The following is a 112,110-nucleotide window of genomic DNA, read 5'->3' on the forward strand; positions in this document are numbered from 1 at the left end:
CGACCGGATGCGCGCGCAGAACCGCGCCATCAACAGCGAGTTCGCGCCGAGATCGTCGAAGAAGTGATCCTCGATCGAGATATCCTCGAACTTCAGCACGTCCTGCAGCGTGTCGACGAGGAACTTCTCGTCCTCGTTGCGCGGGTCGATCATCGCATGGCCAGCGGCCACGCGGGCGCTCGTCGGCTTCGGCAGCTTCCGCAAATCGACCTTGTTGGAGACGGTCATCGGGATCGCGGGCAGCTGTTCCAGATAGGCCGGAACCATGTAGTCGGGCAGCCGCCGCTTGAGCTCCTGCACCAGCACGGTGCGGTCCACGCCGTCGCCGCCGCTCTTGGGGGAGTAGTAGCCGACCAGCTCCGTGCGCTCGGGCTCGATCTCCCAGGTCGTCACCGCCGCCTGCGCGATGCCCGGCTGATCCAGCAGCACGGCCTCGATCTCGCCAAGCTCGATGCGGTAGCCGCGGATCTTCACCTGCGTGTCGATGCGGCCGTGATATTCGATATCGCCATTGTCGTTGATGCGGCCAAGGTCGCCCGTCCGGTAGATGCGGCCGTTGGGATTGTTCGGCAGGCCGATGAAATCGTTGATGAAGCGCTGCTCGGTCAGTTCCGGCCGGTTGAGGTAGCCGACCGCCACGCCCATGCCGCCGATGCAGACCTCGCCTAGCTGGTCGCCGGAGAGCACTTCCGGCTTTTCAGGATCGAGAATGGCGATCGAATAGGTCGGCAGCGGCTTGCCGATGGTCACCGGTTCGTCCGGGGTCAGCAGGGCCATCGTCGCGGTGACCGTCGCTTCGGTTGGTCCATAGGTGTTGAGGATCTTGCGGCCCGGTTTTGCCCAGCGGGCAACGAGCTTCTGCGAGCAGGCCTCGCCGCCAACCAGGATTGTGCGCAGGCTTGGCGCGTCGCTCTCGATCGACGACAGCAGCGTCGGGCTGCAGGCCATGCAGGTGATGTTGTGCTCGCGCAGGAAGCTCGCCAGCTCCTCGCCGACCAGCGGCTGCTGGCCCGGCGCCGGCACCACGGTGGCGCCGGCGGCAAACGGCACCCAGATCTCCTCCGAGGAGAAGTCGAAGGCGATCGTCATGCCTTGGTAAACACGGTCGCCCGGCTGGTAGCCGTAGGACGCCGCCGCGACGCGGATGAAGTTGCAAAAACTCTGATGCGTGATGACCACGCCCTTTGGCTTGCCCGTGGTGCCCGAGGTGTAGAGGATGTAGCAGGTCTGATCCTGGGCGCCGTCCGGCAAGGGCGCCGTTTCCGGCTGGAGCGCGATTTCGGACTCCGCCGAATCGATCGAGATATGCGGAACGGGCAGGCGCGCCACGCGCGCCGCATAGCCGGAAACGCTGATCACCATCGTGACGTTGGCATCCTCGATGATCATCACCATGCGTTCTTCGGGAAACGCGGTGGCCAAAGGCACGAATGCCGCTCCGGCCTTCATGACGGCAAGCACGGCGATATAGGTTTCGGCGGAGCGGTCGAGCAACAGGCCGATCCGGTCGCCTGGCTTGACGCCGCGCTCTATCAACAGATGGGCGAACTGGTTGGCGCGGCTGTTCAGCTCGCGATACGACCAGGGCCGGCCGCCGGAAATGACCGCTGGCGCCGCGTCGAAGCGGCTCGCCAGGTCGCCGAAGAAGCGGTCGAGCCGCTCATGCGGCTCGCCTTTCTGGATGAAATCGGCGCCGATCAGGATCTGCTCGCGCGCCGGCGCTGCGGTCGCTGTTTTGGCTTGGCGGGAATTCTGCTTGGCGGGCTTGGTGGCTTCGTTGAGAGACATTGGGAACCTCGCGGGCTCGTATCCGCCCGCAATACGTGACTGGTGAAAAGACGAAAACTAACGACGTCCGGCCAGGTGCCCTCTTCGTGGACGGTGAAATGATCGTACCGCGGCGTATGGGACTGGGAACTGGCCAACTTCAAGCAGGCCTATGCTGCCGCACTGATGGCCGATCCGTGACGATCGCGCAACTTCACGATGATTTGATTGGGCCGCGTTTCACGCGGCGATCAAACGGCGATGGGACGGATGTCGGCATTCTCGAGGCAGTAGGGCGCATAACGGAAATCCCGGATTCCCACGACCTCGCCGTTGCGCCAGTCCAGGAGCATGAAACCGCGCACCGCATTGTCCGCCTGCGGGTTGCGGATCAGGATCGCCGGACGTCCCTCGACAAAGCCGAGCGACAGCGCCCAGTCGACGGCGCGGTCGTAATTGCTGAAATAGGTAGAGGCCTGCTTCTTGCCGCTGAGCCGGGTGCGGTTGACCACCTCGAGTTCGATGTCCTCGGCGATCAGCGCCCTGACGGCGTCGAAGTCACGGGCGTTGAAAAGATCGACATAGCGGCGCAGGCGACGCTCTTCTTCCGGGTCGAGCTTCGGCATGGCGGCTTCGTCCGGCGCGGCCGCCAGCGCCTTCAGCTCGGCCCGGCCGCGATGCAGCGCCGCCTTGGTTGCCGCCAAGGTAGCACCGGTCACCTCGCAGGTCTCGGCGAGGCTGAGGCCGAGCACGTCGGTCAGGATCACGGCGGCGCGCTGCGCAAGGGTGAGCCGCATGAAGGTGCGCAGGCTTGTTGCCGCAGCAAGCCTTGCCTCGGCGCTGGCCGACAGGTCCTCTATTGCCGTCATGTCGGCCTCTATCGCTCGGGTGCGCTCGCGCTGGCGGCGACGCAGATGATCCTGCGCCGCGTTGTGGGCGATGCGAAACAGCCACTGCTCGGGGCGCTCGACCAATGCGCCGTCGCTATGCGCCGCAAGCGCCTTCACGATCGCCTCCTGAACGATGTCCTCGCCCTCGATCGTCGAACCGGCCATGCGGGCGGCATAGCGATGCAGTTTGGGCCGCAGGTCGATGAGCATCGCGTCGAGCGCCGTGCGGTCATTTTTCGCTATGCCCATCGTTTCCATTCTCGCATCGGCGGGGTGGCTCATGGAGGCCGCACCTGTCAGGCCGGCAGGATTTCCTCTGTGCTGGCCAGCATACGATAGTTGCCGACGATTTTTACCGGCGATCTGGTGAGAGGTGTGGAGCGACGTCCGGCGTGATCGGCGCTGAAGGCCTTGAAGGCGGTAAGCCCGGTAAGGCCGTCGCCGTCCTGGCTGACAAGATGGACGAACTCGCCATTCTCCAGTTCCAGAACGAGGTAGCGCACGGATTGCGGCTTCGTTTCGTCGAGCGCCTGGAACACCTTTTCAACCATCGTGCGGTTCTCGGCGATGCTTTCATCCTTCACGCCGTAGCGGATGAGATTGTAGGTCATGGTCATCTCCTTCGATGGGTTGTGAAGAAAAGACGTTTCGTCTGGTCGAAAAGATTCTCGTCCGCCCGAGAATCTTTTTGCCCGCTTCCGTCGTCTTTCATGCGTCGAGGCCGCATCGGCGGCCTCCGCGATGAGGAGAGACATCATGCATATCCAGTTTGCCGAGCTGCCGGTATTCGATTAGGACCGCGCCAAGGCGTTCTACACCAACAATCTTGCCTGCCAGGTGATTGCCGACCAGCGGATGGCCGACAGCGGCTGGCGCTGGGTGGAATTGGCCCTTCCGCACGCGGTCACCAACCTGCATTTCATCAGCCGGGCGGATGCCTCGCCGAGCGAGGATCCGGTGATGGTCCTGGTCGACGACAATGTCGAGGCAACGGTCGCATCCCTCAGGGCGAAGGGCGTCGAGATCGTCAGCGAGCCGCAGGAAGCGCCATGGCAGCCCGGCCGCATGATCGCCGAGTTCCACGACAGCGAAGGCAACCGCATGATGCTGGCAAGCCGGTAGTGCAGTGGCCTGGTCGCCTGATTGCCGGTCAGGCGACCGCCTTTGCCGCCGCCCTTCCGGCGCTGCGGCCTGAAAAGATGCAGCCGCCCAGAAAAGTGCCTTCGAGCGCCGCATAGCCATGCACTCCGCCGCCGCCGAAGCCGGCGACTTCGCCCACGGCGTATAGTCCTGGCACCGGCTGTCCGGCGGCGTCGAGAACCCGGCTGTCGAGATCGGTCTCAAGCCCGCCCAGCGTCTTGCGGGTGAGCACGTTGAGGCGCACCGCGATTAGCGGGCCGTTCGCCGGATCGAGCATCTTGTGCGGCTTTGCCGTGCGGATCAGCCTGTCGCCGAGATAGGTGCGCGCGCCACGCAGCGCCGTGATCTGCGCATCCTTGGAGAACGGATTGTCGAGCTGCATGTCGCGGGCGCGGATCTCGCGCTCGACCTGGGCGACGTCCAGCAGCGGCTCGCCACCGGCCAGCGCATTCATGCGCGCCACCAGCTTCGAAAGATCGGCCTCGACGATAAAGTCCTCGCCCTTTTCCATGAAGGCTTTCACCGGGCCGGGAATGCCCGACGTCGCGCGGCCCAGCACCTGCCGCCAGCTTTTGCCGGTGAGGTCGGGGTTCTGCTCCGAGCCCGACAGCGCGAACTCCTTCTGGATGATCTTCTTGGTCAAGATGAACCAGGAATAGTCGAAGCCGGTGCTCATGATGTGGTTGAGCGTGGCGAGCGTATCGAAGCCCGGATAGAGCGGCACCGGCAGCCTTTTGCCCCGCGCATCGAGCCAGAGCGAGGAGGGGCCGGGCAGGATGCGGATTGCATGCTCGGTCCAGATCGGCGCCCAGTTCTTGATCCCCTCGACATAATGCCACATGCGGTCGCGGTTGATGACCCTGCCCCCGGCGGCTTCGGTGATCGCCAGCATGCGCCCGTCGACATGGTCGGGCACGCCGGTGATCATCCGCTTCGGCGGCGCGCCCAGGCGATCAGGCCAGTTCTTGCGCACCAGCTCATGATTGGCGCCGATGCCGCCGGACGCAACGATTACTGCCTGCGCGCTAAGCGCGAACTCGCCAGCCACGTTGCGCGTGCTCTTGCGGCCGCGCTCGACGCTGCTCGGCTCGAGTACGTCGCCGCGCACCCCGGTCACCGTCTTGCGGGTGCGGATGATCTCGTTGACCCGATGACGAAACCTGAACTGCACGATCCCGCGCTTTTGCGCCTCGCGCACGCGCATCACAAAGGGTTCGAGCACGCCGGGCCCGGTGCCCCAGGTGACGTGGAAGCGCGGCACCGAATTGCCGTGGCCGACGGCATTGCCGCCGCCGCGTTCTGCCCAGCCGACGACGGGGAAGAATTTCAGCCCGCGTTCCATCAGCCAGGAGCGCTTCTCGCCGGCGGCGAAGCCGACATAGGCCTCCGCCCATTTGCGCGGCCAGAAATCCTCTGGACGGTCGAAGGCGGCGGTGCCCATCCAGTCCTCGAGCGCGAGATCGTGCGAATCGCGGATGCGCATGCGCCGCTGCTCAGGCGAATCGACCAGGAAAAGCCCGCCGAACGACCAGAAGGCCTGGCCGCCCAGCGACTGCTCCGGCTCCTGGTCGACGATGATGATTTTCTTGCCGGCCTCCGCCAGTTCGGCAGCGGCGACGAGGCCCGCCAGCCCGGCGCCGACAATGATCACGTCCGCGTCAGCCATTTTTCCTCCCAGAATGAGCCGGCAAACTTATTGCGAAGCCTACGCAATTCCAGGAAAACTGTGACGCGGTTTTCCGTCCGGAATTGCGTAAAAGCAAAAATCTTTAGACCGTCTCCCAGCCGTCCTTCTCGCCGGCGCGGAAGATGGCGTCGATGACCTTCTGGTTGAGCACCGATTCCTCCAGCGTGAAGACGCGCTCCTTGCTGCCCTGGGCGGCGCGCACGAAGGCCTCGCATTCCAGCCGGTACTGCTGCGTGCCGGGGAAGCGGAACACCTGCGCCTCGGTGTGGTTCTGGTTGTGCAGCTCGATGCGGTGGTGCTCGTAGAGCCCGGCATTGAACGGGCCGAAGACTTCGATGAACCCTTTTTCGCCGTGGAACACCATCACCTGGCGCGCCGCCATCTGCGTCGACAGATAGAAGGACAGCTCGAAGTCGCCGAAATCGGCGCGGATCGAGGAATAGATGTCGGTGCCGAAGGTCTTGTCGCGCTCGATCGTCGCCTGCACGCGGATCGGTTCCCTGCCGGTCGAAAACCGCGTCGACACTGTCGGATAGACGCCGATGTCGGGCAGCGCGCCGCCGCCGAGATCGAGCTGGTTGCGCATGTTCTTTGGGTCGACATTGTAATAGGAGAACGCGCCCTGCACATGCCGCAGCCGGCCGATGGCGCCGGCGGCGATGAGGTCGCGCACCTTGATCCATTGCGGGTGGTAGGTGACCATGAAGGCCTCGCAGACCAGCACCTTCTTCTCGTCGCGCAGCTTGATCAGCGGCGGGATGTCCTTGGCGTCGAGCGCGAGAGGCTTTTCCACCAGCACATGTTTTCCGGCTTCGATCGCCTTCGCCGTCCATTCGACATGCTGCGAGGTGGGCAGCGGGATGTAGACGCCGTCGACGTCCGGGGAGGCAAGCAGTTCCTCATAGGAGCCGAAAGCATGGCGGGCGCCGAAACGCTCGCCCAGGGCCTTGGCCTTCGAGAGGTCACGGCTGGCGATCGCCGACAGCACGCCGTTTTCCGAATCCACGATTGCCGGCAAAAGCTGCTCGCGGCCGATCTTCGCCGTCGACAGAACACCCCATCGGAACATCACGCTTCTCCATGTCGGTTACATCATGGAGGTGTGCCCCAATTCCGGAGAAAAGCCAATCGCAGAGGCTCCGTGCAGCTTAGCGCATGCATTGTCCAATGCAGCGCTGGTCGACCCCCACTCCGTCTCGGCTTCGCCGAGTCACCTCTCCCCCGATCGACGGGGTAGAGGAAAGACACCAAGCTTTTTGCCGTCGACGCCTGTGCGGCAACGCTCCCGTCCTTTCCCTCCGGAGGGGGGAAAGGTGGCGCTGCGAAGCAGCGACGGATTGGGGGAACCACGTGGCAATCAAACCTCGGCCCGATCGGTCAGTTACAGAACATGAGTTCGTTGCGCAGCCCGGCTTTGCCGGGGGCGAGGAAATGGCGCTCAGCCCCTTCTCCCCGTCAGCGTCATGTCGAAATCGACGACATTGGAGTAGAGCGGCGTGCCGACATCCATGCCGTAGCGCGACCGCAGCACCTTGCCGGTGACGTGGAATTTGATCGTGCCGGATTTAAGCCCCCCGAGCTCGGCGGTGAACTTTTCCGGGAACGTCTTGCCGCGCGCGGTCAGCCGGCCGGTCACAACCGCCGTCGTGTCGCCGGTGCGGGTGATGCTGGTCGAGCGGAACTGGATCTCTGGATTGTTGGCGGCGTCGAACACCGCGTCGGAGCGGAGGAAGGCGTCGATGCGGCCCTGCCCGGTGCCGACGCTCTCGGGATAGATGGTGAGGTCGACCTTGGAGCGGCCGACATCGCTATTGTCGATGCGGATCGTGCCCTTGAAGCGGCCGAAGGCGCCGTCGAAGCCGCCGCCGCCGGCTTTGCCGATGGTGAAGCGGATCGACGAGCCCGAAGGGCTGATCGTGTAGCTGCCGGCGGCGTCGCTGAGGGCAACCGCCGCGTATACTGGCATGGCAAGGCAAGCGGCAAAAGCCGCCACTCCGAGGATGCGCGCGTTCATGGGGATGGTCCTTTTCGTGAGACAGCGCATTGCTGTCATCTCGCCCCGTCAACGAATGACCGGCCCGCTCTATTCCCCGCTTGACGAAGGTGTGATGATGCGCGTGAGCACAGCATCGCGCAACAGGAAATGATGGCGTAAAGCAGCCGCGATGTGCAGCGCTACCAGCGCGATGCCGGCATAGGCGAGATACCAATGCGCGGACGTCCAAAAGCTCTCCGAGGCGTCTGACTCGGTCAGCGGCAAATTGGGCATCACGAACAGGTTGAACGGCATGGTCGGGATTTCCAGCGTCGAGACCGAGACCAGCGCCCAGCCGGAGAGCGGCAGCGCGACCTGGAACGCATAGAGCGCGAAATGCGCCAGCGGCGCGGTTCTGCGCTCCAATGTCCCGACCGAAGCCGGCAAGGCCGGCGCCGCGTTGCCGAGCCGCCAGGCGATGCGCAGGATGATCAGGCCGAGCAGCAGGAACCCGAAGGATTTGTGCAGCTGAATCAGTTCGAAGGACGTCCGTTGGCTTTCGATCCGCACCATAACGTAGCCGAGGACGAATTGGCCGATGAAGATGATGCCGATCAGCCAGTGGAGGACGATCATCGCCCAGCCATAGCGGGTAGGGGTGTTCGTGATGGATGTCTGCATGGTGAGAAGAACGTCGCTGGGATGGGCTTTCTTCCGAGGCCTTACCCTCCCCCTGTGGGGGGGTCGATCCGCATAGCGAATCGGAGTGGGGGCTCGTAGGGCGCTACGCCCCCCGGCTCGCAATCTCCGCTTCGCTACGCTTGCAAGCCGACCCTCCCCACAAGGGGAAGGGTGGGTTCACCCGCTCACCTTGAAGAAATCCACGAACGCCCTGAGCGCCGGCCGCATCTGCCGGCGGCTGGGATAATAGACGAAGAAACCCTCGAAGGACGGGCACCAGTCCTCCAGCACGCGGATCAGCCTGCCGTCGGCGAGCGGCGCCCGGACATAGGGCTCGAAGACGAAGGCAAGCCCGGCGCCGTCGACCGCCGCCTGGGCAATCAGATGGTCCTCGTCGAGGATCAGCGGCCCCTGCGCCGCGATCTCGATCTCCTCGCCGTCCTTCTCGAATTCCCAGCGGTAGAGGATGCCGCTGGAAAAGCGGAACCGGATGCAGCGATGCTCGGCGAGGTCACGCGGATGGCGCGGTTTCGGCATGGAGGCGAAATAGGACGGCGCGGCGACCACCGCGCCGCGGAGGTCGGGCCCGATGCGCACCGCGATCATGTCGCGCTGCAGGCTTTCGCCGAGCCGCACGCCGGCATCGAAGCCGCCTTCGACCACATCGGTGAAGCGATCCTCGATGACGATCTCCAGCACGATATCGGGATAGGCCGCGGCAAAGGCGCCGAGCCTGGGCGTGAGCGTCAGGTGGGCTGCCGTGCGCGGCACGGTCAACCGCAGATTGCCCGCCGGCCGGTCGCGCGCCTCGACCGCTGTCTCCAGCGCCAGGTCGATCTCGGACAGCGCCGGCCGCAGCCGTTCGAGCAGTTGCGCGCCTTCTTCGGTCGGCCCGACGCTGCGCGTGCTGCGCGCCAAGAGCCGCACGCCGAGCCGCGCTTCCAGGCTCGACACCGCGTGACTCACGGCCGAGGGCGCGATGCCGAGCTCGCGCGCGGCGCCGCGAAAGCTGGCGCATTGGGCGACCGTGGCAAGCACGGCGAGCTGCGAGAGGTTGGTGCGGTTCATTGATCTATATTCTAGAACAAGCCGTGCAAAAGAGCCATGATTATCGAACGGATTGCAAGGCCTTATCTCCTGCCCATCGCAACAAGGAGATGCGCCATGCAAACCCGCAAACTCGGAACTGAACTCGAAGTCTTTCCCGTCGGCCTCGGCTGCATGGGCATGAGCTTCGCTTATGGCGGTCAGCCGGAGGCGGAAGCCATCGCCACGTTGCGTCGCGCCGTGGAAATCGGCGTGACCTTCTTCGACACGGCCGAAGTCTATGGTCCGTTCGAGAACGAAATCCTGGTCGGCAAGGCGCTGAAGCCGGTGCGCGACAAGGTGACAATTGCCACCAAATTCGGCTTCAAGATCCTCGACGAAGGCACCGGCATCGACCGCATGGCGGGCGTCGACAGCCGCCCCGAGCACGTCAAGGCGGTGGCGGAAGCCTCGCTCAAGAGGCTCGATACTGACGTGATCGACCTCTACTACCAGCACCGCGTCGATCCGAACGTGCCGATCGAGGACGCGGTCGGCGCCATGGCCGAGCTGGTGCGCGAGGGCAAGGTGCGCGCGCTGGGCTTGTCGGAGGTGAGTGCTGCCACTTTGCGCCGGGCGCATGCCGTGCATCCGATCGCCGCCGTGCAGAGCGAATATTCGCTGTGGAGCCGCGATCCGGAGGACGAGATACTCGCCGTCTGCCGCGAGCTTGGCATCGGTTTCGTCCCCTACAGCCCGCTCGGCCGCGGCCTGCTCACCGGCACGCTCAGCAAGCCCGACGCGCTCGGCGCCGGCGACTGGCGCCTGACCCTGCCGCGCTTCCAGGCCGAGGCGATGGAGGCCAACAACGCCGTCATCGCGATGCTGGAGAAGATGGCGGCCGAGAAGGGCGTGACGCCGGCGCAGCTTGCGCTCGCCTGGGTGCTGCACCAGGGCGACTTTATTGTCCCTACCCCCGGCGCGCGGAAGATCCGCCACTTGGAGCAGAACACGGCGGCTGCGGGCATTGAGCTGAGTGCTGCAGAGGTCGCGTCGATCGGCGACGCGCTGTCGCCCGACAAGGTGGTCGGCAAGCGCTATACGGAGGAATTGCTGGCGCTGGTGAATGGGTGAGTGGAAAGGGGCGCTTCGGCGCCTCTTTTGTTGAAAGGCCGGCGCCTCGCGCCGACTTATTTTATTCTGCGCCCTTACCAAGGCAGCACGCTAATCTCAGGCCAACACTCCCGCGCCCTTCTCCCCTTCGCCTCATGCGTCCGCTGATTATCCAGCGCCCTGTTCGGCGTGATGCGAAACGAAAAGACGTCATCGAGTCCGAACGGCGCCACCAACTCCAACGCCCCGTCAGCACCGAACCGCACCCCAACCGCATGCGTCTTCGACGCAAAATAGCTGACGGATTCGCTCGAACTCGCATATCTCGGACATTCCTGCCCGAACTTCTGCGGATACCACAGATGCACCCGCGCCTGGTTACGCACCTCGACCGGCAACGGCAGCCCCTCGAAATGCGTCGATGCCCGGCGGATCACCGCATCTTCGGCCTCGTAGGAAAGGTCGGAATCGTCGAAATAGAACAGGTCGACATCCTTGATGCCGTAACCCGGCGGCTTGCAGGTCAGATGGTTCCAGACGCTGTTGTAGAGCGCGCCCGAAACCACCAGCCAGTCCGGCAGTGCAAGCGCCCGCACCCGCGCCAGCGTTTCGCCAAGCAGCGGATCAGCCGCGACGATGGCAAGGAACGCCGCGCGCTGATCTTCGAAGGGCAGACCGGAATAGCGGAGATGGCTCATCGCCCTTTGGAGGACGATTCGCCGCCTGCCGGCAATGCATTAGGCGCGCAGCACGCCGCCCGTCTGCTTGTTGACGTTCTCGACGATGCGTTTTGCGAGCGCCTCGAAATCCTCGTCGGTCAGCGTCTTTTCGACCGGCTGGATCGAGACCTCGATGGCGATCGACTTCTTGGCTTCGCCGAGCGAGGCGCCCTCGAAGACATCGAACACCGAAACGCCGGTGACCAGCTTCTTGCCTGCGGCCAAGGCTGCCCGCACCAGCGTGCCGGCTTCTACCGTCCGGTCGACGACGAAGGCGAAATCGCGCTTCACCGCCTGGAAGGGCGAGAGTTCCAGTTTCGGCTTGGTGCGCGTCGGTTTGGCCTTCGGCTCCGGCACGGCGTCGACGAAAACCTCGAAGCCGCAGAGCGGACCCGAGACGTCAAGCGTTTCCAGCGTCTTCGGATGGAATTCGCCGAAGGTGCCGAGCACGGTCTTGGGGCCGAGCTTGATCGTGCCGGAGCGTCCCGGATGGTACCAGGCCGGGCCGCCGGGCTCGATCTGCAGCCGGTCGACCGGCGCGCCGCAGGCTTCGAGCGCCGCGATCGCGTCCGCCTTGGCGTCGAACACGCCGACCGGTCCGGCATTGCCGGCCCAGCTGCGGCCCGAACCTTCGAGCTTGGCGGTGCCGCGCCTGACGCCGGCGGCAACGCGCCGCTGCTGGTCGGCCGCATCCCCCTCATAGGTGCCCGATACCTCGAAAAGCGCCACGTCGCCGATGCCCTTGTCGGCATTGCGCTGCGCGGCCGCGATCAGCCCGGGCAATAACGAGGGCCGCATGTCGGACATGTCGGCGGCGATCGGGTTGGCGAGCTTCAGCGACGTCTGGCCGCCGCCGAACAGCTCGGCGTGCTTTGCCGGGATGAACGACCAGGTGACGGCCTCCATCATGCCGCGCACGGCCAGCGCGCGCTTGGCCGCGCGGGTGCGCACCTGCAGCGTGGTCAGGATCTTGCCGTTGACGGCGTCATGCGAGGTGAGCGGCTGCGGCGCAATGTTGTCGACGCCGTGGATGCGCATCACTTCCTCGACCAGGTCGGCCTTGCCGTCGATGTCCGGCCGCCAGGACGGCACCTTCACCTTGACGACGTCGCCCGAGCCCTGCGGCTCGAAGCCGAGACGAGTCAGGATACCGAGTGCTTCTTCCCTCGACACCTCGATGCCGGTCAGCCGCTTCACTTCCGACAGCGGGAAGGACACGACCATCGGCTTGTGGCCGGCATAACCGGCAACCTCCATTTCGGACGGCGTGCCGCCGCAGAAGTCGAGCACCAGCCTGGTCGCGAGCTCCACACCCGGCACCATGAATTCGGGATCGACACCGCGCTCGAAACGGTAGCGCGCATCGCTTATGATGCCGAGCGCGCGGCCGGTGCGGGCCGTGGTGATCGGGTCCCAGAGCGCCGATTCGATCAGCACGTCGGTGGTGTTCTCGTCGCAGCCGGAATGCTCGCCGCCCATGATGCCGGCAATCGATTCGACGCCATTGTCATCGGCAATCACGCACATTTCGGGCGTCAGCGTGTATTCGCGGCCATCGAGCGCCAGCACCTTCTCGCCGACCCTGGCGCGCCGCACCACGAGGTTACCGGCGACCTTGGCGGCGTCGAACACATGCAGCGGCCGGCCGCGGTCGAAGGTGACGTAATTGGTGATGTCGACCAGCGCGCTGATCGGGCGAAGCCCGATGGCGATCAGCCGCTGCTGCAGCCATTTCGGCGACGGACCGTTCTTGACGCCCTTGACCAGCCTGAGCGCGAAGCCCGGGCAAAGCTCCGGCGCCTCGATCGTGACCTTGACCGGGCACAGGCCTTCGCCGGCATGCGGCATGATCGCGCCGCCGGTGAGCCGGCCGAGCCCGCTCGCCGCGAGGTCGCGCGCAATGCCGTAGACGCTGGTCGCATCCGGCCGGTTCGGCGTCAAATTGATCTCGATGACCGGATCGTCGAGATGCGCATAAGCCGCGAAGCTGGTGCCGACCGGCGCGTCCTCAGGCAGATCGATGATGCCGTTATGCTCATCGGAGATCTCCAGCTCGCGCTCCGAGCACATCATGCCATGGCTCTCGACACCGCGGATCTTGCCGACCGAGAGCGTCACGGCGATGCCCGGAACATAAGTGCCGGGCGCCGCGAAGGCGCCGATCAGGCCGGCGCGGGCATTCGGTGCGCCGCACACCACTTGCACCGGCGGCTTGCCGTTGCCGGTGTCGACGGTCAGCACGCGCAGCCGGTCGGCGTCGGGATGCTGCACCGCCGTCAGCACCTTGGCGATGACGAAGGGCTTCAGGCCAGCCTTGTCATCGACATGTTCGACTTCGAGGCCGATGGCGGTCAGCCGCTCGACGATCTGGGCAAGCGAGGCGTCGGTCTCGAGATGGTCCTTGAGCCAGGAGAGCGTGAATTTCATGACTGTGTTCCGTCGGGTCTTTGTTCTTCGGGCCGGGGTACGCTGGTCTTCAGATGTCTCGGCAGATCGTCCGGCATGTGTAGGAAGGGCAGTTGCTCGCGCACATGGGCATGCAGCGTCGGCTTGAAATAAGCCGGCATGTCCATGGCGCCGAGCATGAAATAGATCCGGTTGTCGAGCCGCTTGTCGGTATATGCGATCGGCGAGCCGCAGGTGCCGCAGAAGGACCGCTCCACCGGACCGTTGCGGTAGCTTTTCAGCGACTTGCCGTTGAGCGCGACCTGGTCGGCCAGGAAGCCGACAAAGGCCGACACCGGCGCCCCACTGGCACGCCGGCAGTCGCCGCAATGGCAATAGCTGATATGGTGCGGCTCGGCGGAAGCCTCGAACCGCACCGCGCCGCAACGGCAGCCGCCGGTGTGTGGTGCCGTCATGCAGACAGCCCCCCGAACAATGTCGGCAGGTCGAGTGGCCTGAACCCGTAATGCGACAGCCAGCGTACATCCGCGTCGAAGAAGGCGCGCAGGTCCGGCATGCCGTATTTCAGCATGGCGATGCGGTCGATGCCCATGCCCCAGGCAAAGCCCTGATATTCGTCGGGATCGAGCCCGCCGGCGCGCAGCACGTTCGGATGCACCATGCCGCAGCCCAGGATCTCCATCCAGTCGGTGCCTTCGCCGAAGCGCACTTCGCCGGGACGCGAGCGGTCGCACTGGATGTCGACCTCGAGGCTGGGCTCGGTGAACGGGAAGAAGGACGGCCGGAAGCGCATCTTGACCGAAGGCACCTCGAAGAAGGCCTTGCAGAACTCCTCCAGCACCCACTTCATGTTGGCGACATTGGCCGATTTGTCGACCACCAGCCCTTCGACCTGATGGAACATCGGCGAGTGCGTGGCGTCCGAATCCTGCCGGTAGGTCTTGCCGGGGATGACGATGCGGATAGGCGGCTTCTGCTTCTCCATGGTGCGGATCTGCACGGGCGAGGTGTGCGTGCGCAACAGCTTGCGCTCGCCCTTCTCGTCCGGCTGGAAGAAGAAGGTGTCGTGCATCTCGCGCGCCGGATGTCCTTCCGGGAAATTCAGCGCCGTGAAATTGTAATAGTCGGTCTCGATATCCGGGCCTTCGGCGATCGAGAAGCCGAGATCGCCGAAGATCGCCGCGATCTCGTCGATCACCTGGCTGATCGGATGGATGCGGCCGCGCTCGGCCGGCGACTGGCGCACCGGCAGCGTCACGTCGACCGTCTCGGCCGCGAGCCGCGCGGCGACGGCCACATCCTTGAGCTCCGCCTTGCGCGCGCTGAGCGCTTCGGTGACACGGTTCTTGAGGCCGTTGATCGCCGGGCCCTTAACCTGCCGCTCCTCGGCGCTCATTGCGCCCAGCGTCTTCAGCATTTCTGAGACCGAGCCCTTCTTGCCCAGCGCCGCGACGCGCACCGCCTCGATTGAGGCCTCGTCGGCCGCGGCCGCTATGTCGGCCATCAGCGAAGCTTCAAGGGTTTCAAGATTTCCAGCGGTGGCGTTCACGGCGAAACTCTCTCGATCGGGCGACCACCGAAATCCGGTGCGTCGCCATTTTGGTTACATCGGGCATAAGAAAAACCCGCGCCAGCCGTGCCAGCGCGGGTTCCCCAAATCAGTCCTAAAAAATGCTTGGGAAGCGCTGGCTTAGGCGACAGCGCTCTCAAAAGCATTCGGCGTGGTGTTCTTCAGATATTCGAGCGCAACCTTGGCCTTGGCTACCAGCGCGGCGAAAGCCTGCGGCTCGTGGATGGCCATGTCCGAAAGGATCTTGCGGTCGATCTCGATGCCGGCCTTGTTGAGGCCGTCGATGAAGCGGCCATAGGTCAGGCCGTGCTCATGCACCGCCGCGTTGATGCGCTGGATCCACAGCGCACGGAACGAGCGCTTGCGGTTCTTGCGGTCGCGGTAGGCGTACTGCAGCGACTTCTCCACCGCCTGCTTGGCGATGCGGATGGTGTTCTTGCGGCGGCCGTAGAAGCCCTTGGCGGCTTTCAGGACCTTCTTGTGCTTGGCGTGGGCGGTAACGCCTCTCTTTACGCGTGCCATGTCATGATCTCCTTAAAACGTGTCCAAGCCGAGGGATTAGAGGCCGTTCGGCAGAAAATTCTTGATGACCTTCTTGCCGTCCGGTTCAGCCAGAACCATCGTGCCGCGGGCATCGCGAATGAACTTGTTGGAACGCTTGATCATGCCGTGGCGCTTGCCGGCGGCAGCCGACAGCACCTTGCCGGTGGCAGTAATCTTGAACCGCTTCTTGGCGGCCGATTTGGTCTTCATCTTGGGCATTTTGCTACTCCGTATTGGTGGCGCACCATCGCGCTTCTTTTATCGCTCCGGGCCGACCAAAGCCCGAAAAGCAAATGAAACCGCCACGGCATGCCCTGCCGGGCGGTTTTCTTGGAACGGCGGTCCTATAGATCAAAGACGGCGCGGGTGCAACACCTCAGAAGATGTGACGCGCTGTCCTCGATCAGGGCAAGGTGAACCACACCGGCAACACTCCCGTTTGCTGCATGCCGTCGATCAGCTCGAAAGCCGGCAGCGCCACCAGGAACACCAGCCCGTCGAGCAGCGTGTTCAACAAGAGGCGCGGCTTGAAGCTGCCGGTATCGCCTTCCTGGTAGAGCGAGAGGTTCGGGAAGAAGCGCGGCACCCTCGCCAAATAGGCCGCGTACGCGGCACCGAGCACCCCCTTCAGATACCGCTCCTCGCGCAGGATGACGATGTGGAACGCGCCGGCGCACAGCAACGCAAAGAGAATGATGCCTGAAAACGAGCCGATCTGCGCTCCGACGCCGGCGGCCGCCACGGTCGAGAACAGATAGAGCGGGTTGCGGGTGATAGAATATGGCCCGCCGGTGACCACTTCGGACGATTTGCGCCCGCCGATATAGAGCGTCGACCACAAGCGCCCGACAATGCCGAGAAAGATCAGCAGCACGCCGAACATCTCGATCGATTCATGCACCGGCGTGTCCGGCGGGAAGGTCGACTGCCCAAACAGAAGTGCCGCAAACAGCACCACGACCAGCACGGCAAGCACGATCCGGCGCATATATTGGTAACCGCCCAACCCTTTGTTGTGGTTGTCGGCAGGGATCTTCACTTCATCGACCATGACCCATCCGATCGCGTTTTGCTCGCGATCGAGGAACTCGATCGGCGAGTGGCGATCGGATTGAAAACAGGCGCCCCGCCGATCGTCGGGACGCCGTGCCCGGCAATTCGGGCGGATTTTAGAGCGGGATGAAACGCAGCCCGGCAACTCGCGAAAGCGTGATGGACGCGACGGTGTCGGCGGCCGCGCCTTCCCGATCAGCGCGGCGCCAGGACCATCATCATCTGGCGGCCTTCGAGCTTCGGCTCCGCCTCGACCTTGGCGATGGTGGCCACTTCCTCGCGCACCTTGTTCAGAAGCTGCATGCCGAGCTCCATATGCGCCATCTCGCGGCCACGGAAGCGCAGCGTCAGCTTGACCTTGTCGCCTTCCTCGAAGAAGCGGCGCACCGCCTTCATCTTGGTGTCGTAGTCATGGCTGTCGATGTTCGGGCGCATCTTGATCTCCTTGATCTCGATGACCTTCTGGTTCTTGCGCGCTTCGGCCGCCTTCTTCTGGTTGGCGTATTTCAGCTTGCCGAGATCGAGGATCTTGACGACGGGGGGCTGCGCGTTGGGCGATATCTCGACGAGATCGAGCCCGGCCTCCTCGGCCAGCAGCAGCGCTTCGTTGATGGAAACTTCGCCGCGGTTCTGGCCTTCGGCGTCGATAAGCTGGACCCGGGGAACCCGGATGTCTCGGTTTGAGCGCGGCCCGTCCTTGGTGGGTGCCGCTGCTTTGAAAGGTCTGCGAATGGTCGTGGTCTCCTCGGCCGTTTCGTTCAGGGTTTCTGTGGTTTCAAAATAGGTGGACGCGCCTATGTGGTGAGCGCGGGGCGGGAGTCAATAGCATAGCCGCGCCGGAAAATCACCTGCTGCATGGCAATTGTCTGCACCAAGCAAAGAAACGCCGCGAGCACTTTTCGTTGAACCACCGCTTGTGTCAAAAGACCGGCCGAGAGGAATAAGCCCATGGCCGCCAGCGCTCCGGTTTTCATCGATGTGGACGGATCGAACATCGCCGTCCGGCAGGTAAAGGGCTCAGCACCCGGCGTGGTCTGGCTCGGCGGCTACAAGTCCGACATGCTTGGCACAAAAGCCGAGGCGCTTGCCGCCTGGGCCGGCGGCGAGGGTCGCGCCTATCTGCGCCACGACTATTCCGGCCATGGTGAATCGGGCGGCGAATTTGCCGACGGGACGATCTCCAGATGGCTGACGCAGAGCCTTGCGGTCTTTCGCCGTTTCAGCAAGGGCAAGCAGATCCTGGTCGGCTCCTCGATGGGCGCCTGGATCGCGCTGCGCATGGTGCAGGAACTGCGCAAGGCGGGCAACGCAAGGGTTGCCGGTCTTGTGCTCCTCGCCCCGGCGCCGGATTTCACCGTCGAGTTGATCGAGCCGGTGCTGACCGACGCGCAGCGGCAGGATTTGCAGGAAAAAGGCTTCTTCGCCGAGCCGTCCGATTATTCGGACCAGCCCTTTATATACACGCGCGCGCTGATCGAGGACGGCCGCGCCAACCGGGTGATGACCGGCCCGATCGACACGCATTGTCCGGTGCATATCCTGCAGGGCCTGGCTGACCCGGACGTGCCGTCGGGCCACGCGCTGAAGCTCGCCTCCATGCTGCCCGCCGACGACGTGACGCTGTCGCTCATTCCGGACGGCGACCATCGCCTGTCCCGTCCCGAGGATCTCGACCTGCTGAAGCGCGCCGTCGGCGAAATGGTCAGGCGGGCCGCCTGACCATGCGCGTTTCGATCCCGATATCCGCCTTCGTCGCGGCGATCGTCGGCTTCGGCGGGACTTTGGCCATCGTCATTGCCGCCGCCAAGGCGGTCGGCGCAACGCAGGTCGAGACCGCGAGCGGCGTAACGGCGATCTGCCTTGCGATGGCGATCGAATGCCTGTGGCTGTCCTGGCGCACGAAAATGCCTGTCATCACCGCCTGGTCGACGCCGGGTCTGGCGCTGGTCGCCGCCTCCAGCGGCTTCACCATGCCCGAAGCCGTCGGCGCCTTCATCGTCACCGGCGTCCTTTTGATCGCCACCGGCCTGTTCAAGCCGTTGACCAGGCTGATCGCGCGCATACCGGCCTCCGTCGCCTCCGGCATGCTGGCCGGTATCGTCGTCACCTTCGCCATCAATGCGGTGAAGGCCATTCCGGCCGATCCCCGGCTCATTTTGCCGCTGATCGCGGCGTTTTTCATCATCCGCCTTTTCAATCCGTCGTTGTCGGTGCTGGCGGTTCTGGTCGGCGGCGGGCTCGCCGCCTTCCTCACCGGCCGTGTCGGTGGCCTGCCGGCGCCGGAACTGTCGACGCTGACGCTGGTGGCTCCAAGCTTCACGGCCAAGGCAATCGTCGGCTTGGCGCTGCCGCTCTACCTCGTCACCATGGCCTCGCAGAACCTCTCCGGCCTCGCCGTGCTGCGCGCGGCGGGCTACCACCCCGAACCTGCACCATTGATCGGCGTCACCGGCCTGTTTTCGCTGTTGTCGGCGCCGTTCGGCGCCGCCACCACCAACCTGGCGGCCATCTCGGCGGCAATCTGCACCGGCCCCGACGTGCATCCCGACCCTGCCGAACGCTGGAAGACGGGGCCGTTCTATGCGCTGGCCTATCTGATCTTCGCCATCTTCGGCGCTTCGCTGGTGGCGATCTTCGCCGTCCTGCCGCAGAGCCTGATCGTGCTGGTCGCCGGGCTGGCGCTGATGGCGTCCTTGGCCAACGCCTTGTCGATCGCGCTCAGGGACGAGGCCGAGCGCATGCCCGCCACCATCACCTTTGCCGTCACCGCCTCCGGCCTCACGCTCTTCGGCGTCGGCGCGGCATTCTGGGGCCTTGTCGCCGGCTTGGCAGTGCTTTTCCTCGATAAACTCAAAAAGCGATAATCATTTCAGATGCTTCGCCGGTTTTGGCCGGGTTTGTCTTGAATAGCCTATTTCGCCTTCCCATTTCGATTCCACGCAGCCGCTCTGGCTGTCTCCAACGGAAGGATTGGGAGAAATGAACACGAGTGCATTGATCCGTCCGGCCTGGACGCCGGCCACCATCGCGCTGATGGTCATCGGCTTCATGGTGTTCTGGCCGCTCGGCTTCGCCATGCTCGCCTATATCATCTGGGGCGACCGGCTCGAGGGCTTCAAGCGCGACGTCAACCGCGCCACCGACGGCATCTTCGCCGGTTGCCGCCGCAGTTCCGACAAGGCGGCCCGCTGGGGCCACGGCTCGGCCCACACCGGCAATGTCGCCTTCGACGACTGGCGCGAGAAGGAGCTCGAACGCCTGGCCGAGGAGCGCCGCAAGCTCGACGAGATGCTGACCGAGTTCGACGATTACGCCCGCGAACTGCGCCGCGCCAAGGACCAGGACGAATTTGATCGCTTCATGGCCCAGCGCAACAAGCATACCGCGCCGACAACCACCACCGAGCCGGGCGACAAGCCCGCTTCCAAGCGCGGCAAGGGTACGAACCTGCTCGACGACTGAGATCCTGCGACAGGTCTTAGGCTGATAGAACGGCGTCGCGTCTTGCGGCGCCGTTTCTTTTTTGTTCTCTTTGTAGCACCCTCCACTGGTCGTTTTTTTCGAATCGCGTATCGTCCAGCCATGACCCTCGGCTTCTTTCGCAATCTGACCAAGCCAAAGCCCACGCCTGTCGTGGAGCGCGAACATTGCGTCGCCGGGCGAACATTGCCGCTGAAAATCGTCGAGAGCGCCAGGGCCCGGCGGCTCACCTTGCGCATCGATTCCGGCGGCCAGGGCCTGCGCGTCACCGTGCCGCCCGGCCTGCGCCGCGGCGAGGTGGAGAAATTCCTCGATCGCCACCAGGACTGGCTGGAGCAGCGCCTGGCCAAGGTGCCGACGCGCCCCCAGGTGCGGCCCGGCATAAAAATCCCGATCCGCGGCGTGCCGCACCGCATCGTGCATGAGCCGTCGAAGCGCGGCACCGTCACCGTCTTGCGCGACGAACGCGGCCCGCTGTTGGTCGTCCATGGCGAGCGCATCCATCTGCCGCGCCGCATCGCCGATTACCTCAAGCGCGAGGCCAAGAAGGAGATCGAGAAACTGGTGGTCAAGCACACCGAGGCGATCGGCAAGCGCGCCAAGGCGATAAGGTACAAGGATACCTCCAGCCGCTGGGGGTCATGCACCTCGGAGGGCAATCTCTCCTTCTCCTGGCGCATCATGATGGCGCCGCCGGCGGTGATAAACTACCTGGTGGCGCATGAGGTGGCGCATCTCAAGGAGATGAACCACGGCCCGAAATTCTGGAAATTGTGCGAAAAGCTCTGCCCCGATACGGACCGCTGCAAGGACTGGCTGAAGCGCAATGGCGGCGCGCTGCAGGCGATTGTGTTTGAATAGCGCCGGCCGGCCCGCTCAATCATCATTTGCCGCGTTCAACTCCTCAGGCCGCAATCCTTCCTCGATATGCGGCCAGGGCAGAAAATCCCGATCGAACGCGTCGCTGCCGAAATACTCCAACGCCCGGTGCGCCTCGGCGCCGTTGAATGCGGCCTTGTCCATCAGATGCACGATCACCTCGCGCGCCTGCGCGATCTTCTGCCTGAGTTCGACGATGGTCTGGTCGGCCATGACTGTCTGCTCCCGCCTGTGCTTCCTATATCAAGGTAGTGTTTTCCGCAGAGCCGGCAACAGCATGCTTTTTCTCGACTCTCGCGGCTTTTCGTGCCAAGCCCGGCCCATGACGCTCGACATCAAGATCTGCGGATTGAAGACCGACGCCGCGATGGCGGCCGCCCTTGCCGGCGGCGCCAGCCATGTCGGGTTTATTTTCTTCCCGAAGAGCCCGCGTTACGTCGAGCCGGCCGAGGCCGGCCGCCTGCGCGTGGCGGCGCGCGGCAAGGCCCTGGCGGTCGCCGTCACCGTCGATGCCGACGATGAGTTCTTGGATAACATCGTCGCGAAAATGCAGCCGGACATGCTGCAGCTGCACGGTTCGGAAACGCCCGAGCGCGTGGCGGAACTCAAGGCCCGTTACGGCCTGCCGGTCATGAAGGTGTTCTCCGTCAGCGAGGCAGCCGATCTCGAGCGGATAAAGCCATTCGCAGGTATCGCCGATCGCTTCATGTTCGATGCCAAGCCGCCCAAGGGGTCCCAACTGCCGGGCGGCAACGGCGTTGCCTTCGACTGGCGCGTCCTTGCCGGCCTTGACGCCGGGCTCGATTACATGCTTTCCGGAGGGCTCAACGCCGCCAATATCGGCGATGCCCTGAGACTGGCCAACCCTCCCGGAATAGATGTTTCGTCCGGCGTGGAAAGCGCTCCGGGCGTCAAGGATCCGGCGCTGATCGAGCAGTTTTTCCGGGCCGTCAGGGCCGCGCGCGACGACCGCGCCGCCTGAACACAACCAAAATCAGGAGATCGGCGATGAACAAGCCGGCTATGCCCAATTCCTTCCGCACCGGACCCGACGAGCAGGGCATGTTCGGCATTTTCGGCGGCCGTTTCGTCGCCGAGACGCTGATGCCGCTGATCCTCGATCTCGAGGAGCAGTGGAACAAGGCCAAGAACGATCCGGAGTTCAAGGCCGAGCTGCAGAACCTGTCGACCCACTATGCCGGGCGGCCCTCAAAGCTCTATTTCGCGGAAGGGCTGACGAAACATCTCGGCGGCGCCAAGGTTTATTTCAAGCGCGAGGACCTCAACCACACCGGCTCGCACAAGATCAACAATTGCCTCGGCCAGATCCTGCTGGCCAAGCGCATGGGCAAGAAGCGCATCATCGCCGAGACGGGCGCCGGCCAGCATGGCGTCGCCTCGGCCACCGTCGCGGCGCGTTTCGGCTATCCTTGCGTCGTCTACATGGGCGCCACCGACGTCGCCCGCCAGAGCCCGAATGTGTTCCGCATGAAGCTGCTCGGGGCCGAGGTGCGGCCGGTCACCGCCGGCCACGGCACGCTGAAGGACGCCATGAACGAGGCCCTGCGTGACTGGGTCACCAATGTCGAGGACACCTATTATCTCATCGGCACCGCCGCCGGCCCGCATCCCTATCCGGAGCTGGTGCGTGACTTCCAGTCGGTGATCGGCTCAGAGGCCCGCGCCCAGATGCTGGAGCAGGAAGGCCGGCTGCCCGACGTCATCATCGCCGCCGTCGGCGGCGGCTCCAACGCCATTGGCCTCTTCCATCCTTTCCTTGACGACAAGGACGTCCGCATCATCGGCGTCGAAGCCGGTGGGCGCGGCCTCGACGGCGTCGAGCACTGTGCCTCGATGAATGCCGGCAAGCCCGGCGTGCTGCACGGCAATCGCACCTACCTCTTGCAGAACGCCGACGGTCAGATCCTCGATGGCCATTCGATCTCGGCCGGCCTCGACTATCCGGGCGTCGGTCCGGAGCACTCCTGGCTGCGCGATTCCGGCCGTGTCCAGTATGAGCCGATCCTCGATGACGAGGCGCTGGAAGCCTTCCAGCTCACCACGCGGGTCGAAGGCATCATCCCGGCGCTGGAATCGGCGCATGCCATCGCCCATGCGATGAAGATCGTGCCGAAGATGGACAAGGACCAGCTGGTGATCGTCAACCTGTCCGGCCGCGGCGACAAGGACGTGCATACGGTGGCAAAGATGCTGGGCATGGAGATCTGACAATGACCACCCGCATCGACCGCCGCATGGCGAAGCTCAAAGCCGAAGGGCGCCCGGCTCTGGTCACCTACATCATGGGTGGCGACCCCGACTATGACACCTCGCTGTCGATCATGAAGGCGCTGCCCGTCTCCGGCAGCGACATCATCGAGCTCGGCATGCCCTTCTCCGACCCGATGGCCGACGGTCCGGCCATCCAGGCGGCGGGGCTTCGGGCGCTGAAGGGCGGCCATACCCTGGCCAGGACGCTGAAGATGGCGTCGGATTTCCGCGCCGGCGACGACGAGACGCCGATCGTGCTGATGGGCTATTACAATCCGATCTACATCTATGGCGTCGATCGCTTCCTCGCGGATGCAAAGGCCAGCGGCATCGACGGCCTGATCGTCGTCGACCTGCCGCCGGAGATGGACGAGGAGCTCTGCATTCCGGCGCTGAAGGCTGGCGTCAACTTCATCCGCCTGGCAACGCCGACCACCGACGACAAGCGCCTGCCCAAGGTTTTGGAAAACACCTCCGGCTTCGTCTATTACGTCTCGATGACCGGCATCACCGGCTCGGCGCTGGCCGACACCGCCAAGGTTTCGGCGGCGGTCACCCGGATCAAAGGCCACACCGCGCTGCCGGTCTGCGTCGGCTTCGGCGTCAAGACCGCCGAGCAGGCGCGTGTCATCGGCGCCTCGGCCGACGGCGTTGTGGTCGGCACGGCGATCGTAAACGCGATCGCCAATGTGCTTGGGCCGAAGGGGGAGAAGACCGCCGATCCGGCCGAAGCTGTCGCCACTTTGGTCAGCGGCCTTGCCCAGGGCGTCCGAGCGGCGCGCCTTGCCGCCGCCGAATAGCCTGACTATTTCTCGCCAAGCAGTTCCGGACGGAAAATCGCCACAGACTTTTCCTGGAATTGCGTGAAGTCCTTTCCAGGACGGGAGCCGAAGCCATGAACTGGATCACCAATTACGTCCGCCCGAAGATCAACTCGATGCTCGGCCGGCGCACCGACATGCCGGAAAACCTCTGGATCAAGGATCCCGAGACCGGCGAGATGATCTTCCACAAGGATCTCGAATCCAACCAGTTCGTCATCCCGGCCTCCGGCCATCACATGAAGATCTCGGCCAAGGAGCGGCTGCGGTATTTCTTCGACGACGGCAAATACGAAGTGCTGGAAAATCCCAGGGTCGTCCAGGATCCGCTGAAGTTCCGCGACGAGAAGCGCTACACCGATCGCCTAAAGGAAGCGAAGGCCAAGACCAGCCTCGAGGATGCGATCCTCAACGGCGCCGGCACCATCGACGGGTTGCCGGTCATCGTCACCGTGCAGGACTTCGCCTTCATGGGCGGCTCGCTCGGCATGGCCGCCGGCGAAGCCATCGTGCATGCCTTCGAGGTCGCGCTACAGCGCAAGCGGCCGCTGATCCTGTTCGCGGCCTCCGGCGGCGCCCGCATGCAGGAAGGCATCCTGTCGCTGATGCAGTTGCCGCGCACCACGGTCGGCGTCGACCGGCTCAAGGAAGCCGGCCTGCCCTATATCGTGGTGCTCACCAACCCGACCACCGGCGGCGTCACCGCCTCCTACGCCATGCTGGGCGATGTCCACATTGCCGAGCCCGGCGCGCTGATCGGCTTTGCCGGGCCGCGCGTCATCGAGCAGACCATTCGCGAAAAGCTGCCCGACGGCTTCCAGCGCGCCGAATATCTGATGGAGCACGGCATGGTCGACATGGTCGTGTCGCGTCTCGAGATGCGCCAGACCATCGCGCGGCTGCTGAAGATGCTGCTCAAGATGCCGCAAGCCGAGAAGCCGCTTGAGCCGGAGATCCTGCCGCCGGCGATCGTCAACGCGGAGACTCGGCCGCAAGCCTGACTCGATATCGGCGTGGCGCGACATCCTTCGCCGCGAACCGCGATTTGCGCCGCCCGTTGCGTGCTGTAGCCTCTGATTTGCGCATGGCCGCTCCGAAACCGATTCCCCGGTTCGGAGGCATGCGTTAGGATTCCGCCATGACAACGCTATCCGCCGACCGCGAAATCGAACATTTGATGACGCTGCATCCGAAAGGCTTCGATCTTTCGCTGGACCGCGTCACGCGGCTTCTCGAACGCCTCGGCAACCCGCAGGACCGGCTGCCGCCGGTCATCCACATCGCCGGGACCAATGGCAAGGGCTCCTGCGCCGCCTTCTCGCGCGCGCTGCTGGAAGCGGCCGGCCATCTCGTCCATGTCCACACCTCGCCGCATCTGGTGAACTGGCATGAGCGATACCGGCTGGCGGCCGAAGGCGGCGGCAAGCTCGTCGAAGACGATATTTTCGCCGAGGCCATCGCGCGCGTCGCGGAGGCCAATGGCGGCCAGAAGATCACCGTCTTCGAGATCCTCACCGCCGTCACCTTCATCCTGTTTTCGGAACACCCGGCGGAGGCGGCCATCATCGAGGTCGGCCTCGGCGGCCGCTTCGACGCCACCAATGTCGTCAAGCGGCCGGCGGTTTCGGTGATCATGCCGATTTCGATGGACCACGAAGCCTATCTCGGCGACCGTGTCGAGCTGATCGCCGCGGAGAAGGCAGGCATCATGAAACGCGGCTGCCCGGTGGTGATCGGCGCACAGGAAAGCGACACCGCGCTTCAGGTGCTGATCGAGACGGCCGAACGGCTGGATTGCCCGACCGTGATCTACGGCCAGGACTTCCTTGCCTTCGAGGAAAACGGCCGCATGGTCTATCAGGATGAGGACGGGCTGATGGACCTGCCTTCGCCGCGCCTGCCCGGGCGCCACCAGTTTGCCAACGCCGCGGCGGCGATCGCCGCCGTCAAGGCGGCTGGATTCGAGATCAGCCACCGCGCCACCGAAAAGGCGATGACCCATGTGGCCTGGCCGGCAAGGATGCAGAAGCTGACCCAGGGCAAGCTGGTCGACCTTGCACCGAAGGGCGCGGAAATCTGGCTGGACGGCGGCCACAATCCCGGTGCCGGCATCGTCATCGCCGAGGCGCTGGCCGAGCAGGAGGAGAAGAACCCGAGGCCGCTGGTCCTGATCTCCGGCATGATCAACACCAAGGACCAGACCGGCTATTTCAGCGCCTTCAAAGGGCTTGCCCGCCATGTCTACACCGTGCCGGTGAGCAACAGCGACGCCGGCGTGCCGAACGACGAGTTGGCTTTGCGTGCCGAAGAGGCCGGCCTGTCGGCCGAGCCGGTCAGCTCCGTCGCCAGCGCGCTGATGCTGCTGCGCGACTCCTGGGACGGCCCGGCACCGCGGATTCTCATCGGCGGCTCGCTCTACTTCGCCGGCGCCGTGCTGGCCGAGAACGGCACACCGCCGACCTGAGGCCAGGTCAAGACGGCGCTGCGGATTTCGGCGGGGGCCGAAAGGAACCGGCCATGATCAAGGTGAAGCAGCTCGCCCATGTCTGCATTTTCGCGCATGACCTGGAAGCGACGCGCGACTTCTACCGGGATGTGCTCGGCATGGACACAAGGTTCAATTTCCTGCGCGACGGCGGGATTTTCGGCTTCTATCTCGACTGCGGCGGCCGCAGCCATGTCGAGGTGTTCGAGAAGACCGAGGCCAGCTATGGCGATCGCAACCAGATCAACCATTTCTGCCTTGAAGTGGAGGACATCGACGCGGCCATCGCCCATATCCGGTCGAAAGGGGTCGAGGTCACGCCGAAGAAGCTTGCCTGCGACGACACTTTTCAAGCCTGGATCGCCGACCCCAATGGCGTGAAGATCGAGCTGTTCGAATACACCGGCAAAAGCGCGCAGTTTGCTGGCGGCGACCGCGTCGCAGACTGGTGACTAGGGGTGGGAAGCTACTTCAGCTCGATCTCTATAAAAGCGTATTCGCCGTCATTGGCGTTGATGACGTCGTGCTCGACGCCTTCCCTGCGGAAATAGGGCGCGCCTTGCTTCATCTCGGCGAAGGATTCGCCATCCTTGGTCACCAGCTTCACCTTGCCGTCCATCAGCGGCACCACGACATAGTCGTGGCCGTGGCGATGCCAGCCTGTGTTGGCGCCCGGCGCGAAGCGGTACTCGGTGACGATCACCCGCTCATTGTCGACGTGAACTGTGGCCTTGGCTGTTCCGGTCATGGAGCTCTCCTTTCCCTTGAGAAAAGAAGATGAAAGGCTCCGGCGTCAGGGCCAGTGCGACTCCAGCGATGGCGCCAAGAAAAAGCCCGGCGCAATGGCCGGGCTCGTTCTCAAAACATCCGGATTGGCTCAGGCGAGGCTGCCGTTGATCCAGTGCGACAGCGCGGTCTTCGGCGCGGCGCCCACCTTCATGTCAGCGACCTCGCCACCCTTGAAGATCATCAGCGTCGGGATCGAGCGCACGCCAAACTGCGCGGCCAACTCGGGGTTCTCGTCGATGTTGAGCTTGGCGATCTTGACCTTCCCGCCGAGCTCCTTGGCGATCTCTTCCAGCGACGGGCCGATCATTTTGCACGGACCGCACCATTCCGCCCAGAAATCCACCACGACCGGCTCCTTGGCGTTGAGCACATCGGCCTGGAAATTGCCATTGTCGACCTTGACGGTGGCCATGCTGAAATCCTTTCGAAAACTCGGGTTGCACCAAATGTGGTGGTTGTGGCGGCGATGTTCAAGCAGTTCTTGTGTCACGCTGTCGTGAGTCGGGCAAGGGCATCGTCCATGACCCTTGCCGGCAGCTCGATTAGGCGCGGCGCCTCGGTGAACAGCAGCGCCGCCGTCACCTCGCGGCCCGGATAGAGCGGCTGGAGCAGCGCGCGGTAGAGCGCAAGCTGCAGCACGTAAGCCGGCGGCACCTCGGCCAGGGTCCCGGGCGGCGGCCGGTTGGTCTTGTAGTCGACGATCGAGACTCTTTCTGGCGTGACCGCCAGCCGGTCGATCTTGCCGGAGATCGAGCGCAGCTTGCCCTTCACGTCGAGACTCCCCATGACCGCGACTTCGGCGCGCGAGGATGGCGCGAACAACGGGCCGAAGCGGCTGTCGGACAGGATCGACAGCACCGCCGCAAGCGCCTTGTCGCGCTCGCCGTCCGGCCAATCGGCGCCGGCGCGCGCCAGGTAGCGCTCGGCCGCGTCTCCCCTTTCCGCCTCGGCGATGCCGGGCAGCACCTGCAGCAATTTGTGCAGAGCAAGGCCGCGCACGACCGCGAAGCCGGGCTCGGCGACGGCATCCAGCACCGGCGAGCGTGTGTCGGGCGCAGCTTCCTTCGCCTCATCGATCAACGCCGAGGCGCCGGAAGGCGAAAGCGGCCGCGGCAGCTTCTCATAGAGCGGCAGTGGCCGGAACAGGCTTTCGGGCAGCGGCGCGGTGTGTTCGAAGGGTCCCGCCTCGTCCACGCCGGACAGCGCTACCGGCGGCAGCTTCGTCATATGGAAACGATGCACGGCCACATCGGGAGTCGCGGGATGCCGGCGTTCGGCACTCTCGGGCGCGCCCAGCAAGGCCCGGCTGACGATCGAATGCCACGTGCCGGGGCTGGGCTGTCGCTTGCCGTGATAGCCGCAGACGACCAGCCGGTCCTCGGCGCGCGTCATGCCGACATAGAGCAGCCGCCGGTATTCATCATCCGCCAGTTCGCGCGCCCGGGCGGAGGCCGCGCGCGAGACCCCATTGGCGACATCGCTGGCCGAGCGCCACAGATATCCCTTGCCTTTCCATTGCGTCCCCGAGCTCTCGAATGGCATCAGCCGCGGCAGATGCTGATCGCTGAACGGCGCCGAGCCGCCATCGACGAGGAAGACGACCGGTGCTTCGAGACCCTTGGCGGCGTGCACGGTCATGACGCGGACCTCGTCGCGCGTCTGGTCCATCTCGCGCTTGATCTCGGGGCCGGCATTTTCCAGTGTCGACAGGAAGGATTCCAGCCCCGGCAGTCCGGTGCGTTCCTCGGCCAGGCAGAAGCTCAGGAATTCGTCGAGGATATCGCCGGCCTCGGGTCCCAGCCGCGCCGTCATCTTGCGGCGCAGGCCGTCGCGCGCCAACGCGGCGGCGTAGAATTCGAACACCGGCTTGAACGCCACTTCGTTCGCCCAGTCATCGAGCCGGCTAACGACGGCGGCGAGGGCCACATCTTCGGCCGCATGCTGCCGCAGCGAGGCAATCAGCGACTGGCCCTTCGGTCGCTCGCCGGCAAGCGCCAGCAGCGTTTCCTCGGGGACTTCGAAGATCGGACTGCGCAGGACAGCGGCCAGCGACAGGTCGTCCTCCGGCTGGATCAGGAAATGCCCGAGCGCGATCAGGTCCTGCACGGCGATATGGCCGGGCAGGCTCAGCCTGTCGGCGCCGGCAACCGGGATCTGGCGGTTCTTCAGGCTGCGCGACAGCGCATGGACGAAGCGGTCGCGCTTGCGCACCAGGACGAGGATATCGCCGGCAGTCAGTTTCCGGCCCTTGCCTTCGATGATTTCGCCGTTGCGCAGCCAGGTCTGGATGGTCGTCGCCACGTGTTCGGCAACCCGCACCGCGGGCGCGCTGGCATGGTTGACTGGCAAGGTCCAGTCGTCCGGCTCCTCGACCATCTCGGCGCCGACCGACGGCCATACCTCGACATAGCCCGGCGCATCATTGCGGATCGCCTTGTGGCTCAGCGGATCGGGATCGTGGCTGATGCCGCGCCGCACGCCCGGATCGGCAAAGACGCGGTCGACCGCGGCCAGCACGTCGTCGCTCGAGCGGAAAGACCAGGTGAGCTTGAGATTGGCGAAGGCGGCTTCCGCGTCGCGAACGCGGCCGGCAAACAACAGCCGGCTTTCGGCAAAGGAATCAGGTGCTGCGCCCTGGAAGGAATAGATCGACTGCTTCTCGTCACCGACGGCAAACACCGTGCGCCTGACTTCTTCACGCTGGCCGAGCCCGGCGAAGAACTCCTCCGTCAGCTTCTTCACCACTTCCCACTGGTCCGGGCTGGTGTCCTGCGCCTCGTCGAGCAGGATGTGATCGATGCCCTGGTCGAGCTTGAACTGCACCCAAGGCCCGGCATCGGGCCGCGACAAGAGGCTGACCGTGCGGGTGATCAGGTCGTTGAAGTCGAGGAAGCCGCGGCCGCGCTTCAACTGCTCATAGCGCGCGATCAGCCAGCCGGCGACGGTGAGTGCCGCCGCTGTCCCTTCCAGCATGCGGAACAGCGCCAGCTGGTCGGTAACGTCGAGGATCGCCTTGGCCGCCGCAAGGTAGCGTTCCGGCAGATCCGGCAGCCGGTCGACCAGCGCCTTCTTGAAGATCTTGGGCGGGTCGTAGGGGTCGCCGTCGGCCTTGAGAAAGGCCTTTGCCAGCAGCCGCAGCCGGCGGATCGGGTCGGCTTCGGCGAAAGCGCCCCGTGCATAAGGGAGGACGTTGTTCAGCACCTGCCGCGCGTCGGCGGCTTCGGCGGCCTGCGCGAATTCGGCGAACTCGCGGGGAGCGAAGCCGGACAGCGGCCACAGCGAAGCGGCGATGCCCTCGGCCGTCTGTCCGGGCCTGAAACCGAATTCGGCGAAGAGCGGCCGGAAGCCCCGATCCTTGCCAAGCTTGGCGATGAAGCCGCGCAGTTCGTCGCGTTTGCCGACGATTTCGGCAAGCAATGAATCGAGCCCGAACTCGCCGCCGCGTTCCAAAACGGTGGCGAAGGCTTCCGCCAGGCCCTCGACGCCGGCGCCCGCCCCCGAGATCATATCGCGCCGGGCATCCGCGAACAGCGACGCCTCCATCTGCGGGTCGAGCATCTCGAAATGCGCCGGGATGTTGGCTTCGAGCGGGAACTGGTGCAGCACGGATTCGCAGAAGGCATGGATGGTCTGGATCTTCAGGCCGCCCGGCGTCTCCAACGCCTCGGCGAACAGGCGGCGCGCGCGCCGCATCAAATCGCGGTCGGCGCGGCGGCCGTCGAGCGCGGCGATCCGCGCGCCAAGCTCGGTATCCGGGAGCGCCGTCCATTCCGACAAGGTCGAAAACACTCGGTTCGACATGTTGGCGGCGGCGGCGCGCGTATAGGTCAGGCACAGGATCTTCGACGGATCGGTGCCGTTGAGCAAAAGCCGGATGACGCGCTGCGCCAGGACATGCGTCTTGCCCGAGCCGGCATTGGCCGACACCCAGGCGGAATAGGCGGGATCCGAGGCGCGCGCCTGGCTGGCGGCGGTATCGGAGGGGATCGGATATTTCATCCTTCCGCCTCGTCTTCTCTGGCGCCGCCGGCCGACCATTCGAGCACGCGCGCAAGATGGTCGTAATCGCCGTCGGCTTCGCCCTCGCGGAAGGGAAGGGCGCGCGACAGATAGCCGGTGGCCGGATCGGCGTAATGGAAAAGCAGCCGCTCCAGCCGCGCCCAGGCTTCCTCGGAAAGGTCGTTGGCGGTGCGCGGCTTGCGGTTGTATTCGAGGATCGATTCCTCGAACACCTCGCCATTCGGCTTCAGCCGTACGAAGGCCAGCTGCGAGGGCTCGCGAATGCCGAGCTCCTTGAAGGCGCCGCGCCTGAGCAAGGCGCCTTCCAGGGCAAGCTGCGGCGACAGCAGCGTGTGCGCCTGCGCTTTCGAGGGCGAGGAGCCGGTCTTGTAGTCGAGAATGTCGGCCATACCGCCGGCAAGCAGGTCCACGCGGTCGGCATAGCCGGAAAGGGTCACGCCGGTGCGGCCGACCACCGTCTTTTCGGCGCGCTCCTCGGCATAGCGGCGGGCAACGGCATCGGCGCGGCCATGTTCCCATTCGATGATGTTTTCGGCGAGTTTTTCGAAACGCGGCCACCAGACAGCCTCGATATCCGGCGGGAGCTTGGCCTCGGCAAAGCAGAGACGGCCGGCGTCGATGAGACTCGACAGCGCGTTCGGCGCCCTTGGATCTTCCACCTGCCGCGAGAACAAATGCAGGATCTCGTGGAACAGCGTGCCGCGTTCGGCGGCGCCCGGATCGCGGATCAGCGGCTCCAGCGGCATCAGGCCGAGGATGCGCCGCGCATAGACCGCGTAAGGGTCGCGGCGCAGCGTCTCGATCTCGGTGACCGAGAAATGCCGCGGTCGCTGGCTGAGCGGTGGCTTGGGCTGCGGGCGGGGGGCGAAATCCTTCCTCTCGCCGGCATCGAGCGCGCGTGCCCAGGCAAGCAGCGCGTCGCCGCGCCTGCGCAATATCGTCGCCGGCTCCTTGCCGATGAAGGTCACCATGCGCTGCAACCAGCGCGACGGCACTGCCGGCGCATCGCCGGAGCGCGCCGGACGCGTCAGCACGACCTCTGTCGTACCCATCCCCATCTGGAAATCATGCGCGGCAAGGCCGATGCGTCGCTCCGGCGGCTCGAGGTTGATGCCGGTTTTCATCAGGCGCGACATGAAGCGGTCGCTCTCGGGCTTGCGCGGCCAGACCCCTTCATTGAGACCGCCGATGACAAGCGTGTCGACGTTCTGCAATCGGGCTTCCAGCGCGCCCCAGATGGCGATGTTGCGGTCGGTGCCTTGCGCCGGCTTCACCGTCTCCGGCGCGATCAGCGCCTCCATCACGTCGGGCCATTCCGAAGCGGCGAAGGTGAAGGGCGAGGATGCGGCGATCAGTCCGCGCAGCAGGTCGGCGAGTTTTTCGCCGGCGTCGCCGGCATAGAGGTCGACGAGGCTGCCATCGGCGGCGCGGCCCAGATCCTCCAGCGCGACGACGCTGGCGCGCGTCAGTGTCGCGATATCGGCGTCCTTCTCGTCGCGCATCGCGGTGAGCGGCGAAAGCGCATTGGTAAGGCGGCTAAGCACGCCCTGCGCCTGCTCGATGCCACGCACGGACAGGCGCGAGAACCAGAAAGGCTGCCTTGTGTCGCCGCTCAGCTCCGTGAGCCTCGTCTCGAAAAGTTCGCCGAGCAATGCGACATCAGGCCGGCCCGTGCCACCGCGCAGCGCTACCAGCTCGATCAGCTCGGCCGCCTTGCGCACGCTCCGACGTTCGAGGCCGAGCCCGAGCAGCGGATGCTTGAGCAAGGCAAGCAGGCCGACCGGATCGCCGGGCCGGAACGCGGCGCTCAGCGCCAACCTGAGCAGGCTGGCGGCCGGCGTATTGGTGAGCGGCGCGCCGCCGGAATCGTCGGCGACGACGCCGAAACGCAGAAGCTCGGCCGAAACCCGCCGAGCCAGCGCCCGGTCGCCGGTGACGAGCGCCGCGCGCTTGCCTGGTGTCTCGACGGCGCGCTTCAGCGCGATGGCGATTGCCGCGGCTTCGTCGCGCTCGTTCGCCGCTTCCACCAGCGTCATGCCGGCCAGCGCCTGCTCGATGTCATCAGCCGAAAAGCGCGGTCGCGTCTCGGTCCAGTATTCGGTGGTTTCGGCCGGCCGCAGCGCCTCGCCGACAAGGGCGGCGCGCAACGCGAGCGGCGGTGGCGCGGCGACGATGTCCTCGACATCGCGGCGCGAAATGCCGATGCCGCCGATCCGCTTGGCGAGGCCGTATTGCGGATGGCCGAGCGTTGACGGACGCGCGCCGGGCGCCGTGATCGTCGCGAAGGATGCGTCGTCCAGTCCGCGGTCGAGCCCGGGCAGCACGACGGCGCCGTTGGGCAGGCCGGCGATCACGCCAAGCAGTTCGGCCGTGGCGGGAATGGAACCCGTCGAACCGGCGGCGATAACCGGCCCGGCCGGCGGATTGCGCTTCAGCCGCGCCGCCTCCAGCCGGATCTGCGCGCTGCGATGCGCGGCCGGATTGGAGCGGTTGCGCTCCTTGAGCAGTTCCGGCCAGTTGTCGGTGACGATGCCAAGGAAATCGAGCGTCACCTGCCACCATCCGGCGAGGTTGCCGGTGACCAGCGTCGCAAGCTTCGTCCAATCCGCGCCTTCGGTCTCGATCTCGTCCATCAGCCGGGCGAGGTCGCGCGCCAGCCAGATGGCGTCGGCGGCCGAGGTCGGCACGACGAATTCCTCGTTGAACCGCTCCCGTACATGCGCCGGCAGGCTTTCCTTCCAGGCGCGCACCAAAGGCGCCAGCAACAACAGCCGTTCCTGTACCGCGATCGGCGGCGCAAGCTCGATGGCCGGCGCCGCCTCGGCGTCGAAGGCCGCCTCGTCCTCGTCGAACTCGCCGAGCGGCCGCACCGTCGGCAGGATGGCCGACCGCTTGCCGAGTGCCTCCACGAAGGCGCCGCGCAAGGCCCGTGCCGCGCGCCGCGTCGGCACATAGACGGTGGCGTCGGCCAACGCCAGCGGATCGCCGTCGAAGCGGTAGCCGGGAATCAGCCGGCCGTCGAGCAATGCCTCCGCCAGCGTCGGCAGGAACGGCGCTCCGGGCGGGATGGAAAGGACGCGGCGCGCGCCGCTCATACCGCCTTCGCTAGCGCGCCGGCAACGGCCGCCTCGGCGGCGGAAATGGCGTCCGGCGTGCCGACGGTGATCCAGCGTCCATGCATCTCCATGCCGAACAGGCGCCCGGCGGCGATCGCCTTGTCGAAATAGACGTTGAGCGAATGCGAGCCGGTTGGCGCGTCCTTGAATATCCGCGGATGGATGATGGCAGCACCCGAATAGATCAGGCCCGCCGGATCGCCCTTCGAGCGCGTGAGCGCGCCGTCGGGCGCCACCAGGAAGTCGGTGCCGACGCAGTGCCCGGTCGCTGAGTCGAGATCGGTAAGCATCAGCAGAATATCCATTCTGGCGGCGTCCCATGCAAGGGCAAGACGCTCGAGGCTGGGTTTGCCGCTGTCGATCCAGAATGTGTCGGCGTTGATGATGTAGAAGGGTTCGCTGCCCAGAAGCGGCAGAGCCTTGACGATGCCGCCCGCCGATTCCAGCAGGGCCTCGCGCTCGTCGGAGATGACGATCTTCGGCGCTTTGCGGCCGGCGACATGGGCGACGATCTGCTCGGGCAGATAGTGCACATTGACGACAGCCTTGGCGATACCGGCGGCCTCAAGGCTGTCCAACCCCCAGTCGAGCAAGGTCTTGCCGGCTATCTTCACCAGCGGCTTCGGCATGGTGTCGGTGATCGGCCGCATGCGCTTGCCAAGCCCCGCCGCCAGCACCATCGCGGTCTTCGGCGTCATGGTTGGGGGCTTCATGGGGCCCGTTCCTCGAGCAGGCCGTGGGCCATGTAGAATTCCTTCAGGCTGGCCAGCGCCGGATGCGCCAGCGCCCGCCTCAGATAATCGCGGATGCGCGGCAGGTGTTTCAGATAGTAAGGCTTGCCGTCGCGCTTTTCGAGCCGCACGAAGATACCGAGGATCTTCGAATTGCGCTGCGCCGCCATGATCGCATAGGCCTCGGCGAAGCCGGCCTCGTCGAAAGCGCCGGCCGCTCGGCGCGCCGCGACATAGGCCGCGACCGTCCCTCGCTCGATCTCCGGCGAGACGGTGACGCGCGCATCCATGGCCAAGGAGGCGACGTCATAGGCTGCTGGGCCGATCAACGCGTCTTGGACGTCGACGATGCCGAGCCGGTCGAGGCCGGATCGCTCCGCGCGCCAGATGATGTTGGGCGAATGGAAGTCGCGCAGCATCAGCGTGTATTCGCTGCCCGCGAGGCGATCGAGAAGTTCATTCCATACCTTGTGGTAGCCCGCCCGCAATTCGTTCTCGGGCGGTTCGCCCGTGATCCAGGGCACATACCAGTCGACCAGAAGATCGGCCTCGATCAGCATGGCGTCCCGATCGAAAGGCGGCACGTCGTGGAACACACCGGGCGCTGCTTCGATGCGCGCGGGCCAGGTCTTGCCATGCATCATGGCCAGCAGTTCCGCTGCCGCCTCATAGCGCTCGGCGATCGGCTGGCCGTCGCTGCCCAAAAAATCTTCCGAGCCGAGATGTTCGAGGAGCAGAAAACCCTGGTCGAGGTCCTGGGCGTGGATCACCGGCACGCTGACTCCGGCGGCGAGCAGCGCCTTGTCGATGGCGACGAAGGCGGCGACGGACTGCGCCGTATGGGCAATCGCCGCATAGGGTTTGCCGTCACGCACCGGCGGGCCGAGCACCAGGCGCGGCGAGTTCATCAGCACCCGCGGCGCCTGGCCGGGCAGCGAGACGATCTCGTAGGAGCGGGCGGAAGCGTCGCCGACGAAATGGCGGCGGCTGGCTTCGCCCCAGCCGGCGGAGGCCAGGAAATCGCGCATGGCCAGCGATCGCGCCACGCGCTCGAAGACCGGTCCCTCGCCCGACAGCCTCGCCACGCGGCCTTCGCCATGTTCGGCGAGGTCGACCCATAGCGCGTTTGCCGGCAGTCGGTCGCCGGCCCGTTCCGGCCATTCGATGAGCGCTGCGCCCTGGCCCAGCGCATCGTCGAGGCCGAGCTCGTCGAGTTCGTCGGGCGCCGACAGCCGATAGAGGTCGAAATGGTGGACGGGAACGCGCGTCTCGTAGCTCTGTACCAGCGTGAAGGTCGGGCTCGGCACTTCGAGATTAGCGTCGTCGGCGAGCGCCCGGATCAACGCGCGGGCCAGCGTCGACTTGCCGGCGCCGAGATCGCCTCTCAGCGCGATCGCATCGCCGGCGCCCAAGGCCATGGCGAGGTCCTCGCCAAGCCTTGCCGTTGCCGCCTCGTCGGCGAGAAGACGCTCAAGCACCATCCCTGTCATATAGGCCGCGCTACTCGGCCGCGTCGCGGATGCCCGCCGGCGTGTCCGGGATTCCGGAAGGCTTGTCCGGGAAGGTGCAGATCACCGTGGTGCCCTTGTCCTGGCCGGTCTCGATGCGCACGGCTCCGCCGTGCAGCTCGACGAAGCTCTTGACGATCGAGAGCCCCAGCCCTGCGCCGCGCCGCCGCCCGCCATTGGCCCGCGGCTCGAAGCGGCGGAAGACCGATTCCAGCACGTCCGGCGGCATGCCGGGGCCGTCATCATGCACCGAGAATTCGACGCCGTCGGCCTGACGGCGGCAGGTCAGCCGGATTGTGCTGGCCTCCGGCGCGTAGTTCGCCGCGTTGCTGAGCAGGTTGTAGAGGATCTGGCGGATGCGGGTCTCGTCGCCATGGAAGCTTGCCGGCGCCCCGGCTGCGTCGATCTCGAGCTTGATTTGATGCTCGTCCAGCCGGTCGGCGACCAGTTCGGCGGCCGCGGCGATCGTCCGGTCGATGTTCATTTCGGAGATGTCGAGCTGCATGATGCCGGCATCGACGGTCGCCAGGTCGAGGATATCGTTGACGATGGTGAGCAGCACCGATGACGACGAGCCGACATGCTCGACATATTCGCGCTGCTTCGGCGTCAGCGGCCCGGTCGTGGGCAGCGACAGAAGCTCGGTGAAGCCGATGATGTTGGTCAGCGGCGAGCGCAGCTCATAGGACACGTGCTGCACGAATTCGTTCTTCAGCTGGTCGGATTTCTCCAGCGCCTCGTTCCTGTCTTTCAGCGCCCGTTCGACATTGACGGTGTCGGTGACGTCGACGAAGGTTATCATCACCTGGCCGTTGGGCAGGTGGATCACCGCGTAGCTCAGCACCGTGCCGTTGACCAGCTCGATCTGGCCGCGGCGGTCGCGGCGCTCGTCGTCGAAGCCAGTGACCGCGGCAACGAAGCCACCCCACGGGCTGTTCGCGGCCCGCTGGTCGCACAGGTCGCGGATCGCCGAGACATGGACGTTCGGCTTGACCGCTTCGACCGTCAGTCCCCACAGCGCGACGAAGGCCGGATTGGACAGGCGCAGCCGCCCGTCCGGACCGAACACGACCACGCCTTCGGCGAGATTGTCCAGCGTCTCGCCCTGCACCCGCACGGCGGTCTGGTAGCGGCTTTCGAGGTCCATCTTCTCGGTCAGGTTCTCGAACACCCAGGTGACGCCGCCTTTCGGCTGCGGGTTCGCCACGACGCGGATCGTCTTGCCGTCCGGCAGATGCCACCAGTGCTCCTGCGATTCGACGGCGCGATAGGCGCTGAGCAGGTTTTCCTTCCAGCGCCGCCATTCCGGCTGCTCGGCGATCTTGCCTTCTGAGCGCAGCCGGTCGAGCAGCAGCGTGTTGGAAGGAGCGCTGAGCAGGAAGCCCGAGTCGAGGCCCCACAGCTTCTGGAAGGCCTGGTTGAAGAAGCGCAGCTTCTCATCGGTGTCGAAGATCGCCACCGCGGTGTTCAGCTGGTCGAGCGTGTCGGCATGGCTGCGCACGGTCCGCTCATATTCGGCGCGGATCGTCTCGACCGCGCTGGTGTCGCAGGCAAGGCCGGCCGAGCCGTCGGCGCCGGCGAAGTCGGTGACCGCGAACATGCGGCGGTCGCCCTCGATCACGGTGGAAAGCGTCTGTTCGAACACCGGGCGCGACTTGTGCTGCTCGGCGATCTGCTCGCGCGCCTGGCCGCCAAGGAATTCCTTGGCGTCGCGCACGGCCGCGGCCGGGCTTGCCGCCTCCACCGCCTCGGCATAGGCGCGGTTGACCCACTGCAGTCGGCCGTCCGCCGCCCGCAGCCACGCCGGCATCTTCAACGCGTCGAGCAGGCCGACCATGGTGTCGTACTCGGCGCTGAGCCGCTGGTTTTCGATCTTCAGCCTGGCCTGGCTGCGCAGCGTCTCCGACAGCGACACGAAGCGCACCAAGACATGCGCCGCGCTCTTGCGGCCGTGCACTTCCAGCGGCACGCCGGCCTGCGTCTCGATGACGAGATCGAAGGCTTTCGCCTGTTCGCGCAGCGCGGCTACCGCGTGCTCCAACGCCGCCGCCGAACGCGGCATAAGCCAGCGGCCGAAGGCCAGGAAAGCCGACCTGTCGTCCGGCGCGCCGCTTTCCAGCGGCAGGCTGCCGATCAGTTCGGCCTTCTTGTTGTCCGTGGTCCAGACGATCAGGCGCTGGTCGCGCAGATTGAGCAGCGCCTCGGAACGCTGCAGCGCCGCGTTAACGTCCGCGATGCGGGACCTGAGCTGGACATTCTGCGAAGCGGTGCGGGCGCGCTCGCGAATCAGGAAGATGGCGGAGACAAGTGCGGCGCCCATCACGCCGACGAACATGGCGAGCTGCATGACCTCGACGGCGCTCACCGGCGCTGCGGCCTTTCCCGGGATGCTGGTCTCTGCGTGGGCGGCAAAGGCTAGCAGCGTACTGGCTAGCGCCGAAGTGGCAAGCAGCAAGGCCTGCCGCGCGCCGTCGCGAAAACCGCCGCCTTTCACGGCAAGGCCGGCCTCGTTCGAATCCTCATGGCCGCCGGAGACGGCCTTTCCCGCGCGTGGCGGGTAATCCCCCGGCATGTCTTGGTCCTCTTCGCCGCTTGAATGCAAGACCGCCCTGAATGCGTCCCCGGCCCATCCTGTCCCCGGACCGCGAATCACAACAATAACGCCTGCCGGAATCGGCGTGAAGAATCATTGGCGCAAAAAATAATGCCGGGCGGAAAGTCAACCACCCGGCTTCAATATCTGGTAGATAATTTCGCTTTGGTTAATAGCGGTAGTGTTCCGGCTTGTACGGGCCCTGCGGCGTCACGCCGATATAGGCGGCCTGTTCGCCGGACAGCTCGGTCAGCTTGGCGCCGAGCTTGTCGAGATGCAGCCGCGCCACCTTCTCATCGAGATGCTTGGGCAGCACATAGACTTGGTTTTGATACTGGCCGTGCTTGGTGAAAAGCTCGATCTGCGCCAGCACCTGGTTGGTGAACGAGGCCGACATGACGAAGCTCGGATGACCGGTGGCGTTGCCGAGGTTGAGCAGGCGTCCCTCCGACAGAAGGATCATCCGCTTGCCGTCCGGGAAGGTGATCAGGTCGACCTGCGGCTTGACGTTGGTCCATTTCAGGTTGCGTAGCGCCGCCACCTGGATCTCGTTGTCGAAGTGGCCGATATTGCCGACGATCACCATGTCCTTCATCGACCGCATATGGTCGAGCGTGACGACGTCCTTGTTGCCGGTGGTGGTGATGACGATGTCGGCCGTCGGTGCCGCGTCTTCCAGCGTGACCACCTCATAGCCGTCCATCGCCGCCTGCAGCGCGCAGATCGGGTCAACTTCGGTGACCTTGACGCGGGCACCGGCGCCGCGCAGCGAAGCCGACGAGCCCTTGCCGACGTCGCCATAGCCGCAAACCACCGCGACCTTGCCCGCCATCATCGTATCGGTGCCGCGGCGGATGCCGTCGACCAGCGATTCCTTGCAGCCATATTTGTTGTCGAATTTCGACTTGGTGACGGAGTCGTTGACGTTGATCGCCGGGAAGGGCAGCAGGCCCTTCTTCTGCAGCTGGTAGAGGCGGTTCACGCCGGTGGTGGTCTCCTCGGTGACCCCACGGATCGCTTCCCGCTGCTTGGTGAAGAAGCCGGGCGAGGCCTTCAGGCGCTTCTTGATCTGGGCAAACAGGATCTCTTCCTCCTCGCTGCCGGGATTGGACAGCACGTCCTCGCCGGCCTCGGCGCGAGCGCCGAGCAGGATGTACATGGTGGCGTCGCCGCCGTCGTCGAGGATCATGTTGGAGGTGCCGCCATCGGTCCACTGGAAGATGCGGTCGGTGTAGTCCCAATAGTCCTCCAGCGACTCGCCCTTGATGGCGAACACCGGAATGCCTGCCTCGGCGATCGCTGCCGCCGCATGGTCCTGCGTCGAGAAGATGTTGCAGGAGGCCCAGCGGATATCGGCGCCCAGCGCCTTCAGCGTCTCGATCAGAACCGCCGTCTGGATGGTCATGTGCAGCGAGCCGGTGATGCGCGCGCCCTTGAGAGGCTGCTTGGCGCCGAACTCCTCGCGGCAGGCCATCAGGCCCGGCATTTCGGTTTCGGCGATCTCGATCTCCTTGCGGCCCCAGCCGGCAAGCGAGATGTCGGCGACCACATAGTCCTTGCTACCTGTCATGGCAGTGCTCCGGTGTGATTTATCTCAAGAAACGCGCTGGCGCCGGGAAGGCGCATGGGTGGGCGCGGTTACCGGCCTGACTAGCAGATCGGTCGCTGGACGACAATGGGATATAAAGAAATCTTTATGCGCGCATGTCCCTGGCGCGCGAAATGCGAAGCTTTGAGGACTAGATTTCCTCGCCGAAACGCGAGGCGACCAGCTGTTCCAGCGCGTCCATCGCCGGCACGGCTTCCGGGCCACTGGCGATGACGCGGATCGAATAGCCTGGGCTCGCCGCCAGCATCATCAGCCCCATGATCGATGTGCCGCCGACCTTCACGCCGTCCTTCTCGACATGGATGGTGGCGTCGAAGCCGCTGGCGACCTGGACGAACTTGGCCGAAGCGCGCGCATGCAGGCCGCGCTGATTGATGATCGGGAATTCCCGCACCACCTCGTCCGTCTGCGGCGCCGATGCGTTCATTTGCTGCTTAGGAGCTGGCTGGCGACGTTGATGTATTTACGGCCCGCCGCCTGCGCTTCGTCGAGCGCGGCGGCCATGTTGTCGCCCTTGCGGATCGAGGAGAGCTTGATCAGCATCGGCAGGTTCATGCCGGCGATGACTTCGGTGCGGCCGGATTCCATCACCGAGATAGCGAGGTTGGAGGGCGTGCCGCCGAACATGTCGGTAAGCACGATGACGCCGGCTCCGGTGTCGACGCGCGCAACCGCGTCGACAATGTCGGCCCGGCGCTGCTCCATGTCGTCGTCGGCGCCGATCGCCACGGTTTCGAAATTGTCTTGCGGCCCGACGACATGCTCTACGGCATGCCGGAACTCGGTGGCGAGTTGACCGTGCGTCACGAGCACGAGTCCGATCATTCTCTGGTGGCTCCCGTCATCGCCGCTTCACAGGCGTATCTTATGTTCGCCAGCCATTCCAGGCGGCGGGAGCGCTATCTTGTCGACGCGCGGCCGGTTGACAAGCCCAAAATTGCGGCGGCCCGGGCCATTTTGACGCATCGCAACAAAAAACCCGGGATGGATCATGAAAAAGGCTGGATCGACAGCCGCGCCATCACCGCCGGCACGGCGGAGGCTGCGTTGCGATCGGCAAGATCGATGCGTGGCACAGGACGGCCCGCGATCGGCTCGCTGATATCTTCCTGGAAACGGGCCATTTCTTCCTTCGGCACGAGCCGGATATGCAGGTCGATGACACCGGCCGGCTCGAACGGCAGCGGGCATGGCATGAAGCCTGGCACTTCGGCGAGTCCGGCGATGGTGGCCGGCGCGCGGCAGATCAACCGCCCGCCATGCGGCGCGGCAAGCAGCCTGTCGTCGCTGATCAGACATGAAAACAGTCCGCGTGCCCGGCAATGGTCAATGAGCGTCAGCGCCAGTGTCGTCTTGCCGGCGCCCGACGGCCCCGTGATCAGGACGCCGCGATCGCCGATAAGGATCGCCGTTCCATGGATGTTTTCAGGCCTTACGGCAGGGTCGGACATGCCGGTCAGATCAGCCTTCCGCCGGCAGCGTCACCACGAAGCGCGCGCCCTTGATCTCGCCGGGCTTGGTGCCTGGGATGTTTTCCGCCGTCAGTGTGCCGCCATGCGCCTCGACGATCTGGCGGCTGATCGACAGCCCGAGGCCGGAATTCTGGCCGAACGCCTCGCCGGCCGGCCGATCGGTGTAGAAGCGCTCGAAGATGCGGTCGATGTTCTCGGCCCGGATACCCGGGCCGTTGTCGTCGACGGTGACGATGTTGAACTTGCCCGCGCGCGCCAATGAGATCGCTATGTGGCCGTGCTCGTCGGGCACGAAGGAGCGCGCGTTCTCGATCAGGTTGGTGATGACCTGGCCGATCCTCAGATCGTGGCCGACAACGAAATAGCCCTTGGCGCCGGCCGGCAGCTTGGCGACCTTGAGCTCGATCTCGACCGCCTTCTTGTTACGCGTGGTCTCGCGCGAGACCGCGACCAGATCGGTGATGAACTTCTTCAGGTCCACGGTTCCGGCATCCTCACGCGCGAGCTCCGCGTCGAGACGGGAGGCGTCGGAGATGTCGGTGATCAGCCGGTCGAGCCGCTTTACGTCGTGCTGGATGATCTCCATCAGACGCGCGCGAGACGTGTCGTTCTTCGCCAAAGGCAGCGTCTCGACAGCGCTGCGCAGCGATGTCAGCGGGTTCTTCAACTCATGCGACACGTCGGCGGCGAAACTTTCGATCGCCTCGATCCTGGCGTAGAGCGCATTCGTCATGTCGCGCACGGCAATCGATAGGTTGCCGATCTCGTCCTGCCGGTCGGAGAAATCGGGGATCTCCTCGCGGCTCTTGACGCCGCGGCGCACCCTGACGGCGGCCGCGGACAGCCGCCTGAGCGGATTGGCGATGGTGGACGCGAGCAGCATCGACAGGATCGCGGTGACCAGCGCCGCGACGCCGAACACGCGCAGGATCGCCTTGCGCTCGGCCGCGACAATCTTGTCGATGTCGCCGCCTTCCGTGGACAGCATCAGCACACCCAGCACGGCGCGAAAACGCTGGATCGGCACCGCGACGGAGACGATCTGCTCACCCTGCTCGCTCACCCGCACGATGGTCGAAGGGCTGCCGGTCAGCGCCTTGACCACTTCCGGGAAAGCAGCGCCATTGCCGCCGGGCTGCTCGTGATAGACCGGAAGGTCCTTGTTGCGGAAGAAATCGAAGACGAACTTCTCGACCCGCTCCACAATGCCGGGCTGTTCGTCGTCGACTGGCGGCAGGTCGTAGCGCAGGATCTGGCCACGCGAATAGAGATGGCGCGAATCGAGCAACAAGTTGGCATCGCGGTCATAGATGCGGGCGCGCGTGCGCGTCGGCGAGATCAGCCGTCTCAGCACCGGCGCGACGCGCTCGGGATTGATCGGGAAGTCGAGATTGTCGAGCTGGTCCGACCCAGGCCCCAGGCTTTCGCCGGCCTGCAGCTCCAAGAGCTTTTCCGGATCGATGCTGATCGAATCGGTCTCGACGGTCGCCGAAGCCGCGATCGCGCCGGCGATGATCTCGCCTTGCGTCATCAGGCTTTCGACTCGCGCGTCGATCAGCCCGTCGCGGAAGGTGTTGAGGTAGAGGATGCCGGTGACCAGCACGGCGAGGCCGGCCAGATTGAGGAACAGGATGCGCCGCGTCAGGCTGGAGAAGATATGATGGCCGAGAAACCGGCGCATCGGCACCGTGAATTTCGAGACGAAGGCGGGCACGATCCGCGACGGGCGCCTTGCCGCGCCCGCCCTTCTGCCTCGCTCTACTTGCACTGCCATCGACTAGCAGCTCCCGGTCCGTTCCTGTGCATGTCTACCCGTTTGGGCGACATGCATTACCTTAAGCTTCGCGGAACCGGTACCCGACTCCGTAAAGGGTTTCGATCATCTCGAAGTCGTCGTCGACGGCCTTGAACTTCTTGCGCAGCCGCTTGATGTGGCTGTCGATGGTGCGGTCATCGACATAGACCTGCTCATCATAGGCCGAATCCATCAGCGCATCACGGCTTTTTACCACACCGGGGCGCTGCGCCAGCGAATGCAGGATGAGGAACTCGGTTACCGTCAGCGTCACCGGTTCGCCCTTCCAGGTGCAGGTGTGCCGCTCCTGGTCCATCACCAACTGGCCGCGTTCGAGCGAGCGGGCCTGCTGGGCGGGTGCCTTGGCCGCCGCTTCGCGGGCGCTGGTCCGGCGCAGCACCGCGCGCACGCGCTCGACCAGGAGGCGCTGCGAGAACGGTTTGCGGATGAAATCGTCGGCGCCCATCTTGAGGCCGAACAATTCGTCGATCTCGTCGTCCTTCGACGTCAGGAAGATGACCGGCAGATCCGACTTCTGCCGCATGCGGCGCAACAGCTCCATGCCGTCCATGCGGGGCATCTTGATGTCGAGGATGGCAAGATTCGGCGGCCGCGCCGCCAGGCCTTCCAGCGCCGACGCACCGTCCGTGTAGGTTTCGACCCGATAGCCCTCGGACTCGAGCGCGATCGACACCGAAGTCAGAATGTTGCGGTCGTCGTCGACAAGCGCGATTGTTGCCATTTCAAGCGGCTCCCTCATGAGCTGTCCCTTCTGTCGTCGAGAAGGGGCTTTTGCAGGACAAATTGGGTACAAAATGTGGCACGGGCCCGGTCCGAAGTCACGGGCGGCCTGCCGCTACACACGATCGTACCCTGTATTGGGATTGGGCGAAGCAAGTCTGCCAATCCTTTGGGCAACCTCTGCGTTTTTTGCACATATAAACGATTTAAACAACTTTCAAATTTTTTAAATCGATTAATGATTTGATATCATTTAGCTTTTCTGGTTCTGAACCTGGCGGCCCCAGCGCGGGCTGCGGGAAATCACCGTCAGATGCGGCCAAATCCAGAGAGGAAATTTGATGTCGGAAGCCGGCAAACGCAACCCCGACTGCGCAATTGACGCGATCGGCCTTAAGACCACGGGCATGGTTCGCTATAATTTCGGCGCGGCCGACCTCTACGAGGAAGCGATCCGGCGCGGCGAGGCGAGATTGACGGCGCAGGGCGCCCTGGTCGCCGAGACCGGCCAGCACACCGGGCGTTCGCCGAAGGACAAATTCGTTGTACGCGACAGCGCCACGGAGCCGCATGTCTGGTGGGACAACAACAAGGCGATCTCGCCGGTCCAGTTCGAGGCGCTGCTTGCCGATTTCAAGGCGCATGCGACCGGCATGGACCTCTACGTGCAGGACCTCGTCGGCGGCGCTGACGCCGATCTCAGGCTGCCGGTCCGCGTCGTCACCGAATTTGCCTGGCATTCGCTGTTCATCCGCAATCTTTTGATCCGCCCGCAAGCCGCGGAGCTCGAGCGCTTCCTGCCGGAAATGACGATCATCGACCTGCCCTCCTTCCGCGCCGACCCGGCGCGTCATGGCACCCGCACGGAAACGGTGATCGCGGTCGATCTCACCCGCAAGATCGTGCTGATCGGCGGCACCTCCTATGCCGGCGAGATGAAGAAGTCGGTGTTCACCATGCTGAACTATCTGCTGCCGGTGAAGGGCGTGATGCCGATGCACTGCTCGGCCAATGAGGGGCCGGACGGCGATGCGGCGGTCTTCTTCGGCCTGTCCGGCACCGGCAAGACAACCCTTTCCGCGGACCCGTCGCGCACGCTGATCGGCGATGACGAGCATGGTTGGGGTCCGCACGGCATCTTCAATTTCGAAGGCGGCTGCTACGCCAAGACGATTCGGCTTTCGGCCGAGGCCGAGCCGGAAATCTTCGCCACCACGCAGCGCTTCGGCACGGTGCTGGAGAACGTCGTGCTCGATCCCGGCCGCGCTCCGGATTTCAACGACGGCAGCCTGACCGAGAACACGCGCTGCGCCTACCCGCTGGATTTCATCCCCAATGCATCGAAGACCGGCCGCGCCGGTCACCCGAAGAACATCATCATGCTGACCGCCGACGCTTTCGGCGTGATGCCGCCGATCGCCAGGCTGACGCCGGCGCAGGCCATGTACCACTTCCTGTCCGGCTACACCGCCAAGGTCGCCGGCACGGAAAAGGGCGTCACCGAGCCGGAGGCGACGTTCTCGACCTGCTTCGGCGCGCCCTTCATGCCGCGCCATCCGTCCGAATACGGCAACCTGCTGCGCGAGCTGATCGCCGAGCACAAGGTCGACTGCTGGCTGGTCAATACCGGCTGGACCGGCGGCGCCTACGGCACCGGCCGCCGCATGCCGATCAAGGTGACGCGCGCTCTTCTGGGCGCCGCGCTCGACGGTTCGCTGAAATCGGCCGAGTTCCGCACCGACGCCAATTTCGGCTTCGAGGTGCCGGTGGCGGTTCCAGGCGTCGACGGCGCCATTCTCGACCCGCGTTCGACCTGGACGGACAAGGTTGGTTACGATCGCCAGGCCTCGAAGCTGGTCAATATGTTCGCTGCCAATTTCGAGAAGTTCGAACGCCATGTCGACGCGACCATCCTTGGTGCCGCGCCGCGACTGCAGGAAGCGGCGGAATAGCCGCTGCCTCGATGGCCTTGCCTTCCGGGCCCGGCTCATGCCGGGCCTTTTCTTTTTGCGACCATCGCGGCATGAGTGCATGCATGGCGAGCGACGACGACATCATCATCAGTGGCGAAGCAATTATCCACCCGGGCGACTTGCACGAGGATTTCATCCGCTCGTCCGGTCCCGGCGGCCAGAACGTCAACAAGGTGGCGACCGCCGTGCAACTGCGCTTCGACGCGGCAAACGCTTCGGGCCTGAGCGAGCGGGTGCGCATGCGCGCCCTCAAGCTTGCCGGCCAGCGGGCCACCAAGGACGGCGTCATCGTCATCGAGGCCGGCCGCTTCCGCACCCAGGAGCAGAACCGCACCGACGCGCGGGCGCGTCTGACGGCGTTGATCGCCAAGGCGGCCGAGCCGCCACCGCCGCCGCGCAAGAAGACGAAGCCCTCCAAGGGCGCCGTGGAGCGCCGCCTCAAGAGCAAGGCAGGCCGGTCGACGGTGAAAAAGCTGCGCGGCCGCGTCGAAAACGAGTGAGAGCCGTACCCCGAGGAGAGACGGCGGCTTTCGGGTCGCCGTTTTCTTTTGCCGGTGGCATGCTTGGCCCAGTCAACAGGATGGACTCATGCTCGTTTTGCCGAAAGGCGTCCGCCATATGCCGGGTTACCTGGCGCGCCCCGCTCAGGAGGCGTTGGTCGAGGAGATCAGGCGCGTCGTGCAGGCAGCACCCCTTTACGTTCCGGCCATGCCGCGCACCGGCAAGGAGATGAGCGTGCGCATGACCAATTGCGGCGCGCTTGGCTGGGTGACCGACAGGGAGCGCGGCTATCGCTACCAGCCGACGCACCCCGTCACGGGCGAGCCCTGGCCGCCGATCCCGGAAGCGTTGCTGCAATTGTGGCGCGAGGTCTCGGCCTACCCGCATCCGCCCGAGGCCTGCCTGGTCAACTTCTATTCGGCGGACGCCAAAATGGGCCTGCATCAGGACCGCGACGAGAAGGATTTCGCCGCCCCCGTGGTGTCGGTCTCGCTCGGCGACGACTGCCTGTTCCGCGTTGGCCAGAACATGCGCGAAGGCGGCACGAAATCGTTCAGGCTGAAGAGCGGCGACGTCGTCGTGCTGGGCGGCGATGGTCGCCTCTGCTTCCATGGCGTCGACCGTATCTACCCCTCGACGTCGGCGCTCCTGAAGAATGGCGGCCGCATCAATCTGACGCTTCGGCGGGTGACGGTGCCCGGCTGACGCGCGCATCGCGGAGAAGCACCCGCACGGTCTCGTCCTCGGCGACCGGGCGGTAATCCTGAAGGAAGCGAACATAATCCTGGCGCCGGGATAAAGCCTCGGTCAGGGTTGAACCAGCTTTTTGAACGATGATGACGGCCGGGCGTTTCATCTCCAGCTCTGCGAGCTTGCCGTCTATGTAACGGTCGGCAACCTGCCGGTAGCGGCCTGTGGCCTCTTGATCTCCGCTTCGTTCTGCGATCGCCGAAAGATAAAGGGCGAATTCGCCAAGCCAGTCGCTGCAATAGGCGGAGATCCATATCCCGCCGAGCATGCGCGTCAACGGGTGACCGGCCGCGATATCGGAGCCGACAAGGGCGACAGTCGGCTGCTGCACCGCAACCCTGACCGCGGCCACAAGATTGGCCGTCGGTTTCTGTGTTTTCATAAATGGAAAGGCGGTGGCTGCGACGAGAGCGGCCAGCAGCACCTTGCGGCCGGGGTCCATTGCCTTGCCTGGCAACGATCCCGCTTTCGGATCGATCTGTGCACCCCTCGCCAGCAGCGCCGCCAACACCAGGCTGAACGCCGGAAATGCATGATAGGGCCAGCCTTTGGCCTGGTAGATCAACGGCGCCGTCGCCGCCAGCGAAGCGAGCGTGAGCACGGCGACCAACGGCGACAGCGGCAGCCTTGGTCGAACAAAACGCAGCATCAGCAGCGAGATCAAGTATATTGGGCCGTAGCTCATCAGCACTGCGGGACGGTTCCCCAGCCGCATATAGGTGTCGGCCAGCACCGGATAGACGATGCTGATGAATTGCGGATAGAAATACAGCACCGTCAGAAGGTAGGCGATGCAGGCTACACCGATCACCCAATATTCAGGGGCGAACAGCGGCCAGATCGAGCGACGACGCCACGCCACATAGAGGGCGGGAACGAGAACGACCAGGGCGTAGTAGGGCTTCACCATCACCAGGACGCTGCCGCCAAGTCCAGCAAGCATCGCCACCGGCAGGCTCGGCGTGCGGCCCTCGATCGGTGCCGCGCGCCAGGCCATCAGCACCAGCAAGGGCAGCAACAGCGCGACCCCCAGATGCTCCCGCTCGCTGAAGGCATTGCCCGGGAAAATCACAAGCAGGGCCAGGAACAGCGGCAACATTGGAAACAGCGCGCGGTTCTCGGCAAGGCCGGCCTGTCTGGCGATCAGCGCGGCAAAGCCCAATCCTGCCAGGCAGATCGCATAGCTGTAGACATGAACCGCCACTTCCGGCGACATGCCGATCCTGTACGCGAGCGCCACGGCCGGCATGAACATCCAAGGCGTGAAAGGTGGATTGACTTCGAAAACGTCGACATAAAGCCGTGATCCGGCAAGCATCTGCTCGCACATGGTGATCGCCCAACTCGTGTCGGGTATGATGCCCCATCGCATCTGCCAGGGAATGGCGGCTGCCAGCACCAGCAGGCAAAGGATCACGGTCCATGCCTGCGTGTTGCGCACCTCGCCGACCGGCGCATCTGCTGTCGGTCTGTCGAGGACGACGGTCATCGGCTCCGTCCTTCGGGACAGAGGGGACTGTTGGCGCTCGAGGGGCCGCCCCCGACGAAGACAAATTTGCGCAAGACCACGAAGTTCAGAAGCGGCACCAGAATGGAAGCCAGCGCCACCGGCACCGAGGACGGGAGTCCGGCGAGATCGGCGAGAATCGTGGCCAGCCCGACGGAGAGAAGGAATCCGGCGCCGGTTGCGCAGACGAAGCGGACGATTTCGAAGCCAACCGCTCCGTCGGACATGAACGTCACGAAGCGATGCCCGCAATAGGAAAAAACGGCCCCGGCGCCGTAGGCGACGACCGAGCCGACCGCCGCCGGCAGGCCGAAACTGTCCGAGAGGGCCAGCGTCCCCACGGCATAGATCAAGGTCGACAGGCCGCCGATCGCGGCAAACCGCAGGATACGCGCTGGCTCTGAACGACCCATCGCCCAGGACCAGAATGGATGCCTGACCGGGGCCATCCCCTCGGCAGCGGCAAACGCGCTTTCGGATTTCAGAGCCTGCCGCAAGTCAGCCGAGCCGCCGTTCGCGGGCCGCGGGCACATCCTTTGATGCTTCGGCGTTTCGCATCGCGGCAACGGCTTCCTCAAAGCCGGTCAGGCGGTCGACGACGTAAAGCGGGCGCCGCTTCACCTCGGCGTGGATGCCGCCGACATAGAGGCCGATAATGCCGGTCATGAAGAGATTGATGCCGGACAGGAAGGAGATGATCACCACGGTCGACGTCCAGCCATGGACGACGCTGCTGACGAAAAGCCAGGAAAACAGGGCATAGACGCCGAGCAGGGCGGCAAAGCCGGAGATGGCCAGCCCCGCCCACAGCGCCAGCCGCAGCGGCTTGTCGGAAAAGCTGACGATGCCGTGCACTGCCAGCCGCACCATCTTCCAGAACGGGTATTTGGTTTCGCCCGCCGCCCGTTCGGGCCGTTCGAACGACACAGCCGTCTGCTTGAAACCCATCCAGCCGAACATACCGCGCACGAAGCGGTCGCGCTCGGGCATCTGCTTGAACGTGTCCAGCGCCTTGCGCCCGACCAGGCGGAAATCGCCGACGTCGCGCGGGATGTCGACCGAGGTCATATGTTCGAGCACGCGGTAGAACAGCTTGGCGGTGATCCGTTTGAACAGCGTTTCGCCCTCGCGCTTGGTGCGGCGGGCATAGACGATCTCGTAGCCCTCCTTCCATTTGGCGACGAGGTCGAGCACCACTTCGGGCGGATCCTGCAAGTCGGCATCCATGACGATCACGGCGTCGCCGGCAGCCGCGTCCATGCCGGCGGTGATCGCGATCTGGTGGCCGAAATTGCGCGACAGCTCGATCAGCCGGAAGCGCGGATCCGAAGCGGCCATGCCGCGCAGGAAGATGACGCTTGTATCGCGGCTGCCGTCGTCGACGAAGATCGCCTCGGCGCTGTCGTCGAGCTTGTCGAGCAAGGCCGTGATCCGCCGGACAAGCAGCGGCAGCACCGCCTCTTCATTGAAGATCGGGATGACCAGTGAATAGACCGGGGCCTTGCGGCCAGCGGCATTGCCCGCATTGATCACCGGTTGCCTCCCGACACCCGCTGGAGTTTGGCTGGCAACGCTAGTCGGGATTGCCTAAGGCGCCGTTAAGGAATCACAACTTCCGCAGCGCCACTTCCTCGATCAGGTGGTTGGCGCCCTTGCGCAGGATGAGGTCGGCCCGCGCCCTGGTCGGCAGGATGTTCTCGCGCAGGTTCTTCAGGTTGATGTTGGCCCAGAGCCCCTCGGCGATGGCCCGCGCGGCATCCTCGGAAAGCTGCGAATAACGGTGGAAGAAGGAGTCCGGATTGCGGAAGGCGGTCTCGCGCAGCCGCATGAAACGCTGGATGTACCACTGGTGGATCAGCTTCTCGTCGGCATCGATATAGATGGCGAAATCGAAGAAGTCGGACAGGAACGGCACGATCTTGCCGTCCTTCGGCAGCTTGCCCGGCTGCAGGACGTTGATGCCTTCGAAGATCAGGATGTCGGGACGGTCGATGGTGACGAACTCGCCGGGAATGACGTCATAGGTCAGGTGCGAATAGACCGGCGCGCTGACGCTGCTCTGCGCCGACTTGATGCCGGACAGGAACCTCAGCAGCGCGCCGACATCGTAGCTCTCGGGAAACCCCTTGCGCTCCATGAGGTTCTCGCGGCGCAGGATCTCGTTCGGCAGCAGGAAACCGTCGGTGGTGATGAGATCGACCTTCGGGCTCGAAGGCCAGCGCGCCAGAAGCTCCTTCAGCACGCGCGCCGTGGTCGATTTGCCGACCGCGACCGAGCCGGCGATGCCGATGATGAAAGGTGTCTTGACGACGTCCTGCGCATTGAAGAAGGCCTGCCGCTGGCGAAACAAGAGCTGGCTTGCCTCGACATGGGCCGACAGCAGCCGCGACAGCGACAGATAGATGCGCTTGACCTCTTCGAGGTCGACCGGGTCGTTGAGCGAGCGCAGCCGGTCGATCTCGTCGCCGGTCAGCGTCAGCGGCGTGTCGGCGCGGAACTGCGACCATTGCTCGGCCGAGAAGAAACGATAGGGGGAATATTTCTCGGTAGGAGCAAGCTGGTCCATCGAGTTTCCTGCCTCCTAAAGCATGATGCCGAAAAGTGTGAAGCGGTTTTCGGGCGACATCACGCTTTATCCGCCTCTTTCAGCCCTTGGGCCGCGACGCCTTTTCGGCAATCCCCGAACGGCCGGTGCGGCCCTCGAGCTCCTTGAGCACATCGTCCAGCGGAACGCCCGCGATGCCGAGGACGACTAGCCAATGATATAGGAGATCGGCGCTTTCCGAAACGAGCGCCCGCCTGTCGCCGCGGACGGCGGCGATCACGGTCTCGACCGCTTCCTCGCCGAGCTTCTGCGACGCCTTTTCGATGCCCTTGGCGAACAGCTTCGCCGTCCACGAGTCCGGGTCGCCGGAATGGGCGCGATGATGGATGATCTGTTCCAGCTCGGCGAGCGAAAAGTCTGCCATAACAGTCGTTTATGCTCGTTCGACGGGTGAGTCCAGCCGCATCGGCAGCCCGGCTTCTGCCATATGCGCCTTGGCCTCGGCGATCGTGTAGGTGCCGAAATGGAAGATCGAAGCGGCAAGCACGGCGCCCGCATGGCCGTCGCGGATGCCTTCGACCAGGTGATCGAGCGTGCCGACGCCGCCCGATGCGATCACCGGCACGCGCACCGCGTCGGCGATCGCGCGCGTCAGCGCGATATCGTAGCCGGCCTTGGTGCCGTCGCGGTCCATCGAGGTCAGCAGGATCTCGCCGGCGCCGCGCTCGACCATCCTTCTGGCGAAATCGACGGCGTCGATGCCGGTCTTCTCGCGCCCGCCATGGGTGAAGATCTCCCAGCGGTCAGCCTCGCCGGCCGCCGACACCTTCTTGGCGTCGATGGCGACGACGATGCACTGATTGCCGAACTTGTCGGCGGCTTCCGCGACGAAATCCGGGTTCTTCACCGCCGCCGTGTTGATCGACACCTTGTCGGCGCCGGCCAGAAGCAGCTTGCGGATATCGGCCACCTGGCGCACGCCGCCGCCGACGGTGAGCGGCATGAAGCATTGCTCGGCCGTGCGGGCGACGACGTCGAAGATCGTCTCGCGATTGTCCGACGAAGCGGTGATGTCGAGGAAGCAGAGCTCGTCGGCGCCGGCCGCGTCATAGGCCTTGGCCGCCTCGACCGGATCGCCGGCATCGACGAGATCGACGAAATTGACGCCCTTGACCACGCGGCCGTTGTTGACGTCGAGGCAAGGGATGACACGGGCCTTCAGCATCACTTGCCTTCCAGCGTCGAGAGCAGGTCGACCACCAGCTCGCCGACCAACGGCGGCACATCGCCCTTGGGGTCGAAGGCCGGATCGTAGGCCGAAATGGTCAGCCCGGCGATGCTGAGCGGACCGGCAAGGCCGCACATGGCGGTGCGCACCTGTTCGGGCGCCGGGCCGCCAGGCGTGGTGTAGCGGTTGGCCTGCAGCTTTTCGGGGTCATGCACGTCGAGGTCGACATGCATGTGCACCCGCTTGGCGCCATCGGTCTTCAGTCTCTGCGCCGCGCTCTTCCAGTCCGGGCATTCGGTCCGGATGATCGGCAGCTTCTCCAGCAGTTCCTTTTCCGCGCTGTCGAGGTCGCGCGCGTTGACCAGAACGCTGCGCGACGGATCGACCGGCTTGAAGCCGGGGATCTGGTTCGCCATCCGCCGCCAGCACAGACCGAGCACGGTGGCCAGCGCCATGCCGTCGAGGAAACCGGTGGTGGTGGTCTCCGGCGTGTTGAGATCGCCATGCTGGTCGGCCCAGATGATGGCGTCGGCGCCCGCGCCGGCCACGGCGCCGGCGCTGGTCAGGCAGTTGCCGGCCAGCACGATCGGAAACCGCTTCTTGTCCAGCGCCATGCGGACTTCGCCCGAAACGGCGTTGCAGACGGCAAAGCCGGTGCCGATCTCGCGTTCGTCTTCGTCCTCGACCACCTTGCCGATGTCGGTCACGTCGACATCGTGCCCGGCGAGCTTCAGCGCCTCGGCCAGCCCGCCGGAAATCAGCGCGTCCGGTCCCTGGCCGCAGCCGCTGTGAAAATGGCCGCTGTCATAGGATGCCAGGATGATCGAAATGTTCACGGTCTTGCCTCCGCCCTCTCGCCGCGCAGGATCGCCAGCGCCTCGGCCGGCTCGATACGCCCGTCATATAGGGCGCGCCCCGAGATCGCGCCTTCGAGCTTCTGCGCGTCGGGCATCGTCATACGCACGATGTCGGCGATCGAGGCGAGGCCACCGGACGCGATCACCGGGATCGACACCGCCTCGGCAAGACTGATCGTCGAATCCCAGTTGATGCCGGTCAGCACGCCGTCGCGGTCGATGTCGGTGTAGATGATGGCGGCCACGCCCGCGCCTTCGAACTTCTTCGCCAGCTCGATGACGCCGAGCTCGGAGGCCTCGGCCCAGCCTTCGACGGCGACCTTGCCGCCCTTGGCGTCGATGCCGACGGCGACCTTGCCCGGGAAAGCCTTGCAGGCCTGCCTGACCAGCTCCGGCTCGCGCACGGCGACCGTGCCCAGGATGACGCGGGCAAGGCCGCGATCCAGCCAGTCCTCGATCTGCGGCAAGGTGCGGATGCCGCCGCCGAGCTGCACCGGGTTTTTCGTCGCCTTCAGGATGGCGCCGACCGCGGCGCTGTTGACGCTCTGGCCCTTGAAGGCGCCGTTGAGGTCGACGACATGCAGCCACTCAAAGCCCTGGTCCTCGAAGGCCTTGGCCTGGGCAGCCGGATCGTCGTTGTAGATGGTGGCGGTGGCCATGTCGCCGTGTTTCAGGCGCACGCATTTGCCGTCCTTGAGATCGATAGCGGGAAACAGGATCACGGTCAGGTACCCTCGACGATGACGAAATGGCCGGTCGAAGCGGCGAGCCGGTATTTCGACGCCTCCTGGTACTCGGGTGATTGGTAGCACGCTACCGCCGTGTCATAGGAATCGAACTCCACCACCACATGGCGATTGCCCGTCGGCGCCTCGGGATTTTCATAGCGGCCCGCCCGCACGATGAACTTCGCGCCATATTTCGCAAAGGCCTTGGCGTTGGCCTCGATGTATTTTTTGTAGATGTCCTGGTCGCGCACATCGATCAGCGCGATCCAATAGCCCTTCTTGGTCGTCATCAGGGCCTCCATTTCAGGAAATTGGTGATCAGCGCCAGGCCGAGCGCCTGGCTCTTCTCGGGATGGAACTGCGTGCCGGCAAGGTTGTCGCGCGCAACCGCAGCCGTCACCGTGCCGCCATAGTCGGCGGTCGCCACGATCTCGGCCGGATTCTTCGCATCCAGGTGGTAGGAATGGACGAAATAGGCATGCAGCCCCTTCGGACCCGTCTCGATGCCGGAAAACAGCGGGTGCTTGCGCGAAAGCTCGATCGTGTTCCAGCCGATCTGCGGGATCTTCAGCGCCGGATCGGACGGCGTGATCTCCTTGACGTCGCCGGCGATCCAGCCGAGGCCCTTGGTGACGGTCTTCTCCAACCCGCGTTCCGACATCAGCTGCATGCCGACGCAGATGCCGAGGAACGGCCGTCCCTTGCGCAGAGCCGCCTCTTCCACCGCCTCCCACATGCCGTTGACGGCATGGAGGCCGGCGGCGCAATCGGCATAGGCGCCGACGCCCGGCAGCACGATGCGGTCGGCGCTGCGCACACGCTCCGCATCGGCCGTGAGCTCGATCGTCGCGGCAATGCCGGCCTCATGCGCTGCGCGCTCGAAGGCCTTGGTGGCCGAGCGAAGATTGCCCGAGCCGTAGTCGATAATGGCTACTCGCATATCAGGGCCTTCCAGGCGTATGGGTCAATCCCAGCGCCATGCCGGTCTGCGGCGGCCGCGCCAGCGACGCGTCCGGCACGATGCGCGGCATCGGCGCCGGCTCTTCCGCATGGTCATCGACCTCCGCCGCATAGCGTATCTCGGCGTCGCCGAGATTGTCGGCGGCGACCACCCCCCATTCGCGGCAGCCACGCCGGCGCAGCGCCGCCATGCGCAGGGCCTGGCCTTCGAACCCGACATAGAGCGAGACCAGCAGCGACAGCATCGATCCGGCCCATTCGAGCCCGAGCCTCTCGCCGATCGCCGACAGCACCGCCATGACGACGAAGGCCAGCACGGCCTCGATCCACAGCCGGTTCCAGGCGAGCCAGAGCGGCGAGAACAGGAAGCCGAGCCAGGTGAAGCTGTCGCGCACGAAACGGATGTCCTCGGCTTTGTCGCCCGACGGCGGCTCCATCACGACATAGATCGCCATAGCCTATCCTTTCAGCGATCCCTTGGTGGAGGGCACCGCGTCGGGCTGGCGCGGGTCGGGCTCAAGCGCGGCGCGCAGCGCGCGCGCCACCGCCTTGAAGCAGGTTTCGGCGATGTGGTGGTTGTTGGCCCCGTAATGGTTGGCCACATGCAAGGTGATGCCGGCATTCTGCGCCAGCGCCTGGAAGAATTCGCGCACCAGTTCGGTGTCGAACGTGCCGATCTTCGGCGACGAGAAGGCGACGTTCCAGACCAGGAAAGGGCGGCCGGAGACATCGATCGCCGCCCTGGTCAGCGTCTCGTCCATGGCGAGATCGACCGAGGCGTAGCGCATGATGCCGCGCCGCTCGCCCAGCGCCTTGCTCAAGGCCTGGCCGATCGCGATGCCGGTGTCCTCGACCGTGTGGTGGTCGTCGATATGCAGGTCGCCCTTGGCCTTGATCGTCATGTCGATCAGCGAATGCCGCGACAGCTGGTCGAGCATATGGTCGAAGAAGCCGACGCCGGTCGAAATGTCGGCCTTGCCCTTGCCGTCGACATGGACCGAAACGGAAATCTCGGTTTCCCTGGTCTTGCGGCTGACTTCGGCGGAACGCGTCATCGTCGTGTCCTTGTTGCCCCGCGCGGAGGCTTCGGGCTTGAAAACGAGAGCCTTCTATCAGCATGATCCGGCGATTGCCAGTTGCCATTCCGGTCGCTATCGGCCTAGGTCCGGAGCGGTTTGCAATCGTTAGCCTCATGCATACATATGGCCGATCAAAGTCACTCGTACCGCGCCAATCGCCTTTCAAGGGATAGCGCGCATCGGAGCAAGAAATGTCGAATGAACTTACCATGCACGCCACGACCATCGTCAGCGTGCGCAAGGGCAACAAGGTTGTGATCGCCGGGGATGGCCAGGTCAGCCTTGGCCAGACGATCATGAAGGGCAATGCGCGCAAGGTGCGCCGCATCGGCAAGGACGGCAGCGTCATTGCCGGGTTCGCTGGCGCTACCGCCGATGCCTTCACCCTGTTGGAGCGGCTCGAAGCCAAGCTCGAACAATATCCGGACCAGCTCACCCGCGCCTGCGTCGAGCTCGCCAAGGACTGGCGCACCGACCGCTATCTGCGCCGGCTGGAAGCCATGATGCTCGTCGCCGACAAGTCCGTCTCGCTGGCGCTGACCGGCAATGGCGACGTGCTGGAACCCGAGCATGGTGTCATGGCCATCGGTTCCGGCGGCAATTACGCGCTGGCCGCGGCCCGCGCGCTGATCGACACCGACAAGGATGCCGAGGAGATCGCCCGCAAGGCGATGCAGATCGCGTCCGACATCTGCGTCTACACCAACAACAATTTCGTCGTCGAAACGCTCGATGCCGCGTGAGGTCCATGATCGGGGAGAGGATCATGGCCGACCAGGAGCATAGCTACGATTTTCGGCCGGTCACCGAAAAGGACCTGCCGTTGATCGCCCAATGGCTGCGCGAGCCGCATGTCGCTGAGTGGTGGGACGATCCGGAAAAGGAAATCTCCGAGATCCGCGAGCATATCGATTCGGTCTCGGTGGAGCCGCTGATCGTCGAGCTCGACGGCAGGCCGATCGCCTATCTGCAGAGCTACGACCCGCATATGGAGGACGACCATCCCTACGCCGACCAGCCTTTCGGCACGTTGGGCGTCGATCTCACGATCGGCCCGCCGGAGCTGGTCGGCGTCGGCCATGGCTCGGCCATCGTGCGCCAGTTCGTCGAGGAGCTGTTCGAGGAAGGCGCACCGCGCGTCATCATCGATCCGCATCACGACAATGGCCGCGCCATCCGTGCCTATGAGAAGGCCGGCTTCAGGTCGATCGGGCGCAGGCATTCGCAATATGGGGACGTCGTGCTGATGGCCGTCGATGCGGCCGAGGACGACGAAAATCTGGGGGACTGAGGCAATGACCGCATCCGGAGAGGATAAGACGCTTTCGGCCTATGAGGACAGCTGGCGCATGGGCCTGCTGCTCGTGCTCGCCCTGATCATCTTTCAGGCGGGTGCCTTGTACGGCATGGGCCATCCGCCGATCTGCACCTGCGGCTACGTCAAGCTCTGGCATGGCGTGGTCAACAGCTCGGAGAATTCCCAGCACATCGCCGACTGGTACACCTTCTCGCACATCATCCACGGGTTCCTGTTCTATTGTCTGGCCTGGGCACTGTTCCCGCGCTCGCCGGTAGGCTTAAGGCTCGCCTTTGCCGTCTTCATCGAGGGCGGCTGGGAGCTTTTGGAAAACAGCCCGTTCATCATCGACCGCTACCGCGCCGGCACCATCTCGCTCAACTATTACGGCGATTCGATCATCAACTCGGTGTCCGACACGCTGTTCATGGCGCTGGGATTTGTGATGGCGCGAAAGCTACCTATATGGGTGATCATTGCCCTGGCGCTCATCTTCGAGCTCGGCACGGGCTACATCATCCGGGACAATCTGACGCTCAACGTGATCATGCTGCTGCATCCGTTCGAGTCCATCAAGCAGTGGCAAAGTGGAATTTGAGTAATATGAGCACCTTTTCTCCCCGTGAAATCGTTTCGGAACTCGACCGCTTCATCATCGGCCAGAAGGACGCCAAGCGCGCCGTGGCCATTGCCTTGCGCAACCGCTGGCGCCGCCAGCAGCTGGAAGGCCAGATGCGCGAAGAGGTGATGCCGAAGAACATCCTGATGATCGGCCCGACCGGCGTCGGCAAGACCGAGATCTCGCGCCGCCTGGCGCGGCTCGCCGGCGCACCCTTCGTCAAGGTCGAAGCCACAAAATTCACCGAGGTCGGCTATGTCGGCCGCGATGTCGAGCAGATCGTGCGCGACCTCGTCGAGGTTGCCATCGGCCTGACGCGCGAGAAGATGCGCGAGGACGTCACCGCCCGCGCCCAGATCAATGCCGAGGAACGCGTGCTTGAAGCCCTCGTCGGCAAGACGGCGAGCCCGGCCACGCGCGACAGTTTCCGCAAGAAGCTGCGTGACGGCGAGCTCGACGACAAGGAGATCGAGATCGAGGTGGCCGACACCGGCACCGGCGGCATGCCCGGCTTCGAGATTCCCGGCATGCCCGGCGCGAATGTCGGCGTCCTCAACATCAACGACGTGCTGTCGAAGGCGATGGGCGGCCGCAGGACGAAGACCCGCAAGACCACGGTGCGCGATTCCTACGCGCTGCTGGTAAACGACGAGTCCGACAAGCTGCTCGACCAGGACGAGGTGGTGCGCCGGGCACTGGAATCGGCCGAAAATGACGGCATTGTCTTCCTCGACGAGATAGACAAGATCGCGGCTAGGAGTGACATTTCGGGCGGCCCGTCGCGCGAGGGCGTGCAGCGAGACCTGCTGCCGCTGGTCGAAGGCACGACGGTTGCGACCAAATACGGGCCGATCAAGACCGACCATATATTGTTCATCGCGTCCGGCGCCTTTCACGTTTCCAAGCCGTCCGACCTTTTGCCGGAGCTGCAGGGCCGCCTGCCGATCCGCGTCGAGCTGCGCGCGCTGGAGAAGTCGGATTTCGTCCGCATCCTCACCGAGACCGAGGCTAGCCTCATCAAGCAGTATATCGCGCTGATGAAGACCGAAGGCGTCGAGCTGACCTTCACCGACGACGCGATCGATTCGCTCGCGGGCATCGCCGTCGACCTCAACGCCAGCGTCGAGAACATCGGCGCCCGGCGCCTGCAGACGGTGATGGAGCGCGTGCTGGACGAGATTTCCTACGATGCGCCGGACCGCAACGGCACGGCGGTCACTATCGACGCCGCTTATGTCGAGAAGCATGTCGGCGACCTGTCGCGCAACACCGACCTGTCGCGCTTCATCCTCTAGGCTCCGCTGCCGGCGGCAGCACTCCTTCCCCTCGCTCGTCGCGCGGATGGGATGGATATCTGCCGCATCGGAGCGGATCTTGATTGAAGCCTGTCTCACTGCTATCATTGTGCTCAATGAGAGCATGAGGAGCGCATGGCCGGAAATCTACACGTCCGCAATCTGGATGACGACTTGATCGCCAAGCTGAAGATGCGTGCCGCCCGGCATGGGCGCTCGGCTGAGGCCGAGCATCGTGAAATCCTTAGACAGGCGCTGGAAAAGGAGAGCGAGCCCTCGTTCGATGAGCTGGCCGCCCAGCTGCGGCGGCTCACTGCGCAGCGAAAGCAGACACCTTCCGAAGTGCTGCTGCGCGAAGGACGTGACGAACGGTGACGGAAACGCTCGTCGTCGACGCCAGCATCGCGGTCAAATGGGTGGTCGAGGAGGAGGGTACGCCTCTGGCGCTTGGCTTGCGGCATGGTCGACGCTTCGCAGCGCCGGAACTGCTGATCGTTGAGTGCGCCAACATTCTCTGGAAAAAGGTCCAGCGCAGTGAAGTCAGTCGCGAAGAGGCGAAGATGGCCGCAAGCTTGCTGGAACGCGGCGATATCGAATTGTTCGGCATGCGGGGATTGCTTGCCAAAGCGACCGAGCTGGCGACGGTTATCGGTCATCCGGCCTATGACTGCATGTATGTCTGCCTTGCGATGAGCCGAAACTGTCGCTTTGTGACCGCGGATGAGCGCCTGGTCCGAGTGCTGCACCAGAAGGCTCCCCGTGAAATCGCCAATCTCTGCGTGACCTTGGAGCAGCTCTCAGCCGGTTCGAATTAATGCCGTCGATCGATGCCCGCCGGTTCTTGTCAGGCGGCAACGCAACGGCGCCTCACCACGGTCCCTTACCTCAAACCTGCAGTGTGGCCAGATGGTACCATCTGGCCAGGTTTCGATCCGGTTTGACAGCGCCTTCTCTCGACTCTGTCGTGCGCTTTTCCTAGTTTGCCGCGAATTCAAAGGCGGCGGCATGAAGAAATATATCCTGCTTTTTCTAGGCATCGCTTTGGCGGCGGCGGTGACGATCGCCGATGCCGCGACCTTGGTGCCTCCGGGCAACCGCAACAGCGTGCAGCCGGATATTCCGGGCGCGTCGAGCCGGCGCACCCAGGCAACCAACACCACCTTCCAGGCCAAGTACCGGAAAGTCTACGCGTTGCTGCAGAACGATGCCGAGCTGCGCGGCAAGATCAGGAAGGTGGCGGCTGCCTACGGCATCGATCCGATGCATATCGTCGGCGCCATCGTTGGCGAGCATACCTACAATGTCGACGCCTACGACCGGCTGCAGACCTATTACGTCAAGGCGATGTCCTATCTGTCGAGCAAGTTGACCTTTGCCTATGATGGCGAGGATGTCAGCGATTTCGTCCAGCGCCCGGAATTCAAGAAATGCGCCGGCATGGACGACAGCTACGATCTGTGGGAATGCCGCGAGCAGGTCTGGAACCATGCCTTCCGCGGCAAGAGTGTCGGCGGCGAGGATTTCCCCAACGACCGCTTCGGCGCCACCTTCTTCCAGCCCTATTATGCCGGCCAGACTTTCGGCCTCGGCCAGCTGAACCCGCTGACGGCGCTGCAGATGAGCGACCTGGTGCACAAGGTCTCGGGCCTGCCCGAGCTCAACGTGAACGACCCCAACACGGTCTACAAGACCATTATGGATCCGGACCTGACGCTGCCCTACGTCGCCGCGACCATCAAAAAATCCATCGACGCCTACCGGACCATTGCCGGCTTCGACATCTCGAAAAATCCGGGCCTGACCGCCACGCTCTACAATGTCGGCAATCCCGAACAGCGCGCCTATGCGCTGAAGGCCGAGAACGACAAGCGCCGCGCCGCCGGCGAACCGGAAAAGCTGCCCGAGGAGAATTATTATGGCTGGCTGGTCAACGACAAGCTCGATGAGCTGAAGGCGCTGTTCTAGGGCGCCCTTAGCCAGTCGCTCGGTGACCCTCCGAGGCGAGATACGCCTCGAATTGGCGCATTTCCTCGGGGGCCGCCTCCACGATGTGGCGCGGCTCCGGATAGGCGCCGGACTGGATGTCGTCGGCATATTCGCGGAAGGCGGCGATGCGCTCGTTCTGGAGGCGATCGAACTCCGCCCCGAAGTCCCGGTAGCGCTTGGCATGGCGCGGATAGTGCCCGCGATTGGAGCCAAGCACGTCTTCCGAGAATAGATATTGCGCGTCGCAGCCCGTGCCCGCGCCCATCGAGATCATGATCAGCGGCGTGCGCATCGAGATCGCGGCGGCGACACCTGCCGGCACCACCTCGATTTCGGCCGCGAAGGCTCCGGCCGCTTCGAGGTCCTTGACCTGCCTCCACACCAAGGCAGCGCTTTCAGCGGTCTTGCCGACCGCCTTGAAGCCACCCGTCCAGGTCGCATGCGCCGGGATCAGGCCGACATGGCCGCAGACCGGAATGAGCTCGTCGCGCAGTCGGCGAATCGTCTGCAGGCTGGCCGAGCAATAGATGGCGTCGGCGCTTGCCGCGCGCAGCCTGACTGCCATGCGCAGGATCTCGTTCGTGGTGGCGCCCAGTTTCATGCGTTCATCGCCGGGAATGGCAAAGCATGTGGGCGCGGCGTCGCGAAAGCGCGGGTCGAGCATCACATCATACGGGACCGAGATGAGGTCGATACCGGCGCGTTCGGCGGCCTCGGCCTCTTCAAGCGAAAAGACGCGCAGCTTCGAAAGCTGGCGCTTACCCTTCAACGACTGCAAATCGGCTACGGTCAGTCTGCTGCGTGCCATATCTCTTGATCCCTCAATGCCGGTTGGAGGCGAACTACGCCGCGAGCAGCGATTTCAGCTTGACCGCCTGCGAGCCCAGCGCTTCAGGCGATGGTGTCGCCCGTTTGGCGATCAGCATTTCCGCCAGGCGGATATCGCGCGCCACCGCATTGCCGGGGCCGATGCCGCTGGCGGCGACCAGCCTGCCGTTCTCGGCGAGATGGAACAGGATGAAGGCACTGTCGTCGAGGTCGCGCCGTACCACCGAGCGGCCCTCGTCCGAAAGTCCGGCGATCTGCAGGGTCAGACCATACTGATCCGACCAGAACCACGGCACGGCGGCATGCGCCTCATCGGCGCCCAGCATGTTCCTGGCGGCCAAAGCGCCCTGTTCCTGCGCGTTGCGCCAGGCTTCCAGCCGTACCCGCCGGCCGCCATAGACGGCGAGCGGGAACGAGCAGCAATCGCCGGCGGCGAAGATATCCGGGTCGGCGGTGCGCAGATGCTCGTCGACGGCGATACCGTTGTCGATGGCGAGCCCCGCCTCAGCGGCAAGCGCCGCCACCGGCACGGCGCCGATGCCGATCACCGCCAGATCGGCCATGATGTTCTGGCCGTCGGCCAGCGTGATGGTGACCTTCGCGCCTTTGTCGGCAATCGCCGCGATTCCCTGGCCGGTGCGGATCGAAACGCCTTCGGCCTCATGCGCCTCGTGGATCACCTCTGCGATCTCGGCCGGCACGCCGCGCATCAGGATGCGCGGCTGCGCCTCGATGACCGTGACGGCGGCGCCAAGCTTGCGTGCTGAGGCCGCCAATTCGAGGCCGATGAAGCCGCCACCGATGATGGCGACGCGGTTTCCGGCGCTGAGATGGGCGCGGATGGCAAGCGCATCGTTGAAGGTTCTGAGATAAACGCAGCGTCCGCCCAGCCCCGGCAGCGGCAGCTTGCGCGGCACGGACCCGGTCGCCAGCAGCAGTTTGTCATAGGGAACGGAAGAACCGTCCGACAGCTGCACGGCGCGTGCGGCGCGGTCGATCGCGACGGCCCGGATGGAATGGATGTGCCGGATCGAGCGCTCGGCCAAAAACTCTTCGCTGGCGATCGCCTTGATGACCGGCGCCTCGCTGGCCATCGCTTCCTTCGACAGCGGCGGCCGCTCATAAGGCAGATGCGGCTCGTCGCCGATAAGCGTCACCGGTCCTTCAAAACCGAGATCGCGCAGCGTAAGCGCTGCCCGCCCCCCGCATTCGCCGGCGCCGATGATCACCATTCCTCCCGTCATTGTCGTCACCCGACCTGAATGAGGACTTTGCCGGCGTCGACCTTGACCGGATAGGTTTTCAGGTTGACGCAGACCGGCGCGCCGCGGGCGTCGCCGGTCTTGTAGTTGAAGCGGCCATTGTGCTTGGGGCATTCGATGATGTCGTCCATCACCAGCCCGTCGGCCAGATGCACCTTTTCGTGCGTGCACAGGCCGTCTGTCGCGAAATATTCGTCGTCCGGGCTGCGATAGATGGCGAAGGTGCGGCCGGCATGGTCGAACCGCATTACGTCCTCTTCGTCGATATCCCCGGCCGCGCAGGCCTCGACCCAGTCGCTCATTTCTTTCTCCTGAAATTCGTGGTCAGCTGGTCGGGCCACTCACTCGGCCCCGGCCGCCACCGGGTTGTCGCTGTGCAGGTCTTCCCGATAGGGCTTCGCCGTTGGCGGCAGCGCGCGTTTGAGGAAATAATCCTCGTTGCGCAGCTGGCGCAGGAAAGCCGGAGTCATTTCGCGATAGCCGGCCAGGATCGATGGCGTCGGCGCAGGCAGATCGTGCTTGATCATCTCATGCAGCTTCGGCAGCGCATGATAGGGCACCATCGGGAACATGTGATGCTCCACATGATAGTTCATGTTCCAGTAGATGAACCGGCTGATCGGGTTCATCAGCACCGTGCGGCTGTTGAGGCGGTGGTCGATGACATTGTCGGCGAGGCCGCCATGTTGCAGCAGGCCGGTCATCACATGGTGCCAGGCGCCGTAGAGGCGGGGCAGGCCGACAAGCATCAGCGGCAGCCACGAATGCAGATAGAGCGCCAAGGCGATGGTCGCGATGTAGATGGCGAGCCAGATGCGGGCTATGCGGATCGCCTTCGGTTGCTCCTGCTCGGGAATGAAGGTCTTTTCCGCCGCGCTGATGACGCCGGCGGCGTTGCGGACCATGTCGGTCATCGCATGCCAGGCGTCGACGATGCCGAAGAAGTTCAGCACGACCCGCAGCAAATCCGGCGGCCGCATGACGGCGATCTCCGGGTCGCGGCCGACGATGATGGTGTCGGTGTGGTGACGCGTATGGCTCCAGCGCCATGTCACCGGGTTGCGCATGATCATGAAGCAGGCGAGCTGGTAGACGGCGTCGTTCATCCACTGCGTGCGGAAGGCCGTGCCATGGCCGCATTCGTGCCAGCGGGAATCGGTCGAGGAGCCGTAGAGCGTGCCATAGACGAAGAGGAACGGCACACACCACCAGCTGCCCCAGAACCAGATGCCGCCCGCGGCGCTGACCATGAAAGCGGCGAGCCAGATGATGGTGTCGCGGATCGCCGGCTGGTCGGAGCGCTGCATCAGCTCCTTCATCTGCTTGCGCGGGATGTCGGTGTGGTACCACTCGGCCGCGGCAAGCCCGTTCTCGACCGCGAGCCTGGCGTCCCGCCCGGTCAGGCTGTAGTCGCGCGGCGACGCGGCCGAAGAGCTGATTGCCGTCATAGAGGTTCCTCCGCCAGCGCACTGGCGAACCGCTCCGACCATGCGGAGCTCGCGCATCGCTGACTTTCGACTTCAGCATAGTCGCAGGGACTGATAGTCTCAACATCACAAAGATAGTTTCTATCATTTCATATCAGAATGGATTATCCTAAGTCGGGTTAGGCGATGGAGCGTCATTGATGGTAAAGCGGCCGACAATTACCGATCTTGCGCGCGTCTCGGGCGTCAGTGTCGCCACGGTCGACCGGGTGCTGAACAGCCGCCTGCCCGTGCGCAAGGAAACCGCGCGCCGCGTCTACGACGCCGCCACCGAGATCGGCTATCACGCCGCCGGGCTGATCAAGCAGCGCATGCGCCAGGAATTGCCGGAATATAGGCTCGGCTTCCTGCTGCTCAGGGGCAACGATGTCTTCTATGGCGATTTCGCCAGGGAGCTTGAACTGGCGGTCGCACAGTCGCAGCGCTTTCGCGGCGTCGCGACGATCGACTTCGCCGCTTCGCTGGCGCCCGACGAGATTGCCGCCCAGATGCGCAGGCTGGCGGCGAAATCGCGGTCCATCGCCGTCGTCGGTCCGGATCATCCGAACCTGACGGCGGTCGTCGAGACGCTGAAGGCGAGGGGGCAGCCGGTCTTCTCGCTGCTGTCCGACTTTGCCGCCGGCATCCGCGAGGGCTATGTCGGGCTCGACAACCGCAAGGTCGGGCGGAGCGCCGCATGGATGATCGCCAAGGCTGCCAGGAAGCCCGGCAAGGTGGCGCTTTTCGTCGGCAGCCATCGCTTCCACGGCCATGAGCTGCGCGAGATCGGTTTCCGCTCTTTCTTCCGCGAGCATGCGCCGGACTTCACCGTGATGGAGACGCTGGTCAACCTCGAGGCCAATGACGTGACGCATGACGCCATGCTCGACATTCTGGCGCGCCATCCCGACCTTGCCGGCTGCTACGTCGCCGGCGGCGGCATGGAGGGCGCGGTCTCGGCGCTGCGGACGGCGAACCCGGCCGAGATGCCGGTCGTGATCTGCAACGAGATCAACGCCGTCTCGCGCGCGGCGCTGGCCGACAACATCCTCACCATGGTGATCTCGACGCCGCTCGCCGCGCTGTGCCGCGAACTCGTCGGGCTGATGGCGCATGCCATCGAAAGCGGCGCCGCCAATGCGCCGGGGCAGACCTTCCTGCCCTTCGATATCTATCTGCCGGAAAACATCTAGGCGCCAAGCGCATAGTCGATGTGATGCAATCTATCAGGCTGATGGATTCTTTCATCGCGGTTCATTCGGATTCTGGCGCAAGTTTCGACGAATTTGGTCTTCGTCACGTCGATGGTGATCGAAAAACCGGCTGCTGCGGTCGGAATCGCCCTTGACGTTTCCCAAACGAAATGGAATAAATATTTCACTAACTAGGCCTTTTGGTTCTTTCGTTCCGGAGTACCTGTTCGAGCGGAGGAAGAGGCGTTCCATTCGAATGGCGACGCCAGATGGCCGCAGGGAGAGATTCTCCGGGCAAACCGGAGATTCCGGTTCAATAGGTGCAGCCGGACACCAAGTGGAGGAGAGATAAAATGAAGAAACTGCTTTTGGGCGTCGCGCTTTCGGCGCTGATGTGTTCATCCGCCTTCGCCGCCAAGATCGGCGTTTCGATGGCCCTTTTCGACGACAACTTCCTCACCGTCCTGCGCAACGGCATGATCGCGCAGGCCAAGGGCATGAGCGGCGTCGAGCTTCAGGTCGAGGACGCGCAGAACGACGTGGCCAAGCAGCTCGACCAGATCAAGAACTTCGCCGCCTCGGGCGTCGACGCCATCATCGTCAACCCGGTCGACACTTCGGCCACCCAGGCGATGTCGGACGCGGCCGCCGCGGCCAAGATCCCGCTGGTGTATGTCAACCGCGAGCCGGTCAACGTCGACAAGCTGCCCGACAACCAGGCCTTCGTCGCTTCGAACGAGGCCGAGTCCGGCACGCTCGAGACCAAGGAAGCCTGCCGCCTGCTCAAGGAAGCCGGCAAGAAGGAGGCCAATGTCTATGTGATCATGGGCGAGCTTTCCAATCAGGCCGCCGTACAGCGCACCAAGGACATCGAGGAAGTCATCGCCACGCCTGATTGCAGCTTCATCAAGATCATCGACAAGCAGACCTCGAACTGGAAGCGCGACGAGGCGCAGAACCTGATGACCAACTGGCTGTCGTCCGGCAAGGCGTTCGACGGCGTCATCGCCAACAACGACGAAAGCGCCATCGGCGCCATCCAGGCGATGAAGGCCGCCAACATCGACATGAAGTCTGTCGTGGTCGGCGGCGTCGACGCCACCCAGGACGCGCTGGCCGCGATGCAGGCGGGCGATCTCGACGTCACGGTCTTCCAGGACGCCGCCGGTCAGGGTGCCGGCGCGCTCGACGCCGCGCTGAAGCTCGCCAAGGGCGAGAAGGTGGAACACAAGGTCTATATCCCGTTCCAGCTCGTCACCCCGGCGAACATCGACAAGTTCTTGAAGAAGAACTGAGCTGCGCCAACGCAATTCCGGGAAAAGTGCGTAGCGGTTTTCCATACGAAATTGCGTGAAGACAAGCCGCGGAGTGGTGCCGCGACGCATCGGACTGGCTGAATAGGCTGCTGATCAAGCGACGCCGCTCTGTTCCTCTCCCGCCCGATCGGGCGGGAGAACGGGCGCGGTCATTCGGAGGAAAAGACGTGTCACAGACATCGCATGGCATTGGCGGGCTGAGCTACGACGCCAAGAAGCGCCCATGGCCGGCCGAGTTCAACGTATTCCTGGCGCTGGTCATCCTGGTCGGCGCATTCGAGCTGATCGGGCGTGTCTTCCTCGGCGACAGCTTCCTGTTCAACACCCGCGAGAACGTCTCTGGGATCTTCAACGAGCAACGCCTGCAGATCATTATCCTGCAGGTGTCGATCGTCGGCATCATCGCCATCGGCGTCACCCAGGTGATCATCTGCGGCGGCATCGACCTTTCCTCGGGCTCCGTGGTCGGCGCCACGGCCATGATCGCCATGAGCTTCGCGCAAGTCGCGACCGTCAACGGCAACCCCAACCCCAAGGCGATGTTCATCGATTATGGCTGGACCGACCTGCCGGTCATCGTGCCGCTGCTGGTCGCGATCGGCTGCGGCCTGATCGCCGGCCTGATCAACGGTCTGCTGATCGCCTACACCCGCATTCCGCCCTTCATCGCCACGCTCGGCATGATGGTGACAGCCCGCGGCATCGCCAAATGGTGGTCGAAGGGCCAGCCTATCTCGTTCCCGACCGACAGCTTCGCCGCCATCGGCAAGGGCCTGATGCCGGTCGTCATCTTCATCTCGCTGGCGATCCTGTTCCAGCTCATCCTGACCTACACGAAATACGGCAAGCACTGCTACGCCATCGGCTCCAACGAGGACGCCGCGCGCATGTCCGGCATCAAGATCGCCAACCACAAGGTGCTGGTCTACGCCATCGCCAGCATCCTCGCTTCGCTCGCCGCGGTGGTGTTGTCCTCCAAGAACCTCACAGCGCAAGCCGGCATGGGCGTTATGTATGAGCTGGACGCCATTGCCATGGCGGTCATCGGCGGCGTTTCGCTGTCGGGCGGCCGCGGCTCGATCGTCGGAACCGTGATCGGCTCGTTGATCTTCGGCGTCATCATTTCCGGCTTCACCTTCCTGCGCCTCGACGCCTACTATCAGGAGATGGTCAAGGGCGTGATCATCGTCGGCGCGGTCGTTCTCGATCAATGGCGCCAGCGTCGCCGGGCGATAGGAGCTTGAACATGTCCGACATCGTTCTGAAGACCGAAAACCTCACCAAGCATTATGGCGGCGTGCACGCGCTGCAGGAGGCGAATTTCGAGCTGCGCAAGGGCGAGCATGTCGCCATCATGGGCGACAACGGTGCCGGCAAGTCGACCTTCGTGCGCCAGATCACCGGCGTCGAGCAGCGCACCGACGGCAAGATCTGGTTCGACGGCAAGGAGGTGAATTTCTCCGGCCCCATCGAAGCGCGCGAGGCAGGCATCGAGACCGTGTTCCAGAACCTTGCCCTGGCCGACGATCTCGACGTGCCGTCCAACCTGTTCCTCGGCCGTGAGAAGGTGCTGTTCAATCTCGGGCCATTCTCGATCCTTGACCGCAAGGCGATGCGCAAGGCGACTGAGGCGGCGCTTGTCCGCACCGCGGTGAAGATCCCGAACCTCTCCAGCACCATCCGTCACATGTCGGGCGGCCAGCGCCAGTGCGTGGCGATCGCCAGGACGGCGACCTTCGCCTCCAAGCTGATCATCATGGACGAGCCGACGGCGGCGCTCGGCGTGCAGGAGACAGCGCAGGTCGAAAACATCATCCGTACGCTGAAGGAGAACGGCGAGCCGCTGATCCTGGTCAGCCACAACATGCGCCAGGTGTTCGACCTGGTCGACCGCATCGTCGTCTTCCGCCGCGGCAAGATCGTCGCCAATCTGCGCAAGCAGGATACCGATGGCAACGATATCGTCGCCTACATCACCGGCGCCAAGACCGGACAGGCCGAGCTACAGGCCGCCTGACCGGCGCCACGACAGGAACAACCAATCGTCCGCGCCGAGAGGCGCGGACCGCCTATAAAACCCACCTCGAAGGACATTCCATGACACTCCGCTTCGCTCTTCTCGGCGCCGGCCGTATCGGCAAGGTGCATGCCCGCGCCGTCGGCTCCAACCCCCAGGCCGAACTTGTGGCCGTGGCCGATGCGTTCGAGAAAGCGGCGACGGAGCTCGCCTCCGCCTATGGCGCCGAAGTGCGCACGATCGAGGCAATCGAACAGGCCAAGGACATCGACGCCGTCATCATCTGTACGCCGACCGACACCCATGCCGATCTCATCGAGCGCTTCGCCAAGGCCGGCAAGGCGATCTTCTGCGAGAAGCCGATCGATCTTTCCGTCGAGCGCGTCGAAAAGTGCCTGGCGGTGGTCGAGAAGACCAAGGCCACGCTGATGGTGGGTTTCAACCGCCGCTTCGATCCGCATTTCGCCGCTGTCCGCAAGGCGATCGACGACGGCGCCATCGGCACCGTCGAGATGGTCACCATCACGTCCCGCGACCCAGGCGCCCCGCCGCTCGACTACATCGCCCGCTCCGGCGGCATTTTTCGCGATATGACCATCCATGATTTCGACATGGCGCGTTTCCTGCTGGGCGAAGAGCCCGTCGCCGTCAGCGCGCATGCTTCGGTGCTTGTGGACAAGAAAATCGGCGAAGCCGGCGATTTCGACTCGGTCAGCGTCATCCTCGAGACCGCATCCGGCAAGCAGGCCGTCATCTCCAACTCGCGCCGCGCCACCTATGGTTATGACCAGCGCATCGAGGTGCATGGCTCGAAGGGCATGGTCGCGGCCGAGAACCAGCGGCCGGTCTCGATCGAGCTTGCCAACGACAAAGGCTACACCCGCCCGCCGCTGCACGACTTTTTCATGACCCGCTACATCGACGCCTATGCCAACGAGATTGCTGCCTTCATAGCTGCCGCGACTGCGGGCAAGAAGGCGGCGCCGAGCGGCAAGGACGGGCTGGTCGCGCTGAAGCTGGCGGATGCGGCGCTGAAGTCGGCCAAGACGGGCAAGACGGTCCGCGTCGATTGAACGTTTGACCTAGATTACTGGAGCAAAACGATGAGCGGTTTGGCCGGTCGCAATTCTGAAACGCGCGCCATCGTCACCGGTGGCGCGCAGGGCATCGGCTTCGCTGTCGCCGAGGCCTTGGCGGACGAGGGCTGCTGCGCGCTGGCGCTGATCGGCCGCTCGCAGGAAAAGGGCGACAAGGCGGTGGCAGTGCTGAAGAAGAATGGCGTCGACGCCATCTTCATCAGCGCCGATGTCGCCAAGGTGGCCGATTGCAAGCGCGCCGTGGCAACGGCGCTTGGCCATTTCGGCACGCTGAACGCTTTGGTCAACGCCGCCGCCACTTCCGCGCGGGGATCGTTGGTCGAGACGACTGAAGAGCTCTTTGATCAGATCTTCGACACCAATGTGCGCGGCCCCTTCTTCCTGATGCAGGGCCTTGTCGCCCATCTGCTCGAACGCAAGGCGCCGGGCTCGATCGTCAACGTGCTGTCGATGTCGGCGCATGCCGGCCAGTCCTTCCTGACGCCCTATTCGACCAGCAAGGGCGCGCTGATGACGCTGACCAAGAATGTCGCCAGCGCCTACCGGAAGAACCGCATCCGCTGCAACGCCGTGCTGCCTGGATGGATGGACACCGAGGGCGAGGACATCGTGCAGAAGAAGTGGCACGACGCGCCCGACGACTGGCTGGCAAAGGCCGAGGCCGCGCAGCCGATGGGCCAGCTGGTGAAGCCGGCACAGCTTGCCCGGCTGATCACCTATATGGTCAGCCCGCAGGCCGGCGTCATGACGGGATCGCTGGTCGACTACGATCAGAACATAGCCGGCGTGATCGGGGAGTAATTCAGTACAGCTGAGGTCCTGTTGCAGCGGCGTTGCGATTCCCATATATAGTCATGATGGTCATACTAGTCATGAGAATGCGATGCTAACGTCACCCAAAGACGCCAACTGGACGGTCGCCGGGGCAAAAGCCCGCCTCTCCGAGGTCATCGAGCGCGCGCAGTTTTCACCGCAGACGATCACCAAAAACGGCAAGCCAAGCGTGGTCGTCGTCTCAGCGGAGGAATGGCAGCGAAAGACCGCACGTAAAGGCACGCTTGCGGAGTTCCTGCTGGACTCGCCGCTGCGTGGCGCCGATATCGACCTGGAGCGGCAACGCGACCAACCGCGCGATCTGCCGCTGTGAGGCTGCTACTCGATACGAATGTGCTGTCCGAGGTGACGAGGCCGGCGCCGGACACGCGCGTTCTGGAGTGGTTGAACGGGCTCGACGAGGACCGCTCCTTCATCAGTGTTGTGTCGATCGCCGAGATCCGGCGCGGCGTCGCCCTCATGGATGAGGGCCGCAAACGCGAGGCACTGGCTGAATGGCTTGCCCACGATCTGCCGCGGCGCTTTGAGCAGAGGGTTTTGCCCGTGGACGAGGCCGTTGCCTTTGCTTGGGGCGACCTAATGGGCCTTGCCAAGCGGCGCGGTCGCGGTCTGTCCTCGATGGATGGGATGATCGCAGCCACCGCGATTGCGCAGCAGCTTACCTTGGCAACGCGCAACACGAGGGATTTCGAAGGCTTTGGAATCGAACTCTTCGATCCCTGGACCGCATGACCAGCGCGCTGCCGTAGTCACAAGAGAACGTCTCGATGCACCCGTACTGGATCACGATAAGCCGTCATCTTGGCGTCGGCGTCACTGCGCGATCGGAAGGCGACGCGCTGCAACTCGTCGCGCTTGCCTTCCCATCCAAAAAAGCGGTCAGCATCGAGATCATCAAGGATATGAACGATCTCGATCAGAATCACGTGCTACCCAATTTGGGTGGGGCCAACTGGCTTCGGCGTGGCATCTGGTTTCCCCAGGGCTACGAGTACATTGCAAGCTGAGACAATGCGTAGCCTCATCGGGTACGTGACAACCGCCTTCGCATCGACTATATGAGCCGCATGATCCACCTGACCGCCTCGTTTTGGTACTTTTATTACAGCTCGCTGGCGGCGGGAGGATTGCGCTCGATCTGAAAACTCCAGATCAAAATCCGACAAGCCGCCAGACCTGGCGGCTTTTTTGTTTCAGCCGGCAGGTCTCCTAAACCAGGAGCAGAAAGCCGTGTTGACCACCACAGACGACCTTCGGGTCAAGGAACTCAAAGTACTGACCACGCCGGACGAGGTGATGCGCGAGATACCGCGCTCACTGACGGCGACGCGCACCGTTGCCGCTTCGCGCAACGCCATCCATTCCATCCTGACCGGGGTCGACGATCGACTTGTTGTCATCGTCGGCCCTTGTTCGATCCACGATCCGGTCGCCGCCGTGGACTACGCCAGCCGTCTGGCGGCGCTGCGCGAGGCCCTGGCCGACCGGCTCGAGATCGTCATGCGCGTCTATTTTGAGAAGCCGCGCACCACGGTCGGCTGGAAGGGTCTCATCAACGATCCCGATCTCGACGGCAGCTTCAACATCGACAAGGGCTTGCGCATGGCGCGCAACGTGCTGTCGGCCGTCAATAATCTCGGCCTGCCGGCGGCGACCGAGTTCCTCGACATGACGACGCCGCAATACATCGCCGACCTCGTCGCCTGGGGCGCCATCGGCGCGCGCACCACCGAAAGCCAGATCCACCGCGAGCTGGCGTCCGGCCTGTCCTGCCCGGTCGGCTTCAAGAACGGCACCGACGGCAATCTCAGGATCGCCGGCGAAGCGGTGAAGTCCGCCGCCCAACCGCATCATTTCATGGCGGTGACCAAGGGCGGCCGCAGCGCGATCGCGGCGACCACCGGCAATGAGGATTGCCATGTCATCCTGCGCGGCGGCATCCAGCCGAATTACGATGCTGCAAGCGTCGATGCCGCTGCTGCCGAGCTCGGCCGCATCGGTGTCGCGCCGCGGCTGATGATCGATGTTAGCCACGCCAACTCCGGCAAGAAGCCGGAGAACCAGCCCAAGGTCGCGGCCGACGTGGCGGGCCAGGTCGCGGCGGGCGACGAACGCATCATCGGCGTCATGATCGAGAGCAATCTCGTTGCCGGCCGACAGGATGTCGTGCCCGGCAAGCCGCTCGTCTACGGCCAGAGCATCACCGATGGCTGCATCGACTGGGCGACCACCGAGACCGTGCTGCACGGCCTTGCCGGTGCCGTCGAATGGCGCCGGTCGGCGAAGCGCGAGATGCTCGCCAGCCGTCAGGGCGCGGCCTGACGCCTCTTCCTTCCCCCTTGTGGGGTGAGAAGCGGTCCGCATAGCGGACGAAAAGCCAATTGCTTGGCTTTTCGAGCTTCGAACGCCCTGAGCCTGCGAAGGGCCGGGTGGTGGAATGCCGCGAAGCGGCAAGACGGATGAAGGGTATTCGTGGGGTGCGGCGTGTCTCCTTGTCAGGGATTCACGCCGCGCTCAACCCTTCCCAGGCCGTGAAGATCGAAACCGCGAACAGCAGCAATCCTGCCGCGCGGCCTGCAAATATGGTCGCCTTCGGATTGTCGACCAGCAGCCCCCGGCTCCGCCCGGCGGTGACGGCGAGCCCGCCATAGATCGCCGCCTGCGTGGCGATCGTCAGCAATCCCATGATGGACGTCTGCATCCAGATCGGACCGTAAGCCGGCTTAAGGAATTGCGGATAGACGGCGATGATGAAGAGATAGGCCTTCGGATTGATCAGGCAGGTGAGCATGCCTTGCCGAAACGCCTTCCAGGCCGAGCGGCTCCCTGCGGGGCCGTCGTCACCGACGGTGATCGAGCTGCGCATCAGCGAGATCCCGATATAGGCCATGTAGGCGGCGCCCGCGACCAGCAGCGGCGTAAACAGCATCGGCACGAAATGCATGAGCAGGCCGACGCCGATCGCACCGTTCACCGTATGCACCGCGCCGCCGAGCATGATGCCGGCGGTCGCCGCGAGACCTCGATTGCTGCCGCCCGTCAGCGCATTGGCCAGCACGAACAGCATATCCATGCCCGGCACGGCGATGATGCCGAACAGAAGCACGAAGAACAGCCAGAGATTTTCGCTATAGCTCATGTCAGTTGCCGGTCACCTCACCTGCGAGCGCTCAAAGGAACCTGTTGATTTTCAAGCGCGTAGGCCGCCCTATAGGTCACCCCAACTGACGGGGGTGTGTCAGTTGCGTTTCGTTCGGATGGAAAAATGCGCAAGGCCTCGCGCCTGTTCGAGATCATCCAGATCCTGCGGCTGGCCAGGAAGCCGGTGACGGCGGCGACGATCGCCGAGCGGCTGGAGGTGACGGTGCGCTCGGTCTATCGCGACATCGCCGCCCTGCAGGCGATGCGCGTGCCGATCGAGGGCGGGCGCGGCATCGGCTATATATTGCGCCCCGGTTTCGACCTGCCGCCGCTGATGTTTTCCATCGAGGAGATGGAAGCGATCGTCTTGTCGCTGGCGCTGCTCGAACGCACTGGCGACGACGGGCTCAAGCAGGCCGCGAAACGCGTCGGCGCCAAGATCGCCGGCGCCGTGCCGCCGCCCCTGCGGCAGACCCTCGACGCCAACGCGCTGCATGCCTGGGGTTTCGCCGCGCCTTCGGCCTCCGCGGTCGACCTCGCGCTGGTCCGTCGAACCATCCGCGATGAGGAGAAACTCGCTTTGTCCTATCGCGACGAGGCGGGACGGGCGACGGAGCGCATAATCCGTCCGGTCGCGCTGATCTACTATGCCGAGACCGCCAACATCGTGGCCTGGTGCGAATTGCGCCAGGCCATCCGCAATTTCCGCAGCGACCGCATCGAGGACTGCCGGCCGGCAGGCCTGTGGTTCAAGGGCGAGGGCGACCGGCTGCGGCAGGTCTGGGTCGACGGCTGGGAGATCAATGCCTCGGCCGCTGGCAACTGACGCGGCGATAGCTTTCGGTGGGCCAATGGTTCCGTCGCTGCCCGGCCTGGCCACCGCGACCTCAACGCACGAAGCCGCGACAGGCCCAGGCGACATTGGCGAAGGATCGCGGGCCATCGGGCCGGCCGGCCTGATAGGCGTCGCGCACGGCGGCCTCGACGCGCTCTCGCTCGGCCGCGTCCAGCGTGGTCATGTATTTGCCGAGTGGGCCTTCGCCGGCGCCGATCGGGCCCCAGAAGTCACCGAAATCCGCGTAGTCCATGCGGATCATCAGCTCGGCTTCGCTGACATCTGCAAGGCCTTGCTCGACAAAGGTCCGCTTCATCTCGCCCGGCTGCATCATCGGCTGGAAGCAGTAGCGGCTGCGCATCTGGCGCCCGCTTTCGCTGAGCGCGGCAATCGTGTCGATCATCATGCGCATGCCAGTCATGCCGCCATAATGGTCCCAGACGACGGCCGCAACCACGCCGCCTGGCCGCGTCACCCGGCGCATCTCGGCCACCGCCTTGCCGGCCTCCGGCACGAAGTGCAGCACCAGCAGCGCCAGTGCGCGATCGAACGCATTGCCGGCGAAAGGCAGCGCCGTGGCGTCGGCCTGGCTGATGGTGACGCGCGGATCGGTGTTTTTCCCCGTCGCCGCCGCGACGAAGACCGGGGAAAAATCGATGGCCTGGATTTCCGCGAGATCGGCCGATTTCGCCAGCTCGAAGGTCAGGCTCCCGGTGCCGCAGCCGACATCGAGGATTTTTTCGCCCGCGGCCAGACCGGCGAAGTCGATGAACTTGGGCGCGAGCCTGCGGCTCCAGCGCCCCATGAGTTGCTCATAACCGGACGCAGCATGGACGGTGAAGGTGGACGTCATCGGAGCCTCCGTTCATAAGCGTAGGCTAAACGACGGCGCAATTGCTGCATAGGCGCCAGGCAATTTCGTGGTAGGTATAAGGATAGCGTGATGTGCGTCAACGTTTATGTGGGCGACGTCACGCGGGCCGCTTATTTGCGGATGTTCACCTAGTGGAGGGGCTCTGCGAACGCGCCCAGGCGGGCCTGCGGACCATGCGCGCACGAAGTTCTTCCGACGGCTTATTCGGAGCATCTAGCAGAGCAAGAAATTCTTGATGCGTCTCGGCATCAAGAAGGAAGGTGCGCTGATCGAGAATGGTCTCCTCGGCCTGCTTGCGGGCGCTGTCCAGAACGAACTCCGACAATCCCATCCCGCGCAAATTTGCGGCGCGGCTAAGGATGGCCTTCGTCTCCGCCGGTGCCCGAATCTGAATGACATCCTTTTGTGCTGTATTCTTTCGGGACTTCATCCTGCTGCTCTCTTCACGTCCGCCACGCTTTCCCGCTCCACCAGCGGACATTCCAGCTTGGTGATCGGGTAGCGACCGCGGCCGGGCGCCGGCGGCGTTTCTAACTGCTCGATCGCCCATTGGCCCATCGCCAGATGCGGCAGGATCGAGGTCGTCAGCGGCGGGAAGAGATGGCGGGCGATCTCCTCGTCGTCATAGCCGACCACGGAAATGTCCTGAGGGATATGCAGGCCGGCTTCCTTGAGCGCTTCGTAGCAGCCGATCGCCGTGCGGTCGTTCTGGCAGAAAATGGCGGTCGGACGCTCCTTGAGCCCGAGCAGCTTCACCGTCGCGGCGTAGCCGGCGCTGGCCGACCAGTCGCCCTCGACCACCAACTCCGGATCGAAGGGAATGTCGGCGGTGGCCAGAGCGCGGCGGTAACCCTTGAGCCGATCCTGCGCGGCCTGCATCCAAGGCTCGCCGGTGATGGTGGCGATGCGGCGATGGCCATGGCTGATCAGATGCCTGGTGGCGCTCTGGCCGCCGGCGATCTCGGAGGGCACCACGGCCGGGAAGGCATAGTCGGCGGTGTAGCAGTTGAGCAGGATGACCGGGATCTCGAGGCTGTAGAGGAAATCCGGCGCGGTGATCTCGCGCGTGAAGATGGTCATATAGATCAGCGCCGAGATGCCGAGCCGCGTCAGTGCCTGGATGGCGCGCGGCTCCATCACCGAATCACCCATGGTCTGCGCCACGAGGAGCACGTTGCCGGCATTCCAGGAGGCCTGCCGCGCGCCCTCGATCGCGACGACTGCCTCGGGGCTGGTGGCGAGCTGGTCGACCGCGAAGCCGATGACGCCATCCAGGCCTTCGAACGGCGTCACCGGCGGCCGTAGCGCCGAGAACACCGGTGGCGAATAGCCCAGCGCTTTGGCCGCCTCGATAACCCGGTCGCGTGTCTGTTGCGACAGCCTGATGCCTGGCGAATTGTTGAGCACGAACGACACCGTCGCCTGCGAGCACCCGGCGGCGCGCGCAATGTCGGTCATGGTGACGCGGCCCTTGGGCTTGGTGGCCGGCTTGCGGCGCCTGGAAGCCCCGGGAGGATCGCGCAGTTCCGTCGGTTCACTCATGGTCGTTTCCCAAACCCAGCCGGCTCTAGAGCAAAGGCGGCGGCAACGGCAAGATGGTCGAGGTCGATACGTCTATCGGAATCGCCAAAGCTAATAGATATTAGCATGCACGGCACACAAGCCGCCAAGCCTGCTGCATCACGACAAAAGCTTGGCGACAAGGTCAGCGATGCTGACAATTACTGGGTTTTCTTGCGCGACTGCAGGCCTTGCCGCGCTCGCTCTCCTCACTCCCGGCGCGTCTTTCGACCAGCGTCTCCTCCGCTCCGAAATCGCGCCTCTTGGCTTCATAACTAATACTATTTACTAATAGCCGTAAGCGTTCTACTGTCAACTCGCCGTAACCGTCCGGACGTCGGATCGGTGCCGGCAAGTGCGAAGGATGTTCCCTCGAGATTCGGCGGCATCGCCGCATCGGGTTCGCATCCATCTCACGAAAATGTCAGACAAATCGGACTATTTACGAACGCCACATGAGTGTCTAGTGTCTCGACCGCGGCCGGATCGGCACTGTTCTTAAGTCGGCGGACCTTTACGCCACACCCTTGAGGAGGAGGGTTATCCGGGCCGCAGCCGAGACATCATCGACGAGTTCTACAAGGGAGGTTGAACTATGAATTCCATGATCCGTAACGCATCTGTCGCCGCGGCGGCTTTGCTGATCGGGCTTACGGCCACGGCGGTTGCCCGCGCGGACGACAAGCCGACGCTGGCCTTCGTCGTCAACGGTGCGTCAGACTTCTGGAAGGCGGCGGAGGCCGGCGTGAAGAAGGCGCAGGGCGAATTGCCCGACTACAATCTCGAGCTCAAATATCCGGAACAGTCCTCGGTGGCCATTCAGCAGCGGCTGATGGACGATCTGGTGACGGCAGGCGTCAAGGGCATCATGGTCTCGGCCGTCGATCCCAAGACCTCGACCGACGGGCTGAACAAGATCGCGTCGGAAACCGCGCTGTTCACCACCGACTCGGATGCGCCGCAGACCAAGCGCGTCGCCTATATCGGCTCGTCCAATGTCGATGCCGGCAAGCAGGCGGCCGAGATCGCCAAGAAGGCGATGCCGAACGGCGGCAAGTGCCTGGGCTTTGTCGGCCTGCTCGGCGCCGACAACGCCAAGGAACGCATCCAGGGCATGAAGGACGGGCTCGCCGGCAGCAAGATCGAGCTCGTCGACGTGCGCGGCGACGATATCGACCAGGCGCGCGCCAAGAAGAATGTCGAGGACGCGCTGGTCGCCAGCCCCGACATCACCTGCATGGTCGGCTTCTACTCCTACAACACGCCGCGAATCTATGAAGCGCTGCGCGACGCCGGCAAGCTCGGGCAGATCACCGTCGTCGGCTTCGACGACGATCCGATCACGCTGGGCGGCGTCAAGGAAGGCACCGTCGCCGCGACCGTGGTGCAGCAGCCCTTCGAATGGGCCTATCAGGGCATGAAGCTGATGGCCTCCTATCTCAAGGGCGACAAGTCGGGCATCCCGGCCAACAACCTGATCATCATCCCAACCAAGATCATCGGCAAGGATGACGTCGACACCTACGCCGCCAATCTGAAGGCGATGCAGGGCAAGTAAGCTCAAAATAGTTGCGCCGGCTCAAGGGTCCACCTTGAGCCGGCGTTCGTATTGACGGACCCGCCAAGGCCCGTCAGTCTGTGGCCCACCGGCTGCTATCAGGCGTGATGACCTCTACCGACACCACTCACCCAATCACCGCTCCGTTCCTGAGCCTTGAGGCCGTGCGCAAGACCTATCCGGGTGTTGTGGCGCTGGACAGGTTTTCGATGGAAGTCCGTTCCGGCGAGGTCATCGGCCTGGTCGGCGAAAACGGCGCCGGCAAATCGACGCTGATGAAGATCCTTGGCGGCGTGACGCGGCCGGACAGCGGCACCGTCACCGTCGACGGCGCGGCGCATGACGGCCTGACCGTCGAACAGAGCATCGGTTCCGGCATCGCCTTCGTGCACCAGGAACTCAACCTCTTCGAAAATCTCGATGTCGCGGCCAACATCTTCTTCGGCCGCGAGCCGCTGCGCGCCGGGCCGCTGAAGCTGGTCGACCGCGCGAAATTGCGCGAAATGGTGGCGCCACTCCTGAAGCGCGTCGGCGCCAATTTCTCGGCGGACGCGCCGGTCGCCTCGCTGTCACTCGCCCAGCAGCAGATGGTCGAGATCGCCAAGGCGCTGTCGATCAAGGCCCGCCTTGTGATCCTCGACGAGCCGACCTCCAGCCTGCCGATCGCCGAGACGGAAAAGCTGCTCGACGTCATCAAGGGACTTAAGGCGCAGGGCATCAGCGTCATCTTCATCTCGCATCGGTTGCACGAGATCGAGCGCGTCGCCGACCATGTCGTGGTGCTGCGCGACGGCACGCTGGCCGGCACGCTGGCGAAGGCTGAGATCAATCACGACGAGATGGTCAGGCTGATGATCGGCCGCATGCTGAAGGAGCGCGAGAAGGCGGGCGAGGCCACGCGGGCTCCAGGCAGCGTGGCACTGTCAGCCAATGCCCTGCGCACCAGCACCTATCCGGATCGGCCGGTCAGCCTGGAGCTGAGGCGCGCGGAGATTCTCGGCCTCGCCGGTCTGGTCGGCTCCGGCCGCACCGAGCTTGCACGCGTGCTGTTCGGCATCGACGAGCGGCTCGGCGGCAGCGTCACCCTCGACGGCAAGCCGCTTAATGTCGGCTCGGCCGCGGACGCGGTGGCGAACGGCATTTTCCTGGTGCCGGAAGACCGCAAGCTGACCGGCATATTGCTCGACCTGTCGATCGCGCAGAACATTTCGCTGCCCAACCTGCCGGCGCATGCGAAGCGTTCGCTGGTGTCGGCCAATGCCGAGCTGGCGACGGCCGAAAAGCAGAAAAAGAACCTCGGCATCAAGGCGCCGTCGGTCCTGACCCGCACCGGCACGCTGTCTGGCGGCAACCAGCAGAAGGTGGTTCTGGCCAAATGGCTTGCGATGAACCCCAAGGTGATGATCCTGGACGAGCCGACGCGTGGCATCGACATCGGCGCCAAGGCCGAAATCTACGGGTTGATGCGGGCGCTGGCCGATGCCGGCGTCGCGGTGCTGATGATCTCCAGCGACATGGAAGAGGTGATCGGCGTCTCCGACCGCATCGCGGTCATGCATGAGGGGCAGATCTCCGGCATCCTCGAAAAGGACGATTTCAGCCAGGAGAACGTGCTGTTGCTGGCGGTCGGCAAGAAGCCGAAATTGCTGCAAGCGGCGGGAGGAGTTGAATGAGCAAGAAAGATCTCGGCCTGCTGGTGCTGATCCTGGTGGTCGGCGCGGTAGTGACGGCCATCAATCCGCGCTTCCTCTTGCCGATCAACCTCGCCAACACCTCCAACCTGATTGGCCTGTTTGGAATCCTTTCCATCGGCCAGGCCTTCGTCATCATCACTGGTGGCATCGAGCTCTCCGTCGGCTCGCTGGTCGCGCTGCTCGGCACGCTGTTCATCGACTTCATCGCCGTGCGCGAGTTGGACTGGCCCCTGGCCTTCGCGATGATCATCCTGCTCGGCGCCATCATCGGCTTCGTCCATGGCTGGCTGATCACGCGGCTCAAATTGCAGCCCTTCGTGGTGACGCTCTGCGGCCTGCTCATCTATCGCGGCGTGGCGCGCTTCTACACCGCCGACGGCACGGCAGGCTTCGCCTTCGGCCAGAATTTCCCGGATCTCGAATTCCTGACGGCCGGCCGTTCGGGCGGCGTGCCGAACAGCTTCATCGCGCTGATCATCATCGCCATCGTCATGTGGGTGGTGCTGCACCGCTCGGTGTTCGGCCGCTATCTCTATGCCATCGGCAAGAATGAGGAAGCGGCGAAATATTCGGGCATCCGCACCGGCCGCATCGTGATTGCGGCCTATGTCATCTGCGGCGTGCTGACGGCGCTGTCGGCCATCTATTTCGCCATGTACACGCGCTCGATCTCGCCGGCCAGCCACGGCCAGTTCTACGAGCTCTACGCCATCGCGGCGGCAGTGCTCGGCGGCTTCTCGTTGCGCGGCGGCGAGGGCTCGCTGGTCGGTGTCATCCTCGGCACCGTGCTGCTGCAGGAGCTGCAGAACCTCGTCAATCTGCTCGGCATTCCGTCATCGCTCAACTTCGCGGTGATGGGCGGCGTGATCCTGATCGGCGTGCTGGTCGACCAGCAATGGGGCGTCTTCCGCGCCCGGCGCCGCATGATCGAAGCGACGCGCCAGAACGTTGCGGGCGCGCCGGCGGAGTAGGCTCGCCCTTCCGCTCAGGGCTCTGATTGGGCCGATGCTCGCGGGGGAAGCCGCTGGGCACGTCCGGATTCACGGACGGATTGCAACAACACGTGAACCGGAAAACAGCCCTTGTCGCAGAATTGGGGCTGGGCTAAGCAATTGGTATCTGAGGGTTCCAAGAACAAAAAATGGGAGAAAGTATCGTGACATCATCACGTTGGATCGCGCTGGCCGCGCTGGCATTGACCTGTTCGACGCCTGCAATGGCCAAGGACTGGAAGACCGTTTCGGTCGCCATGGAAGGCTCCTATGCCCCTTGGAACCAGACTGATGCCAGCGGCAAGATCGTCGGCTTCGAGGTCGACATCCTCAACGACGTCTGCGCCCGCGCGAAGCTCGAATGCAACATCGTGGCGCAGGACTGGGACGGCGTCATCCCCGGCCTCACGGCAGGCAAGTTCGACATTGTCATGGACGGCATGTCGATCACCGAGGAGCGCATGAAGACGATCGACTTCTCGATCCCCTACGCGTCCTCGCCGGTGGCTTTCCTTGCCGACAAGAACGGCCCGCTGGCCAACATGTCCAACAGCGGCAAGATGATCGATCTGTCGAAGGACGACGCCGAGTCCAAGGCGGCGCTCGACACGCTGCGCAAGGAACTCACCGGCAAGAATCTCGGCCTGCAGGTTTCGACCACCGAGGCGACCTTTGCCGACAAGTATCTCAAGGACGTCGCCAACGTCCATGAATACAAGACCACCGACGAGCACGACCTCGACCTGATGGCCGGCCGTATCGATGTCGCCTTCGCCGACACCACCTACTTCCTCGGCACGCTGGCCAAGCCCGATGCCAAGGACCTGGAATTCGTCGGACCGCAGTTCAAGGGTGGCCCGATCCTCGGACCGGGCATTGGCGCTGCCTTCCGCAAGACCGACAAGGACCTGCAGGACATCTACAACAAGGCGCTCAAGGCCGCCATCGATGACGGCTCGGTGTCGAAATACAGCCTGCAGTGGTTCAAGATCGACATTACCAAGTAATGTCGCGACGGGAGCAGCCAAGCCTGCTCCCGTTGTTGCATTGAGACAAGCAACCGTCGCCGGGAGGGAAGGCGTACGTGGAGTTTCTCAGCGATCTGCAGGCGCAGTTTTCGACGGCCTATGAGCTGCTGGCCGCCGGCTGGGGCGTGCAACTGCTCTGGGGCATCGCCTGGACGCTCGCCGTCACTGTCGTCTCGATGCTGATCGGCGCGATTCTGGGGTCGCTGGTGGCGGCGGCCAAGCTTTCGCCTCGCGGCGGACTGAAGTTTATCGGCGAGAGCTACACCACCGTCTTCCGCGGCGAACCGGAACTCCTGATCATCTACCTGTTCTACTATGGCGGCACGCAGGTCCTGACCGGCGTGGCGCGGTCGACCGGATCGATAGGCTCGACCGATATTCTGAACATGCCGAGCTTCCTCGGCGGCGTGCTTGCGGTCGGCATCATTTCCGGCGCCTACCAGGCCGAGGTTTTTCGCGGCTCGTTCCTGGCGATCCATCGAGGCGAGCTGGAGGCGGCGCGCGCCTACGGAATGTCGGCCTGGCTGCGCTTTCGCCTCGTGATCGTGCCGCAGGTGCTGCGTCTCGCAGTGCCGGGGCTGGGCAATGTCTGGCAGCTGACCATCAAGGATTCGGCTTTGATCTCGGTCACCGGTGTTGCCGAGCTGATGCTGACGGCGAACAAGGCGGCGCGCTCGACGCACCATTCGCTGCTTTTCTACACGGTCGCCGGCATCCTTTATTTGGTCATGACCTCGGTCTCGACGCCGATCTTCGAGAAGGCCGAGCGTTACACCTCGCGCAGTTTCACGCGGCCGAAGTGAGAGGTGGCGGTGGCTTTCGACTTCTACCTTTCAACCATGTGGAGCGTGCTCAAGGCGCTGCCGCTGACGCTCGAGATCTGGTTCTTCGGCATCGCCTTCGGGCTCCTCATCGCCACCGGCCTGACCTGGCTGCGGGCTTCCGGCTACAAACTGGGTGAATATTTCACCCGCGCCTATGTCTTCATCTTCCGTGGCTCGCCGCTGCTGGTGCAGCTCTACCTGATTTATTTCGGGCTCTCCCAGTTCGATTTCGTCCGCCACAGCCCGGTATTGTGGCCGATCCTGCGCGATCCGATGTATTGCACGATCGTCGCCATGGCCTTGAACACGGCCGCTTATGAGAGCGAGATTTTCCGCGGCGCGCTGCGGGCGGTGCCGGTCGGGCAGATCGAAGCGGCCAAGGCGTTCGGCATGTCGGCGTTCACCCGTTTCCGCCTCGTCACGCTGCCGATCGCGCTGCGGTTGGCGCTGCCCGCCTATTCGACCGAAATCATCCTCATGACTAAGGCCACCGCGCTCGCCTCCGTGGTCACGATCATGGAGATGATGGGAACCGCGCAGAAGATCCAGCACGACACGTTCCGGCCGATCGAAGTGCTGACCTGCGCCGGCGTGATCTACCTGCTGCTCAACCTGTCGATCGCCCGGATCTTCGCCTGGGTCGAATACCGGCTTTCGCCGCATCTGCGTCCCCCGCCCGAGCAGAGCCAGCAAATCAGACCTGTACCGGAGGTGTTGTGATGTCGGCAAATGTCGCCGCTGCCGCGAAGGCAACGCCGCCCCCGGAGGACAAGTCGGCCATCAGCGTCAGGGACATGCGCAAATGCTTCGGCGATCATGAGGTGCTCAAGGGCATTTCGCTCGAAGCCCACAAGGGTGACGTCATTTCCATCCTCGGCTCGTCGGGTTCTGGCAAGAGCACGATGCTGCGCTGTATCAATCTCCTCGAAACTCCGGACTCCGGCGAAGTGCGCGTAGACGGCGAGCTCATCCGGATGAAGCAGGGGCGGGATGGCCGCCAGATGCCGGCCGATATCCGCCAGGTGGAGCGCATCCGCGCCAACCTCGCCATGGTGTTCCAGAGCTTCAATCTGTGGTCTCATATGACCGTGCTCGAGAACCTGGTCGCGGCGCCGACGCATGTGCTCAAGCGCCCGCGGGCGGAATGCCTGGAACAGGCCGAGATATTGCTGAAGCGCGTCGGCATATGGGAGCGCCGCAATTATTATCCCCCGCACATGTCGGGCGGTCAGCAGCAGCGCGCGGCAATCGCGCGGGCGCTGGCGATGAATCCCAAGGTGATGCTGTTCGACGAACCGACATCCGCGCTCGATCCGGAACTGGTCGGCGAGGTGCTGCGCGTCATGCGCTCGCTCGCCGAGGAGGGGCGCACCATGCTGGTCGTCACCCATGAGATGGGTTTTGCCCGCGACGTGTCGAGCAAGGTGATGTTCCTGCACAAGGGCGAGGTGGATTCGGTCGGCGAACCGAAGGAGATGTTCGCCAGGCCGCCGACGCCGCAGTTCAAGCAGTTCATCGCCAACTTCAACAAGTGAAGCGCCGTCCCCTTCTCCCCCTGTGGGAGAAGGTGGCCGCGAAGCGGCCGGATGAGGGGTGCTGGAAGAAACGAGGCGCTGAAGAATAGGATGCGTCCAGCGCTCATTTCTTCATCGTAGCGATCCTTCCAACACCCCTCATCCGTCTCGGCGCTGCGCGCCGATCCACCTTCTCCCACAAGGGGAGAAGGGGAAGCCCTTAGATCATGTCCGACAGGTCCGAGAACGCCATCGCCTTGCGTAGCACCTCGGCGAAGCGTTCGCCGGCGATGTCCTTGTCGCCGCTGTTGTCGATCGAGGTCACGTGCGGTCCCGTCAGCTTGACGCTCGTGCTGCGCGCCAGGCGGGCCAGCACTTCGCCGCGCGATTCACGGCCGCGCGCCGCCAGCCGTTGGGCGAGGATCTCCGGCGTGGCGGTGATCTCGACCACGGCCAGGTTGGCGTAGCGTTCGCGCAGCGCCGGGATGACCGCGCGGGACACGTTGGCGACCGCCACATGGCCGTTCGCCACAGCCCAGTCGACGTCGGCCGGCAGGCCATAGCGCAGGCCGTGCGCGTCCCAGCACAGCGAGAAGGCGCCGTCGGCTTCCGCTTCGGCGAAAGCGGCGTCGGCAAGCGTATCGTGGTCCTCGCTCGCCGCGTCGCTCGGCCTTGTGATGACGCGGCGCACGAATTCCAGCCGGCTCTCGCCGGCAAAGCGCTGCTTGGCGTAGCCGATCACCGTATCCTTGCCGGCGCCGCTCGGGCCGACCACCGCGACGAAGACGCCGTTGCGGATCGGCAGGCTCTCCGCCAGCTCGCGCTCGATCAAGGCCGAGACCATCATGCGACCCGGCGGCCCTGGCGCCAAACGGTGCGCACCACCGGCACATGGTCGTCGACGCGCACCCGCACCAGGTCGGCGCGGCGACCGGGCTCGATGACGCCGCGGTCGGAAAGGCCGATCGCCTCGGCCGGGTTCTTCGTCACCATGGCGACGGCCTGCGGCAGCGAGATGCCCTCGACGACATCGCCGAGGAAGAAGGCCGACTGGATCAGGCTGAAGGGAATGTAGTCGGACGACAGGATGTCGAGCAGGCCTTCGGCGGCCAGCGTGCGCGCCGAGACGTTGCCGGAATGCGAAGCGCCGCGCATTACGTTCGGCGCGCCCATCAGCACGCCCAGGCCGGCTGCCTTGGAGGCCTTGGCGGCTTCTTCCGTCGTCGGGAACTCGGCGACGCGCACACCTTGTTCGATCGCCTCGTCGACATGGCCGGCGGTGGCGTCGTCATGGCTCGCCAGCACGATGCCGCGTTCATGGCAGGCAGCCGAGATGAACACGCGGTTCGGGCCGGAATTACGGGCCGATTCGCCCATCCGCTTCTCGCAGAATTTCTTGAAATCCTGATCGGTCAGCTTCAGCTTGCGCTGGTAGTAATAGGCATAGGTTTCGAGGTTGACGAACTGGCGCTGTCCCGGCGCATGGTCCATCAGCGAGGCGAGCTTCACCCTTTCGTCGGTCTCGAAATTGGTGAAGGCCTTGAGGCAGTCCGGCGCCGAAACCTCGCAGCGCAGATGGATGAAATGATCGGCGCGCAGGCGATCCTCGCGCACGCTGTCCTCGATCGCGTCGGCAAGCTTGCGGATGTCGTCGGAGGTGAGATCGGCATCCTCGTCCATGCCGACGCGCAAGGCGTCGAGAACCGTGGTGATGCCGGCGGTCGCGACTTGGGCGTCATGGGCAAGCACGGCAGCGATCGGGTTCCAGCGCACCTTCGGGCGCGGCGCGTAATGGCCTTCGAGGTGGTCGGTGTGCAACTCGACGAGACCCGGGATGATGTAGTCGCCGCCCATGTCCTCGCCGGTGCGGGCGGCACCCGGCTCGACGGCGGCAATCAGGCCATCGCGCAACAGGAGCGAGCCCTCGACGATTTCGTCGGGCAGCACGATGCGGGCATTGGTGAGAACGGTTTCGGCGGTCATCTCGGACGGTCCTATCTCAAGCGGCGGTCAATCAAATCAGGCGGTCATATCAAGCGGTCTTGCGGGCCGGGCGACGACCGAGCGCATGGTGGGAAAGCACCATGAACGGGGCGCCGGGCTCGTTTTCGACGAACAAGGTCAACCCGTCCACCGGCACCGGCTGCCGCAGCACGTCGGCGAACAGGCCATCGATCGCCGCGCGAAGACGCGGGCTTTCCTGCGGTCCGACGCGCCCCGACAGCGTCATGTGGAAGCGGAACGTGTCGAAGACGTAAGGATAGCCCCATTGGCAGAGGTTGCGGAATTCGTCCGGTTTCAGCGCATCAGGGCTGCGGCGTTCGATCTCGGCCTCGGTCAGCGGCGCGCGGAAGCGATCGAAGGCGCGCACCACCTCGCCGGCGAAATTGTTGAGCGGCGCAAACTGCGTCTCCGGCACCAGCGCGAAGAAGCTGTCAATCTGGCCGAGGACGAGACGCGGAACGACGACCGGCGGCGTCGCTTCGGCAAAGGCGTCGAGCGCGGCGCGCAGCGAGGCTTCCGTTTCGCTTGGCGCCAGCCTGAACGGCGCCTTCAGCGTCGCATGGAACCCGTAACGCCTGGCGGAAGCGGTGTGGAAGGCCACTTCCGCCGCCGACAGATCACCCACGGCCTCGACCGGCCGCGTCGCCGCGCCAAACGGATCGCGGCCCAGCCAATTGGCGGCAATGCGCGCCAGAGCCTCGTCCTGCCTCGGGGTGTAATAGATGGCGTAGCGCATGAACGTTCCTCATCAAAGCGCGCTGCGCCCGAAGGAGTATGCGACGCGCTTCAAGTCACTGTTTTTGGCAAGTCGGGTCCCAAAAACGCATCAGCGCTTGCGGCGACATGCATCAGACCCGCTGCCATAGGTGATTTCCATGACGGATTGACGAAGCTTTCATGGGTTTTCGAAGGCAAGTCCAGCCGCACCGTCGTTAGCCGACGATTTTTCCCGGCTGGACCAACGGCTTCGCCGGCCTGCTAGGGTGTGTTGAGATGGTCAGGCCGAGTCGAAAATGGTGGCTTCCGAGAACCGGAGCGGAGCGTACTTAAAGTACGTGAGCACCGGACGCGCAGGAAACCCCCATTTGCAGGCCGGCATCACCTGAATATCAACACATCCTGATCAGGCCTTCATCAGCCATTCATGCTCGGCCGCGTTGTGGAATTTCCACGTCCGCTTCGGTCCGGCCATGACGTTGAGATAATAGAGATCGTAGCCGTGGCAGGCCGCGCAGGGGTGATAGCCCTTCGGCACCAGCACGACATCGCCGTCCTCGATCGCCATCGCTTCATCCAGCTCGCGCACGCCGTTGCGGTCGGCGTCGGTGTAGACGCGCTGGAAGGCAAAGCCCTGCGGCGGGTTGAGGCGATGATAGTAGGTTTCCTCGAGATAGGATTCGGCCGGCAGATTGTCCTGGTCGTGCTTGTGCGGCGGATAGCTGGAGGTGTGGCCGCCCGGCGTAATGACCTCGACCACCAGCAGCGAATCCGCCGGCTTGCCCTCGGGCAGGATGTTGGTGACGTAGCGCGTGTTGGTGCCCTTGCCGCGCACCTCCTGGCCGAGATCGTCAGGCCCGATGACGCGCACTGGCAGGCCGCCACTCAAGCCCGGCGCCGAGCAGACGGCGAGCTCCAGTTCGGTGTCGGCGGTCACCGACCAGTCCGTGCCTTGCGGCACATAGACCGACCACGGTTTGCCCTCGAAGGGCGACATGCGCTCGCCGAGCAGGCCGAGTTCCTTGCCGCCGGCCGAGGCCTTGCCCTTGCCGGTGACGAAGACCAGGCAGACCTCGCGGTCGCCCATCTTGCCGGACACCGTCTCGCCCGCTTTGAGCCGATGCAGGTCGAAACCGACATAGGTCCAGCCGGCGCTTTGCGGGGTGACATGAGCAACGTGGCCGTGGCCCTTGTCGGCCTTGACGAGCAGTTTCGACATGCGAGGCTCCTTGGATTATTCCTTCGGCTCGGCCGGAGGCTTTGCCTCCTCGACCGGCTTGTAGAGATAGAAGAACTGCCACACCGCGTAACAGGCGAAGCCCAGCGCGATGACGCCCCAGAACGGCGTGCCGGACGCAAACTCGATCACCGACCAGATGAGGCAGACGGCGACGACGACGATGCGTCGCCACAGCGGCCGAAAGAAGGGGTGCTCATAGTCTTTCATCACGCCAATCCAGGATCTTGCCCAAAGCACAACGGATAAACCGCGCGCCCCAGTGAATCCACCGTTCAGGCCGGAAAACCCTGCGTCTCCACCGTATAGCCGGCGGCCGTCATCACCCGCATCAGTTCCTTGTGGCCGACCTGCGCCATCTTCAGCGGCGGGTTCTTCTTTGGATCCTGCTCGGCCTCGACCACGAACCAGCCCTCATAACCGTAATCGGCGAAGCGCTGGACGATGGCGCCGAAATCGAGCGAGCCGTCGCCCGGCACGGTGAAGGCGCCAAGCGCCACCGCGTCGAGGAAGGACTGTTTCGACCGGTCGAGCCCGTCGATTACGCCCATACGCACGTCCTTCACATGCACGTGGTTGATGCGCTTGTGGTGGTTGTCGATGGCGCGCAGCACGTCGCCGCCGGCAAAGGCGAGATGGCCGGCGTCAAGCAACAGCGGAATGCCTTCGCCGGAATGGTGCATGAAGGAATCGAGCTCCGGCTCGGTCTCGACCACCGCCGCCATGTGGTGGTGGTAGGAGAGCGGCATGCCCTGCTCCGCGCACCACTCGCCGAATTCGGTGACGCGACGGCCATAGGTCTTCATCTCGTCGCCGGTCAGTTTCGGCTTGGTGGCCAAGGGCTTGGAGCGGTCACCCTGGATGGAACGGCCGACCTCGCCATAGACGATGCAGGGCGCGTTGACCGCCTTGAACAGGTCGATCATCGGCTGGATGCGGTCCTTGTTTTTCGCCAGATCCTCGTTGACCAGCGTGCCGGAGAACCAGCCGCCGCAAAGCGTAACGTCGGCTGCTTTCAAGATCGGCAGCATCACGGAGGGATCATCGGGAAAGCGGCGCCCCTTTTCCATGCCGGTGAAGCCCGCCGAGCGCGACTGGCGCAGGCATTCCTCCAGCGACACGTCATCGCTCAATTCCACGAGATCGTCATTCCACCATGCGATGGGGGACATGCCCAGTTTGGCTTTCAAGTCGTCACTCCAAATTTCAGTTCGTTGCGAGGCCGCTTCAGCCCTGACGGCCGACCACGGCTTCCTCGTATTTCTTGCGCGCGGCGTTGACCTGGGGCCGCGACGAGACTTCCGGCACGGCGACATCCCACCAATGGCCGCCGGCCTCTGTCGACGCAAGCGGATCGGTATCGATGACCAGCACGGTGGTCTTGTCGTTCTTCTTCGCCTTGGCCAGAGCCGACTCCAGCTCGGCGATCGAGGCCACCTTCTCGGCATTGGCACCCATGCTTGCCGCATGCGCGGCGAAGTCGACATCGGGCAGCACCTCGTGGCGCGCGTCCTTCAGGAGATTGTTGAAGTTGGCGCCGCCGGTCGCCATCTGCAGCCGGTTGATGCAGCCATAGCCGCGATTGTCGAGCAGCACGATGGTGAGCTTCAGGCCCAGCATTACCGAGGTGGCGATCTCGGAATTGAGCATCAGATAGGAGCCGTCGCCGACCATGACGACGACCTCCTGGTCGGGTTTCGCCATCTTGACGCCGAGTCCGCCGGCGATCTCGTAACCCATGGTCGAGAAGCCGTATTCGGCATGGTAGGAACCGGGCGCGCCAGCCTGCCAGAGCTTGTGCAATTCGCCGGGAAGGCCGCCGGCGGCATGCAGCAGGGTGACGCCGGAGCCCATGGCGCGCTGCACGGCGCCGATCACCTGCGCATCGGAAGGGTAGGCAGCATTGGTCGAAGCAGTCACCTTGGCCGCCGCGGCCTGCCATTCCGTCTTGCCGTTCAGCGCATTGTCGGTCCACGCGGCGGGCGCCTTCCAGCCCTTCAGCGCGGCGGCAAGCTCGGCGAGCCCTTCGGCCGCGTCGGCGACCAGCGGCAGCGCCCAGTGCTTGCCGGCGTCGAAGACCTGCGTGTTCAGCCCGACAATGGTGCGGCCGGCATTCTTGAACAATGCCCAGGAGCCGGTGGTGAAGTCCTGCAGGCGGGTGCCGACCGCAAGCACGACGTCGGCCTCCTCCGCCAGCCGGTTGGCGGCGGACGTGCCGGTGACGCCGACCGCCGCCATGTTGAGCGGATGATCGTCGGGCAGCGAGGATTTGCCGCCCTGCGTCTCGCAGACCGGAATGCCGGCGCCCTGCACCAGCTTGGCGAGCTCATCCGAGGCCTGCGAATAGAGGACGCCGCCGCCGGCGATCACCAGCGGCTTCTTCGCCCCCTTCAGCGCTACGACGGCTGCCGCCAGCTCGTTGCGGTCCGGGCGCAGCCGGCGCGGCGTCCAGAGGCGCTCGGCGAACAGGCTTTCGGGATAGTCATAGGCTTCGGCCTGCACGTCCTGGCAGAGCGACAGCGTCACAGGCCCGCATTCGGCCGGGTCAGTCAGCACCTGCATGGCGCGGTTCAGCGCCGGGATGATCTGCTCCGGCCGCGTGATGCGATCGAAATAGCGCGATACAGGACGGAAGCAGTCGTTGACGCTCGCCGTGCCGTCGGAGAAATCCTCCGCCTGTTGCAGCACCGGGTCTGGCAGGCGGTTGGCGAAGACATCGCCGGGCAAAAACAGGACAGGCAACCGGTTCACATGCGCGAGTGCCGCCGCCGTCACCATGTTCAGCGCGCCGGGGCCGATCGAGGTGGTCGCGGCCATGAAGCGGCGGCGGAAATTGGCTTTGCCATAAGCGATCGCCGCATGCGCCATCGCCTGCTCGTTATGGGCGCGGAAGGTCGGCAGCTCATCGCGGACCTGATAAAGCGCCTCGCCGATGCCGGCGACGTTGCCGTGACCGAAGATCGCCCAGACGCCGCCGAAGATCGGCACGGTTTTGCCGTCGATGACGGTCATCTGGCGGGACAGAAAGCGGGTCACAGCCTGCGCCATCGTCAGGCGAACGGTCTTGCTCATTGGTCGTTTCCTCCGGCTTTCGTTGGCGCCGTTCTCTTATGCTGCCCGTGTTCTTATGCTGCTTTACGGCCGCGCGCGGCAAGCCACGCCTCGGTCAATTGCTCGAAGCGCGCGGCCATGTCGGCGATGGCCTCTTCATCCGACATCTTGCCGGCCAGCCATTGTTCTGCGGCGTTGATGAAGATGGTGCGACCGACGGCGAATCCCTTGACGATCGGTGCATTGCTGGTTGCGGCAAAGGCCGCGACCAGCTCGTCCTGCGGCGCCTCCAGCCCGAGCAGCACGACGCCGCGGCACCACGGATCGTTCTTGACGATCACCTGTTCGATCTTGGCCCAGGCGCCTGCCGAAGCCTGCGGCTCCAGCTTCCACCAGTCGGGCTTGATGCCCAGCGCATAGAGCTCTTCCAGCGCGCGCGGAATGGTGGTGTCGTCGAGCTTGCCGTGCTTGCCGGCGATGATCTCGACCAGCAGTTCTCGGCCGACTTTCCGCGCCGCCTCGAACAAAGCTCTGATCTTCTGCTGCTGCTCCGCCTTCAATGCCTCAGGGTCGTCCGGATGGTAGAAGCACAGGCACTTGATGCAATGGTCGACCGGCCATTCGGTAAGCTGCGAGCCGATATCCTGCGAGAATTCGAAGCGCAGCGGCCGCGATCCGGGCAATTCGACTGGGCGGCCGAGCCAGGCGAAAGGATGGCGGGCGAATTCGAACATCGCGTCGCGGCCATATTTCTCATCGATCAGCATGCCGTAGCCGTTGCGGCCGGCGGCGACCTTGGCCGCCGCCTTGACGGTCAGCACCTTGAAACCGGGGATGCGCGCGGCATCAGCGCCGACTCTCGCCGCGACGTCCTCCAACTGAACGCGGTGGTCGCAGGCCAGCGCCATCAGCGAGGGAATGTCGCGCCTGCGCGTCGTCGCCCAATGGATATGGTTGATCGCCTCGTCTTTGCGCAGCGCCAGATGCTTGCTGCCGTGCTTTAAAAAGAACTGCAGCTCCTCGAAAGTCGGATATTCCGGCGCGCAGAGCAGGCGCGACACGGCAAAGGCGCCGCAGGCATTGGCCCAGGTCGCGGCGGTGGCAAAACTCTCGCCGCCCAGCCAGCCGCGCAGGAAGCCCGACATGAAGGCGTCGCCGGCGCCGAGCACATTATAGACCTCGATCGGAAAACCCTTGCCGACAATGCCGTCCTCGAGATCGTCGCTGATCGGCCCGTCATAGACGATGCAGCCCTTGGCGCCGCGCTTCAGCACGATCGTGGCCGAGGACAGCGCGCGGATCGTCTTCAGCGCGCTCAGGCAATCGTCGGCTCCGGAAGCGATCATGATCTCTTCCTCGGTGCCGACGATGAGATCGCAATCCGGCAGCACAGTTTTCAGCTGCGCCGAGACGCGGTCGGATTTGACGTAGCGCTCGAAACCCTCGGCATGCCCGGCAAGGCCCCAGAGGTTCGGACGATAGTCGATGTCGAAGATGACCTTGCCGCCCTTCGCCTTCATCAGGCGGATCGCCTTGCGCTGCGCGGCATCCGAGTTGGGGCGGGAAAAATGCGTACCAGTGACGACGACCGAACGCGCCGAGGCGATGAAGGCTTCGTCGATATCTTCTTCCGCGAGCGCCATATCGGCGCAGTCGGAGCGGTAGAAAATCATCGGCGAGACGCCTTCGCTCTCGACCGAGAGCAGCACCAGCGCCGTTAGCCGCTCCTTGTCGGTCTTCAAGCCGTCGACCGACACGCCCTCGCGCCGAAGCTGCTCGCGGATGAAGCGGCCCATCTGCTCGTCGCCGACGCGCGTCAGCAGCGCCGAACGCAGGCCGAGCCTCGCCGTGCCGACGGAAATATTGGCCGGGCAGCCGCCCACCGACTTGGCGAAAGAGGTGATGTCCTCCAGCCGCGAGCCGATCTGCTGGCCATAGAGATCGACCGAGGCGCGGCCGATGGTGATGACGTCGAGCGGCGGGTATTTCCCTTCCACGGCTTCGCCCATTCGAACCTCCCATCGGCCTTGTTGTGCAGAGCAGCGTCGTTTTGGACAGCACGCGCCAGCGGCAGCGTGGTATCGCCAATATGAAATATTAATTCCAATCTATAGTCAATATGGAATGAGTGTTCCCAAGGCGAAAAGCGCTCGTCGGCGAGGCTCAGCCCTTGCGCCTGCGGCCGGTTTCGCGGCGCTTCTCGCCGACGGCGACGGTCAGCGCCATGGCCAGCGCCATGGTCGCCGAGATCGAGCGGAAGCCGCCGAAATCGGCCTCGGAGACTTCGAACCAGATCTTGGCGAATTGCGCCAGCGGCGAGAAGGACGAGTCGGTGATCGCGACGATCGGCACGCCCTGTTCGGCGATCGCACGCGTCTCCTCGATGGTCGCGGGCGCGTAAGGCGAGAAGCTGATGGCGATGACGGCGTCGCGCGGCGTGGCGAAGCCGATCATTTCGGCGTTCAGCCCGGCGGCCGATTCCACCAGCTGGTTGCGGATCTTCAGCTTGCCCAGCGCATAGGCGATGTAGGACGCGACCGGATAGGAGCGGCGCTTGGCCAGCACATAGATGGTCTCGGCTTTCGCCAGGAGCGCGATCGCCTCTTCGAAATGCGCATCGTTCAACGCACGCGAAATGTCGCTGAGCGAGGTGCTGGCGGCGGCGACGAAGCCGTCGAAGATTGCCCGGTGGCCGGCGCCTTCCTCCGCCTTGGCGCGCAGTGCAGCCAGTCTTTCGTCATAGGAGGAGTTGCGCTCGCGCAGGCGCTCGCGGAAAACCTGCTGCAGGCTGGTGAAGCCGTCGAAGCCGAGCTGCTGGGCAAAACGGATCAGCGTCGAGGGCTGCACGCCGGCCGAGGCGGCTATGCTCGCCGCCGTGCCGAAGGCGATGTCGTCGGGGTTGTCGAGCGCATAGGCGGCGATCTGCGCGATACGCTTGGGCAGGCTCGCGCGCCTGTCCAGGATCGTCGCGCGCAGCGTTTCGAAATCGCGAGGCACCCGTTCGTCCATCGTCGCTCCGTCCGCGCCCATAGGGTTTGTCCCTCTCCTGCCTCATCATAGCGAGTTCGCGCAAGAACACCATAAAAAATGATTTGTATGTTCCATTCGCAGCCAAAATGGACTAATTCATCCATACCAATTTTTCCTGCGTCTCGGAGACAATCGACATGGTCGGAGTGGGCCTCATCGGCACGGGCTTCATGGGCAAGTGCCACGCCATCGCCTGGAACGCGGTCGGCACCGTCTTTCCCGACGTCGACAAGCCGAAATTGGTGCATCTGGGCGAGGTGAATGACGAACTTGCGCGGCGCAAGGCCGGCGAGTTCGGCTTCGCCAAAGGCTCCGGCGACTGGCGCGCCGTGGTCAACGATCCGGAGGTCGACGTCGTCTCGCTGACCACGCCCAACCAGTTCCATCCGGAAATGGCGATCGCCATCCTCGAAGCCGGAAAGCATCTGTGGTGCGAGAAGCCGATGGCGCCGAGCTTTGTCGAGGCCGAGGCGATGGCAAAGGCCGCCAGGGCATCCGGCAGGGTCGCGGTGCTCGGTTACAACTACATCCAGAACCCGGCCATCCGTCACATTGGCGCGCTGCTCGAGGAGAAGATCATCGGCGACGTCAACCTCGTGCGCATTGAGATGGACGAGGATTTCATGGCCGACCCGGAGGCGCTGTTCTTCTGGAAGCACGAGGCTTCGTCCGGCTACGGCGCGCTCGACGATTTCGCGGTGCATCCGCTGTCGCTGATCAAGGCACTGTTCGGCCGTGTTTCCCGCGTCATGTGCGACATGGTGAAACCCTATGCCGACCGCAAGACTGCTTCCGGCGGCCACCGCGCCGTCGAGACCTATGATATCGCCAGCGTCTTGATGCATCTCGAGAACGGCGTTGCCGGCACGCTGCTGGTCAACCGTTCGGCCTGGGGCCGCAAGGGCCGCATTGCCATCCAGATTTTCGGCTCGAAAGGCTCGATCCTTTACGACCAGGAGCGGATGAACGAATTCCAGCTCTACCTCACCGCCGACCGGCCGACCGAGCAGGGTTACCGCACCATCCTGGTGGCGCCGCACCACAAGCCCTACGATTCCTTCCTGCCGGCACCCGGCCACGGCCTCGGTTTCAACGACCTCAAGATGATCGAATGCCGCGAGCTTTTGATGCGCATCGCCGGCAAGCCGGCCAGGATCATCGACTTCGACGAAGGACTCGAGATCGAGCGCACCGTGCATGCGATGGCGCGCTCGTTCCAGGAGCAGCGCTGGGTCGATGTGCGATAAGTCAGCGGAGCGCTGAGAGCCCCGCAACAGCCGGCGCCACTGGCGGCATCGGCCTATGCCGACCGGCGGCTCGGACTGGCCAGCCTCAAGCCAGGTTGATGGCGACATTGCGCAGCAACGCCACGGACTTGCGCATGCCTTCCATCGGCGACAGCATCATGTCCTCGTGCTCGATCGAGAGCACGTCGTCGTAATCGGCCTGCTTCAGCGCGGTGCAGAACTGGCGCCACCAGGTCTCGCCATGGCCGTAGCCCAGCGTGATGTAGTTCCAAGCCCTTTCAGCATAGTGGTTCGGCGGACGGGCATCGAGCACGCCGTCGATGCCCGCCGGTATCGGCTCGACGCGTGTGTCCTTGGCGTGGACGTAGTAGATCGCCGAGCCAAGCTTGCGCACGGCGGCGATGGGATCGGCGCCCATCCACATCGGATGGCTCGGATCGTAGTTCGCGCCGACCGTCTCGCCGACGGCCTCGCGCAGCCGGAACAGCGTCTGAACATTGTAGACGGCCTGATGGCCGTGCAGTTCCAGGCACAATTTGCCGATGCCGAGATTGTTCGCGAACGCAACGAGATCGCGCCAGTAAGGGATGATGCATTCGTCCCACTGGTAGCGCTGGATGTCGGCGCATTCGGGCGGCCAGTCGGTGATGATCCAGTTGGGGTTGGCATCGCCCGGGCCGCCGGGCAGGCCGGACATCATCACCACGCGGTCGATGCCCATCAGGCTCGCCAGCCGGATCGTATCCTCGGTCACCTGGCGGTGCTGCTTGCCTTGCGGCCCCGGATGCAGCGGATTGCCCGAGCAGTTGAGCGCCGCGATCGTCAGCCCGTGGTCGCGGACCTTGGCGACGAATTCGCCGCGGGTCGCAGCACTTTCCAGCATCGCCGCCAGGTCGATATGCGGCGCGGACGACCAGTTGCCGCAGGCGAACTCCAGCGTCTCCAGTCCGAGCTCGGCCGAGGCGCGCAGCATCTCGTCGAAGGACAGGTTGCCCAGGCTGTCGGTGATCATGCCGATCTTCATTGTCGGAACTCCTGGTTGACTTCAGACCATCCGCTCAGAGTTTTACCGGCTCGAATCGGCCGGACCGGGCCGACGCGAGGGCCGCCTCGCAAAGGATCATCGCCTTGCGGCCGTCACTCGCGGTGACCGCCGGCTTCCTGCCGGTTTCGACGCAGGTGATGAAGTGGTCGATCTCGGCGGCGTAGGACTCCGCATAGCGTTCGACGAAGAAGTAGTAAGGCTTGTCGCGCGAAATGCCCTTGCCGCCATACATTTCCACCGAGGTCGGCAGCCGGTTGCCGGCCTGCAGCATGCCGTCGGCGCCATGCACCTCGATGCGCTGGTCATAACCATAGGCGGCCCTGACGCTGTTGTTGATGTGGCATTGCCGGCCCGACGCCGTTCGCAGGATGAACATCGCGGTGTCGTAGTCGCCGAGCTTCCTGTATTGCGGCGCGACCAGCGAGGAGCCGGTCGCGAACAGCTCGACCGGCTCCTCGCCCAGCATGTTCCGCGCCATGTCGAAGTCGTGGATGGTCATCTCGCGAAAGACGCCGCCGCCTCCAGCCAGTGCCTCCTCGGTTTCCGGTTCGGGGTCGCGGCTGGTGATAATGACCTGCTCGACGGCGCCGATCTCGCCACCGTCGAGGCGCTCCTTCAGCGCCCGGAAGCTCGGATCGAAGCGGCGGTTGAAACCGATCTGGAACGGAACGCCGGCCTTCGCGACCGCGGCCAGGCACTCGTCCGTGCGCTTGAGGTCGAGATCGATAGGCTTCTCGCAGAAGATCGCCTTGCCTTTTGCCGCCGCGGCCATGGCGAGCTCCGCATGGGTGCGCGTCGCCGAGGCGATGAACACCATCTTCACCGCCGGATCGTTCATCACCGTTTCGGTGTCGGCGATCTCGGCGTCGGTAACGGCCGCGACCATCTCAGCCGCCTCGCGATTGGGATCGACGATGTAGCGCAGCCGCACCTTTGGGTGGCGCGCGAGATTTCCGGCATGCACACGGCCGATCAGCCCCACTCCGAACAGACAGACATCCATCATGCGTTCGACTTTCCTATCGGGCCGCGCCTTGGCGGAACGGCCGTTTCAGTGTTGCCTCGCGGCATTCATTTCACCGCGCCCATGGTCAGCCCGCGCACCAGGTGGCGCTGCACCAGGAGCGCGAAGAAGACGATCGGCAGCGCGCCGATGACGCCGGCCGCCGACATCGAGGCCCAGTCGGTGTCGATGCGCCCGATCAGCGTCGCGGTGCCGCGCGGCATGGTCATGGCGCGCGGCGTCGCCGTCAGCGCCAGCGCGAAGAGGAACTCGTTGAAGGTGACCAGCACGGCGAAGATGGCGGTGGCCGCGAGCCCCGGCGCCGCCAGCGGCAGCGTGATGCGGCGGAAGGCGCCGAAGCGCGAATCGCCGTCGACCATCGCGGCCTCCTCGAGATCGACGGGAATCTCGCGGAAGAAGCTCTCCATCATCCAGACGCAGAAGGTGACGTTGAAGGCGGTGTAGGTGGCGATCAGCCCGAGCCAGCTGTCGAGCAGGCCGAGGCTGAGCATCAGGAGGTAGACGGGTATCAGGATGACGACCGGCGGAATGATACGCAGCGTGAGCAGGAAAAGGCCGACCTTGCGCTCCGCCGCAAAAGGCAGGCGGAACCTGGCGATCGCATAGGCGCCCATCGCTCCGACGGCGAGCGCGATGGCGACAGAGAAGAAGGTCACCACCAGCGAGTTCGTCAGGTAGGAGCCGAACTGCTTTTCGGTGAACAGTCGCACGTAGTTGTCGAGCGTCGGCACATGCGGGTAGAGCGTGCCTTCCTGGGTGATCTCGCGGTTCGATTTGAGCGAGGTCGAGACCAGCCAGTAGATCGGCAACAGCACGACGGCCAGCACGAAGATGGTGGTGAGGATGCGCGCCAGGCGGGTGCTCATGACGCGTCGACCCTGCGCAGGAGCCTGATGGCGCTGAAGGCGAGCGCGAGCACGACAAGGCCGATCGTCACGAACAGCGCCGCCGCATATCCGGTCTGCTGGAACTTGAAAGCGGTGTCGTAGCCATAGATCGAGATCAGCCTTGTCGCTTCGCCCGGCCCGCCACGCGTCAGCACGAAGACCTGGTCGAAGGTGCCGAACGCATCGATGGTCCTGAGCACGATCGCCACCGCCAGCACCGGCCGCATCATCGGGAAGGTGAGGTCGGCAAAGACGCGCCAGGCGCCGGCGCCGTCGACGCGCGCCGCCTCGAACGGCTCGTGCGGCAGCGACTGCAGCCCGGCGAGCAGGATCAGGAACATCAGCGGCGTCCATTCCCAGACGTCGAGCACGACGAGGCCGATGAACGCGTTGAGCGGATTGCCGAGGATCTGCACCGCGCCGCCGCCCATCGCCTCCGACAGCGCCGTCAGCATGCCGGCATCGCTGGCGTAGATCAGGCGAAAGACGATGGCGACGACGACCGGCGTGACCACCATCGGGATGATCAGCACGGTCCTCAGCAGCCGGATGCCGCGGAATTCGTGCAGGCAAAACAGGGCCAGCGCGAAGCCCAGCACCGCCTCGAACGACACCGACAGCGCGACGAACTTCACCGTGACCCAGAGCGAATTCAGGAACTGCGCGTCGCTCCACAGATGCATATAGTTCTGCAGGCCGACATCGGCGATCGGCGAGCCGTAGCGATAGGCTTTTGCGCTAGCGCGCAGCCCATCCCAGAGCGGATAAACCAGCACGCCGAGCACGATCATCAGCCCCGGCGCCAGCATCAGATAGGGGAGGGCGAGGTCGAGCCCCGCCCCCTGCAGGCGATATTTGCGCGCCTGCGTGCCGCTTGGCATCAGTAGTAACCGGCCGTGGTCAGGTAGTCCTTGACCTGCTTGGCCGCCGTGTCGAGCGCAGCACCCCCGCCGGAGCCAGCCTGCAGCGCCTTGTTGAGCTCGATGCCGAGCAATTCCTCGACCTTGGCCCAGTCGGGCGTGCGCGGCCTGGGCAGCGCGCCGGCGTCGAGCTGCTGCAGCGCGACCGGGATCAGCCGGTTGCCGGGCTTGGCGATGCCGAAGGCGCTGCGCTTGACGGGAATAGAGCCCGCTTCCGAGAGCTTCGCCTGGGTCTCCGCGCTGACATACCATTTCAGGAACTCGATCGAGTTCGCCTTGTTGGGCGCCGATTTCGGCACGCCGGCGATGAAGATGCCCATCTGCGCGATTGCCTTCTCCTTTTTCGGCACGACGCCGAAATCGAGCTTGCCGGCCACCTTGGTCTGCGCCGGATCGTCGGCCTTCAGCGCATTGCCCGAATACTGGATGATGGCACCGGCATCGCCGCCGAGGATCGCCGCGCCCTCCTGGTCGGAATCGAACTCGACCACGCCGCTCGCCGTGTTCTGCTTCATCGTGCCGACGAAGAAATCGGCCGAAGCCTTGCCTTCGGCCGAATTGAAGATCGGGTTCCACTTGTCGTCGAAGAAGGACCCGCCGAACGACAGGAAGATCGGGTACCAGCTGGTGACGATCGGGTTGCCGGTGACGCCGCGGAAGACGACCGGATACTTGATCTTGCCGGCGGCCACGCCTTCCTTGCCCTTGGCGATCACCTCGTCCCAGGTCTTGGGCGCGCCGCCGGTGAAGACGTCGTTGCGGTAGGTGAGCGTCTGCAGGTCGCCGACGAACGGTACGCAGATCAGCGTCGGCTTGGCGTTCTCGAAACCCTTGACGCGCGGCCCCTGCTGCGGCGGCCAGTAGCCCATGTCGATCATCGAGCCGATCCAGTCCTTGTCGGAGGCGTCGATGCCGCCGGCGCCGAGGTCCTCGAGCACATTGGCGGCGCCGAACTGCGGCACCCACGGATCGTCGAGCAGATAGAGGTCATACTGGCCGGCGCCGCTTTGGGCATCGGCGAACCACTTCTCCAGCGTCACGCCGTACTCGTCCTCGAGGAACTCGATGTCGAAGCCCTTTTCCTTGGCCAGCGGGATGATCTTTTCCTTGAACGGCGTCAGGCCGCCATCGGCGAAGGCGCCGATGATCACCTTCTTGCCGGCTGCCTTGGCGGGCATCGGCAGGCCGAGCGTGGTCAGGGCCGTGCTGGCCAAGGCGAGGCCGAGCCCGCCCTTGATGACGGAGCGGCGAGTAAGTCTGCTGGAATGCATCATGTCACTCTCCCATTGTTGTTGACCCTGTGGACGGCGGTGAGGCCGGCCGAATTGAAGAAACAGGCGTTCGCCGGGTCGAAGGCGACGCCGATGCTTTCACCCACCACACCCCGGAAATCGCGGCCGGCCCGGACCGAGACATTGCCGCCGTCGAGGCGGACATTGACCAGCGTCTCGTTGCCCATCGGTTCGACGACATAGATTTCGCCGGGCAGCGCGCCCGGAGCGTCCGATGGAGCAACGCTGCAATCTTCGGGCCTGAGCCCGATCTCGACGATCTCGGCCAGCCGGCATGCGGTGAGCCGCGTCCGCTCGAGCACAACGATCTTGCCGCCCGCCATCACGCCTTGCTCGGAGAGCGCCACGGGCAGGATGTTCATTGGCGGATTGCCGACGAAGGTGGCGACGAAGCGGTTGGCCGGGCGGTCGTAGATGTCGATGGGCGGCGCCATCTGCTGCAGCTCGCCGCCATGCATGACGGCGACGAGGTCGGCCATGGTGAGCGCCTCGACCTGGTCGTGGGTGACATAGATGGTGGTGGCGCTGAGCCGCTGGCAAAGGCGCTTGATCTCGCCGCGCATGGTGAGCCTCAGCCGCGCGTCGAGATTGGAGAGCGGCTCGTCCATCAGGAAGGCCGCCGGGTCGCGCACAATGGCGCGCGCCAGCGCCACGCGCTGCCGCTGGCCGCCGGAGAGCTGGCGCGGCCGGCGGTCGAGCAGATGGCCGATTTCGAGGATGGCGGCGACCTCGCCGATCTTGGTCTTGCGCTCGGCGTCCGGCGTGCCGCGGATCCACAGCGGATAGCCGATGTTCTCGGCCACCGTCATCTGCGGATAGAGCGCATAGCTCTGGAACACCATGGCGATGTCGCGGTCGCGCGGCTGCAGCCGGGTGACGTCGCGCTCGCCGATGAACACCTTGCCGGATGTCGGCATGTCGAGCCCGGCCAGGATGCGCAGCGCCGTTGTCTTGCCACAGCCCGACGGACCGAGGAGGGCAAGGAATTTGTGGTCCGGCACGGCAAGGTCGAGCGATCGCAGCACGTTGAGCGCGCCGAAATTCTTGACCACGTTTTTGTACAGAACCGAACTCATCGCCCTCCCCGGCGCCCCCGCTCGTCTCACCCCTTCCGCTCGTGCACGTAGAAGCCCGCGCCCTCGGCCAGCCGCTTCAGATTGCGATACCCCATCGTCGCGTAGGTCAAGGGGTGCGCCTTCGCCGGGTCCTGCTCGGCCTCCACCACCAGCCAGCCGGAATAGCCCTGGCCGGCGAGGATTTTCAGCAGCGTCGGATAGTCGATCGCGCCGTCGCCGGGCACCGTGAAAATGCCTTCCATCACCGCGCCCATGAAGCTCATGTCGGTGTCGCGCGCCTTTTTCAGCACCGCCGGGCGCACGTCCTTGCAGTGCACATGCACGACACGGTTCACATGCCGGCGCAAAAGCTGATCCGGATCGCCGCCGGAGAAGGCGCAGTGCCCTGTGTCGTAGAGCAGCCCGACCGCCTCGCCAGTGCTGTGCATCAGCCTGTCGATCTCCTGGTCGGTCTCGACGATCGTGCCCATGTGATGGTGGAAGGCCATGCCGACGCCGAAATCGACAAAACGTTCGGCGAGCCTTGTGATCTTGGCGCCATAGGCCTTCCACTCGCCGTCCATCAGCTTCGGCCGCTGCGAGATCGGATCGTGGATGGCGCCATGCCGGCCGCGCGAGGTATCGGCATAGACGACATGCCTGGCGTCGAGGTCCCTGAGCAGCGTCAGATGCGGCCGGATCGCCTCGAACTCCTCATCCGCATCCTTCTCGCAGATGCGCCCGTCATACCAGCCGGAGACCAACGCCAGCCCGTAATGGTCGAGGATGGGCCGAAGCGTGCGGCTGTCGCGCGGGAACTTGCCGCCCAGCTCGGTTCCCGCGTAACCGGCTTCCGCGGTTTCGCTGAGGCACGTCTCGAGCGGCGTATCGCCGCCCAGTTCCGGCACGTCGTCATTGGTCCAGGTGATCGGATTGATGCCAAGTCGAACTGTCGTCATTGCGCGCTTTCCGCCCCGCAGCGGCCGGCTGCGGGGTTAATGGTCCCGGGAGGAGATGGCTGTGGTCGGCGGGATGCAAACCCCGCCCGTTTTCGCGCGGCCGGACGCCCTCCCGGTGTCTTGGCCAACCTGTCTTTACGTCGACGTCTTACCCCAACGTCACAGGGCGAAGTCTACCCCGCGCTGTCTCCCTCGCGAGGGCCAGTTGTCGGGAAAATGAAGGAACCAGTTTGTGTCGGGAGGCGGCTGTGGCAGGATGGGGGATGGATAGTCTCGAAATCGCGGATCGTCGGCGCGAGGCCCCCCTCTCTGCCCTGCCGGGCATCTCCCCCTCAGGGGGGGAGATCAGATGTCACGCCGGCTTTCGCCAATTGCCAACGTTGCAGAAAGGGGCGATGCGCCTGAACTGCCAATCTCCCCCCTTGAGGGGGAGATGTCCGGCAGGACAGAGAGGGGGGCGAAGGAACTCGAGGTCGGAAGCCAAGTTCCTCGCCCCCACGAAGTGGGGGAGAGGTGGCTCGGCGAAGCCGAGACGGAGAGGGGGAGCGCCGTATGCGATTGCTCTCCGCCGCTGGGTCAAGAGCGCACACCCGCACCTCCCATCCAACCCCAGGGCGCGGTGAAAATGCGCCCGCACCCCAAACCCCAAGCCTTCCCCCTCGACATGCTCGCCGTGAACCGCGCCAGCCCCGAGCACCTGTCGCGCCAGCTCTATCATGGCCTCGTCGCCATCATCCGCAGCCGCGCGCTGCCGCCGGGCTCCGAACTGCCCTCCACCCGCGCGCTGGCCGCCGAGCTCGGCCTTGGCCGCAACACCATCGTCGCTGCCTACGACCAGCTCGTCACCGAAGGCTATCTCGCCAACCGCCAGGGCGCCCGCCCGGTCATCGTCGACCTACCCGAAGGCCCTCGCGAGACATTCGCCGAAGCCCCGCCCGTGCCGCTGCGGTCACCCTCGCTGCGCGGCCAGCAGCTGCTCAGCCAGCCCTACCATCACGGCAGACCTGGGCATGTCGCCTTCCACCCCGGCATGCCGGATGCGCAGAGCTTTCCCTTCGGCGTCTGGGGCCGGCTGGTGGCGCGCCGCGCCAGCCATGGCGGCGAGACCCTGTTCGGCACCTATGACGTCACCGGCCACCCGGCGCTGAAGGAGGCGATCGCCGGTTATCTCTATTCCGCGCGCGGCGTGCGCTGCAGGCCGGAGCAGATCGTCGTCACCACCGGGGCGCAGGCCGCCTTCGATCTTCTGGCACGCCTGCTGCTCGACCCCGGCCACACGGTGTGGATGGAAGAGCCCGGCTATTACGGCGCCAAGGCCGCCTTCATCGTGGCCGGCGCAAGGATCCTGCCCATCCCGGTCGACCAGGAGCGCGGCTGGTATCTCGATCCGCCGGACCCGTTGCCCCGCCTCATCTATGTGACGCCGGCCTGCCAGCATCCGCTCGGCATCACCATGCGCATGGAGGAGCGGCTGCGCCTGCTCGACATCGCCGAGACCGCCAATGCCTGGGTGATCGAGGACGATTTCGACGGCGAATACCGTTTTCAGGGCCGCCCCGTGCCGGCGATCCAGAGCATGGACCGCTCCGGCCGCGTCATCTATGTCGGCACCTTCGCCAAGCTTCTGTTCCCGGCGCTGCGCATCGGCTTCATGGTGCTGCCGCCGGAACTGGCCGGCCGCATCGTCAACGCGCTCTCCACCACCGGCCAGTTCGCGCCGCTGCTGCTGCAGGCCGCGCTCGCCGATTTCATCACCGAAGGCCATATGAACCGGCACCTGAAGCGCATGCGCCGCATCTACGCCCAGCGCCGCCAGCTCTTCCGCGACATCGTCACCGAGCGCCTGCGCGACGAGATCACGCTCTCCCCCACTGAGGCCGGCATCCAGGTGGTGGGCTATCTCAAGGAAGGCATCGACGACATCAGGGTCAGCCAGGCGGCGGCGAAAAGGGCGATCAACGTCTCGCCGCTGTCGAAATATTTTCAAGATACGGCGCCGACCCAGGGGCTGGTGCTGGGCTACGCGGCATGTGATGCCGCGCAGACGCGGGACGGGGTGGAGAGGTTGGCGCAGGCGATAGCGGAGGTGCTGGGGTGAGGCTTCGGCTGTCCAGAAAACTATATTGAACCGCCTGACATTGGGCACGCTGGAGGAGATGAAACTGGGCGTTGCTATGTTACTTTGGCGCCTATCAATTCTAAACGCTCACCACTGAACGCACGTTCGGTCGGGCACAAATGTCACCGTCGTCGCCGGGCATTGTGCAGCGGCGGAACATTCGAAACGGAGGCTCAAATGCCAGTTGTCCAGGAAGAAGAACCTTCGGCCGCGGTTCACTCATATCCTGAGGAAATCAAGTCGGTTTTTGACCTGCGTTTGGGTAAGCATGTGACCTTGCAAGGCAGTGCCAGGATAACGCCCGCAGGCGTGATCAGCGCCGGAATCGCGGCGGCCGCTATGATGCTTGCGCTGGGTTATCTTGCTTCGTCGGGCAGGCGTCGCAGGCAATAAGGTGGGATGCCCGGCTTTTTTGGCGCACCCGACAAAATGAAACTGGGCACCGCTATGTCATTGCAGGTGCTATATGATTCGTAGTGAAGCGGCGTGTGCCAGAGCTTGCGCAATAGTGGTGAAAGCGAAAGTTGGTTTAGCTCTGCGGCACGATACCTAAGTGGAGCACCCACATTTCACGATAGCAGAAGTTGGGGTCGGCAATCAGGCGCTCCGGCTCATCGCCTATTGCCTTCCATTGAAGATGATCCGCTTCTGGCAAATCGCACGTCCGGGCGAGCCCGGATAGGAACTTGAGATCGTTCCGGATGTAGTCACGCTCCACTGGCCTGAGCGGCTGGCGGCGCTCTGCCAGCGTTGTGGTGGCGGAGACGTTTTAGAGCCCCGTCGCCCGAAACCAGGCCGCCAAGCGAGTTCCCCTCATGGCGCCGGAAAGCTGTACATCATCGGATAGCGAGTCGAGCAGACGCCAAGTCAGTTTGGGATCGAGCGGCTGAAACTGCCAAACCGAGATATCGACCTCCTTCACAGCAACAAGCCCACCCGGTTTCACGACGCGGCAGAACTCCTCCATTGCCTTGGTAAGTTGGTCGCCGCTTAGATATTGCGTAGCGTTTGCGCTCCAAAGCGCGTCGAACGTGCCCGTCTCATACGGCAGCGCGGTCATGTCACCGGTTCGCGCGCTTATTGGACAGGCAAACTGCCGGCTTGCGATCAAATCTTCGATTGCCTCAACATTTTCTGGCGCCAGATCGAGAGCCTCGACGCGCCCCTCGGCACCCAGCAAGTCCGCCATTAAAGGCAGGAAGACCCCATTCCCTGCGCCTGCGTCCAGCACTGACCAACCGGGTTGGATACCGGCGGCCCGCAGGGTGGCATCATACTCGTCCTTAAGTGCAAGGTAATGAACATCAAGATGTCCACTACCGCTGAGCTTGTGCCCAGCCGATGTGATTTGCTCGGAATTCGAGACGTTCCTCATTTGCCAATCGAGCCCTAGCTCCGGATAGCGACAGTTTCCCCGAATGCGGCATCAATGATGACACCTACCGCGAGGTACATCAATTTACCCTGGAAATAAGCGCCTAGAATTCCTTAGCTCTCAATCCCTCGAGAACGCGCCACCGACTCAAACCCAAAGCAATGATTCAACAAAAATTGGGCGCTCGTCCAACTGTGTATCAAACCCAACACCAAAATGACCAATCCCTGACCAGGACTGAAAAAGCCATCACATCATAAGCTAGGACAGGGATGGATTGGCGCACCCGACAAGATTCGAACTTGTGACCTCTGCCTTCGGAGGGCAGCGCTCTATCCAGCTGAGCTACGGGTGCTTCCCGGGCAACCGGAAAACGAACCGGCCGGTAAGCCGGCCAGCCACGGCTTCTTAGCGGAAGCCGATGCGGGCTTCAACGGGCAATTCGGCTGGCGGCGGCTTGATGGGGTCGATTGTGTAACCGAGAGGCTGTCGGAGATGGCGCTCCCCTCTCCGTCTCGGCTTTGCCGGGCCACCATTCCGGGGCGAGCCACGGGTCTCGCCCGTCCTTCGGACCCCCACTTCGTGGGGCGAGGAACTACCCCTCCACCCCCACCTTCGCCGTCTTGCGCCGCACCGCCCGTGTCGCGCGCTTCACCTTCTTGGCGCTGGTCAGCTCGTGCATGGCGTCCAGCTGCATCTGCTGCATTTCGGCCAGCCGCTGCCATTGGCGCGAGATCAGGTAGTCGAGCTTTTCGTGTAGGTGCCGCACTTCGAGCTCCGCCTTGAGGTTCACCCGGTAGTCGTTGAAGGAGCGCAGCCGGTCTTTGGCTTCCTGGCGCTTCTGGCTCATCATGATCACCGGCGCCTGGATGGCGGCGATGCAGGAGAGCAGGAGGTTGAGCAGGATGAACGGGTAGGGGTCGAAGGCCTTCGATTCGCCCTGCACGAGGTTGAGGCCGATCCAGATCAGCAGCACCGCCGCGAACGAGATCAGGAACCACCAGCTGCCGCCGAATTCGGCCATGCCGTCGGAAACGCGGTCGGCGAAGGAGCGGTGCTCCTCGAATTCCTCTTCGGAGTTTTCCGAAATCGTGTCCTGCCTGGCGATCGATTCCACCACCTGGCGGTCGAGCTCGGAGAATTCGCCATGCTCCTGCTGCAGCAGCTCCTCCATGTAGCGCATGCGGTAGCGGCCGAGCTCCGCACGGCTGATGCGGGCGCCGCGCGGCAGGTCGGGATGGTCGGAGCGGATGCGGTCGGCAAGGCTGGGCCTCAGATCGTCGATGCGCACAAGGTCGCGCTTGCGAAACTTCCGCCCCGATATCGCCGAGGGCTTTTTCTTCGGCTTGATCCTGGCGGCGCCGGGCACATGCGGTTCGGATTGCGGTTCCGAATCCGGCACTTCCGGTGCTTCGAGAACCTCGTCCAGCGCTTCCTGCGCATCCTCCGGCACGGTGGCCGCCTCGAAATATTCGCCGGCGGTGTCGTTCTCTGTGTCGGCTTGCTTTTGCGCGGATGCTTTCGGGTCGCCTGCCATGGCCAATGCTCCTGTCTTTGCGGCTACGATACGCCAAGCCGGCGCGGCATATCCATGCTGAGTGTGAATGTCATGTGACAGAACAAGTTCTTGTGAACGGGCGGGCGTTGTATTCTTCGCCGACCTTCGCCCTGCAATCGCATAGGTCGGCGCCGCCCCTCATCCGGCCGCTACGCGGCCACCTTCTCCCCGGTAGGGAGAAGAGGGAAGCGCCGCCGCTGACAATCTCCTCTCCCCACCGTGGAATGGTCAGCCGAGCGAAGCGGAGGCTGGGTGAGGGGGAGCGCCGTCGGCGATTTCCCGCCACCCCTGGAGCAATCATCTCCGCCGCCTGGTCTTGATCCAGATCAAGCTGGCCCCTGTGGCGGGCCTGATAGGCTGACTATATCGAAACCAGGTCTGATCGTTCAGGCTCCCGCCACCTGGCGCGCGCTTCGCGCCCGCGAAACGAGGGATCGTCATCATGTACAAGAAAATCCTGATCGCCACCGATGGCTCGGAGCTCGCCGGTAAGGGCGTCGCCCATGGCCTGGAACTCGCCAAGGGCCTCGGCGCCTCCGTCACCTTCCTCAATGTCTCCGAAGCCTTCCCGGCGCTCGCCTGGGGCGGCGCCATGGCCGGCTATGTCGCCGCCGACGAGCTGACCAACTACGAGGAAAACGCCCGCAAATACGGCCGCGAGGTGCTGGACAAGTGCAAGGCAGAGGCCGATGCGAAGGGCGTCGCCGCGAAGGGCCTGCATGTCGAGAACAAGGCGCCCGCCGAGGCGATCCTCGAAGTCGCCGCCAGTGAAGGCTCCGACCTCATCGTCATGGCCTCGCACGGCCGCCGCGGCATCGGTCGCCTGGTGCTGGGCAGCCAGACGGCGGAAGTGGTGTCGCTGACGAAGATCCCGGTGCTGGTGGTCAGGTAGAACTAGGGCCGACGCCTCCGCGCTTCGTCATTCTAGGGCGGAGCGACGCGAAGCGGCGCGCAGACCCTAGAATCCATGCCGTTACGCCGGCCGGGGAATGCAGCGGTCCAGAAAGAGGCTGTCTACGCTGATGCTCCGGTGCGAGGTCTCCACCGTGGCATAGCTCACTGGTCACGGAATGGATTCTAGGGTCTTCGCGCGTCGCTTCGCTCCTTGCTCCGCCCTAGAATGACGAAGCCGCCAGAGCTTTCGCCCGCCGCCCTACTGCGCCGGCGGCAGCAGCGGCGAATTGGACGAGGCCAGATCCGGCGACGGCAGATCGGACGCCGGCAGACCCGGCAGCGAAGAATCGGCCGGCAAACCGGTCGCCGTCATGTCGGGCGGCGGCGACGCCGGCTGCTGCCCGGAGTACATCAGCTTGGGTTGAGAGGCGTCGGCGATCGTCGGCCCGAGGCTGCGCTGGATCAGCTGCTCGACATGGTCGTTGCGCTGTCGGGCGCTGTCGGCGCCCATCACCACCACGATCAGATGCCGCCCGTCCGCATTGTAGGAGGTGACGATGTTGTAGCCGGAGGCACGGATGTAGCCGGTCTTGATGCCGTCGACGCCGTGCACGCGTCCCAGCATGTCGTTATGGCCGCGCACCAGCCGGCCGCGGAACATGAAGTCGCTCTCGGAAAAATAGTGGAAATGCTGCGGGAAGCGATGCTCGAGCGCCATGCCCAGCACCGCCATGTCGCGTGCTGTCGTCACCTGCGCGTCGTCCGGCAGGCCGCAGGCGTTGCGGAAACTGGTGCCGGTCATGCCGAGCGAGCGCGCCTTGGCGGTCATCATGGCGGCGAACTGGTCCTCCGAGCCGCCGCCCAGATATTCGCCCACCGCCACCGCCACGTCGTTCGCCGACTTCACCACCATGGCGCGGATGGCGGAATCGACGTCGATCGTCTCGCCGCGCCGGAAGCGGAGCTTGGTCGGCGGCTGCGAGGCGGCATGCGCGGAAACCGGGATCTGCGTCTCTTTGGTTACCCGGCCGCTCTCCATCGCCTCGAACAGCATGTAGAGCGTCATCATCTTTGTCAGCGACGCCGGATAGCGCTGCGCCCGCGAATTGACCTCGAACAAGGTCTTGCCGGTCGGGGCGTCGACCACGATCGCCGCGTATTTCTGCGGCTGCGCGGGAACGGTCAGCACGCTTTCCGGCGGCGCGACAGTCGTGCAGCCGGCGACCAGCGCGAGAAGTGCCAAAACGGCGATCAGTGTTTGCAGGAGAGGAATGGGACGGGACAAGATGGTTCTAAAGCTGTTGCTGAGATGCGGCGAAGCTAACGTAACCCATATGCCGCGTCCAACTGGTTAACGCCCATAACAACGCATTTGCCCAGGTTTCGTGGGGCGCGCTGCCGCCGAAGCTGCCAATCTCCCCCCTCGCCAATCGCCGGCGTTGCAGGACGCCCATTTCA

General features: G+C 64.4%; 112 protein-coding genes, 1 tRNA gene and 1 pseudogene (1 of these 114 only partly in view). 44 read left to right on the forward strand and 70 right to left on the reverse strand.

From position 1 onward, the window contains the following. The 3 genes from EN869_RS10685 to EN869_RS10695 all read right to left on the reverse strand — a co-directional run. A protein-coding gene (locus EN869_RS10685; protein WP_127226796.1) for a Pls/PosA family non-ribosomal peptide synthetase crosses the window boundary here: on the reverse strand, window positions 1-1,788 show its 5' end (the start). It extends 2,283 nt beyond the left edge of the window; only the first 1,788 of its 4,071 coding nucleotides appear in the window; the start codon lies at window positions 1,786-1,788; the stop codon falls past the left edge of the window. A gap of 230 nt (window positions 1,789-2,018) precedes the next feature. Then, complete coding sequence (locus EN869_RS10690) at window positions 2,019-2,906, reverse strand: sigma-70 family RNA polymerase sigma factor (RefSeq protein WP_127226795.1); 888 nt, start codon at window positions 2,904-2,906, stop codon at window positions 2,019-2,021. Between the two features lie 47 nt (window positions 2,907-2,953). Continuing rightward, entirely contained in the window at window positions 2,954-3,268 is a 315-nt protein-coding gene (locus tag EN869_RS10695) for a hypothetical protein (protein WP_245489472.1), read from the reverse strand. Between the two features lie 196 nt (window positions 3,269-3,464). On the opposite strand from EN869_RS10695, the pseudogene EN869_RS10700 reads away from it, so the two are divergent. Next, window positions 3,465-3,779, forward strand: a pseudogene (locus EN869_RS10700) (VOC family protein); the annotation flags it as partial. A 28-nt stretch (window positions 3,780-3,807) separates the two neighbouring features. On the opposite strand, the gene EN869_RS10705 reads toward EN869_RS10700, so the two are convergent. The 5 genes from EN869_RS10705 to EN869_RS10725 all read right to left on the reverse strand — a co-directional run bounded on the left by EN869_RS10705 (window position 3,808) and on the right by EN869_RS10725 (window position 9,208). Then, a complete protein-coding gene (locus EN869_RS10705; RefSeq protein WP_127226794.1) occupies window positions 3,808-5,463 on the reverse strand; it encodes an FAD-binding dehydrogenase in 1,656 nt (551 codons plus the stop codon). A 103-nt stretch (window positions 5,464-5,566) separates the two neighbouring features. Continuing rightward, complete coding sequence (locus EN869_RS10710) at window positions 5,567-6,553, reverse strand: Gfo/Idh/MocA family oxidoreductase (protein WP_127226793.1); 987 nt, start codon at window positions 6,551-6,553, stop codon at window positions 5,567-5,569. Between the two features lie 369 nt (window positions 6,554-6,922). After that, the gene (locus EN869_RS10715; RefSeq protein WP_127226792.1) at window positions 6,923-7,498 is read right to left on the reverse strand and encodes a YceI family protein; all 576 of its coding nucleotides are present in this window, start codon (window positions 7,496-7,498) and stop codon (window positions 6,923-6,925) included. A gap of 69 nt (window positions 7,499-7,567) precedes the next feature. After that, window positions 7,568-8,140, reverse strand: a complete 573-nt coding sequence (locus tag EN869_RS10720; RefSeq protein ID WP_127226791.1) for a cytochrome b — start codon at window positions 8,138-8,140, stop codon at window positions 7,568-7,570. A gap of 177 nt (window positions 8,141-8,317) precedes the next feature. After that, window positions 8,318-9,208: a LysR family transcriptional regulator gene (locus EN869_RS10725; protein WP_127226790.1), complete on the reverse strand. Its 891-nt coding sequence runs from the start codon at window positions 9,206-9,208 to the stop codon at window positions 8,318-8,320. Window positions 9,209-9,304: 96 nt separating this feature from the next. On the opposite strand from EN869_RS10725, the gene EN869_RS10730 reads away from it, so the two are divergent. Further along, complete coding sequence (locus EN869_RS10730; RefSeq protein ID WP_127226789.1) at window positions 9,305-10,300, forward strand: aldo/keto reductase; 996 nt, start codon at window positions 9,305-9,307, stop codon at window positions 10,298-10,300. A gap of 74 nt (window positions 10,301-10,374) precedes the next feature. Here the strand turns inward: EN869_RS10730 and EN869_RS10735 are convergent, their stop codons facing one another. From EN869_RS10735 to infC, 8 genes are all read right to left on the reverse strand, one after another. After that, window positions 10,375-10,977, reverse strand: a complete 603-nt coding sequence (locus EN869_RS10735) for a nucleotidyltransferase family protein (RefSeq protein ID WP_127226788.1) — start codon at window positions 10,975-10,977, stop codon at window positions 10,375-10,377. 39 nt (window positions 10,978-11,016) lie between these two features. After that, window positions 11,017-13,425 (reverse strand): phenylalanine--tRNA ligase subunit beta, encoded by a 2,409-nt coding sequence (gene pheT / locus EN869_RS10740; RefSeq protein WP_127226787.1) that lies wholly within the window; start codon window positions 13,423-13,425, stop codon window positions 11,017-11,019. Then, window positions 13,422-13,859 (reverse strand): GFA family protein, encoded by a 438-nt coding sequence (locus EN869_RS10745; RefSeq protein WP_127226786.1) that lies wholly within the window; start codon window positions 13,857-13,859, stop codon window positions 13,422-13,424. Before EN869_RS10745 ends, pheT begins: the two co-directional genes overlap by 4 nt. Then, window positions 13,856-14,908 carry a phenylalanine--tRNA ligase subunit alpha gene (gene pheS / locus EN869_RS10750; protein WP_245489473.1) on the reverse strand — a complete coding sequence of 351 codons (1,053 nt, stop codon included), beginning with the start codon at window positions 14,906-14,908 and terminating at the stop codon, window positions 13,856-13,858. Before pheS ends, EN869_RS10745 begins: the two co-directional genes overlap by 4 nt. 186 nt (window positions 14,909-15,094) lie before the next feature. Next, window positions 15,095-15,496, reverse strand: a complete 402-nt coding sequence (gene rplT / locus EN869_RS10755) for a 50S ribosomal protein L20 (protein WP_071100686.1) — start codon at window positions 15,494-15,496, stop codon at window positions 15,095-15,097. A 36-nt stretch (window positions 15,497-15,532) separates the two neighbouring features. Next, on the reverse strand, window positions 15,533-15,736 hold the full coding sequence (gene rpmI, locus EN869_RS10760; protein WP_027166935.1) for a 50S ribosomal protein L35: 204 nt from the start codon (window positions 15,734-15,736) through the stop codon (window positions 15,533-15,535). A 184-nt stretch (window positions 15,737-15,920) separates the two neighbouring features. Beyond that, window positions 15,921-16,568 (reverse strand): isoprenylcysteine carboxylmethyltransferase family protein, encoded by a 648-nt coding sequence (locus tag EN869_RS10765; RefSeq protein WP_127226784.1) that lies wholly within the window; start codon window positions 16,566-16,568, stop codon window positions 15,921-15,923. A gap of 197 nt (window positions 16,569-16,765) precedes the next feature. Beyond that, window positions 16,766-17,302, reverse strand: coding sequence for a translation initiation factor IF-3 (gene infC / locus EN869_RS10770; protein WP_127226783.1), 537 nt, complete (start codon window positions 17,300-17,302; stop codon window positions 16,766-16,768). Window positions 17,303-17,518: 216 nt separating this feature from the next. Between infC and EN869_RS10775 the strand changes: the two genes are divergently transcribed. From EN869_RS10775 to EN869_RS10790, 4 genes are all read left to right on the forward strand, one after another. Continuing rightward, a complete protein-coding gene (locus EN869_RS10775) occupies window positions 17,519-18,289 on the forward strand; it encodes an alpha/beta hydrolase (RefSeq protein WP_127226782.1) in 771 nt (256 codons plus the stop codon). Between the two features lie 2 nt (window positions 18,290-18,291). After that, complete coding sequence (locus EN869_RS10780; RefSeq protein WP_127226781.1) at window positions 18,292-19,434, forward strand: benzoate/H(+) symporter BenE family transporter; 1,143 nt, start codon at window positions 18,292-18,294, stop codon at window positions 19,432-19,434. Between the two features lie 115 nt (window positions 19,435-19,549). Further along, window positions 19,550-20,032 carry a DUF2852 domain-containing protein gene (locus tag EN869_RS10785; RefSeq protein ID WP_127226780.1) on the forward strand — a complete coding sequence of 161 codons (483 nt, stop codon included), beginning with the start codon at window positions 19,550-19,552 and terminating at the stop codon, window positions 20,030-20,032. Between the two features lie 120 nt (window positions 20,033-20,152). Next, window positions 20,153-20,911, forward strand: coding sequence for a M48 family metallopeptidase (locus tag EN869_RS10790; protein ID WP_127226779.1), 759 nt, complete (start codon window positions 20,153-20,155; stop codon window positions 20,909-20,911). A 15-nt stretch (window positions 20,912-20,926) separates the two neighbouring features. Here EN869_RS10790 and EN869_RS10795 read toward each other — a convergent pair whose 3' ends face one another. Then, a complete protein-coding gene (locus tag EN869_RS10795; protein ID WP_127226778.1) occupies window positions 20,927-21,142 on the reverse strand; it encodes a hypothetical protein in 216 nt (71 codons plus the stop codon). Between the two features lie 109 nt (window positions 21,143-21,251). Between EN869_RS10795 and EN869_RS10800 the strand changes: the two genes are divergently transcribed. From EN869_RS10800 to EN869_RS10825, 6 genes are all read left to right on the forward strand, one after another. After that, a complete protein-coding gene (locus EN869_RS10800; RefSeq protein WP_127226777.1) occupies window positions 21,252-21,911 on the forward strand; it encodes a phosphoribosylanthranilate isomerase in 660 nt (219 codons plus the stop codon). 26 nt (window positions 21,912-21,937) lie between these two features. Then, the gene (gene trpB / locus EN869_RS10805; protein WP_127226776.1) at window positions 21,938-23,158 is read left to right on the forward strand and encodes a tryptophan synthase subunit beta; all 1,221 of its coding nucleotides are present in this window, start codon (window positions 21,938-21,940) and stop codon (window positions 23,156-23,158) included. A 2-nt stretch (window positions 23,159-23,160) separates the two neighbouring features. Then, the gene (gene trpA / locus EN869_RS10810; RefSeq protein ID WP_127226775.1) at window positions 23,161-24,000 is read left to right on the forward strand and encodes a tryptophan synthase subunit alpha; all 840 of its coding nucleotides are present in this window, start codon (window positions 23,161-23,163) and stop codon (window positions 23,998-24,000) included. A 95-nt stretch (window positions 24,001-24,095) separates the two neighbouring features. Beyond that, window positions 24,096-25,022 carry an acetyl-CoA carboxylase, carboxyltransferase subunit beta gene (gene accD / locus EN869_RS10815; RefSeq protein WP_127226774.1) on the forward strand — a complete coding sequence of 309 codons (927 nt, stop codon included), beginning with the start codon at window positions 24,096-24,098 and terminating at the stop codon, window positions 25,020-25,022. A gap of 137 nt (window positions 25,023-25,159) precedes the next feature. Beyond that, entirely contained in the window at window positions 25,160-26,485 is a 1,326-nt protein-coding gene (locus tag EN869_RS10820) for a folylpolyglutamate synthase/dihydrofolate synthase family protein (protein ID WP_127226773.1), read from the forward strand. Window positions 26,486-26,538: 53 nt separating this feature from the next. Further along, the gene (locus EN869_RS10825; RefSeq protein WP_127226772.1) at window positions 26,539-26,958 is read left to right on the forward strand and encodes a VOC family protein; all 420 of its coding nucleotides are present in this window, start codon (window positions 26,539-26,541) and stop codon (window positions 26,956-26,958) included. 14 nt (window positions 26,959-26,972) lie between these two features. On the opposite strand, the gene EN869_RS10830 is transcribed toward EN869_RS10825, so the two are convergent. The 13 genes from EN869_RS10830 to EN869_RS10895 form a co-directional block, all read right to left on the reverse strand. Next, complete coding sequence (locus tag EN869_RS10830; protein ID WP_027166948.1) at window positions 26,973-27,254, reverse strand: cupin domain-containing protein; 282 nt, start codon at window positions 27,252-27,254, stop codon at window positions 26,973-26,975. Window positions 27,255-27,383: 129 nt separating this feature from the next. Beyond that, entirely contained in the window at window positions 27,384-27,707 is a 324-nt protein-coding gene (gene trxA, locus EN869_RS10835; RefSeq protein ID WP_127226771.1) for a thioredoxin, read from the reverse strand. Window positions 27,708-27,781: 74 nt separating this feature from the next. Continuing rightward, window positions 27,782-31,294 carry a double-strand break repair helicase AddA gene (addA, locus tag EN869_RS10840; protein WP_127226770.1) on the reverse strand — a complete coding sequence of 1,171 codons (3,513 nt, stop codon included), beginning with the start codon at window positions 31,292-31,294 and terminating at the stop codon, window positions 27,782-27,784. After that, window positions 31,291-34,410: a double-strand break repair protein AddB gene (gene addB / locus EN869_RS10845; RefSeq protein ID WP_127226769.1), complete on the reverse strand. Its 3,120-nt coding sequence runs from the start codon at window positions 34,408-34,410 to the stop codon at window positions 31,291-31,293. Before addB ends, addA begins: the two co-directional genes overlap by 4 nt. Further along, window positions 34,407-35,144 (reverse strand): nucleotidyltransferase family protein, encoded by a 738-nt coding sequence (locus EN869_RS10850; RefSeq protein WP_245489474.1) that lies wholly within the window; start codon window positions 35,142-35,144, stop codon window positions 34,407-34,409. The genes addB and EN869_RS10850 overlap by 4 nt, the downstream gene beginning before the upstream one ends. Next, window positions 35,141-36,652, reverse strand: coding sequence for a tRNA (adenosine(37)-N6)-threonylcarbamoyltransferase complex ATPase subunit type 1 TsaE (tsaE, locus tag EN869_RS10855; protein WP_127226768.1), 1,512 nt, complete (start codon window positions 36,650-36,652; stop codon window positions 35,141-35,143). Before tsaE ends, EN869_RS10850 begins: the two co-directional genes overlap by 4 nt. A 10-nt stretch (window positions 36,653-36,662) precedes the next feature. Then, window positions 36,663-39,242, reverse strand: coding sequence for a PAS domain-containing sensor histidine kinase (locus EN869_RS10860; protein WP_127226767.1), 2,580 nt, complete (start codon window positions 39,240-39,242; stop codon window positions 36,663-36,665). A 190-nt stretch (window positions 39,243-39,432) separates the two neighbouring features. Next, window positions 39,433-40,833 (reverse strand): adenosylhomocysteinase, encoded by a 1,401-nt coding sequence (gene ahcY / locus EN869_RS10865; RefSeq protein ID WP_127226766.1) that lies wholly within the window; start codon window positions 40,831-40,833, stop codon window positions 39,433-39,435. A gap of 169 nt (window positions 40,834-41,002) precedes the next feature. After that, on the reverse strand, window positions 41,003-41,299 hold the full coding sequence (locus EN869_RS10870; protein WP_041000039.1) for an HPr family phosphocarrier protein: 297 nt from the start codon (window positions 41,297-41,299) through the stop codon (window positions 41,003-41,005). Next, window positions 41,296-41,697, reverse strand: a complete 402-nt coding sequence (locus tag EN869_RS10875) for a PTS sugar transporter subunit IIA (RefSeq protein ID WP_027166957.1) — start codon at window positions 41,695-41,697, stop codon at window positions 41,296-41,298. The genes EN869_RS10870 and EN869_RS10875 overlap by 4 nt, the downstream gene beginning before the upstream one ends. 164 nt (window positions 41,698-41,861) lie before the next feature. Beyond that, window positions 41,862-42,323, reverse strand: a complete 462-nt coding sequence (locus tag EN869_RS10885) for an HPr kinase/phosphorylase (protein WP_127226764.1) — start codon at window positions 42,321-42,323, stop codon at window positions 41,862-41,864. Window positions 42,324-42,333: 10 nt separating this feature from the next. Further along, window positions 42,334-44,118 carry a sensor histidine kinase gene (locus EN869_RS10890; RefSeq protein WP_127226763.1) on the reverse strand — a complete coding sequence of 595 codons (1,785 nt, stop codon included), beginning with the start codon at window positions 44,116-44,118 and terminating at the stop codon, window positions 42,334-42,336. Window positions 44,119-44,179: 61 nt separating this feature from the next. After that, window positions 44,180-44,881, reverse strand: a complete 702-nt coding sequence (locus EN869_RS10895) for a response regulator transcription factor (RefSeq protein WP_095819116.1) — start codon at window positions 44,879-44,881, stop codon at window positions 44,180-44,182. A 340-nt stretch (window positions 44,882-45,221) separates the two neighbouring features. On the opposite strand from EN869_RS10895, the gene EN869_RS10900 reads away from it, so the two are divergent. The 3 genes from EN869_RS10900 (at window position 45,222) to EN869_RS10910 (ending at window position 48,059) form a co-directional block, all read left to right on the forward strand. Further along, window positions 45,222-46,832 (forward strand): phosphoenolpyruvate carboxykinase, encoded by a 1,611-nt coding sequence (locus EN869_RS10900; RefSeq protein WP_127226762.1) that lies wholly within the window; start codon window positions 45,222-45,224, stop codon window positions 46,830-46,832. Between the two features lie 83 nt (window positions 46,833-46,915). Continuing rightward, entirely contained in the window at window positions 46,916-47,353 is a 438-nt protein-coding gene (gene arfB, locus EN869_RS10905) for an alternative ribosome rescue aminoacyl-tRNA hydrolase ArfB (RefSeq protein ID WP_127226761.1), read from the forward strand. A gap of 88 nt (window positions 47,354-47,441) precedes the next feature. Further along, a complete protein-coding gene (locus tag EN869_RS10910) occupies window positions 47,442-48,059 on the forward strand; it encodes an alpha-ketoglutarate-dependent dioxygenase AlkB (RefSeq protein ID WP_127226760.1) in 618 nt (205 codons plus the stop codon). On the opposite strand, the gene EN869_RS10915 is transcribed toward EN869_RS10910, so the two are convergent. The 12 genes from EN869_RS10915 to hisB form a co-directional block, all read right to left on the reverse strand. After that, window positions 48,022-49,593 (reverse strand): hypothetical protein, encoded by a 1,572-nt coding sequence (locus EN869_RS10915; RefSeq protein WP_127226759.1) that lies wholly within the window; start codon window positions 49,591-49,593, stop codon window positions 48,022-48,024. The genes EN869_RS10910 and EN869_RS10915 overlap by 38 nt on opposite strands. Continuing rightward, window positions 49,590-50,108 (reverse strand): GtrA family protein, encoded by a 519-nt coding sequence (locus tag EN869_RS10920; protein ID WP_167498679.1) that lies wholly within the window; start codon window positions 50,106-50,108, stop codon window positions 49,590-49,592. The genes EN869_RS10915 and EN869_RS10920 overlap by 4 nt, the downstream gene beginning before the upstream one ends. A 1-nt stretch (window position 50,109) precedes the next feature. Further along, complete coding sequence (locus EN869_RS10925) at window positions 50,110-51,144, reverse strand: glycosyltransferase family 2 protein (RefSeq protein WP_245489475.1); 1,035 nt, start codon at window positions 51,142-51,144, stop codon at window positions 50,110-50,112. A 73-nt stretch (window positions 51,145-51,217) separates the two neighbouring features. Next, entirely contained in the window at window positions 51,218-52,177 is a 960-nt protein-coding gene (gene coaA / locus EN869_RS10930) for a type I pantothenate kinase (protein ID WP_127226757.1), read from the reverse strand. Window positions 52,178-52,256: 79 nt separating this feature from the next. Beyond that, complete coding sequence (locus tag EN869_RS10935; RefSeq protein WP_127226756.1) at window positions 52,257-52,580, reverse strand: phosphoribosyl-ATP diphosphatase; 324 nt, start codon at window positions 52,578-52,580, stop codon at window positions 52,257-52,259. A 9-nt stretch (window positions 52,581-52,589) separates the two neighbouring features. After that, entirely contained in the window at window positions 52,590-53,384 is a 795-nt protein-coding gene (hisF, locus tag EN869_RS10940; protein WP_167507018.1) for an imidazole glycerol phosphate synthase subunit HisF, read from the reverse strand. Further along, the gene (locus tag EN869_RS10945) at window positions 53,381-54,220 is read right to left on the reverse strand and encodes an arginase family protein (RefSeq protein ID WP_127226754.1); all 840 of its coding nucleotides are present in this window, start codon (window positions 54,218-54,220) and stop codon (window positions 53,381-53,383) included. The genes hisF and EN869_RS10945 overlap by 4 nt, the downstream gene beginning before the upstream one ends. Next, complete coding sequence (gene hisA / locus EN869_RS10950) at window positions 54,217-54,963, reverse strand: 1-(5-phosphoribosyl)-5-[(5-phosphoribosylamino)methylideneamino]imidazole-4-carboxamide isomerase (protein WP_127226753.1); 747 nt, start codon at window positions 54,961-54,963, stop codon at window positions 54,217-54,219. The genes EN869_RS10945 and hisA overlap by 4 nt, the downstream gene beginning before the upstream one ends. A 2-nt stretch (window positions 54,964-54,965) precedes the next feature. Beyond that, a complete protein-coding gene (locus EN869_RS10955) occupies window positions 54,966-55,259 on the reverse strand; it encodes a DUF1330 domain-containing protein (RefSeq protein WP_127226752.1) in 294 nt (97 codons plus the stop codon). Beyond that, window positions 55,259-55,909: an imidazole glycerol phosphate synthase subunit HisH gene (hisH, locus tag EN869_RS10960; RefSeq protein ID WP_127226751.1), complete on the reverse strand. Its 651-nt coding sequence runs from the start codon at window positions 55,907-55,909 to the stop codon at window positions 55,259-55,261. Before hisH ends, EN869_RS10955 begins: the two co-directional genes overlap by 1 nt. Before the next feature lies 1 nt (window position 55,910). After that, complete coding sequence (locus EN869_RS10965) at window positions 55,911-56,384, reverse strand: DUF2628 domain-containing protein (RefSeq protein ID WP_127226750.1); 474 nt, start codon at window positions 56,382-56,384, stop codon at window positions 55,911-55,913. A gap of 3 nt (window positions 56,385-56,387) precedes the next feature. Next, window positions 56,388-56,984, reverse strand: a complete 597-nt coding sequence (gene hisB / locus EN869_RS10970) for an imidazoleglycerol-phosphate dehydratase HisB (RefSeq protein WP_127226749.1) — start codon at window positions 56,982-56,984, stop codon at window positions 56,388-56,390. A gap of 215 nt (window positions 56,985-57,199) precedes the next feature. Between hisB and hslV the strand changes: the two genes are divergently transcribed. From hslV to EN869_RS11005, 7 genes are all read left to right on the forward strand, one after another. After that, complete coding sequence (gene hslV, locus EN869_RS10975) at window positions 57,200-57,751, forward strand: ATP-dependent protease subunit HslV (RefSeq protein ID WP_112097212.1); 552 nt, start codon at window positions 57,200-57,202, stop codon at window positions 57,749-57,751. Between the two features lie 23 nt (window positions 57,752-57,774). Further along, window positions 57,775-58,299 (forward strand): GNAT family N-acetyltransferase, encoded by a 525-nt coding sequence (locus tag EN869_RS10980; RefSeq protein ID WP_127226748.1) that lies wholly within the window; start codon window positions 57,775-57,777, stop codon window positions 58,297-58,299. A gap of 4 nt (window positions 58,300-58,303) precedes the next feature. Further along, entirely contained in the window at window positions 58,304-58,903 is a 600-nt protein-coding gene (locus EN869_RS10985; RefSeq protein WP_127226747.1) for a DUF2585 domain-containing protein, read from the forward strand. Window positions 58,904-58,908: 5 nt separating this feature from the next. Further along, on the forward strand, window positions 58,909-60,219 hold the full coding sequence (gene hslU, locus EN869_RS10990; protein WP_127226746.1) for an ATP-dependent protease ATPase subunit HslU: 1,311 nt from the start codon (window positions 58,909-58,911) through the stop codon (window positions 60,217-60,219). A 135-nt stretch (window positions 60,220-60,354) separates the two neighbouring features. Continuing rightward, the gene (locus tag EN869_RS10995; RefSeq protein ID WP_127226745.1) at window positions 60,355-60,594 is read left to right on the forward strand and encodes a hypothetical protein; all 240 of its coding nucleotides are present in this window, start codon (window positions 60,355-60,357) and stop codon (window positions 60,592-60,594) included. Next, a complete protein-coding gene (locus tag EN869_RS11000; RefSeq protein ID WP_127226744.1) occupies window positions 60,591-61,034 on the forward strand; it encodes a type II toxin-antitoxin system VapC family toxin in 444 nt (147 codons plus the stop codon). The genes EN869_RS10995 and EN869_RS11000 overlap by 4 nt, the downstream gene beginning before the upstream one ends. A 190-nt stretch (window positions 61,035-61,224) precedes the next feature. Continuing rightward, window positions 61,225-62,184, forward strand: a complete 960-nt coding sequence (locus tag EN869_RS11005) for a DUF1402 family protein (RefSeq protein WP_127226743.1) — start codon at window positions 61,225-61,227, stop codon at window positions 62,182-62,184. Window positions 62,185-62,191: 7 nt separating this feature from the next. On the opposite strand, the gene EN869_RS11010 is transcribed toward EN869_RS11005, so the two are convergent. Genes EN869_RS11010 through EN869_RS11025 form a run of 4 tightly spaced genes read right to left on the reverse strand, consistent with a single transcriptional unit; the run spans window position 62,192 to window position 65,743 of the window. Then, window positions 62,192-63,013 carry a 3-methyl-2-oxobutanoate hydroxymethyltransferase gene (locus EN869_RS11010; protein ID WP_127226742.1) on the reverse strand — a complete coding sequence of 274 codons (822 nt, stop codon included), beginning with the start codon at window positions 63,011-63,013 and terminating at the stop codon, window positions 62,192-62,194. A 34-nt stretch (window positions 63,014-63,047) separates the two neighbouring features. Then, window positions 63,048-64,277: an FAD-dependent oxidoreductase gene (locus EN869_RS11015; RefSeq protein WP_127226741.1), complete on the reverse strand. Its 1,230-nt coding sequence runs from the start codon at window positions 64,275-64,277 to the stop codon at window positions 63,048-63,050. A gap of 5 nt (window positions 64,278-64,282) precedes the next feature. Continuing rightward, window positions 64,283-64,597, reverse strand: a complete 315-nt coding sequence (locus EN869_RS11020; protein WP_042637549.1) for a MocE family 2Fe-2S type ferredoxin — start codon at window positions 64,595-64,597, stop codon at window positions 64,283-64,285. 39 nt (window positions 64,598-64,636) lie between these two features. Continuing rightward, the gene (locus EN869_RS11025; protein ID WP_127226740.1) at window positions 64,637-65,743 is read right to left on the reverse strand and encodes a fatty acid desaturase family protein; all 1,107 of its coding nucleotides are present in this window, start codon (window positions 65,741-65,743) and stop codon (window positions 64,637-64,639) included. Window positions 65,744-65,922: 179 nt separating this feature from the next. On the opposite strand from EN869_RS11025, the gene EN869_RS11030 reads away from it, so the two are divergent. The 10 genes from EN869_RS11030 to EN869_RS11075 all read left to right on the forward strand — a co-directional run bounded on the left by EN869_RS11030 (window position 65,923) and on the right by EN869_RS11075 (window position 74,540). After that, entirely contained in the window at window positions 65,923-66,954 is a 1,032-nt protein-coding gene (locus EN869_RS11030; RefSeq protein WP_127226739.1) for a LacI family DNA-binding transcriptional regulator, read from the forward strand. Window positions 66,955-67,307: 353 nt separating this feature from the next. Beyond that, complete coding sequence (locus EN869_RS11035) at window positions 67,308-68,249, forward strand: sugar ABC transporter substrate-binding protein (protein WP_127226738.1); 942 nt, start codon at window positions 67,308-67,310, stop codon at window positions 68,247-68,249. A 188-nt stretch (window positions 68,250-68,437) separates the two neighbouring features. After that, window positions 68,438-69,514: an ABC transporter permease gene (locus EN869_RS11040; RefSeq protein WP_127226737.1), complete on the forward strand. Its 1,077-nt coding sequence runs from the start codon at window positions 68,438-68,440 to the stop codon at window positions 69,512-69,514. A 2-nt stretch (window positions 69,515-69,516) separates the two neighbouring features. Continuing rightward, a complete protein-coding gene (locus EN869_RS11045; RefSeq protein WP_112097201.1) occupies window positions 69,517-70,287 on the forward strand; it encodes an ATP-binding cassette domain-containing protein in 771 nt (256 codons plus the stop codon). Between the two features lie 80 nt (window positions 70,288-70,367). Then, the gene (iolG, locus tag EN869_RS11050) at window positions 70,368-71,360 is read left to right on the forward strand and encodes an inositol 2-dehydrogenase (RefSeq protein WP_127226736.1); all 993 of its coding nucleotides are present in this window, start codon (window positions 70,368-70,370) and stop codon (window positions 71,358-71,360) included. 30 nt (window positions 71,361-71,390) lie between these two features. Beyond that, window positions 71,391-72,185: an SDR family oxidoreductase gene (locus EN869_RS11055; protein ID WP_127226735.1), complete on the forward strand. Its 795-nt coding sequence runs from the start codon at window positions 71,391-71,393 to the stop codon at window positions 72,183-72,185. An 82-nt stretch (window positions 72,186-72,267) separates the two neighbouring features. Continuing rightward, complete coding sequence (locus EN869_RS11060; RefSeq protein ID WP_127226734.1) at window positions 72,268-72,531, forward strand: type II toxin-antitoxin system Phd/YefM family antitoxin; 264 nt, start codon at window positions 72,268-72,270, stop codon at window positions 72,529-72,531. Continuing rightward, complete coding sequence (locus tag EN869_RS11065) at window positions 72,528-72,950, forward strand: type II toxin-antitoxin system VapC family toxin (RefSeq protein ID WP_127226733.1); 423 nt, start codon at window positions 72,528-72,530, stop codon at window positions 72,948-72,950. The genes EN869_RS11060 and EN869_RS11065 overlap by 4 nt, the downstream gene beginning before the upstream one ends. Window positions 72,951-72,985: 35 nt before the next feature. After that, window positions 72,986-73,225 (forward strand): hypothetical protein, encoded by a 240-nt coding sequence (locus EN869_RS11070; RefSeq protein WP_127226732.1) that lies wholly within the window; start codon window positions 72,986-72,988, stop codon window positions 73,223-73,225. A gap of 223 nt (window positions 73,226-73,448) precedes the next feature. Further along, a complete protein-coding gene (locus EN869_RS11075; protein WP_127226731.1) occupies window positions 73,449-74,540 on the forward strand; it encodes a 3-deoxy-7-phosphoheptulonate synthase in 1,092 nt (363 codons plus the stop codon). Window positions 74,541-74,721: 181 nt separating this feature from the next. On the opposite strand, the gene EN869_RS11080 is transcribed toward EN869_RS11075, so the two are convergent. Then, window positions 74,722-75,357: a LysE family translocator gene (locus tag EN869_RS11080; protein ID WP_127226730.1), complete on the reverse strand. Its 636-nt coding sequence runs from the start codon at window positions 75,355-75,357 to the stop codon at window positions 74,722-74,724. 126 nt (window positions 75,358-75,483) lie between these two features. Between EN869_RS11080 and EN869_RS11085 the strand changes: the two genes are divergently transcribed. Continuing rightward, window positions 75,484-76,185, forward strand: a complete 702-nt coding sequence (locus tag EN869_RS11085) for a YafY family protein (protein ID WP_127226729.1) — start codon at window positions 75,484-75,486, stop codon at window positions 76,183-76,185. Between the two features lie 61 nt (window positions 76,186-76,246). Here EN869_RS11085 and EN869_RS11090 read toward each other — a convergent pair whose 3' ends face one another. The 3 genes from EN869_RS11090 to EN869_RS11100 form a co-directional block, all read right to left on the reverse strand. After that, window positions 76,247-77,047: a class I SAM-dependent methyltransferase gene (locus EN869_RS11090; protein ID WP_127226728.1), complete on the reverse strand. Its 801-nt coding sequence runs from the start codon at window positions 77,045-77,047 to the stop codon at window positions 76,247-76,249. Between the two features lie 145 nt (window positions 77,048-77,192). After that, window positions 77,193-77,498 (reverse strand): DUF1778 domain-containing protein, encoded by a 306-nt coding sequence (locus EN869_RS11095; RefSeq protein WP_127226727.1) that lies wholly within the window; start codon window positions 77,496-77,498, stop codon window positions 77,193-77,195. Continuing rightward, window positions 77,495-78,610, reverse strand: coding sequence for a LacI family DNA-binding transcriptional regulator (locus EN869_RS11100; RefSeq protein ID WP_167507017.1), 1,116 nt, complete (start codon window positions 78,608-78,610; stop codon window positions 77,495-77,497). Before EN869_RS11100 ends, EN869_RS11095 begins: the two co-directional genes overlap by 4 nt. Window positions 78,611-79,223: 613 nt before the next feature. On the opposite strand from EN869_RS11100, the gene EN869_RS11105 reads away from it, so the two are divergent. The 7 genes from EN869_RS11105 to EN869_RS11135 all read left to right on the forward strand — a co-directional run bounded on the left by EN869_RS11105 (window position 79,224) and on the right by EN869_RS11135 (window position 86,259). After that, a complete protein-coding gene (locus EN869_RS11105; protein WP_127226726.1) occupies window positions 79,224-80,186 on the forward strand; it encodes a sugar-binding protein in 963 nt (320 codons plus the stop codon). 107 nt (window positions 80,187-80,293) lie between these two features. Further along, the gene (locus tag EN869_RS11110) at window positions 80,294-81,859 is read left to right on the forward strand and encodes a sugar ABC transporter ATP-binding protein (RefSeq protein ID WP_127226725.1); all 1,566 of its coding nucleotides are present in this window, start codon (window positions 80,294-80,296) and stop codon (window positions 81,857-81,859) included. After that, window positions 81,856-82,851: an ABC transporter permease gene (locus tag EN869_RS11115; RefSeq protein ID WP_127226724.1), complete on the forward strand. Its 996-nt coding sequence runs from the start codon at window positions 81,856-81,858 to the stop codon at window positions 82,849-82,851. The genes EN869_RS11110 and EN869_RS11115 overlap by 4 nt, the downstream gene beginning before the upstream one ends. Before the next feature lie 185 nt (window positions 82,852-83,036). Continuing rightward, entirely contained in the window at window positions 83,037-83,879 is an 843-nt protein-coding gene (locus tag EN869_RS11120; protein WP_127226723.1) for a transporter substrate-binding domain-containing protein, read from the forward strand. Window positions 83,880-83,956: 77 nt separating this feature from the next. Continuing rightward, a complete protein-coding gene (locus tag EN869_RS11125) occupies window positions 83,957-84,703 on the forward strand; it encodes an ABC transporter permease subunit (RefSeq protein WP_245489476.1) in 747 nt (248 codons plus the stop codon). Between the two features lie 3 nt (window positions 84,704-84,706). Further along, window positions 84,707-85,444 (forward strand): ABC transporter permease, encoded by a 738-nt coding sequence (locus tag EN869_RS11130; protein WP_245489477.1) that lies wholly within the window; start codon window positions 84,707-84,709, stop codon window positions 85,442-85,444. Further along, on the forward strand, window positions 85,444-86,259 hold the full coding sequence (locus EN869_RS11135; protein ID WP_127226722.1) for an ATP-binding cassette domain-containing protein: 816 nt from the start codon (window positions 85,444-85,446) through the stop codon (window positions 86,257-86,259). Before EN869_RS11130 ends, EN869_RS11135 begins: the two co-directional genes overlap by 1 nt. Window positions 86,260-86,458: 199 nt before the next feature. On the opposite strand, the gene phnN is transcribed toward EN869_RS11135, so the two are convergent. From phnN to EN869_RS11180, 9 genes are all read right to left on the reverse strand, one after another. Beyond that, window positions 86,459-87,085 (reverse strand): phosphonate metabolism protein/1,5-bisphosphokinase (PRPP-forming) PhnN, encoded by a 627-nt coding sequence (gene phnN / locus EN869_RS11140; RefSeq protein ID WP_167498600.1) that lies wholly within the window; start codon window positions 87,083-87,085, stop codon window positions 86,459-86,461. Further along, window positions 87,082-88,221 (reverse strand): alpha-D-ribose 1-methylphosphonate 5-triphosphate diphosphatase, encoded by a 1,140-nt coding sequence (locus tag EN869_RS11145; protein ID WP_127226721.1) that lies wholly within the window; start codon window positions 88,219-88,221, stop codon window positions 87,082-87,084. The genes phnN and EN869_RS11145 overlap by 4 nt, the downstream gene beginning before the upstream one ends. A 49-nt stretch (window positions 88,222-88,270) precedes the next feature. Next, entirely contained in the window at window positions 88,271-88,978 is a 708-nt protein-coding gene (locus EN869_RS11150; protein WP_127226720.1) for a DUF1045 domain-containing protein, read from the reverse strand. Window positions 88,979-89,365: 387 nt separating this feature from the next. After that, the gene (gene iolB / locus EN869_RS11155) at window positions 89,366-90,178 is read right to left on the reverse strand and encodes a 5-deoxy-glucuronate isomerase (protein WP_127226719.1); all 813 of its coding nucleotides are present in this window, start codon (window positions 90,176-90,178) and stop codon (window positions 89,366-89,368) included. Window positions 90,179-90,193: 15 nt separating this feature from the next. Continuing rightward, window positions 90,194-90,406, reverse strand: a complete 213-nt coding sequence (locus EN869_RS11160; protein ID WP_127226718.1) for a DUF3329 domain-containing protein — start codon at window positions 90,404-90,406, stop codon at window positions 90,194-90,196. A 65-nt stretch (window positions 90,407-90,471) separates the two neighbouring features. Continuing rightward, window positions 90,472-91,386 carry a myo-inosose-2 dehydratase gene (gene iolE, locus EN869_RS11165; protein WP_127226717.1) on the reverse strand — a complete coding sequence of 305 codons (915 nt, stop codon included), beginning with the start codon at window positions 91,384-91,386 and terminating at the stop codon, window positions 90,472-90,474. A gap of 37 nt (window positions 91,387-91,423) precedes the next feature. Beyond that, window positions 91,424-93,268 carry a 3D-(3,5/4)-trihydroxycyclohexane-1,2-dione acylhydrolase (decyclizing) gene (gene iolD / locus EN869_RS11170; RefSeq protein WP_127226716.1) on the reverse strand — a complete coding sequence of 615 codons (1,845 nt, stop codon included), beginning with the start codon at window positions 93,266-93,268 and terminating at the stop codon, window positions 91,424-91,426. A gap of 53 nt (window positions 93,269-93,321) precedes the next feature. After that, window positions 93,322-95,256, reverse strand: a complete 1,935-nt coding sequence (gene iolC, locus EN869_RS11175; protein ID WP_127226715.1) for a 5-dehydro-2-deoxygluconokinase — start codon at window positions 95,254-95,256, stop codon at window positions 93,322-93,324. A gap of 154 nt (window positions 95,257-95,410) precedes the next feature. Continuing rightward, complete coding sequence (locus EN869_RS11180) at window positions 95,411-96,256, reverse strand: MurR/RpiR family transcriptional regulator (RefSeq protein WP_167507027.1); 846 nt, start codon at window positions 96,254-96,256, stop codon at window positions 95,411-95,413. 158 nt (window positions 96,257-96,414) lie between these two features. Between EN869_RS11180 and EN869_RS11185 the strand changes: the two genes are divergently transcribed. Further along, complete coding sequence (locus tag EN869_RS11185; RefSeq protein ID WP_127226713.1) at window positions 96,415-97,524, forward strand: Gfo/Idh/MocA family oxidoreductase; 1,110 nt, start codon at window positions 96,415-96,417, stop codon at window positions 97,522-97,524. A gap of 85 nt (window positions 97,525-97,609) precedes the next feature. Here EN869_RS11185 and EN869_RS11190 read toward each other — a convergent pair whose 3' ends face one another. The 7 genes from EN869_RS11190 to iolE (EN869_RS11220) form a co-directional block, all read right to left on the reverse strand. Beyond that, window positions 97,610-98,548 (reverse strand): sugar phosphate isomerase/epimerase, encoded by a 939-nt coding sequence (locus tag EN869_RS11190; protein WP_127226712.1) that lies wholly within the window; start codon window positions 98,546-98,548, stop codon window positions 97,610-97,612. 34 nt (window positions 98,549-98,582) lie between these two features. Then, window positions 98,583-99,575, reverse strand: coding sequence for an inositol 2-dehydrogenase (gene iolG, locus EN869_RS11195; protein WP_127226711.1), 993 nt, complete (start codon window positions 99,573-99,575; stop codon window positions 98,583-98,585). Window positions 99,576-99,640: 65 nt separating this feature from the next. Further along, window positions 99,641-100,459, reverse strand: coding sequence for a carbohydrate ABC transporter permease (locus EN869_RS11200; RefSeq protein WP_127226710.1), 819 nt, complete (start codon window positions 100,457-100,459; stop codon window positions 99,641-99,643). Further along, window positions 100,456-101,361, reverse strand: coding sequence for a sugar ABC transporter permease (locus EN869_RS11205; protein ID WP_167498599.1), 906 nt, complete (start codon window positions 101,359-101,361; stop codon window positions 100,456-100,458). Before EN869_RS11205 ends, EN869_RS11200 begins: the two co-directional genes overlap by 4 nt. Further along, the gene (locus EN869_RS11210; protein WP_127226708.1) at window positions 101,361-102,674 is read right to left on the reverse strand and encodes an extracellular solute-binding protein; all 1,314 of its coding nucleotides are present in this window, start codon (window positions 102,672-102,674) and stop codon (window positions 101,361-101,363) included. The genes EN869_RS11205 and EN869_RS11210 overlap by 1 nt, the downstream gene beginning before the upstream one ends. Next, window positions 102,671-103,768: an ABC transporter ATP-binding protein gene (locus tag EN869_RS11215; protein ID WP_127226707.1), complete on the reverse strand. Its 1,098-nt coding sequence runs from the start codon at window positions 103,766-103,768 to the stop codon at window positions 102,671-102,673. The genes EN869_RS11210 and EN869_RS11215 overlap by 4 nt, the downstream gene beginning before the upstream one ends. Window positions 103,769-103,794: 26 nt before the next feature. After that, entirely contained in the window at window positions 103,795-104,706 is a 912-nt protein-coding gene (gene iolE / locus EN869_RS11220; protein ID WP_127226706.1) for a myo-inosose-2 dehydratase, read from the reverse strand. 625 nt (window positions 104,707-105,331) lie between these two features. Between iolE (EN869_RS11220) and EN869_RS11230 the strand changes: the two genes are divergently transcribed. Both EN869_RS11230 and EN869_RS11235 read left to right on the forward strand, forming a co-directional pair. Continuing rightward, the gene (locus EN869_RS11230) at window positions 105,332-106,804 is read left to right on the forward strand and encodes a PLP-dependent aminotransferase family protein (RefSeq protein ID WP_127226899.1); all 1,473 of its coding nucleotides are present in this window, start codon (window positions 105,332-105,334) and stop codon (window positions 106,802-106,804) included. A 198-nt stretch (window positions 106,805-107,002) separates the two neighbouring features. Continuing rightward, window positions 107,003-107,218 (forward strand): hypothetical protein, encoded by a 216-nt coding sequence (locus EN869_RS11235; RefSeq protein ID WP_127226705.1) that lies wholly within the window; start codon window positions 107,003-107,005, stop codon window positions 107,216-107,218. Between the two features lie 376 nt (window positions 107,219-107,594). Here the strand turns inward: EN869_RS11235 and EN869_RS11240 are convergent, their stop codons facing one another. The 3 genes from EN869_RS11240 to EN869_RS11250 form a co-directional block, all read right to left on the reverse strand. Further along, window positions 107,595-108,200, reverse strand: a complete 606-nt coding sequence (locus tag EN869_RS11240) for a class I SAM-dependent methyltransferase (RefSeq protein ID WP_245489478.1) — start codon at window positions 108,198-108,200, stop codon at window positions 107,595-107,597. A gap of 278 nt (window positions 108,201-108,478) precedes the next feature. After that, window positions 108,479-108,555 (reverse strand) — tRNA-Arg (locus EN869_RS11245). Window positions 108,556-108,795: 240 nt separating this feature from the next. Next, complete coding sequence (locus EN869_RS11250) at window positions 108,796-109,737, reverse strand: DUF1003 domain-containing protein (RefSeq protein ID WP_127226704.1); 942 nt, start codon at window positions 109,735-109,737, stop codon at window positions 108,796-108,798. 463 nt (window positions 109,738-110,200) lie between these two features. Between EN869_RS11250 and EN869_RS11255 the strand changes: the two genes are divergently transcribed. Continuing rightward, window positions 110,201-110,650, forward strand: a complete 450-nt coding sequence (locus EN869_RS11255; protein WP_127226703.1) for a universal stress protein — start codon at window positions 110,201-110,203, stop codon at window positions 110,648-110,650. Between the two features lie 261 nt (window positions 110,651-110,911). On the opposite strand, the gene EN869_RS11260 is transcribed toward EN869_RS11255, so the two are convergent. Next, the gene (locus EN869_RS11260; RefSeq protein ID WP_127226702.1) at window positions 110,912-111,937 is read right to left on the reverse strand and encodes a D-alanyl-D-alanine carboxypeptidase family protein; all 1,026 of its coding nucleotides are present in this window, start codon (window positions 111,935-111,937) and stop codon (window positions 110,912-110,914) included. Between the last annotated feature and the right edge of the window lie 173 nt (window positions 111,938-112,110).

It is taken from the genome of Mesorhizobium sp. M2D.F.Ca.ET.226.01.1.1 (assembly GCF_004022705.2).
GTDB lineage: Bacteria > Pseudomonadota > Alphaproteobacteria > Rhizobiales > Rhizobiaceae > Mesorhizobium.

Bases quoted from the DNA above. Each gene is read 5' to 3' on its own strand.
- EN869_RS10690 (WP_127226795.1), bottom strand. From the start codon at position 2,906: ATGGGCATAGCGAAAAATGACCGCACGGCGCTCGACGCGATGCTCATC.
- EN869_RS10695 (WP_245489472.1), bottom strand. From the start codon at position 3,268: ATGACCTACAATCTCATCCGCTACGGCGTGAAGGATGAAAGCATCGCC.
- EN869_RS10705 (WP_127226794.1), bottom strand. From the start codon at position 5,463: ATGGCTGACGCGGACGTGATCATTGTCGGCGCCGGGCTGGCGGGCCTC.
- EN869_RS10710 (WP_127226793.1), bottom strand. From the start codon at position 6,553: ATGTTCCGATGGGGTGTTCTGTCGACGGCGAAGATCGGCCGCGAGCAG.
- EN869_RS10715 (WP_127226792.1), bottom strand. From the start codon at position 7,498: ATGAACGCGCGCATCCTCGGAGTGGCGGCTTTTGCCGCTTGCCTTGCC.
- EN869_RS10720 (WP_127226791.1), bottom strand. From the start codon at position 8,140: ATGCAGACATCCATCACGAACACCCCTACCCGCTATGGCTGGGCGATG.
- EN869_RS10725 (WP_127226790.1), bottom strand. From the start codon at position 9,208: ATGAACCGCACCAACCTCTCGCAGCTCGCCGTGCTTGCCACGGTCGCC.
- EN869_RS10730 (WP_127226789.1), top strand. From the start codon at position 9,305: ATGCAAACCCGCAAACTCGGAACTGAACTCGAAGTCTTTCCCGTCGGC.
- EN869_RS10735 (WP_127226788.1), bottom strand. From the start codon at position 10,977: ATGAGCCATCTCCGCTATTCCGGTCTGCCCTTCGAAGATCAGCGCGCG.
- pheT (WP_127226787.1), bottom strand. From the start codon at position 13,425: ATGAAATTCACGCTCTCCTGGCTCAAGGACCATCTCGAGACCGACGCC.
- EN869_RS10745 (WP_127226786.1), bottom strand. From the start codon at position 13,859: ATGACGGCACCACACACCGGCGGCTGCCGTTGCGGCGCGGTGCGGTTC.
- pheS (WP_245489473.1), bottom strand. From the start codon at position 14,908: ATGGCCGACATAGCGGCCGCGGCCGACGAGGCCTCAATCGAGGCGGTG.
- rplT (WP_071100686.1), bottom strand. From the start codon at position 15,496: ATGGCACGCGTAAAGAGAGGCGTTACCGCCCACGCCAAGCACAAGAAG.
- rpmI (WP_027166935.1), bottom strand. From the start codon at position 15,736: ATGCCCAAGATGAAGACCAAATCGGCCGCCAAGAAGCGGTTCAAGATT.
- EN869_RS10765 (WP_127226784.1), bottom strand. From the start codon at position 16,568: ATGGTCGATGAAGTGAAGATCCCTGCCGACAACCACAACAAAGGGTTG.
- EN869_RS10775 (WP_127226782.1), top strand. From the start codon at position 17,519: ATGGCCGCCAGCGCTCCGGTTTTCATCGATGTGGACGGATCGAACATC.
- EN869_RS10780 (WP_127226781.1), top strand. From the start codon at position 18,292: ATGCGCGTTTCGATCCCGATATCCGCCTTCGTCGCGGCGATCGTCGGC.
- EN869_RS10785 (WP_127226780.1), top strand. From the start codon at position 19,550: ATGAACACGAGTGCATTGATCCGTCCGGCCTGGACGCCGGCCACCATC.
- EN869_RS10790 (WP_127226779.1), top strand. From the start codon at position 20,153: ATGACCCTCGGCTTCTTTCGCAATCTGACCAAGCCAAAGCCCACGCCT.
- EN869_RS10795 (WP_127226778.1), bottom strand. From the start codon at position 21,142: ATGGCCGACCAGACCATCGTCGAACTCAGGCAGAAGATCGCGCAGGCG.
- EN869_RS10800 (WP_127226777.1), top strand. From the start codon at position 21,252: ATGACGCTCGACATCAAGATCTGCGGATTGAAGACCGACGCCGCGATG.
- trpB (WP_127226776.1), top strand. From the start codon at position 21,938: ATGAACAAGCCGGCTATGCCCAATTCCTTCCGCACCGGACCCGACGAG.
- trpA (WP_127226775.1), top strand. From the start codon at position 23,161: ATGACCACCCGCATCGACCGCCGCATGGCGAAGCTCAAAGCCGAAGGG.
- accD (WP_127226774.1), top strand. From the start codon at position 24,096: ATGAACTGGATCACCAATTACGTCCGCCCGAAGATCAACTCGATGCTC.
- EN869_RS10820 (WP_127226773.1), top strand. From the start codon at position 25,160: ATGACAACGCTATCCGCCGACCGCGAAATCGAACATTTGATGACGCTG.
- EN869_RS10825 (WP_127226772.1), top strand. From the start codon at position 26,539: ATGATCAAGGTGAAGCAGCTCGCCCATGTCTGCATTTTCGCGCATGAC.
- EN869_RS10830 (WP_027166948.1), bottom strand. From the start codon at position 27,254: ATGACCGGAACAGCCAAGGCCACAGTTCACGTCGACAATGAGCGGGTG.
- trxA (WP_127226771.1), bottom strand. From the start codon at position 27,707: ATGGCCACCGTCAAGGTCGACAATGGCAATTTCCAGGCCGATGTGCTC.
- addA (WP_127226770.1), bottom strand. From the start codon at position 31,294: ATGAAATATCCGATCCCCTCCGATACCGCCGCCAGCCAGGCGCGCGCC.
- addB (WP_127226769.1), bottom strand. From the start codon at position 34,410: ATGAGCGGCGCGCGCCGCGTCCTTTCCATCCCGCCCGGAGCGCCGTTC.
- EN869_RS10850 (WP_245489474.1), bottom strand. From the start codon at position 35,144: ATGAAGCCCCCAACCATGACGCCGAAGACCGCGATGGTGCTGGCGGCG.
- tsaE (WP_127226768.1), bottom strand. From the start codon at position 36,652: ATGACAGGGATGGTGCTTGAGCGTCTTCTCGCCGACGAGGCGGCAACG.
- EN869_RS10860 (WP_127226767.1), bottom strand. From the start codon at position 39,242: ATGCCGGGGGATTACCCGCCACGCGCGGGAAAGGCCGTCTCCGGCGGC.
- ahcY (WP_127226766.1), bottom strand. From the start codon at position 40,833: ATGACAGGTAGCAAGGACTATGTGGTCGCCGACATCTCGCTTGCCGGC.
- EN869_RS10870 (WP_041000039.1), bottom strand. From the start codon at position 41,299: ATGAACGCATCGGCGCCGCAGACGGACGAGGTGGTGCGGGAATTCCCG.
- EN869_RS10875 (WP_027166957.1), bottom strand. From the start codon at position 41,697: ATGATCGGACTCGTGCTCGTGACGCACGGTCAACTCGCCACCGAGTTC.
- EN869_RS10885 (WP_127226764.1), bottom strand. From the start codon at position 42,323: ATGTCCGACCCTGCCGTAAGGCCTGAAAACATCCATGGAACGGCGATC.
- EN869_RS10890 (WP_127226763.1), bottom strand. From the start codon at position 44,118: ATGGCAGTGCAAGTAGAGCGAGGCAGAAGGGCGGGCGCGGCAAGGCGC.
- EN869_RS10895 (WP_095819116.1), bottom strand. From the start codon at position 44,881: ATGGCAACAATCGCGCTTGTCGACGACGACCGCAACATTCTGACTTCG.
- EN869_RS10900 (WP_127226762.1), top strand. From the start codon at position 45,222: ATGTCGGAAGCCGGCAAACGCAACCCCGACTGCGCAATTGACGCGATC.
- arfB (WP_127226761.1), top strand. From the start codon at position 46,916: ATGGCGAGCGACGACGACATCATCATCAGTGGCGAAGCAATTATCCAC.
- EN869_RS10910 (WP_127226760.1), top strand. From the start codon at position 47,442: ATGCTCGTTTTGCCGAAAGGCGTCCGCCATATGCCGGGTTACCTGGCG.
- EN869_RS10915 (WP_127226759.1), bottom strand. From the start codon at position 49,593: ATGACCGTCGTCCTCGACAGACCGACAGCAGATGCGCCGGTCGGCGAG.
- coaA (WP_127226757.1), bottom strand. From the start codon at position 52,177: ATGGACCAGCTTGCTCCTACCGAGAAATATTCCCCCTATCGTTTCTTC.
- EN869_RS10935 (WP_127226756.1), bottom strand. From the start codon at position 52,580: ATGGCAGACTTTTCGCTCGCCGAGCTGGAACAGATCATCCATCATCGC.
- EN869_RS10955 (WP_127226752.1), bottom strand. From the start codon at position 55,259: ATGACGACCAAGAAGGGCTATTGGATCGCGCTGATCGATGTGCGCGAC.
- hisH (WP_127226751.1), bottom strand. From the start codon at position 55,909: ATGCGAGTAGCCATTATCGACTACGGCTCGGGCAATCTTCGCTCGGCC.
- EN869_RS10965 (WP_127226750.1), bottom strand. From the start codon at position 56,384: ATGGCGATCTATGTCGTGATGGAGCCGCCGTCGGGCGACAAAGCCGAG.
- hisB (WP_127226749.1), bottom strand. From the start codon at position 56,984: ATGACGCGTTCCGCCGAAGTCAGCCGCAAGACCAGGGAAACCGAGATT.
- hslV (WP_112097212.1), top strand. From the start codon at position 57,200: ATGTCGAATGAACTTACCATGCACGCCACGACCATCGTCAGCGTGCGC.
- EN869_RS10980 (WP_127226748.1), top strand. From the start codon at position 57,775: ATGGCCGACCAGGAGCATAGCTACGATTTTCGGCCGGTCACCGAAAAG.
- EN869_RS10985 (WP_127226747.1), top strand. From the start codon at position 58,304: ATGACCGCATCCGGAGAGGATAAGACGCTTTCGGCCTATGAGGACAGC.
- hslU (WP_127226746.1), top strand. From the start codon at position 58,909: ATGAGCACCTTTTCTCCCCGTGAAATCGTTTCGGAACTCGACCGCTTC.
- EN869_RS10995 (WP_127226745.1), top strand. From the start codon at position 60,355: ATGGCCGGAAATCTACACGTCCGCAATCTGGATGACGACTTGATCGCC.
- EN869_RS11005 (WP_127226743.1), top strand. From the start codon at position 61,225: ATGAAGAAATATATCCTGCTTTTTCTAGGCATCGCTTTGGCGGCGGCG.
- EN869_RS11010 (WP_127226742.1), bottom strand. From the start codon at position 63,013: ATGGCACGCAGCAGACTGACCGTAGCCGATTTGCAGTCGTTGAAGGGT.
- EN869_RS11015 (WP_127226741.1), bottom strand. From the start codon at position 64,277: ATGACGGGAGGAATGGTGATCATCGGCGCCGGCGAATGCGGGGGGCGG.
- EN869_RS11020 (WP_042637549.1), bottom strand. From the start codon at position 64,597: ATGAGCGACTGGGTCGAGGCCTGCGCGGCCGGGGATATCGACGAAGAG.
- EN869_RS11025 (WP_127226740.1), bottom strand. From the start codon at position 65,743: ATGACGGCAATCAGCTCTTCGGCCGCGTCGCCGCGCGACTACAGCCTG.
- EN869_RS11030 (WP_127226739.1), top strand. From the start codon at position 65,923: ATGGTAAAGCGGCCGACAATTACCGATCTTGCGCGCGTCTCGGGCGTC.
- EN869_RS11035 (WP_127226738.1), top strand. From the start codon at position 67,308: ATGAAGAAACTGCTTTTGGGCGTCGCGCTTTCGGCGCTGATGTGTTCA.
- EN869_RS11045 (WP_112097201.1), top strand. From the start codon at position 69,517: ATGTCCGACATCGTTCTGAAGACCGAAAACCTCACCAAGCATTATGGC.
- iolG (WP_127226736.1), top strand. From the start codon at position 70,368: ATGACACTCCGCTTCGCTCTTCTCGGCGCCGGCCGTATCGGCAAGGTG.
- EN869_RS11055 (WP_127226735.1), top strand. From the start codon at position 71,391: ATGAGCGGTTTGGCCGGTCGCAATTCTGAAACGCGCGCCATCGTCACC.
- EN869_RS11060 (WP_127226734.1), top strand. From the start codon at position 72,268: ATGCTAACGTCACCCAAAGACGCCAACTGGACGGTCGCCGGGGCAAAA.
- EN869_RS11070 (WP_127226732.1), top strand. From the start codon at position 72,986: ATGCACCCGTACTGGATCACGATAAGCCGTCATCTTGGCGTCGGCGTC.
- EN869_RS11080 (WP_127226730.1), bottom strand. From the start codon at position 75,357: ATGAGCTATAGCGAAAATCTCTGGCTGTTCTTCGTGCTTCTGTTCGGC.
- EN869_RS11085 (WP_127226729.1), top strand. From the start codon at position 75,484: ATGCGCAAGGCCTCGCGCCTGTTCGAGATCATCCAGATCCTGCGGCTG.
- EN869_RS11090 (WP_127226728.1), bottom strand. From the start codon at position 77,047: ATGACGTCCACCTTCACCGTCCATGCTGCGTCCGGTTATGAGCAACTC.
- EN869_RS11095 (WP_127226727.1), bottom strand. From the start codon at position 77,498: ATGAAGTCCCGAAAGAATACAGCACAAAAGGATGTCATTCAGATTCGG.
- EN869_RS11100 (WP_167507017.1), bottom strand. From the start codon at position 78,610: ATGAGTGAACCGACGGAACTGCGCGATCCTCCCGGGGCTTCCAGGCGC.
- EN869_RS11105 (WP_127226726.1), top strand. From the start codon at position 79,224: ATGAATTCCATGATCCGTAACGCATCTGTCGCCGCGGCGGCTTTGCTG.
- EN869_RS11110 (WP_127226725.1), top strand. From the start codon at position 80,294: ATGACCTCTACCGACACCACTCACCCAATCACCGCTCCGTTCCTGAGC.
- EN869_RS11115 (WP_127226724.1), top strand. From the start codon at position 81,856: ATGAGCAAGAAAGATCTCGGCCTGCTGGTGCTGATCCTGGTGGTCGGC.
- EN869_RS11135 (WP_127226722.1), top strand. From the start codon at position 85,444: ATGTCGGCAAATGTCGCCGCTGCCGCGAAGGCAACGCCGCCCCCGGAG.
- phnN (WP_167498600.1), bottom strand. From the start codon at position 87,085: ATGATGGTCTCGGCCTTGATCGAGCGCGAGCTGGCGGAGAGCCTGCCG.
- EN869_RS11145 (WP_127226721.1), bottom strand. From the start codon at position 88,221: ATGACCGCCGAAACCGTTCTCACCAATGCCCGCATCGTGCTGCCCGAC.
- EN869_RS11150 (WP_127226720.1), bottom strand. From the start codon at position 88,978: ATGCGCTACGCCATCTATTACACCCCGAGGCAGGACGAGGCTCTGGCG.
- iolB (WP_127226719.1), bottom strand. From the start codon at position 90,178: ATGTCGAAACTGCTCGTCAAGGCCGACAAGGGCCACGGCCACGTTGCT.
- EN869_RS11160 (WP_127226718.1), bottom strand. From the start codon at position 90,406: ATGAAAGACTATGAGCACCCCTTCTTTCGGCCGCTGTGGCGACGCATC.
- iolD (WP_127226716.1), bottom strand. From the start codon at position 93,268: ATGAGCAAGACCGTTCGCCTGACGATGGCGCAGGCTGTGACCCGCTTT.
- iolC (WP_127226715.1), bottom strand. From the start codon at position 95,256: ATGGGCGAAGCCGTGGAAGGGAAATACCCGCCGCTCGACGTCATCACC.
- EN869_RS11180 (WP_167507027.1), bottom strand. From the start codon at position 96,256: ATGGACGAACGGGTGCCTCGCGATTTCGAAACGCTGCGCGCGACGATC.
- EN869_RS11185 (WP_127226713.1), top strand. From the start codon at position 96,415: ATGGTCGGAGTGGGCCTCATCGGCACGGGCTTCATGGGCAAGTGCCAC.
- EN869_RS11190 (WP_127226712.1), bottom strand. From the start codon at position 98,548: ATGAAGATCGGCATGATCACCGACAGCCTGGGCAACCTGTCCTTCGAC.
- iolG (WP_127226711.1), bottom strand. From the start codon at position 99,575: ATGATGGATGTCTGTCTGTTCGGAGTGGGGCTGATCGGCCGTGTGCAT.
- EN869_RS11200 (WP_127226710.1), bottom strand. From the start codon at position 100,459: ATGAGCACCCGCCTGGCGCGCATCCTCACCACCATCTTCGTGCTGGCC.
- EN869_RS11205 (WP_167498599.1), bottom strand. From the start codon at position 101,361: ATGCCAAGCGGCACGCAGGCGCGCAAATATCGCCTGCAGGGGGCGGGG.
- EN869_RS11210 (WP_127226708.1), bottom strand. From the start codon at position 102,674: ATGATGCATTCCAGCAGACTTACTCGCCGCTCCGTCATCAAGGGCGGG.
- EN869_RS11215 (WP_127226707.1), bottom strand. From the start codon at position 103,768: ATGAGTTCGGTTCTGTACAAAAACGTGGTCAAGAATTTCGGCGCGCTC.
- iolE (WP_127226706.1), bottom strand. From the start codon at position 104,706: ATGACGACAGTTCGACTTGGCATCAATCCGATCACCTGGACCAATGAC.
- EN869_RS11230 (WP_127226899.1), top strand. From the start codon at position 105,332: ATGCGCCCGCACCCCAAACCCCAAGCCTTCCCCCTCGACATGCTCGCC.
- EN869_RS11235 (WP_127226705.1), top strand. From the start codon at position 107,003: ATGCCAGTTGTCCAGGAAGAAGAACCTTCGGCCGCGGTTCACTCATAT.
- EN869_RS11240 (WP_245489478.1), bottom strand. From the start codon at position 108,200: ATGAGGAACGTCTCGAATTCCGAGCAAATCACATCGGCTGGGCACAAG.
- EN869_RS11250 (WP_127226704.1), bottom strand. From the start codon at position 109,737: ATGGCAGGCGACCCGAAAGCATCCGCGCAAAAGCAAGCCGACACAGAG.
- EN869_RS11255 (WP_127226703.1), top strand. From the start codon at position 110,201: ATGTACAAGAAAATCCTGATCGCCACCGATGGCTCGGAGCTCGCCGGT.